Genomic DNA, 115,343 nt, shown 5'->3' with positions numbered 1-115,343 from the left:
CCAACCGTACGAATATCGTGACGGGAACCGGACGGGGAGGCTACCGCCTTGGTATCGTCGATACAATCACGCCCGGTGACACGTCATATCAGGTAGGTGACTATCAGGTTTCCGATATGACGGACGGAACCGATCGCACCGCCGAATTCACCTTCGACTGGAACAGGGACGCCCACACCGTCAGTGCGCAATGGTCCGCAGAGGCGGGCATGCTGCCGCAGGACCATGCCTTCCGCTTCTCATTCGATGTCACAGTCAGCACACCGGGGCACGGATTGGTCAAAGACACCGCCACCGTGCATTGGAATGATGAGCCGGGGCAGAATACTGAGGATCGGCAGTTCCCCACGTGGAAGCCGCAGCCGGATACGGTATGGGCGTTGCGCGGTGATGACGGCGAATGGGATGCGGTCATCGACCCCGACCATGGCAATGCGGTCGGAGCCGCCGGACGCTCGCTGCTGGACGGTGACGCCGTGGCAGCCGCCACCAATGCCGTAATCCCGGCTCATCTGGTTGAATCCCCGCAACGTTTGGAATTGACAACCGGCTGGTCGCAGGCAGATTACCTGTTCGACCCGGACGGTGAATCAGCGGTCCGCGTGTATCAGGCGGATACGGCACACGAGCGGGCATCCGGCGTGTTCGATATCGCGCGCACGGGCATTGACGTGACGGGCGAATTCACCATCAGTATCAAAGATGGCACTGCGAGTGCGGTCGCCTCGCAGTCCTATCTCAAATCAGTCCAAGGGCTGGGCTCTCATCGCCAACTCACCTTGCTGGTGCCGGGACGAATCAATCTGGCGCACGGCAAGGGCGCGGTCCAGGTGCGTAAGGATTACCAAGCGAAAGACGGGCAGCCCGTGCAATTGTGCTCGCAGACGCAGGGAGCAGCGTTCAGTGCCGATGGATCGCACACGGTTAACGCACATCGTGTTGAGGCGAATAAACCGCCGTTGTGTGCGTACGTGCCTCCCGCGAACAAGCAAGTGCTCGCCCACGCGGCGCACGGCGGAGATCGCGCATCCATCGATCAGACCAAGGCGATGCCGGGGCAGCGCGTCACCTATGCGCTCAGTGCAGACATTACCCCGGAAATGGGGTTCGGATATCGGCTCGAGCATGTCGAAGTCGTGGACGAATACGACCAGTACCTCGAACCGGACGAATACAGCGTCATTGTTCGTGACAAGGCGACCGGCACTGTGTTCGGACGGCAGCATTACACCGTGGATTGGGATCGGGGCAATCACAGGTTCCGCATCGTGTTCAACCGTGCCGCCATCGATAGAACCTGGAACAACACTCAGACAGCACCCAGATTGCTGGTCGAGTTCGATGGTGTCGTGTCTGAGCATGCCCCGGCGAATCGGCTTATCGGCAACCAGTGGACGCTTGGGCTCAACAACAGTGTGACCCCGTCGAACCGAGTCGTGATCGAGCCGCCGCGCATCACTCCGGAGAAAACCGTGACCCAGACTGACGCGAGCATCGTCATTGACGGGCGGACCGCCTTGCTGGGGGACACCATCTACTACCGGGTCATGCTTGACGCGTCCGATCTGCAATCCGGCGCCTATGCCGTCCAGCGTCTGGGTGTCATCGACGATTACGACGAACGCTATCTCACCCTTGACACAGACCGTATCAGCATCACCGACGAACAAGGCAACGATTGCGCGAAGGCCTTCAACATCCAGGACGTGGGAGGCGTACTCTACGCGTTCTTCGCGACCGTGGACACGGTGGACCGTACGACGGGACGGGTCATCGCCGCCCGGCAGCCAGATGACCTGAAGGCCTACGCAGCCGCTTTGCTCGACCCGCATGCCGACCCGTCAATCGACCAGCAGGTGCTCGGGCAACGGTACGAGCTCGTGCTGCCGATGACCGTCACCGCGGTTGGCGACGGCGTCACAGTACGCAACACCGCCACCCAAGTCACCGGAAACATCCGCACGGATACGCGAACGGTCGCCACGCCATTGCAACCGGTGAATCCGTCGAAAGACGTGGTCATCGCCATGCGTGGGGAGAGCGTCAATGGCGCTGATGTGCCGTTGCACACCACATTCCTGTACCGGCTGGATTCTTCGGACCTACCTGCCAATCGGGCATACGACATCACTTCGTGGAGCATCGATGACGATTATGATGAGCTGCACGACGTGTATCTCGGCCAGTGGGCGGTCGTCGCGCGGCATGACATGGTCATTGATGGCGAGACGATTCCGGCGGGCGATATCATCGAACGGCATCTGGATGGCGAGCTGTCTGGCGATTCACCGGTCGATGCGGTATCTGGCGGGGACGGTACCGACGGCAAGAGCGAACCGCTATTTGACGTCCATGAGCAATCCGGTACCATGCGCATCGCATTGACGGGGCGGGGTGCACGCGTGCTAGGCGGCTGGGGCCATGCAGCGGGATGGACGATGTTCATCCAGATGCAGCGCGTCCTGCCGGGAGAGCGCATCACCAACGGATTCACGGAAACCGTTAATGGGGTCGAACGGACATCCAACGAGGTGTGGACGCACACCATCCATGAACGTGGGGCGATCGAGCTGGTGAAATTCGATGAGGCCTCAGGCGAGCAGAATGGCGACCGCAACACCGCCGAGCAGGCGCTTGCAATCACCGGGGAGGAAACGACGCTGGTGTTCCGCATCCGCAATGTGGGAGACATGCCGGTGACCGGATTACAGCTGAACGATACCGTCACGACTGGCAAAGCGTCAGTCGGAACATGGCGATATCCGACGGAATGGGACGAATTGGTACTCGAACCCGGGCAATCCGTCGATGTGACCGGCGTGCTCACGGGCGTGGATGGCGACCATGCGGACCATGCCACAGTCACCGCGTCAACGGTGGTGACCTGCCCGTTGGTGGACGACAACCCCTTTGACGATCAACCGGCGGTCAAGCAGGAGGGCATATGCCGGGGCGATACGGTCCGCGCCGAGGATTTCTGGTACGGCAGACGAACCGTGCTGGCCAATACCGGCGCGGGATTTGTTCCTGCGGCGATCTTGGGTTCGCTCGCGGCGGCGTCCGCAGCGGGAACGTTTGCCTTGACGGTGATTCGCCGCAGACGCCGGTGATGTCGGTGGCGCCGGTGGCACCCGAAACGCCGGGCATTGGTGATTTGCAGTCCGTGCCGGTCCGTCATACGGCGGATCGGCGGGGCGGGCGGAATCGGGATATCAGGGGGTGAAACGGTGACGCTCCCGGCGATCGCGCCGGGAGTACACTGAGCGCCAACGGTCCGGTTCTGCTATGGAACACCCGTGGTCAGGCTGTGTGACAACGCGACCAGACCGTGCCGCCCGGCAATCGCCCGGCGTGCTTCACGACATGTCACAGGGAAGGCAATCCACATGAGCGAACTGATCAAGGTCACATCCGAACATGCTCCGGCCGCGCTTGGTGCATACAGCCAAGCCGTCAAGGCGAACGGCTTCGTCTTCGCCTCCGGGCAGCTTGGGCTCGATCCGGCCACTGGGAAACTTGCCGGTGAAACGGCGGGCGAACAGGCCGCACAGGCGTTGAAGAACATTGCCAATGTGCTTGAAGCCGCGGGAACCGATACCGCGCATGTGGTGCGTGCCACCATCTATATGAAGCATGTCGAGGATTTCCATGAGATCGATGCTGCCTACGCCGCGGTGTTCAACGGCGACATCAAGCCGGCGCGTGTGGCGTTCGGCGGCAATGATCTGCCTGCCGGGGCGCTGGTGGAAATCGACGCCATCGCCGCGCTGTAACACGTCGTGGTCATCACACGCCGTTGAGGTGTTCGGGCGTTCTCCCGCCCGGACGCTACGGTGGTGGCGTAGAGCACCAGACATGATAGGGGACGGCGGACGAGTATGGATATCGCCTGCTGCATTCGCCAGAACACCGTAAACAGGAGCATCAAGCAGAACTGTGACAACCAAACGTGAACCCGCATTGCGACACACCGTAGACGAATCTGTCCATACGATGGATGCGCCGGAGCATGCCGGTCGGAGCGGTTCTCCCGCCCAAGACACCCAGCTTGAACGCAATATGGAATCACGCCATCTGACGATGATTTCGCTCGGCGGGGTCATCGGCACCGGCCTGTTCCTCAGCTCCGGGTACACAATCCACCAGGCGGGGCCGCTTGGCGCCATCCTCGCGTACCTCATCGGTTCGGTGTTGGTCTACTGCGTGATGCTTTCACTGGGTGAACTCTCGGTCGCCATGCCATACGCCGGCAGCTTCCACTTGTACGCACGCCGGTTCATCGGGCCGGGCACCGCGTTCACCATCGCCATCCTGTACTGGCTCAACTGGGCGGTGGCGCTCGCTTCGGAATTCACGGCGGCAGGACTGCTCATGCAGCGGTGGTTCCCGCACTCGCCCGCATGGGTGTGGAGCGCCCTGTTCATCCTTGTGGTGTTCACACTGAATATCCTGTCCGTGAGACTCTACGGCGAATCGGAATTCTGGTTCGCCAGCATCAAGGTGTTCGCCATCGTTGCGTTCATCGTCATCGGATTGCTGGCGATGTTCGGCATCATCCCGATCAAGGGGTACAGCCATGCCCCATTGTTCTCGAACTATTACCGTTCCGGCTGGTTCCCCAACGGGGTCCTGCCGGTGTTCTCCACGCTGCTGACCGTCGTGTTCGCTTTCTCCGGCACTGAAGTCGTCGGCGTCGCCGCGGGGGAGACCAAAGACCCTGATACGGCGATTCCGAAAGCCGTGCACACCACGGTGTTGCGCCTGACGATTTTCTTTATCGGTTCAATCGCCGTGATGGCGGCGCTCATCCCGTGGAAACAGTCGGGCGTGGATACCAGCCCGTTCGTGTTGGTGTTCCAGAGCATCGGCATGCCATTCGCCGGCGACGTCATGAACTTCGTCGTGTTGACCGCGGTGCTGTCCGCCGCGAACTCCGGACTGTACGTCTGCTCGCGCATGGTGTGGTCGCTCGCCAAGGAACGGATGATTCCGCAGGTCCTCGCGAAAACGAATTTCCATGGGGTCCCGGTTTTCGCCGTCTTGGTCAGTCTCGCAGGTGGTCTGTTTGCCCTGCTGTCCAGCGTGGTCGCCGCCTCGACGGTCTATCTTGCCCTCGTGGCGATTTCCGGTTTGGCGACTTTAGTCGTCTGGATGTCGGTGGCGGTGTGCCATATCCTCTTTCGCCGCGAACTCAAACGTTCCGGCAAAACCGTGGATTCGCTCGCCTACCATGCCCCCGGCTACCCGGCAGTGCCGATCATCGCGATAATCATGTGCCTGTTCGCGTTGGTCCTGGTGGTCGCCGACCCGTCGCAACGCTCCACGCTGCTGTACATGATTCCCTTCGTCGCCCTGTGCTATGGCGTGTACTATCTGCGGGCGCGCCTGACGCGCGGTAGCGACCGGCATGACGAGGAAAACATCCCGGACGTCGTCTGAGAGCCCGGCCTGTCGATTGCCCGCGATGGCCACGCTCACATGCGCGATGGCGGCGGTTGCGGCGGTTGCAACGGCACTTGGCCAACGCCCTCGCTAGACTTTGAAGAATGAATCCAGAAGCGCTCAGTGAACTCGTTTCCCATATTGCCCATGATCTGGTCGCCGCCGGTGAAGCTGGCAGCCTGACCGAAGATCTCATCCCGCCGGTCGAGAAATTCGCGGTCATGCGCCCCAAGGACCGCAACCACGGCGACTGGGCGTCGAACGCTGCCATGCAACTGGCCAAGAAGGCGGGTATGAAGCCGCGCGATCTGGCCCAGCTGTTCGCCGCGCGCCTGCAATCGGCAGACGGCATTGCCGCCGTCGAGGTCGCCGGCCCCGGCTTCATCAACATCACGCTTGACTCCGCATCCGCCGCGGCGATCGTGGACGCCGTCCTCGCGCAGGGCGCGCAGTTTGGACGCAACGACCACCTGTCTGGCCAGACGCTCAATCTTGAATTCGTCTCTGCGAACCCCACCGGCCCGATCCATATCGGCGGCACCCGTTGGGCGGCAGTCGGCGACTCTATGGCCCGCGTGCTCGAAGCTAACGGAGCCAAAGTCATTCGTGAATACTATTTCAACGATCACGGTGAGCAGATCAACCGCTTCGCCAAGTCCCTGGTCGCCGCGGCCCACGGCGAACAAACCCCGGCAGACGGCTACAAGGGCGCCTATATCGACGAAATCGCCCAGCGTGTGATTGAAGAGGCGAAAGCCGATGACGTGGATATCCTCGCCCTGCCGCGTGTCGACGGCGGCAAGAACGAAGACGGCGAGCCGCTCGGCGAAGGTGATTCCGAACAGCGCGAGGAGTTCCGCAAGCGCGCGGTCCCGATGATGTTCGCTGAAATCCAGGAATCCATGAAGAACTTCCGCGTGCATTTCGACGTGTGGTTCCACGAAAACAGCTTGTATCAGGACGGCGAGGTCGAGCGTGCGATCGCCAAGCTGCGCGAACAGGGCGACATCTTCGAAAAAGATGGCGCAACCTGGTTCGCCTCCACCAAGCACGGCGATGACAAGGATCGCGTCATCATCAAATCCGACGGCAACTACGCGTATTTCGCAGCCGACATCGCCTACTACTACAACAAGCGTCACCGCAAAATCGACCCGGCTGACGTGGCCATCTATATGCTGGGCGCCGACCATCACGGCTATATCGGCCGTATGATGGCCATGTGCGCGGCTTTCGGCGACAAGCCTGGCGTCAACATGCAGATCCTCATCGGCCAGCTGGTCAACGTGATGAAGGACGGCAAGGCCGTGCGCATGTCCAAGCGCGCCGGCAACGTCGTCACCATCGATGATCTGGTCGATGCAATCGGCGTGGACGCCTCCCGTTATTCGCTCGCCCGCACCGATTACAACACGAGCGTGGACATCGACCTCAACCTCCTGGCCTCCCACAGCAACGACAACCCGGTGTACTACGTGCAGTACGCGCATGCCCGCAGCTGCAATGTGGACCGTAACGCGGCCGAGGCGCAGATCGACCCGACCGTCGCCGACCTCGCTCTGCTGGACACCGAAACCGACGGCGAAGTGCTCGCCGCGCTCGCCCAGTGGCCTGCCACGCTCGCCCAAGCCGGCGATTTGCGTGCCCCGCACCGCATCGCCCACTATCTCGAGGAACTCGCCGCCGCATACCACAAGTGGTACAACATCGAACGCGTCGTGCCGATGCCGCTGACCGACCTCGAAGAGCGCAAACCAGAAGCTGAACGCGAAGCGCTGCGTATTGCCAAGAACCCCGAACCGGCACGCGCAGCCGCGCGTCTGAAGCTCAACGACGCCGTCCGTACCGTCATCGCCGCAGGCCTTGATCTGCTGGGTGTCAGCGCACCGGAGAAGATGTGATATGACTGAATCCAACATGCCAACCACGCCAACTGCAGGACTGGGTCAGGTATGGCCGGCAGGCTGCTCAATCGACAGTGACGGCGCCCTGACTTTCCACGGCCGCAGCGCGCAATCCCTGCTCGACGAGTTCGGCTCGCCGCTGTACGTGATGGACACCGATGACATCGATGCCCGCGCGCATCACTTCGTTCATGCGGCCGCCACCGCGTTCTCCAACGCCACAACCCACGTGAGCTTCGCCGCCAAGGCGTTCATGTCCAAGGAAGTGCTGCGACTGGTGACGAACGCCGGCATGCTGGTCGACACTTGCACGATGGGCGAGATGCGCATCGCGCTCGCTGCGGGTGTTCCCGGGCGTCGTCTCGTGCTTCACGGCAACAACAAGTCGGACGAGGAAATCGAACTCGCCATCCGCGAGGGCTTCGCGAAGATTGTGGTCGACGCCCCGGACGAACCCGCACGCATCGCGCGCATCGCCCATCGCTTGGGCAAAACCGCACGCGTCATGCTGCGCGTCACCACCGGCATCCACGCCGGCGGCCACGAATACATCTCCACCGCGCACGAGGACCAGAAATTCGGTATGTCCCTGCTGCCTGCCGGCACCGATCCGTCCGCGCTTAAGGTACTCGACGACCTGATCGCACAGGAGAACGAACACACGCCAAGCCGCGCGGACGCCACAGCGCACGCCGGCCAGGACACCCATACGGTGGGACACAGCGGGCAACGAGATCTGCAATACGATATGCGCTCGCCCTACGACCTCGACGCATCCGGCATCAGCAAGCAAGACGCCGCGCTTGCCGAAGCCATGGACCTGGTCGCCCGCGGTCCTGCGCTCGCTGTACTGAAGGATCTGTACCGGTATCCCGGCGATCTGGAACTCGTCGGCATCCATTCGCATATCGGTTCGCAGATCCACGACGCGAACGCGTTCATCGAGGCGGCCAAGCGCATGATGCTGCTGCGCAAGACCTTCTATGCGACCGACGCCTACACGCTGCCGGAAGTCGATTTGGGCGGCGGGTATTCGGTGGCGTACACCGAAGGCGAGGATTCGATGGACATCGACCTGGAGCTGGGGCGTCTCGCTTCGGCGGTCACCGCCATCAACCGTGCGCTCGGCATGCCCATGCCGGTCATCTCCTTCGAGCCGGGACGCTGGATTGTCGCCCCGACCTGCGTGACCCTGTACCGTGTCGGCGCCATCAAGCACGTCGGTTTGCCCGAAGGCACCACAGCGAAGGACGGCTCGCCGATTAACGAACGCACCTACGTGTCGGTGGACGGCGGCATGAGTGACAACATCCGCCCGGCGTTGTACGACGCGGATTACACGGCTCGCGTGGCCAACCGGCGGGGGAGCGCCGACACCATGCTGTCGCGCGTGGTCGGCATCCACTGCGAATCCGGCGACATCCTCGTGCACGAATGTCAGTTGCCGGCGGACCTCAAGCGTGGCGACATTCTCGCCGTCCCCGTGACCGGCGCGTATGGCAGAACGATGGCCAGCAACTACAACCAGGCGCTGTTCCCCGCGGTGGTGGCGGTCAGCTCATCCGGGGCGCATGTGATGCTTCGCCGCCAGACCATCGACGATCTGCTCGACTACGATCTGGGCTGACATCGAATCGTCATCGGGAGTGTATGAGGGCCGCATCGACCGTGGAGGTCGGCGCGGCCCTCGTTGTAATCGCGGTTCGTGAATGGTATCCGGCTGCGGTGTGAGCCACAGGTCGCATGGCACACATATTCGGCGAAACGTCAGCTTGTCCCGGTACCATGGGCAAGGATGATGACGACGCATCGCGGCCCCGCCGGCATCTGGCGCAGTGACTGCGAGCTCACGGGAAGGATCCACTGTGGTACAAGACAATCAAGCCCCCATTCGCATTGCGTTGCTTGGCGCGGGAACCGTCGGCTCGCAGACCGCGCGTCTGCTGGTCGAGCAGCATGACGAGCTGGTCCACCGCATCGGCCGAGACTATAGGATCGTCGGCATCGCCACGCTTGACCCGGTCAGCGACCCCTGGATCGACCAGTCCCTGCTCACCCGTGATACCGCGGAGCTGTGCACCCGCGCCGATATCGTCATCGAACTGATTGGCGGCATCGAGCCGGCACGCACCTTCGTGCTCAAGGCCATCGAATCCGGCGCTTCCGTCGTAACCGCCAACAAGGCGCTGCTCGCCAAGCACGGCCAGGAAATCTACAAGGCCGCACGGGAGCACGGCGTCGACATCTTCTTCGAAGCCGCGGTCGGCGGGGCAATCCCGATTGTGCGCCCTCTGCGCGAATCCTTCGCAGGTGACAAGATCAACAGCATGCTGGGCATCGTCAACGGCACCACGAACTACATCCTCGACGAGATGACCACCAAGGGCCTCGACTTCGACGTGGCACTGCATCAGGCGCAGGAGAAGGGTTACGCCGAGGCGGACCCGACCGGTGACATCGAAGGCTATGACGCCGCGAACAAGGCCGCCATCATGGCGACGCTCGCATTCCACACCCAGGTCGGCATCGACGACGTATCCGTCGAGGGCATCACCAAGATCACTGCGGCCGATATCGCCGCCGCGACCGCCGAGCATAAGGTCATCAAGCTGCTCGCCGTCGTCGAGCACAATGAAGCCGGTGTGTCCGCACGTGTCTACCCGGCCCTCATCAATGAAAACCACCCGCTCGCCTCCGTGCATGGCAGCTTCAACGCCGTGTTCATCAAGGCGAAGGAAGCCGACGACATCATGCTGTACGGCCGTGGTGCAGGCGGCGCGCCTACCGCTTCCGCCGTTGTCGGCGACGTGGTGATGGCCGCGCGCAACATCGTGTCCGGCACCACCGCGACCGGTATCCAGACGTACAACATCCTGCCGCTTGCCCCGGCGGATGCGTCCAAGGCCGCATTCGCCGTGCGTTTCCTCATCCACGACAAGCCGGGCGTGCTCGCTTCGATCGCCGAGGAATTTGCGAACCACGGCATCTCCATCAACGGTGTGAACCAGGACCTCCAGCCCACCCAGCATGATCCGGGCTATTCGGGCGAGCTGCAGCAGCTGCGCATCGTCACCCATCTGTGCGACGAGGTCACGCTGCGCAAGACGGTGGACGCCGTGTGCAAGCTCGAATGCGTTTCCGGCGAGCCGTCCATCCTGCGCGTGCTCGACTGAACCGAAGCCGCGCAATCTGCGGCATCCGGGACTTACCACAACCAACGCACAACCGACAATCGGCGGAACAGTCGGCACGCATGCCCACTGCCCGCGGAAGGATGACCATGATCCCCGTAACCAAGCAAGTCCATGTCCAGGTACCGGCGACCAGCGCGAATCTGGGTTCCGGATTCGACACCATCGGCCTGGCGCTCAACTATTACGACGAGCTGACCTTCACATTGAAGGACGACACCGACGACCATAGCGTCACCGTGCTCATCGACGGCGAGGGGGAAGACACGCTGCCGCGTGACGAAACGAATCTCGTGGTCTCCACCTTCCGTAAAGCGTGCAACACGCTTGGATTGGAAAGACTCGGTTTCACGCTTGAAGCGCATAATCGCATTCCGCAGGCGCGAGGCATGGGGTCATCCGCCGAGGCGATTGTGGCCGGCATCTCCGCCGCCGCGGCATTCGCCCAAGAAGGCGACCTCAATCGTGATGCGGTGTTTGAGCTGGCCGCCACTATTGAAGGTCATCCCGACAACGTTGCCCCGGCCGTGTACGGCGGTTTGACGGTGTCTTGGGATTACCAGACACCGGAAGGCGTCGGCTCCACCCGCGTGCCGGGCGGTGAGCCGCTCTCCGGCGGATTCCATACCGTGAACTATCCGGTCAGCGAGAACATCCACGCTTCTGTGTTCGTGCCGGACTACGAACTGTCCACTGAAAAGGCACGTCAGGCGCTGCCCGCATCCGTACCCTACCGTGACGCGGTGTTCAACGTGTCCCGCGTCGGCCTGCTGCCGGGGGCCATGAATCCTGGTGTGCTTCACGGTAGCCTCGACGCGAACGCCGTTTTGTTCAGCGCCACCCAGGATCGTCTTCATCAGCCGTACCGCAAGGATCTTATGGCCCCCTCGTGGGAGCTGATTGAGTCGTTGCGCGACCACGGCTATGCCGCGGCGGTGTCCGGAGCAGGTCCGTGCGTGCTGGTGTTACATGATGGCGACGCCCGTGCCGACATCGAACGGATTGCCGGCGACCAGCTGGCTTCCGGGCATTGGCGCGTACTGCATCTGACGGTCAACACCACTGGAGTGACTGTTCGGCGCAGCTAATCTGGCATCGCGCCCAACGCCGTGTCCGGCCTGTCGTGGCATGCACCAGTCACGACGGCAGAACGGCGGGATGCGGGGAATACGTGCACACTTGGAGGCGGCTTCGGCGCCAATCGAATCGGAGGTATGAACAATGACGATATCGATCATTCTGGCTTCCCAATCCAAGCCCCGACGTGACGTGCTGTACGCCGCCGGGATCTGCCCGACCATCAAGGTCTCGCATGTTGACGAGCCTGCCGCGTTGGAACAGGCTGCCAGCAAGCTCAGCGTGCCCGTCGAGCGGCTGGATGTCGGCCACCGTGTCGCTATCCTCGCCCGTGCAAAGGCGAATGCGGTCTACGAAGCGTACCGAGCGATTGCTGACACGTCAAAGGCGGCAAGAGGCGAGCGCGTAATCGCTTACCCGCTTGAAGCCGAAGAGGTGCGCGCGCAACGTCGTGCAGATGAAGAACTCTCCGCTGACGCAACCGAAGCCCCTGCCGCATCAGGATCATCTGACGCGGGTACGGGACAACCTGCTTCGGTGGTCTCAAGCGCCATCACCCGCGATTTTTCCGGTATCACCCCGCCTACTCGTGTCGAGCCGATTGACACGCCGGTCAATGGCAGTGAGGGGCTGAACGGTTCCGGCCCTGGCCCGTTGATTGTCGGTTGTGATTCGATGTTTCTGTTCGATGGTGAATGCTATGGCAAGCCGCATGACGAAGCCACGGCACGGGAACGCCTCCGCCGTATGCGCGGGCGCAGCGGGGAGCTGTGGACCGGTCATTGCGTCATCGATTTCGCCACCGGCCGAGCGGTCCAGGATGCGAGCCGTGCGGTCGTGTATTTCGGCGATTACACCGATGAGGACATTGAACGCTACATCGCTACCGGCGAGCCGCTGGAGGTAGCCGGGTCGTTCACGTTGGAGGGTTTCGGCGGCGCGTTCATCGACCGGATCGATGGCGACCCGCATGGTGTCATCGGCATCAGCTTGCCGTTGCTGCGTCGTCTCGTCAGCAAACTTGATATCAGCTGGACGGATCTGTGGAATGTCAAGCCGCACGCCCCGAATCCGGAAGAACTTGATCAGCATCCCGACAGCACCCCGCCTCCGGTGGAGAACGTGCACCAGCCCGGTGACGGTTGGGTCACCTGCGCATGTGGACGCCGGCATTGGGGCACGCACGGTGCCGCGGGAATCCTGCTCGCTCGGCGGGATGCCACGGGTGAGGTCACGCACGTGGCCATGCAACATCGCGCCAAGTGGAGCGCGGAAGGCGGCACCTGGGGCATTCCGGGCGGCGCAATCGCCGACAATGAAACACCGATCGAAGGGGCGTTGCGCGAGAGCTTCGAAGAAGCGAACATCACTCCGCAAGATATCGAGGTGGTCGGCTCTTACCGCGAGGACCATGGCCCGTGGGCGTACACCACGGTGTTCGCCTTCGAAAAGCCCGGTCATGAGGTGCATCTGCGGGCGAACGACGATGAAAGCATGGAAATCGCCTGGATCCCGATTGACGAAGTGACCGACCGTAAACTTCTGACCGCGATGCGCACCGATTGGCAACGCTTCTCAGACCGTCTGCGCATCCTGTCCGCCGCCAACCAGGGCCGCTGACCGAGACGCTGATTACAAGGATGCGGACTGAGGTTAAGGACCGAGGTTGCAGGCCGAGGATGTTGGCCATCAAACTGCTATCCGTCCTCCTGCAAGACGCCATCCGCTCTGTTTCTGCCGACGCTGAGCGGCTTGTGAGCGTCGGCAGAAGGTTGAGACTCTGCCGGTACCGATGGTGGCTCACCAACTGGTTACGGAACGGGGGCTCAGCGTAACCGGTTTGTGCTTTTTCACAAACTAGGTACGGAAATGCGCCGCCTAGCGTAGACGGTTTGTGAGAACAGGCGATCAGCTTCGCGTGGAGGCAGCGTGCGTTCAGGACAGCAGCGCGGCCACGATTGCGATGAAGATCGGGCTGGTCAGCGTACTGAGCAGGATGCCGTCGCGCGCGAAGGTGAGTCCCACGTTGTACCGCGCCGCATAGTTGTACACGTTCTGGCCGGTTGGCAGGGCCGCGAGCACCACGCACGCGTACAGGGTCGCGCCGCGGAAGCCCATCACGTAGTACGACAGCAGGAACGCGATAATCGGCATGACGATATTCTTCAGCACTGCGACGGTGACGGTCGCCGGCACATCGCTCTTGTTCTGCATCGGCTTGGTGCCATGCAACGACATGCCGAAAGCCATGAGGATCATCGGCACCGCGGATTCGCCGATCATGTTGATTGGGTCGTAGATGAAGTCAGGGATGATGAAATGCCCGGTTTTCGAGGTGATTGCCGAGACGATGATGCCACCGAGCGACCCGATGAGCAGCGGCTGGTGCAGCGGCTGCGACAGAATGCGTTTCATGGATACCTCGCCCTTGGTGGTCACATCCAGCACGGTCAGTGCCACCGGGGTGAAAATCGCCTGCTGCATGACCAGAATCGGAGCGACCAGTGCGGGATTTCCGAGAATGTATGTGGCAATCGGCAGGCCGATATTGTTCGAGTTGAGGTAGAGCGAGTTGAGCGCGCCGATGGTCGCGTCCGCGGCCTTCATGTGGAAGAACAGCTGATTGAGGATCAGGAACACCAGTCCGACCAGCATGGCTGAGAAGAACGCCACGAAAATCGAGGAGTGGAAAATCGCGAAAATCTTCTCTTTGGACAGGATTGCGAACATCAGGCAGGGGCTGGAAATGAAGAAGCTGAACCTGTTGAGCACCATCTGCGCGCTCGACCCGCCGATTTGCATGCGGGCGGCCACATACCCGACTGCGATCACGATGCCGATCACGCAGAATCCTTCCATGGCGCTCAGTAAACCTGGCATTCCCACCTCTCCTCGTCTTGATGTTTGTTCTGTCCGATGCTCCAAGCCTTGCGGCCAGCATGTCCGCTATCCGGACACGGTTGCGATACCGGTTCCGCGTTTCGCATGGTAAGCGTCATCGGCGACGATGGCCTTCTGGCGTGCGTCTCGACTCCAGTATCCGTCTTTGCGGTGTGGCGCGCGTCCATGGTCTCGTATCACGGGCATCGCCGGCAGGATACCCGTAAACGCACTGAAAACGGGAATCTGAGACATTCCGTGCGGGTATCCATGACCTTTGCGATGATGAGACATGACGAAATAGGCGGGTATTGGCGGTGGTGTGGGTTGCGAGGCGCGCATGCCGGTCTTCCCGATTGGCCTTCCCTGATTGACGGAGGATGACATGACAATGACGGATAACGGTGGAAACAACAGCGAAACCGAGCGGATGCGTACCGAAATCGAGCGGATGTTCACTGATATCATGAACCGGTATTCCGTCAGCGACGACGAAGGCCCGTTGGCTGATGAGGTCGAGGCGTTCCTGTCCCGCCAACCGCATCTGACGGTGCGGCGGCATGGCGATACCGTGGTCGCGTCCACGAATCTGGGCCGGGAACGCCGGGTAGTCCTCGCCGGGCATCTGGACACGGTCCCGGTAATCGACAATTTCCCGCCGCGCTGGCTGGAACCGGGCGATCCGCTGATCCGCGAGGACATAGCCGCCGCATACCCTGGCGAACGGGTGATGTGGGGGCGGGGTGCCACCGATATGAAAGCCTCGGATGCGGTGATGCTGTATCTCGCGGCGAATCTCAAGAATCCGAAATACGATCTCACCTTCGTGTTCTACGACCATGAAGAAGTCGCGGCGGAGAAGAACGGTTTGCGCAAGGTCGCAGAAAGCCATCCTGATTGGATCCAGGGCGATTTTGCGGTGATCGGCGAGCCGACGGATTGCGGCATCGAAGGCGGCTGCAACGGAACCATCCGTTTCGATGTGATCACGCACGGCGTGGCGGCGCATTCGGCCCGCGCGTGGATGGGCTCGAACGCCATCCATAAGGCGGCACCGATCCTTAATACGCTCAACGCGTACGAGCCGCAGGACGTGACCGTGGACGGGCTGGTGTATCGCGAAGGCGTGAACGCCACGCTGATTTCCGGGGGCAAAGGCACGAACGTCATCCCCGACGAGTGCCGCGTCCATGTCAATTACCGTTTCGCGCCCGACAAGACCATCGCCCAGGCGAAGGCCCTGATGATGGGTGCAGATGCGGGTGCCGAGCTGGGCAACGGCGAGCATGTGGCGACCGGCGGCATGTTCGCGGGCTTCGGCATCGAGATGAAGGACGAGTCGCCGAGCGCGCGCCCCGGTATGGACGATCCGCTCGCCGCCTCGCTCGCAGCGTTGGTCAAGGAGCGTACTGGCCACGATCCGCAGGCGAAGCTTGGGTGGACTGATGTCGCACGCTTCGCTCAGCTCGGCGTCCCGGCGGTCAATCTCGGGGCCGGCAGTCCGTTGCTCGCCCATAAGCATGATGAGCAGGTTGCAGCCAGCGAATTGACGCGTATGGCATCCATCCTGCTGGATTGGCTGGCGTAGTCCTCGATTCCAGCACGAGTTCCGTGCATTCCCCCGAGTAGGCACCGAGTAGGCACCGCGAAATACCTGCACAATCTCGGTGTGTGCTCAACGCAATCCTGGCGTATTCACGCGTGGTCAGGGCATAATCGCCGCAAGCACGAACAATACTGCCGATTTTTCGACTTGTGCGCGAGCTTCGCATTTTTGTGTCATACTTGAGTGTGACGGTTCTGCAACAGCCGTCATGCGTTTGATGGCGTCGATCCCCTCGCAATCCGGCTATGGTGGCCAATGCGAGCGCCGGTGTCCGCCGTCGCGCAGCTAGACTTTTGTATGTATTGCCCCGTATGGGCGCGAATGGTGCGCGGCCGCGGTGAGAGCGCGGTGTGACCACTGTGCGGGGCCGGAAAAAGGCGATATGGCTGCAGCATATCGCGAGGAGCATTGTGCCCAGAACAGAAGAACAGGGCTTCGCAGACGATTCGAATGAATCCCGCGAAGCGCAGCAGCAGACCAACACGACTCCAGCATCGGCACAGCATCAGGCGGCTTCGTCTGAGACGTTCTCGGCCCCGGTTCGCCGGCGTCGCGGAGGCCGTCGTGTCGTGCGTGGCGCAGGGGCCGCAGGCGCGGACCTTGCGCTGAAGGTTGAGGAGCACCCCAAGCCGTTGTTCGAAGAGCCGGCGATTGATCCGACTCCCGTGCGCAACACTGCGTCTGCGGACAACGCAACGGAAGATGCTGAAACGGACGGGGAACAGCATGCGCCGCACCGTGGCCGCCGCCGGATTTCCCGCGCGGCAGGGTCGCACGGCACCTCAACGAGGTCCCGCCGTCGTACCCGTATCGCTGCCGATGATGAGCCGTCCGCGCAGCCTGTCGCAGATACTGCCGCTCTGGGCGGCCATGGCGTAGCCGACGCGGAAACTCCGGAGGAGCGTGTCCAGGATGCGCTTGATTCCCTCTCCCACGAGCATGGGGATGCAGCACCGTCCGCCACCCGGACGCATCGCCGTTCCAAGCCGATGACATCCCTGCTCTTCCAGGAGCCGGTGCTGCCGTCGCGTCAGTCTTCCGGGGCGTCCGCCTCCGACGCCGATGACATGGAATCCGAAGATGATTCCGACCGTCGTGATGCGCGTGATGTGCGTGACGAACGTGACGAGGAACGCGAACCTCGCCGCACTCGCCGTACCCGCTCGCGTCGTGGTCGCGGCCGCGGTGAAGATGATGTGGAACGTGATGACGAACGCTCCAATCAGAGCGCGAATTCGCGTGACAGCCGTGACAGTCGTGACGAGTCCGCCGCCGACGATCGGGAAGAAGACGAACCTCGTCGCGGTCGACGTTCCCGCCGATTGAATGCACAGGAGCGTCGTGCCGCCGCCGAGGTCGAACAGATTGAAGAAGACCTCGAATACGACGACATCGCCTATACCCCGATCACCGAAGTGATGTCCGGCAATCGGAACGCCGACGGCTCACGCAAGGACGACCATGCCGATGACGATGAGGACGCTCAGGACACCCGCACCCGTCGCCGTCGCCGCCGGTCGTCCCGCGAGGAGTCCGAGGACGACAACGAGCAGATCCTCGAGGTGCGCCACCGCCACCGTGACGAGGACGAGGATACAACAGTCACCCGTCGCCGTCGTCGCCGTCGTTCAGGCAAGGGCGTGGAGGAGAGCGAAGAGCCGGTCCGCCGTTCCCGCAAGCAGCAATACATCGACGAAATCACCGATGTCGAAGGCTCCACCCGTCTCGAGGCCAAGAAGCAGCGTCGCCGCGACAACCGTCGTGAGCGCAGCCGCCAGAACCAGATCATGGAGCAGGACTTCCTCGCCCGCCGCGAGCATGTCGACCGGCTCATGGTTGTGCGCGAACGCGGCCACCATACGCAGATCTCGGTGATCGAGGACAACGTGCTGGTTGAGCATTATGTCTCCGACATCCAGGAGGTCGCCACCGTCGGCAACATCTATCTCGGCCGCGTGCAGAACGTGCTGCCGAGCATGGAGGCGGCGTTCGTGAATATCGGCCAGCCGCGTAACGGCGTCTTGTACGCCGGCGAGGTCAACTGGGACACCACGCGTCTTGAAGGGCAGCCGCGCCGCATCGAGCTCGCCTTCAAGTCAGGCGACCCGGTGCTCGTGCAAGTCACCAAGGACCCGATCGGTCACAAGGGTGCGCGTCTGACCTCGCAGGTCACGCTCGCAGGCCGTTTCCTTGTCCTCGTACCGTCCGGCGGTATGACGGGCGTCAGCCGCAAGCTGCCTGACCGTGAGCGTGCTCGCCTGAAGTCCATCGTTTCGAAGATCGCTCCGAAGGATATGGGTGTGATCATCCGTACCGCAGCTGAAGGCGCTTCCGAGGAGGCCATCGAGAAGGATCTCGAGGCGTTGCGCCGGCAGTGGGACAAGATTTGCGAGAAGCGCGACCTGTATCTGCACGGCAAGCGTCCGAAGCTGCTGCAGGGCGAGCCGGATGTCGCCATCCGCGTGGTGCGTGACATCTTCAACGACGATTTCTCCCAGATGATCGTCGAAGGCGACCGCGTGTACGAGCGGATCGAGGAATATCTCGACACGATGGCCCCGGACCTGCGTGACAAGCTGGTCAAGTGGGATCCCGAGGAGCATGGCGGCAAGGACGTGTTCGACAAGTGGCAGATTGATTCCCAGCTGCGCAAGGGCATGGAACGTCAGGTATACCTGCCGTCCGGCGGTTCAATCGTCATCGACCGCACCGAGGCAATGACCACGATTGACGTGAACACGGGCCGGTTCATCGGTAAGGGCAAGAGCCTTGAGGAAACCGTCACCAGGTGCAATCTTGAGGCGTCCGAGGAAATCGCCCGCCAGCTGCGTCTGCGTGACATCGGCGGCATGATCATGATCGACTATGTCGACATGGTGATGCCCGCGAACCGTGACTTGGTGCTGCGCCGCTTGGTCGAGTGCCTGGCGCGTGACCGTACGAAGCATCAGGTCGCCGAGGTCACTTCGCTCGGTTTGGTGCAAATGACGCGCAAGCGCATCGGCCAGGGCTTGGTCGAGGCTTTCTCGGAGGAGTGCCCGACGTGCAAGGGCCGCGGCTTCATCATCCATGACGAGCCGACGGTCAGTGCCGAGTATGACGATCCGTACGCGATGAAGGGCGGCGATCCGTTCGTCAAGACGAACAAGCACGGCCATGGCACTCCTGAGGTGCAGGCGCCGAAGGGCTCGAGCCCGGCGGTCAAGGCCAAGCTTGCGCAGATCGCCGCGGCGGCGGTAGCGGCCAATAACGCCGAGAACGCAGAAAACGCAGAGCGCGCCGAGCACAATGCCGCCTCACAGGCTGATGACTCGGCAGACTCGGCAGTCGATGCCGGCAATACGGACGGTGACACCGAACGGTGACTGACGGCCTTCGGGCACCGGTACGAGACCGGTGTCCGAAGGCTGACACGCGTTGTTTCATCGACTTGACGGATGTACGCGGGTCGGTGTAGTTTTGATAGTTGGTGTCTGGCCGGAGGCTCGAACGCGCTGGACAGTAAGCTTTCCACAACATAAGGAACGGAATATGTACGCGATTGTGAAGGCCGGTGGCCATCAGGAAAAGGTCGAGGTCGGTGACGTCATCCTGGTCAACCGTCTCGATGCAAAGCAGGGCGATACCGTGGAGTTCCCGGTCGCGCTCGTAGTCGACGGCTCCAAGGTCACCCTTGCCGCCAAGGACCTTGCCAAGGTCTCCGTGAAGGGCGAAGTCGTGAACGACGAAGCCAAGGGCCCGAAGATCAACATCATGAAGTACAAGAACAAGACTGGCGTGACCCGTCGCAAGGGCCATCGTCAGAAGCTCAGCCTCGTCAAGATCACCGAGATCGCCTGAGCGTTCTTGAGGACCGAAAGGAATTAGATCATGGCACATAAGAAGGGCGCTTCCAGCTCACGTAACGGGCGCGATTCGCAGCCTCAATACCTCGGTGTGAAGAAGTTCGGCGGCGAGTCCGTGCTCGCCGGCAACATCCTCGTCCGTCAGCGCGGCACCAAGTTCCATCCCGGCGAGAACGTCGGCATGGGCAAGGATCACACCCTGTTCGCCCTCAAGGACGGCAGCGTGAAGTTCGGTGTCCGTCGTGACCGTAAGGTCGTCGACGTCGTCACCGCCTGACGCATCAATACCTGAAGCCGCGCCCGTTGTCGGACGCGGCTTTTTTATTGCTCAGTGCCGCTCGCGGCACGATTTGCTGGGTGACTTCCGGCGCGGCTTGTGATGCGGCTGTTCCGGTGCGTCGCGTCGTGACGGTGGTCCCGTATCGCTGCGGGCCAGTCTTAGGGCGCATCGCGCATGATATCGCGGTATGGCGGTATCGTTGATTATCCATGAATTCCCGTCCGTCTTGTGCGTTCACCGGCGGTCGGACGACGTAAGGTGACACTATGGCAGATTTTGTTGATCGGGTGACCGTCCATGTCAAGGGCGGCGACGGGGGCAACGGCTCCGCAGGCATCAGGCGCGAGAAATACAAGCCGCTTGCCGGCCCCAACGGCGGCAATGGCGGCGATGGCGGTTCCGTCATCTTTGTGGCGGATGAGAACGCGAACAGCCTGCTGGATTACCGGTTCATTCCCCACCGCACGGCCGACAGCGGCACCATGGGCTTGGGAGATACGAAAGATGGTTCGAAAGGCAAGGACCTGATCCTGCCGGTACCGGTCGGTACGATGATTTTCACCGCGAAAGGTGCCAAGGGCCAGACGAAGCGTCCCGGCGAACTGCTTGCGGATCTGCGACATGTGGGGGACCGGTTCGTCGCCGCTGCGGGCGGTGCAGGCGGGCTCGGCAACGCCGCGCTGGCGAACCGTACGCGTCGCGCTCCGGGCTTCGCCTTGCTTGGTGAGCCGGGTGAGGAACGCGATGTCGTCCTCGAGCTCAAGTCAATTGCGGACGTCGCGCTCGTTGGCTTCCCCTCTGCGGGCAAATCCAGCTTGGTTGCAGCAATGAGCGCCGCCAAGCCGAAAATCGCCGATTACCCGTTCACCACGCTGGTGCCGAATCTCGGCGTGGTCATGGCCGGCGATTACCGGTACACCATCGCGGATGTGCCGGGTCTGATCCCGGGCGCCTCCGAAGGCAAGGGGCTTGGCTTGGAATTCCTGCGCCATATCGAGCGTACCGAAATCATCGTGCATGTGATCGACTGCGCGACCCTCGAACCCGACCGCGACCCGGTGTCCGACTACCACGCGCTCGAACATGAGCTCGCCCAGTACGCGGACAAGCTGGAGTTGCCGGTGGGCGCGATTCCGATTCCCGATCGTCCGCGCATCATCGTGCTCAACAAGGTCGATGTGCCTGAAGCCAAGGAACTCGCGGATTTTGTGCGTCCCGAATTCGAGAAGATGGGGCTGCGCGTGTTCGAGGTGTCCACCGCTTCGCACGCCGGCCTCAAAGAACTCGGGTATGCCCTCGGCGAGCTGGTCACCCAGATGCGCAAGGAGGTTGCGCGCCGCGAGCAGGAGCAGGAGGACGAGCGCGTCGTCATCAAGCCGCTCGAACGCAAGGGTCGCAGACGCCCCGCCGCGGCCGCTGAGGCTGATTTCAAGGTCGAGCGCGAAACGAACCGCAACGGCGACGTGTGGTACACCGTCACCGGCACCAAACCGGAACGTTGGGTCGTCCAAACGAACTTTGACAATGACGAAGCCGTCGGCTATCTCGCCGATCGGCTGGCCAAGCTTGGTGTCGAGGACGAGCTGCGGCGCCAAGGCGCGCATGCGGGCGACGAGGTGCGCATCGGGCGGGGCGACCGCGCGGTCGCCTTTGACTGGGATCCGACCATCGCGGCGGGTGCCGAGATGCTGGACGGCTCGCAACTGGGCTCGCGCGGCAAGGATCTGCGTCTCGAGGCGAATGATCCGCGTGCCCGGCGCCGTACGAATACGGAACGCCGGCGCGAATACCACGAGATGATGGATGCCCGTGCGGCTGTGCGCGAGGCGATGATGGCGGAACGCAAGGCCGGCCACTGGGCCGATCCGAGCGTGGACGACGACCGTCATGACCGCGAAAGCCTGTTCGGACGTGGCGAGGCCGGTGACGACCAGGAGCAGGACAGCGAGGAAGCCGGGGAGTAATGGCGCAGCCCACGCATGAGAGAGTCAGACGGTCCATCGCGCAAGCGCAGACGATTGTGGTCAAGGTCGGTTCCAGTTCGCTGACCAAGCCTTCGGGGCATCTTGACCCGGCGAAACTGGACGCGCTGGTCGCGGCACTCGCATGCGCGCGGTTGCAAGGGGCGCGCATCGTCCTCGTGTCATCGGGCGCTATCGCTGCCGGATTCGGGCCGCTCGGCTTCGAACGTCGGCCGGCCGATATCGCGACGCAGCAGGCGTGCGCATCCGTCGGCCAGGGACTGCTCATGGCCCGGTATGAGGTGTCGTTCAGCCGTTTCGACATCCGGGTCGGCCAAATCCTCATCACCGCGGAGGACACGATCAGGGCGACGCAATACCACAACGCGCAGCGCACCTTGGATCGTTTGCTTGATTTGGGCGTTGTGCCAGTCGTCAACGAGAACGATGCTCTGGCGAATAACGAAATCCGGTTCGGTGACAACGACCGCCTGTCCGCGCTGGTGGCGAATATCGTGCGTGCGGACGCCCTCGTGCTGCTCACTGACGTGGATGCCTTGTATACCGCGCCCCCGAGCCAACCCGGTTCGAAGAAAATCGACTTCGTACCCGATGTTGAGCGCGCGCTCAATGAGGTCAAAGTCGCGGGCAGCTCCTCCGGCGTCGGTACCGGAGGCATGGTCACCAAGTTGGAAGCCGCCCATATGGCTGCGGTCTCGGGCATTCCCGCAGTGCTCACCTGCGCTGCGAATGCAGGGCCGGCCTTGATGGGCGACCCGGTGGGTACGGCGTTCGCGCCCATCAAGCGGCGTGGTTCGTCGAGGCGGTTGTGGATTAAATTCGCGTCGCATCCGCGTGGCGTGCTTGTCGTGGACACAGGAGCTGCACAAGCCGTGCGTGCCGGCCGTGCGAGCCTGCTGAGCGCCGGTGTTCTCGAGGTGCGCGGCGATTTTTCCGCCGGCGACCCGATCTGGATTGACGACGAATCCGGCAAGCATATTGCCAAGGGGCTCTCCGGCTACGATTCCGAGGAAATCCCGCGCATGCTGGGGCGCAACACCGCGCAGCTGCGGCGTTTCTTCGGCGACGAGTACGCGCATCCGCTTGTGCATCGCGATAATCTCGTTCTTGTGTGACCTGCGGTATTAGCGGGATTTGCGCGATTTGTGGGATTCGCACGAATCGTCATCATATGCTTCGAGCGATTGGAGTGACGGCGTGACTGCCATTTCGTGACTGTCGTTTCGTGATTTCGTGCTATGTCTGGTATATGGCGGCGTCCCGTTGGCAGCGGCCATACCGCGACCGTCCCGTTTGCGCCGTACGAGTGCGTGTCGCGGCAGCGGGACGGTTTTCGCCCGTAGCGATTACAGTAGGGGCCATGACTATGGCTGACTGGCAGAACCTGAGCGACCGTGTCAACAATGTCGCCCCCAGCGCGACCCTCGCTGTCGATTCGAAGGCGAAGGCGATGAAGGCGCAGGGCATCGACATCGTGGCCTACGGTGCGGGCGAGCCGAATTTCCCCACCCCTGATTACATCGTCGACGCCGCGGCGGCTGCATGCCGTGACCCGAAGAACCACCGCTACACTCCGACGGCCGGTCTGCCCGAGCTGCGTGAGGCGATCGCGCGCAAGACGCTGCGCGATTCCGGCTACGAGGTCTCGCCTGACCAAGTCGTGGTCACCAACGGCGGCAAACAGTCTGTGTACGAGGTATTCCAGCTGCTGCTCAATCCCGGTGACGAAGTTATCATCCCCGCCCCGTATTGGACCAGCTATCCTGAGGTTGTCAAGCTCGCCGGCGGCAAGCCGGTTCCGGTGTTCTCCGGCGCCGAGCAGGGATTCGAACCGGATATCGACAAAATCGAAGCGGCGCGTACCGATCGCACCAAGGCAATCATCATCACCTCGCCGTCCAATCCGACCGGCGCCGTGTGGAGCCGCGAAACCATCAAGGCAATCGGCGAGTGGGCGGTGGAACACCACGTGTGGGTCGTTTCCGATGAAATCTACGAACACCTCAACTATGACGGCGTGAAGACCGCTTATGTCGGCGCCGAGGTACCCGAAGTGCGCAACCAGCTACTCGTGCTTAACGGCGTGGCGAAGACGTATGCGATGACCGGCTGGCGCGTGGGCTGGACCGTTGCCCCGCTCGAGGTCGCCAAGGCGCAGACCAAGCTGCAGAGCCATATGACGTCGAATGTCGCCAATGTCTCCCAGCGTGCCGCGCTCGCCGCCGTCGCCGGCGACCTGTCCGCCGTGGCCGCGATGCGTGAGGCCTTCGACAAGCGCCGTCGCGCCATCGTCACCGCCCTCAACGAGATTCCGGGCGTGCATTGCCCGATGCCGACCGGCGCGTTCTATGCGTTCGCGAATATCGAGGAACTGCTCGGCAAGCCGCTGGGCGCCAACGGTTCGGTCGCCCATACGTCGCAGGAATTCGCCGCGCTGCTGCTTGACGAAGGCCATGTCGCCGCGGTTCCGGGCGAGGCCTTCGGCGCTCCCGGCTACCTGCGTTTCTCTTATGCGCTTTCCGACGAGGATCTGGCCAAGGGCATGCGCTACTTCAAGGAGTGGATTGGCTGATTCCCGGTAGGGGGTGCGGTGCCCGGTCACGGCGTGGGTCGTGGCCGGGCACTTGTCGTTTACACCGATGCCGCAGTCGCGTCGGTGCCCGCGCCATTTCGACACTCTGATTTTCGGCGGTATGACGCGTGTGGCGGAACCCGATTGGACTAAATCGCGAGTACCCGCTAAGATGACCTCTTGGCGGTTTTGCTCAGTCCCGTCGTTTCGATAGAATGAGCAGAGTTCACCTAGGGATGTGGCGCAATTGGTAGCGCAACGGTCTCCAAAACCGTAGGTTGTGGGTTCGAGTCCCGCCGTCCCTGCCAGTCTTTTGGATGTTCAGTAGCCGAGCGAAGGATGGAAATGGCCAAGGCACGTACAGACAAGCCGCGTAAGCCCAATATTTTCATGCGGATCGGCTTGTATATCAAGCAGACGTTCAATGAGTTGCGCAAGGTTGTGACCCCTACCGGCAAAGAGCTGTTCTCTTGGTCGTTCGCGGTTTTCGTGTTTGTGCTGGTGCTGATGGCCCTGGTCACTGCCATGGACTTTGGCTTGGGCAAGCTCGTGTTGCTCGTTTTCGGCTGATCCGTACACACGAAGGTTAAGTAAGCATGGATGATGAAGTGAATCTCGAGAATCTGGATTCGTTGCCAGATGTGGTATCCGATGAGGATGCAGCGAACGGTGATATTCCTGCGGCCCAGCAGCAGGTGGCGTCGGAAGCTGACGCCCAGCCCGCCGCGGACGACGCCCAGAGCGCCGAGCCGGAGCAGACCGAGCAGACCGCTGGCGATGCCGAGGCGACGGATGCTCCCGAAGCATCCGAAGGCGAGTCCGATCAGACGCAAGCCAAGGAAGACGAACCGGCTGAGGATGCCGGCACCAAGGCTGTCCAAGAGTTCTCCAAGAGCCTTCGCACACTCGATGGCAAGTGGTATGTGCTGCATACGTACTCCGGCTATGAAAAGCGCGTGAAGACCAACATCGAATCTCGTGTGCAGAGCTTCGGTCTCGAGGATCAGATCTTCCAGGTGGAAGTGCCGATGGAAGAGGTCGAGAAGCACACCGAAAAGGGCAAGAAGGTTATCACCCGCGTCCGCGTGCCTGGCTATGTGCTGATTCGTATGTGGCCGGATGAGGACGCCCGGCGTATCGTGCGTGAAACCGAGGGCGTGACCGGCTTCGTCGGCCCGACCAAGGATCCGGCACCGCTGTCGCGCGAGGAAGTCGTGCAGATGATGGCGCCGATGATTGCTTCCGAAGCGCTGAAGGCGGCAGGAGACAAGCCTGCTGCCGCGAAGAAGCGCAAGCTCGAAGTCTCCTATGCGGTTGGCGACCAGGTCACCGTCACCGACGGTCCGTTCGCGACCATGCCGGCTGTGGTTTCCGACGTCGAGCCGACCACGCAGAAGCTCACCGTGCTCGTGTCCATCTTCGGTCGCGACACGCCTGTGGAGCTCGGCTTCGGACAGGTCGAGAAGATCGACTGAATCCCAACAATCCGTTCATACTCAATGGCGGCGGCACCTCACCGGGTGCCGCCGCCATTGTCATTGTGCTCGGCACATCCAATCTAGTTACGCTGGGTGGGGGCTGAGCGTAGCTGGTTTGTGAGGAGGGGGAGTTCTGGGTGGTGATGGTCACGGCGTAGTCGGTGTCTTCGTGCCACACCGCATCATGGGCATGGCGACACTGATGTTGTCGAGGCGAACGAGCATAATAGTGATGTTTGTGTCTGGAGGGGAGACCCGCTAGCACAGCACAGCAATGAACGTTGCGGGAGGAGACCGCGCCTCGTGCGTGGCGACCGTAACCACCGCTTCACAGAAAGAAGAACCAGACAATGGCTCCTAAGAAGAAAGTCACAGCGCTGATCAAGCTTCAGATCCAGGCTGGCAAGGCGAACCCCGCCCCGCCGCTGGGTCCGGCTCTGGGTTCGCATGGCGTCAACATCATGGACTTCTGCAAGGCCTACAACGCGGCCACGCAGGACAAGATGGGCCAGGTCGTCCCTGTTGAGATCACCGTTTACGAAGATCGTTCCTTCACCTTCGTGCTCAAGACCCCGCCGGCCGCAGCTCTGCTGAAGAAGGCCGCCGGTATCCAGAAGGGCACCGAGAACCCGCTGACCCACAAGGTCGGTACCGTCACCAAGGCTCAGGTCCGCGAAATCGCCGAGATCAAGATGCCTGATCTGTCCGCCCGCGACGTCGAGGCTGGCATGAAGATCATCGAAGGTACCGCCCGCTCCATGGGCATCACGGTCACCGACTGAGAGGAGAAGGACAGATGGCTAAGAAGCACTCCAAGAAGTACCGCGAGGCGGCCGAGAAGGTCGATCGTAACAACCTGTACACCGCTCCTGAGGCGATCGCTCTGCTCAAGAGCATGCCGAAGCGTGGTTTCGATGAGACCATCGAAGCCGTGTACCGTCTGAACGTGGATCCGCGCAAGGCCGACCAGCTCGTGCGCGGCGTCGTCAACCTGCCGAACGGCACTGGTAAGACCGCCAAGGTCCTTGTGTTCGCCCGTGGCCCGAAGGCCACCGAGGCCACCGAGGCCGGCGCCGACATCGTTGGCGATGACGATCTCGTGCAGAAGGTCCAGGACGGCTTCCTCGATTTCGACGCTGTCGTGGCTACCCCGGACATGATGGGCAAGGTCGGCCGTCTCGGCCGTATCCTCGGCCCGCGTGGCCTGATGCCGAACCCGAAGACCGGCACCGTGACCATGGACGTCACCAAGGCTGTCAAGGATATCAAGGGCGGCAAGATTGAGTTCCGTGTGGACAAGCACGGCAACCTGTCCTTCCTGATCGGCAAGATGTCCTTCGAAGAGAAGGCTCTTGACGAGAACTTCAAGGCAGTGGCCGACGAGATCAAGCGTCTCAAGCCGTCCACCGTGAAGGGCCGCTACATCACCAAGGCGACCATCACTTCCACGATGGGCCCCGGCATCCCGCTGGATACCGCGACACTCGCCTGATTTCTGGTTCCGTCCGTTATTTCGAGCCTAGGGCGGAACGAGAACGCACAAGCCCCATACATGCCGATTGCCGGTGTGCATGGGGCTTTCCCATTTTTATGGGGGCGGGTCTTTTCGGTGGGTCTTTCGTGCCCAGTTGTCAGAGCCCAGCATATTCGTGTCCAGTACTTCGCAGTCCGGCACGTCCGGGTTACTAAGGTCGGAATTGTCAGTGTCAGTTCCGAAGTTGTCAGGATGCCAATAACAAAGGATTCCCAGAAGGTGTCCGGGAAGTCAGCAGTACACCCTACAGCGTGCCGTCATCGCGCCACAAACCGGCATCGCGTAGCCGTCCGAGCGTAATCGCCGTCGAGAGCACATATGCCTCGCGTGTATCGGTTGCATCCCAACCGCAAATTTCCGTGGCCCGTTTGAGCCGGTACCGCACGGTATTTGGGTGGACACTCAGCGCCCGGGCCGTCGCATCCAGCGAAGCGCCGGAATCAAGGAAAATGCTGACCGTTTGGAGTGTCGGATCATTGGGATTGTCGCCTTTGAGCGCCTCGTAGATTGATGTGATTAGTTCGTCGCGCGCATCCTCATCGCCCATGAGGGCACGTTCCGGAAGCAGGTCCTCGCATCGCATGGGTTGCGGCACTTCGCGCGTGCAGGCGTTGAGCGCGAACAGGGCGTTGATGACGGCCCGGATGGCGCGGGACGCACCGTCGGCGTTCTGCCGGGTTGGCCCGAGACAAATCGGTTCATGCCCATCGAAACACGTTTCGGCGATATGCGCGACTTGGTCCGGGCTGGTTCCGTCATCGACGCGCACCAACGCCACCAGATTCCCGTCATGCTCGCCGATCAGACAATCCTGCGGGGTACCGTCGGCATGAGGCGGCAATTGGCTCCGAATTGATGCCGCGCATGAGGCGACATCGTGCGCCGGGGGAGTGCCGGCGATACTGCAGCAGACATAATGCGCAGGCCATCCGAGCGTATGCATCAGCGAGACGACCCGCTCGTCGTCCGTGCTTTCCGCGAGACACGCGAACACAATGGATTCGAGCAGGGTCCGGGCGTCGGCCGGGTGCGGCGACCCTGGTGCCGTTGCCGCGGTAGCATTCGATTGGTCGGCGGTTCCGGGTGTTCCGGCTGTTCCGGCGGTTTCATCTGTCGTTCCCACAGCACCGGTTCCGGCAACGTCGGCCGGCCGGTCGCGTTCCAGCACATCGTCTCCCAATAGCACGGCGAGACGGGCCATCAACAGGTCAAGCAGATCCTTGCGATCGGAGTCTGACCCGGAGTGTGCAGAAACGGAAACCATAGTGCCAGCCTAGTCCCGCCCGGATTCAGTGTCACGGTGATGTCCACCCGCACTGTCCTCGGGCCCGGCGATACGCGTTTCATGGCAACCCCTGGACTCGCGCCAGTAGGTCAACGCGACGAAACAGAACACGAAAGTCAGCGGAAGCATATGGCGTTCGAAGTTGTTTGCCGGCGACGTGATCATCACGCCCATGAGCAGCAACAACGGCATATGCCACGCCAAAGTGCGCCAACGGCGGCGGACCACTTCCGCGGCGCCGAACAGCAGGGTCAAAATGACATAGAAATTGCCGTGCGTGACCCATCCGAGCACGGGGATTTTGCCCCAGTTGCGCGCGAACCTCGCGATATTCTCACGCCATTGCGGCTGCCAGTCCTTGATCCATTCGGTGTTGTTCACCACGTAATCGCTGGTCACGTAATAGTCCATGGAGACATACGGCAGATCGGCGATGTCGAAATAGCCGAAGCATTCAGCGAAGAACGCATCCGCCGCGATGACCGGATTCGCCTTGACGATCTGCCACCACGCGCTGTTGAAATCAGCCATATCCTCTTTTGTGACGGAACGCCAACGATAGCTGACTTTCTTGGATTGGATCCCGGAGGATTTCACCGGGTCGGCATCCTGCTGGAAGTAGGATTCGCCCATCTGGTCAAGGTTGAAGATCGGGGCGAGCTTGTCCGCCGCGTCCTTGGGGATGCCTTCGGGATTGCGCCGGGCAACGCGCGCGATTTGCTGCAGCTGGATGCCGCGGCTTTCAATCGGGTCGCCGTTGATGACCTTGCCGGTAGATACCAGAAGGACCAGGCCGCCATGCAGGATGACCGCCGGCAGCAGCAGGGCAACGATGTAGGTCTTCCAGCGCCCACGGTCGGCGATGAGCATAATGACCGTCTGCGCGAGGAGAATGTACCACGCGTATTTCGCGCTGATCAGCATGACGCAGGCGCTCGCGATGAATGCGGCGAGGGTACGTGCGGGCAGCCGACGGGGTGTCTCGCCGCGCTTGACGCGTGTCATATGCAGCTGGTAGGCGATGCCGAACCACCAGACGAATGCGAAGGCGAACAGCGGTGATTTCGTCAGGCTGATAGTGGAGAACACCGCGATCGGGCACAGCAGGAAGAACAGGATGATGATGGCGCGCTGCCATACGCCGGCCCGCGCGACCGCATGCGGATAATCCCCGGGTGTACTCCCTGGTTCGCTGTTCGGGACAACGGTGGCCTCGGTGTCCTTCCCGGACTCAGGTCCAAGCCACGGCAGGTTGAGGAATCGGTGCATCGTGGCCGAACAGCAGAAGACCGCGAACAGGAACTGCAACGAGGACAGCACGACATATCCTGCATCGTTTGAACCGGTGAAATACCGGGATGCGGCGGCGACGGCACCGTAGAACACGGTGAGCACGAGATTGTGCTGATCCGTCAGATAGGTCGGGTCTTGCGGCCACAGGTAGTGCGCGGTCGGGTAGATATCCATCGGGACGAAGGCGAAGAACCCGGTATACGGCTGTTGCAAGCCCGTCCATTGGTTCCAAGCCCAGCTGAATTCCCGCACTTGCGAGCGGATGTCGGCGCCGAACGCGGACAGCAGGGTGACCGGCACCCACAGCCATCCGATGAACATGATGAGCGCGAGGCCGATCCAACTGCGTGTGCACCGCATGATGATGCGCGGGGTATACGTGCGGACGGCGGTCCAGCAACGTCCGACGGCATGCGCAAATCGTGTGGCTGTAAATCGCCGCCACATGCGTGCCAAGGCGTGCCAAGGCTTGCTGATGTTCCGCCGCCATCCGGTGCGACAGTAGGTTCCGATCGCTGCCGCCGCCCGACGACAAACGGAGCGAACGGATGACGGGATGGCCGCAAGCCCGCCGCCGACGCGCACCAACGCGATGAGCAGCATCAGGTAGATGGCTAGGGCGAGCAGGAAATAGATGGTGTTGACGAATCCCCAGTCGGCGATGCTGCCACCGTACCAATAGAACGGTCCGATCGCCGTGCAGAAACTCAGCCACAGGACGGCGAGGGTCGCCAGCGTCCACCGGGCGATGGCGCCGGCCTGTGCGCGGCGCGAGGAATGCCTGCCCGTCGTGGTCTTGGAACGCTTTGCCGCTTGATCGGGTTGCACGGATGGCGTGGTCGTGGCTCTCGAGGTTCGCGTGGCTTCGGTCATGTTTGAGCATTGTAGTCTGACGCAAGGAGCCGGGGCTGGGTGCAGGAGGGGTCCGCGATGGCTGCGGGCGTAGCCGTGGAGGTGGTTGTGTGAGGATTGGCTCACACGATGGCGGGTTTGGTGGGCTCGTATCCTGGCCGCCTGCCGGTTCCGCAGCCGAGGTCAATCCGCAGCTTGGGGCCACCCGGCGCGTACATCCGCGACAAACGCGTTGTTCGGCGGTAGGCTGGTGCCATGATGACGAAACAGGGGACGGTTCCGCGCATGCCGCGGACCGAACAGGAGGCTGACCGGCTGATCGCGCTGGCCGAGGTGGATTCGACGAACACACTCGCCGGCGAGATGCTCGCCGATGGGCGGATCGGGGGCGACCCGGCGGATGACGGGAAGATCACGGTGATTGCCGCGGACTACCAGACCGGCGGTCATGGTCGTCTTGGGCGCGCGTGGGTGAACCGTCCGGGGGAGTCCTTCACGGTGTCGTTCGTCACGGTGATGCCCGCTGATGTCGTGGCTGATGATACGGTCAACGGGTGGCTGCCGACACTCGCCGGTCTTGCTTCACGCGACGCGATCCGGTCGGCGGTGTTCTCCAGCGGCGCCCGTCCGCGTCAGCAGGATTGCACGCTGGCCATCAAATGGCCGAACGACATTTTCTGCCATGGCCTGAAACTCGGCGGGATTCTGGTGCAGCTCGTGCCCTTGGATGAGCATCGCACCGGCGTGATCATCGGCATCGGCATCAATCTCGCCCTGCGCGCGGAAAACCTGCCGACCCCGCAATCCACATCCTTGCAGCTGCATGTCGACCCGCTGCCGGACGTGCAAGTGCTGCGCGACCTCATCGCGGCGGCAATCATGGCCGGCCTGCGTGACCGTATCGCCCGGTTTGTGCGTGACCGCAAGGCCTACGCAGCCCAGCTGCTTGAGGAGACCCGGCAGGTGAGTTGGACACTCGGCAGGAGGGTGGAAGCCAGGCTCGTCGGGGGTGAGACGATTGTCGGGCGTGCTATCCGCATCAATCCGGACGCCTCACTGGCAATCGTGGACGACGAGGGAGTCGAGCATACGGTGACGACCGGTGATGTCGGTGTTCTTGACTGATGAGCACTGATGACTCACTGACCGCCAGCTGAAGGCCCGCCGTCCTCAACGGTGACAGACAACGAATGCACATACGCGAAAGGCCGCCGCCCCACGCAATCGGGGCGACGGTCTTTCGTTATCGGACTGGTGCAACTAGCGCGCCCAGCCGTTACTTGCCGTTATTTGACATTATCTGGCGTTCTTCGACGTCACTTGGCGTCACGGGCGATACGCGAGGACAGCCCGCTGACGGCTGCCGAGGCGACAACCGCCTTGAGCAGGTCGCCGCCGGCGAACCCGAGCGAAGCAAGCGCCACAGCGCTCAGCGGAACATGTGTGAGCATCGCCTGGATGCTCACACCGAAGGCGTACACAATCACCACGCAGCCGACCAGCGAAGCGCTGAAATATCTCGCGGCGGTCAGCCAGTAGCCACGTGCACCCGTGCCACGTGCTTTGCCCTTGAGCAGGGAGGTGACGATCACGCCCGGCAGGAAGCCGAACAGGAAGCCGGCGCTCGGGCCGACCAGCGCCAGCGTGGACATGCCGCCCGAGAACACCGGCAGTCCTGCAGCGCCAGCGAGCAGGTACAGCACGACCGCGCCGCCGGCTTCGCGCCAATCCAGGCTCAACGCGGCAAGCATCAGGACGAAGGTCTGCAAGGTGATGCCGACCGGAGTGCCGGGAATCGGGATGCGCCCGGCGGCGGCTGCAGCCCACAGCAGCAGCGCGAACAGCAGCGACATACCTGCCGAACGCAGCAGGCGGCGGACGGTGGTAGGGGCCGCGGAAGCCAGCGCGGCGGATGGTGTCTGATGTGACATGGGAATCCCTTCCTTTCATGCAACTTTCATGCAATGCCCGGTCAGGGGCGTGCTGGCCATCATTCTATGGACCCGATTGCGCCCGCCAATGTCGCCGATGTGTCCGGTCGGTTGCGACGAAAGCGCTCAATGGCGGAATACCGCCGAAAATCGCAAGCCAACTTACGGTGACGTTTGTGGAGGGTTACAAAAAGATCGCGGATTCTTTGTCGTCCATGCCCCCGCCAGACGCGATCTCGGCGGCATAGCTTGGAAAGCATGGTCAATAATGTCAGCAAACTTCTGGTGGCGAACCGCGGTGAAATCGCGCTGCGTGTCGTGCGAACCGCCCGTGAGATGGGCATCCGCACGGTCGCCGTGTACGCCGAACAGGATCGCGACGAACAGTATGTGGATATGGCAGACGAAGCCTACCTGCTGCCCGGCGACACCTACCGCGACACGTATCTCAACGAGGACCTGCTGATCGGCATTCTGCACAGGAGTGGTGCCGACGCGGTACACCCCGGTTACGGGTTCCTTTCCGAGGTGCCGTCGTTCGCGACCAAGGTCCGCGAGTTGGGTGCCGTCTGGGTGGGCCCCGACCCCAAGGCTCTGGTCGATCTGGGCGACAAGATCACCGCCCGCCGGGTCGCCGCCCGTGCGAAGGTCCCGCCCGTCCCCGGTATTTCCGAGCCGGTCAAGGATATGCGTGAGCTGCTTGATTTCGCGCAGACGCACGGCTATCCGATCATGATGAAACGCACGGACGGTGGTGGTGGCCGCGGCATCACCATCGTGCACAACGACGACGAGCTGCGCAGCTTCTACTTAAGCCATGATGCGCTCCAGGGCGGGGATCTGGACGAGTATTTCGTCGAACGGTTCATCGACAAGGCGCGGCATGTGGAAACCCAGTGCGGGCGTGACAGCCACGGCGATTTTGTCGTGTATTCGACGCGCGACTGCTCGGTGCAGCGGCGCAACCAGAAACTCATCGAGGAGGCCCCGGCCCCCTTCATGCCGCCGAAAGCGCTTGAAGCTCTGGAACGCTATTCGCGTGGCCTGTTCGAGGCGGTAGATTATGTGGGGCTCGGCACCTGCGAGTTCATGCTCACCGAACAGGGCAAGGTGTATTTCCTGGAAGTCAACCCGCGTCTGCAGGTCGAGCATACGGTCAGCGAGCAGGTGTGCGGGCTTGATCTGGTGCGTGAACAATTGACGATTGCCGCCGGCGGGCACCTGACCCGCCCGGAGAGCATCCGCGGCCATAGCTTCGAGCTGCGCATCACCTGCGAGGACCCCGCGACGAACCTGACGCCGAGCTCCGGCACACTCACCGGGCTGCAATGGCCGGCCGGACCGGGGATCCGCGTGGATTCCGGGGTTAAGGCGGGAGACACGATTTCGCCGAAGTTCGATTCTCTGATGGGCAAGCTCGTCGTCACCGCGCAGGACCGCGCGACTGCGGTCGCCCGTGTGCGTCGCGCCCTCGGCGAGCTGCGTATCGAAGGCGTGCCGTCGCCGGCGAGCCTGTTCGAGCAGATTTTCAATGATCCTGAATTCACCGCCGAACAGCATCCGTTCAGCGTATCCACCAAATGGCTGGAACGCAAGTATCTCAACCGCGAACCCGCGGCCGCAGGTGCCGGACAACCCGCATCCGTGGCTGGAGGGGCCGGGGAGAAGGCCGTTGCCAGCGATTCCTTCGTCATCGAAGTCAATGACAAGCGCGTCAAACTCACTGTCCCCCTGACGATTGTCGACGGGCTGACGGGTGCCGCCCGCGCACGGTCCGCACGACGCGCCACCCAGCCGTTGCGCGGTCAAGGATTGCATGATATCGGCAAGCCGAAGGTGGATGACGGCGCGAAAAGCGGCATCATCTCCTCGCCGATGCAGGCAATCGTCACCCGCGTCAACGTGGCGGAAGGTCAGAGCGTCTCCAAGGGCGACCTGTTGGTCGTGCTCGAATCCATGAAGATGGAGAACTACGTGTACGCGCCGATTAACGGTACGGTCAAGAAGATTTGTGTCGGCCCGGCGGATGGTGTCGAAGGCGGGCAGACGCTTGTCGAGCTCGACATCCATGCGGCCGAAGGCGCACAGGCATCCGGGACATCGACGGACAAGGATGCGGAAGGAGACCGGCAATGAGCAGCACACTGACCGCAGCGCAGACAACCACGGCACCGGCGGACTCCACGGCACTTGCGGACTCCACGGCGCATGACGCGACTCAGCCGATCCGCCCCGCCGTGGGACGAGCCGCCGAACTTGCGCGTGCCGCCGAGGAGCACGCCCGCGAACGCCAGCATGCCAAAGGCAAAGGCACGGCCCGCGAACGCCTCGACCTGCTGTTCGACGCCGACAGCTTCCAGGAAATCGGCCGTTTCGTCGGCGGCGACATCAACAAGGGGGTTGCCGGTTCGGCCGTCATCACCGGGTTCGGCAAAGTGTACGGGCGCACGGTCGCCGTGTACGCGCAGGACTTCTCGGTGCGCGGCGGCACGCTCGGCGTGGCCGAAGGTGAGAAGATCTGCCACCTCATGGATATGGCCATCAGCCTCAAAGTGCCGATTGTCGCGTTGATCGACTCCGGCGGCGCGCGTATCCAGGAAGGTGTCGCGGCGCTCAGCCAATACGGGCGGATTTTCAAGAAGACCTGCGAGGCGAGCGGTTTTGTCCCGCAGATCTCCATCATCCTCGGCCCGTGCGCGGGCGGCGCCGTGTACTGCCCGGCGTTGACCGACCTGATCATCATGACGCGTGAGAACTCCGACATGTTCGTTACCGGGCCGAACGTCGTCAAGGCGTCCACTGGCGAGACAATCAGCATGGCGGATCTGGGCGGCGGCTACGTGCACAACGTGGTCTCCGGCGTCGCGCATTATCTCGGAGAAGACGAGGCCGATGCGATTGACTACGCGCGCACGGTGCTCGCCTACCTGCCGTCGAACTGCCAGTGTGAGCCGCCGGTATTCGCCTACGCGTCCACGCACGCCGACCAGGCGGCAGCCTCGCGCGTCGCCTCCATCGTGCCGGATAATGATTGTCAGCCCTACGACATGCTCGATGTCATCCACGGCATCGTCGATTATGGCGAATTCGTCCAAGTGCAGGAACTGTACGCGAAATCCGCGGTCGTCGGCTTCGCCTGCATCGAAGGCCACCCGGTCGGTGTGGTCGCCAACCAACCGAACGCGCTCGCCGGCATCCTCGACGTGGAATCCTCTGAGAAAGTCGCGCGTTTCGTGCGCCTATGTGACGCGTTCAACCTGCCGGTCATCACCCTCGTGGACACCCCCGGATACAAGCCGGGCAGCGACCAGGAGCATGTGGGCATCATCCGCCGCGGCGCGAAAGTGATTTACGCGTATGCGAACGCGCAGGTGCCGATGGTGACGGTGATCCTGCGCAAGGCCTTCGGCGGCGCCTACATCGTCATGGGCTCCAAGGCGATTGGCGCGGACGTTAACCTCGCTTGGCCGTCCAGCCAGATCGCGGTGCTCGGCGCCCAAGGCGCGGTCAACATCATTCATCGCAAGGATCTGCAGAAAGCCAAGGAACGCGGGCAGGACGTGGAAGCGCTGCGTGCGAAGTACGTGGCCGACTATGAGGCTACGACCGTCAACGCGAACCTTGCGATGGAAACCGGGCAGATTGACGCGATGATCGACCCCGAACAGACAAGGGAGGCAATCGCCGGAGCCCTGCGCACGCTCGCCGGCAAACGCCGCCACCGGCCGGTCGACAAGCATCACGGCAACCAGCCGATGTAAGCGCTTCCGGCAACGTCAACCACACCAATCAACAACACACGAATCGAATGGAAACCAGCAAAGGAACAATAATGACCAGTACCACACCTTTCTTGTCCAGGCTTGTTAACGAGCCGCACGCCGTGGTGTTCGGCGGGCAATCCACCCCGTGGACCGCGGCGCTCGCCGATGCGATGGACGACCCGGCCCTAGCCGCGGATCTGCATGCCCAAGTGCTCGCCGCCGACCGCCTGCTGACCCCGGTGGCCGCCGACCTGCTTGCGGTGACCGGACACCCGACCGACATCTTCGGATTCAAGCCGTCCTGCGCCTCACTCGGAGCCGCAGCGGATGCGTCCGTGAGCGTCGAAGGCATCGCGCTCACCCAGCTCGCAGCGATTATCGACGCCGTGCATCTGGGATACAACCCCGCTTCGAAGCCGGTGGCGCTGCTCGGGCATTCGCAGGGCATCATTGGCGTGCATATGGCCCGCGAACTGCAGCGTGCCGGCTCGCTCGAAGCCGCGCAGGAGCCGATTGACGAAATCCTCGCCGTGGCCCGACTGATCGGCGTCGCCGGCACCCGTCAAGCGCGGCTGCTCGGCCTGCACGCCAAACTCGAAGGCGCAACCCCGATGCTGTCGGTCAAGGGCGCCAACCGCGAGCAGACCGAAACCCTGATCGCGCGCATCCCCGCCACCCGCGGGCCGATCTCCATCGCCGTCGAAAACGCCCCCGACCATCAGGTTCTGTCTGGATACCCGGAGGATCTGGCGCTCTTCGCGCTCGCCGCGGGCAAGGAACACCGCAAGCAGGCGCGTCTGCGCGAGCAGAAGGTGCGCGGCGGCTCGGTGTTCGACCCGACGCTCGAATACCTTGACGTGACGTTGCCGTTCCATTCCCCGCTGATGGCCGATGCCGTCGACCAGACGGTCGCCTGGGCGCAGGCGTGCGGTTTCGATGGTCTGCGCGCTCGCGAACTCGCCGAGGAAGTGCTTATCAACCATGTGGATTGGACAGGCCGCGTGCACAAGCTGCTTGAGTCTACGGATCCGTCCGCATTGTGGATTGTCGATATGGGTCCGGGCACCACTGCCGGCAAGCTGGTCGCCGCACTCGCCCAAGGCAGCGGCGCCGGTGTGGTCGAGGCAGCAAGCACCGCCGACCGCGCCGCACTGTCCACGCTGACGGGCGACCCCGAACGCCTGCAGAATTGGAAGGCGTACCGTCCGCACGTCATCCACACGCCCGCCGGTGACCGGATCGCCACGAAATTCAGCGAACTGACCGGCAAACCGCCGATCCTGCTGGCCGGCATGACCCCGACCACCGTGGACCCGCAGATTGTCGCGGCCGCGGCGAACGCCGGATACTGGGCCGAACTCGCCGGCGGCGGCCAGGTGACCGCCGAGGTGCTTGACCGGCATCTGGCCGAGCTCGAGGACGAACTCGAAGAAGGCCGCACGGTCGAATTCAATGCGATGTTCATGGACCGCTACCTGTGGAACCTCCAGTTCGGCACGCAGCGTCTGGTGCCGAAGAAACGCGCGTCTGGCGCCCCGATCGACGGCGTGGTCGTCTCCGCCGGCATCCCGGAGTTCGACGAAGCCAAGCAGCTCATCGCGTCCCTGCGCGCCGACGGCCTGCCGTATGTGGCGTTCAAGCCGGGCACGATCGACCAGATCCGCCAGGTGGTACGTATCGCCAAAGCGGTCGCCCCGGTCACCATCATCGCCGAGGTCGAAGGCGGTTCCGCCGGCGGCCACCATTCTTGGGAATCGTTGGACGACCTGCTGCTCAACACCTATGCCGACGTGCGTGGCTGCGAGAACCTCGTGCTGGTCGCCGGCGGCGGCATTGGCACGCCGCAACGCGCCGCGGACTACATCTCCGGCCGATGGTCCCGCGCTTACGGGGAGCCGGACATGCCGGTGGACGGCGTGCTTGTCGGCACCGCCGTCATGACCGCCAAGGAGGCGCATACCAGCCCGCAAGTCAAGCGCATGCTCGTCGAAACCCCCGGCATCACGCTCGAACAGGGCGGCGACGATCCGTTCGCCCCGCGCGGCGAACGTTGGGTGCCGTCCGGCAAGGTGGTCGGCGGGGTGAGCTCCGGCTTGAGCCACCTGCACGCCGATATCTACGAATTGGAGAATTCGTCCGCGCGCTGCGGCCGTCTGCTGGTCGAGATGATGAAGCACCCCGAGCAGATCGAGCCTCGCCGCGCCGAAATCATCGCCGCGCTCGACAAGACCGCGAAACCGTATTTCGGTGATGTTGCCTCGATGACCTACCGCCAGTGGGCTCAGCGTTTCGTCGACCTGTCCTTCCCATGGGCCGACCCGACCTATGCGGACCGCTACCTGCACCTGCTGCAGCGCATCGAAGCCCGCGTGCGCGACCAGGAATCCGGTGAATTCACGCCGTTGTTCGCGGTGCGCGCCGACGTGGAATCCGACCCGCAGCAGTCGCTGAACCGGCTGGGGGAGCACTACCCCCAGATCGACACGCTTGAGGTTGAGCCGACCGACGCCGCATGGTTCATCACCTTGGTCAACGAATACCCCAAGCCAATGCCGTTCGTCCCGGTGATCGACAACGACCTGCTGCGTTGGTGGGGACGCGACCAGCTGTGGCAGTCCGAGGATCCGCGCTACAGTGCGGACGCCGTGCGCATCATCCCCGGCCCGATCTCGGTGGCCGGCATTACGACCGTCGACGAATCGGTGGCTGATATTCTCGGCCGCTTCGAACACGCCGCGCTGGAACGCGCCCAAGCCCAGGCCGCACAGGCGGATGAACCGGCTGCGGACGCGCTCGGCACGCTCGCCGGAGCCACCGACGTGCAGGCCTATGTGCGCAGCTGTCCGAATATCTCCTGGATCGGCCATGTGACCAGCAATCCCGCGTACGGCACGGCTGCGGACGATACGAACTACCGCATCGAACAGGTCGGCACGGATGGCGACAAGACCCTGCTCGACCTTGACATTCACCTCGACACCTTCTGGGACAAGGATCCCGACGGCGGGCTCGGCAAGCATGCGGTGCGCGACATCGTGATTCCGCTCATCGTGGGCGGCGCGGATCGCGGCCGTCTGCCGGTCGTTGACCGCGATCGCCTGCCCGAGCACGTGTACGCGATGCTCGCCGCGGTCGCCGGCATTGGTAACACCGCAATCACCGGTGACAGGCTCGTCACGATGCCTGAAATCACGCCATCGGATGACACTGAGCGCTACCCCTTCGGCCTGGCACATGCGCAGTACACGCTGTCTGCGAATCTCGGCGTTGACCATGAGGCTGCGACCGCCGGAATCCTGCCGGAAGGCCTCAACGCCTCGCGTATCGCCCCCGACGCGCTGGTCGGACCGGCGTGGCCGGCGATTTACGCGGCACTCGGCTCGGTGAGCGTCGACGGCTATCCGGTTATCGAAGGCCTACTCAACGCAGTTCATCTCGACCATCTCATCGAACTGCAAGTGCCTGAACGCGAGCTGCTGCGCCATACCGGCGAGCAGGTCAGCCTGACCAGCTGGGCGGATCCGTACGCCGAATCCGCCTCCGGCCGCGTGGTTACCATCCATGTGACGCATACCGCCGCCGATGGCACGGTGCTTGTGCATGAGACCGAGCGCTTCGCGATCCGCGGCCGCGCCTACAGCGACGAGCTGCCTGTCGAAGCCCCCGATTACGGCGAATATCTCACTTATCGGGACAATCCGTCTCACAACCCGAACGAGGATGACGCCAAAGAACAGGCCGGCGAACTCACCGAGCCGACCCCGCGTCGTTTGCTGCGCCGCGTCACTGTCCGCGCCCCGCACGAGATGACTGCTTTCGCCCGTACTTCCGGCGATTTCAACCCGATTCACACTTCCGTGCGCGGCGCCGCAATCAGCGGCCTCGACGCCCCGCTCGTGCATGGCATGTGGCTGTCCGCCACCGCCCAGCATGTGGTGCAGGCGGCGGATGACAAGGGCATGCACTACGAAATCGCCGGCTGGACCTACAACATGTACGGCATGGTCCAACTGGACGACCAGGTGGAAATCACCGTCGAACGCGTCGGCCATATCCGCCATGGCGGCCTGCTGCTCGAAGTCACCTGCCGCATCGACGGCCAGCTCGTCTCGCGCGGCACCGCCGCAACCTGCCCGCCGGTGTCCGCCTTCGTCTACCCAGGCCAGGGCATCCAGAAGCAGGGCATGGTCCTGGACGAACGCGCGAAATCCCCGGCCGCCCGCAAGGTGTGGGAGCGTGCCGACGCCTTGACCCGCAGCAAGCTCGGATTCTCGATCCTCGCCGTCGTGCGTGACAACCCGAAGGAGCTCACCGCCAACGGCGTCACCTACCGGCACCCCGACGGGCTGCTCAATCTCACCCAGTTCACGCAGGTCGCGCTCGCCACGGTCGCGTTCGCCCAGACCGCACGTCTGCGCGAAGCCGGCTGCGACCTGTGGCCGTCCTACTTCGCCGGCCATTCGCTCGGCGAGTACAACGCGCTGAGCTCCTTCGCCGGTATCATCCCGCTGGAAACCGTGCTTGAGCTCGTGTTCCACCGCGGCTCCACCATGCACCATCTCATCGAACGCGACGAACAGGGGCGTTCCAACTACCGGATGGGCGCGCTGCGGCCGAACCAGTTCGGCGTCGGCGATGACGGCGTCGAAGAGTACGTCGAGAGCATCGCCAAGCAGTCCGGCGAGTTCCTGCAGATTGTCAACTACAACCTCGCCGGCCAGCAGTACGCGATTGCCGGTACGATTGCCGGACTCAAGGCTTTGAAGGCGGATGCGGCCCGCCGCGTGGCGGAATACGGTGGCAAACCGGCCTTCATGCTCGTGCCCGGCATCGACGTGCCGTTCCATTCAAGGCTGCTGCGCAAGGGCGTGCCCGAATTCCGCGACAAGCTGGACGCGCTGCTGCCGCAGTACATCGATTACCAGCGTCTGGTCGGCCGGTACATCCCGAACCTTGTGGCAGTGCCGTTCGAGATGACGCGTGATTTCGCGCGCAAGATTCTCGACGTCGTGCCGTCCGAACGCATCAAGGCTGCGCTCGACGACCCGAAGGTGTGGGATTCTTACGCAGCCGACGAGCAGAAGCTCGGCAGACTGCTGCTCACCGAGCTGCTGTCCTGGCAGTTCGCCAGCCCGGTGCGTTGGATTGAGACGCAGGACCTCATGTTCCGCGCTACTGCGCATGACGGGCTCGGCGTTGAGGAATACGTCGAGGTCGGTCTGGGCAACGCCCCGACGCTCGCGAACCTCGGCACGAAGACCCTGCGCCTGCCGCAGTACACCGGCCGCCATGTGACGGTGTACAACGTGGGGCGTGATGAGGGTCGCATCTACATGACCGACACTGATCCGCTCGTCGAAACCGACACCGAGGAGGACAGCGCCGCTCCGGTGACCGCCCCGGCTGCTGCTCCGGCTGCTCCGGCAGCGCAAGCCGCCGCGCCTGCCGCGCCTGCCGCTATTGCGCCCGCCCCGGCTCCTGCGGCCCCTGCCGCCGCATCCGGCGAACGCCCAGCTGATCTGCCATTCCATGCCTCCGACGCAATCGCCGCGCTGCTCGCCTACGCGGGCAAGATCCGCCCCGATCAGATCGGCGACAACGACACGACGGACACGCTGACCAACGGCGTCTCCTCGCGCCGCAACCAGCTGCTTATGGATATCAGCTCCGAGCTGGGCGTGGCCAGCGTCGATGGCGCCGCCGAAGCGCCGGTCTCCGCGCTGAGCAAGCTGGTTGACAACGTCGCCCCGAATTACAAGCCGTTCGGCCAAGTGCTTGCAGATATCGTGCGCGATCGCATCCGTCACCTGTTCGGTGCGGCCGGCATCAAGCAGGCGCAGGTCGAGCAGCGGGTGACCGACACGTGGCAGCTCGGTGAAGGCTGGGCGTCCCATGTGCTCGTCGCGCTTGTGCTCGGCACGCGTGATGGGGCGTCCTCGCGTGGCGGGGATCTGGCGACGCTCGGCACCGAGACCGCCCAGAGCCAAGCCGCCGCCAATGCCCTGATCGATGCAGCCGTCCAACAAGTGGCCGCCAGCCGCAGCATCACAGTCGCACTGCCCTCCGCTTCCGGTTCCGCTTCAGGCGCAGTGGTTGATTCCGCCGCGCTTGACGCCTTCGCGCAGCAGGTCACCGGGTCTACCGGCGTACTCGCATCCACCGCCCGCTATGTGCTCGACCGGCTCGGGCTGAACGCTCCTGCGGCACAGCCTGAAGCCGACGATGATGTGGCAGTCGTCCAGACTGTCGCTGCGGAACTCGGCGTTGATTGGCCCAAGCAGGTCGAACCGCGCTTCGACGCCCGCAAGGCCATCGAATTCGATGACCGCTGGGCCAGCGCGCGTGAGGATCTCGCACGCCTGTATTACAACGATGACCGTTCGGTCGCCGGACTGGACTTCACCGGCGCCGGTGATGCGGTATGCAAGCAGGCCAAGTGGTTCGCAGCCAAGGCTGAACGCGAGGACAACCGCGATCTCGCCGCGATATACGACACCATCGCCACCCAGGCGCTTGCTGATCCGAAGGCCGATCCGGCGGCATCCCGCTTTGCCGGCGATATCGCCGTCGTCACCGGTGTCGCCCCGCGCTCCATCGCCGCCCAGGTTGTGTGCGGTCTGCTGGCCGGGGGTGCGACTGTCGTCGCCACCTCGCACAGCTTCAAGCCGTCCGTCAAGCAGTGGGCGAAGCAGGCTTACCGTACGCATGCCGCCGCTGGAGCCCGTCTGTGGCTTGTCCCTGCGAACCTGTCCAGCTACCGTGATGTCGATGCGTTGGTTGACTGGGTCGGCCACGAGCAGAAGAAGACCTCTGGAGCCACGACCACGGTGATCAAACCCGCGTACGAGCCCACGTTGTTCTTCCCGTTCGCCGCTCCGCCGGTTCACGGCACCATGGCAGACTCCGGTGAACTGTTCGAGTCGCAGGCGCGCCTCATGCTGTGGGGCGTGGAACGCGCGATCACCGGATTCGCGGCCATCGGCTCGGACACCGACGTGCAGCACCGGCTCCACGTGATTCTGCCCGGTTCCCCGAACCGCGGTATTTTCGGCGGCGACGGCGCTTACGGCGAAGTCAAGAGCGCTTTCGATGCGATCGTCAACCGTGCACACGCCGAACGCGTATGGTCCGGCCGTGTCACCTTCGCCCATCCGAAGATTGGCTGGGTGCGGGGAACCGGCCTGATGGGCGGCAACGACCCGCTCGTCGAGGTGGTCGAACGCCACGGGCTGAAGACCTACTCGACCGCGCAGATCGCCGTCAAGCTGCTCGACCTGTCCACGAAGGAAGCCCGTGAACAAGCCAAGAAGGCGCCGCTCGACGTGGGTCTGACCGGTGGCCTGGGCAGTGAGCCCATCGATATCAGCGCTTTGCGCCATGAGGCCATGGAAGACGCAACACGCGCCGAATCGCAAGCCTCCGACAACGGCCGGAACACGGCAGCCGCCCCTGCGGCCACCATCAAGGCCCTTCCGACGCCGCGCGTGCCCCGCCAGCCCGACATTGATTTGAAGGATTGGACCAACGTCACCGTGCGCCCTGAAGATGAGATCGTGATCGTCTCCGTCGGTGAACTCGGCCCGTGGGGCTCCGGACGTACCCGCGCCCAGGCGGAGCTCGGCATCCACGCCGACGGCAGTGTCGACCTGTCCGCAGGCGCTGTGCTCGAGCTCGCGTGGAATATGGGCCTGCTCACGTGGCAGGATAGCCCGAAAGCCGGCTGGTATGACACTGACGGCAACCTGGTCCCCGAGGAAGATATCGCTGAACGGTATCATGACGAGGTCGTGGCGCGAAGCGGCATCAGGCCCTTCGAGGACGGCATGGGCTCCAACTATCTGCGTGACGGCGAAACCGGCGGCAACGACGAGGAGGAGGCTGAGATCTTCCTCGACCACGACGTCGAATTCTCCGTGCCCACCGAGGACATGGCCCGTGAATACGTCAAGCTTGACGAAGCACACACCAGCATCCGCGAGGATACCGAAGCCGGAGAATGGGTGGTCACCCGCCATGCCGGCTCGATGATCCGTGTGCCTCGCCGCGCAGCGATGACCCGCACGGTCGGCGGCCAGTTCCCGAAGGGCTTCGACCCGCTCAAGTGGGGCATCCCCGCTTCGATGGTCGGCGCTGTCGACCCGATCGCCCTGTGGAACATCGTCACCACGGTGGACGCCTACCTGTCCGCGGGCTTCACCCCGACGGAGATCTTGCAGGCCGTGCACCCCTCCATGGTCGCGGACACACAAGGTACCGGCTTCGGCGGCATGCAATCGATGCGCAAGCTGTACCTTGACCGCTTCCTCAACCATGAGATCCCGACCGACATCCTCCAAGAGGCGCTGCCCAACGTGGTCGCCGCCCATGTGATGCAGTCGTATATCGGCGGATACGGCAATATCATCCAGCCGGTCTCCGCCTGCGCGACCGCCGCGGTCTCCGTCGAAGAGGGCGCTGACAAGATTGCCCTCGGCAAGGCCGATTTCGTGGTCGCCGGCGCAATCGACGACATCGGCGTCGAATCCGTCATCGGTTTCGGCAACATGAACGCCACCGCCAACGCCCAGGAAATGTACGCCAAAGGCATCGACGCACGCTTCTTCTCCCGCGCGAACGACCGTCGTCGCGGCGGCTTCGTCGAATCGCAGGGCGGCGGCACGATTCTGCTGACGCGCGGCGATATCGCGTTGAAGCTCGGCCTGCCGGTCGCGGGCGTCGTCGGATTCATCCACTCCTATGCGGATGGCGCGCACGCCTCAATCCCGGCTCCGGGTCTTGGTGCGCTCGCCGCCGGCATGGGTGGCCGCGATTCCAAGCTCGTGCATGATTTGGCGCGGCTCGGTGTCACTCCGGACGATATCGCCGTGGTCTCCAAGCACGACACGTCCACGAACGCGAACGACCCGAACGAGTCCGAGCTGCACAACACGCTCGCGCACGCCATCGGCCGCACCGAAGGCAACCCGCTGCTCGTCATCTCCCAGAAGAGCCTGACGGGCCACGCGAAGGGCGGCGCCTGCGTGTTCCAGATCAACGGCCTGACCCAGCTGTTCCGCACGGGCATCGTCCCGGCGAACGCTGCGCTCGACTGCGTCGATCCGAAGCTCAAGCGTGACGATTTCATGGTCTGGCCGACCAGCCCGATCAAGGTCGGTCCGGTCAAGGCGGGATTGGCGACATCCCTTGGCTTCGGCCATGTCGGCGGTTTCGTGGCGATCGTGAGCCCCGGCGCCTTCGAGGCTGCGGTCGCGCACACCGCGGGCGATGAGACGCTCCAAGCGTGGCGCAAGCGCGCGAACAGCCGTCTGGCCGCCGGCCACCGTCGTCTGGAAGAAGGCATGATGGGCCATGCCGCGCTCTACGAGCCCATCGACGAGCGTCACTTCCACAAGGACGGCCACGGCTATGACGCGCATGAAGTCGAGAAGGCCATGCTGCTCGATTCGAACGCCCGTTTGGGGGCCGACGGATACTATGAGGTCTGACCTACGCATGAGGCCGGATTGTCCTGACAGTCCGGCCTGCCCGGCGCGTTGATTCCTGCTGCGTCCGCCGACACTGGGCGATTCCTCAGAGTCGGCGGACGCAGCGCGCGTTTTATCCCCATGAAACGGTCAGCAGCGACTGCGATGATGACAACACGACGATGACGACAGCGCACGGCAGCCTCGCATGTGCGGGGTGAAGCAGGAAAGGGAGCATATGAGCGACCAGAGCGATGATGCAGACAAGACTTGCATGAATCGGCCGGAACATGTCGCGCCGACCGGCCAGCAGCCGCCGATGATGCAGCCGCAGCAGACCGCGCGGCAGGAATATCGGCCGGGGTATCAACAATCCGAATATCCACAAGAGGAATATCAGCCGGGGAGCCAGGCGGAAAACCAGCCGGCGTATCAACCGGGGTATGCCACGCCGCAGTCTTCATATCAGCCCGCTGGACAGCCGACCGATAATCAAGCTGAGCAGTACTGGGCGTATCAGCAGTCTCAGCAGTCTCAGCCGTACCCGCAGTATCAGCAGGTTCCGCCAGCACAGGCCAGTGCGCAGCCTCAGCCATATCCGCAATTCCCGCAGCCGGCGGCTCCAGCGGCGCCATACCCGAATCCCGCGTATCCGATCCAGATGCAGATGCCGCCCTACCCGTACCAGCCGTACCAGTATCAGGCGGTCCCGCCCCAGCCATATCAGCCATACCCTTATCCGCCGCAAGCCGTGCCGCCCTACCAGCAGGTCCCGCCATACCCCTACCCGCCGCAGCCGATGCCACAGGCCCAACAGCCTGCATGGATTCCTCGACGCTTCCTCACCTACGCCCAGCAGGTGCGTCGTGCGGTCGGCCGCGAGGCGCGGCTTGTGCTGTTCTATTGCGTCGTGATGACGGCGGTCGCGCTGGTCGCCCAAATGACCATCGCCACGGTGATGATCCTTCAGGGCACCCCCGAATCGGAGGTGTTCAGTGACGCATTCAGTAATCGGATATCCGGCGCCGTCAGTCTGATCGCCCTCGTCGGATGCGCGATCTACCTGGCCCTCATGCGTTCGCACGACCCGTTATGGCACGGCTTGCCGCACGAGCTGCGTCTGGAACTGACCGGCAGCGGCGAACGCGCGCACCGCAAGATGACGCCTGTCGTCTTTCTGCTTGCCATCATGCTGATTCTCGGCGCTTCCGACGTGTATTCGTTCATTCTCGAACCGGCACTTGACTGGTTGTCCGGCCTGTTCGGCTTCCAGCCCAGCACGGCGATGGACAGCATCGACGCCTCGATGGGCACGCTCGCCATGGTCCTGTACGCCGGATTCTTCGGCCCGATCATGGAGGAGCTGCTGTTCCGTGGTCTGGTGATGCCCGCGCTCGCCAAGTACGGCAAGGTGTTTTCGATTGTCACCAGCGCGGTCCTGTTCGGTTTCTTCCACACGGATCTGCTGCAAGGCGCCTACGCGATTCTCGTCGGGCTGGTTTTGGGCTATATCGCCGCCGAATACGGGCTGGTGTGGTCGATCGCACTGCATATCACGAATAATTTCGTCTTCTCCGACCTGTTCTCCCGCTTGCTGACCGTGATGCCGGAAAACGCGCAGAACATCGTCGGCTATGGGCTCTACATCGCGGTCGGCGTGGGTTCCCTGCTGTACCTTGTCTTGCGGTTCAGGGATATCCGCGGGTACATGAAGGCCAACCGCAGCCCGCAGGGTACGGTTGCGGCGTGCTGGAGTTCGCCGTGGTTCCTGGTGTTCCTCGGGTTGTCGCTCCTCTTCGCGTTCGTGACCGGATTTACTGCGGTGTGATGATGCGCGATTCGGACGAAACGGCGGTATCGAAGGCGGCGATGACGGCGATGGATGGGCAGGAACCCGGGGACCGTATTGTCGGCCTCGGCCATGATGTCGTGGCACTGGACGTTTTCGCCGAACAGCTCGCGGAACCCGACGGGGGCATGCGCCGGCTGTTCTCGCCGCGCGAACTGCGGCAGAGCGCCTTGCGCGGCCGACTTAAGGCGGATGGCGACGCTGTGCATCTCGCCGCACGCTGGGCCGGCAAGGAAGCGGTAATCAAGGCGTGGTGCGAGGCGCTGGGAGAGACCTGCCCGCTTCCATACACCGTGGACAACGTCCCGTGGGCGCGGATCGAGATTCTTGATGATGCCCGTGGGGTGCCGCATGTGGTGCTTGCCGACGATGACGCACGGGCACTGTCCGAGGCCTTGCGCGGTGTCCAACGTGACGTGCCCGCAGCGTCGGATGCCGGCGCACAACCGTGGGAGGGTGCGCGCTGGCGTTGGCATATCTCCCTGAGCCATGACGGCCCGGTCGCCTCGGCGGTCGCGATATTGGTCGTTCGCAGATAGCACCGTTCCAGCGGCGTGGAATCAGTGGAATATCGCCGCATCCGGAGTGTCGCGTTGCCCGGCTCGAACCGGTTCGATATACTGAAAGCCACCTGGACCCGAACGAACCGGTCCCGGGATGAGAGACATAGGAGTTTCAGATGGCTGCCAAGCATATCGATACCGTATTCGCCGAGCGCCTCGCGCCGCGTCGCGCCGAACTCGAAGAGTTGTTCCATTCGTTGTACGGCGATTCGCCGGAACTCGCGCATTTTGAACGTGTTATGGCCAAAGCGCACGCCGACCGGCCCACCGACCTCAAGCGTCTCGACGTCGCCCGCGAGCAGGACCCGCAGTGGTACCGCCGCGGCGACATGTTCGGCATGACCATGTACACCGACCTGTTCGCCGGCAAATTGACCGACCTCGCCAAACATATCGACTATCTCAAAGAGCAGCATCTGACCTATCTGCACCTCATGCCGCTGCTAACCATGCCGCATCCGGACAACGACGGCGGCTACGCCATCGAGGATTTCGACACCGTCGACCCGTCCATCGGCACCAATCAGGACCTCGCCGACCTCACTGCGAAACTGCGTAAGGCCGGCATCAGCCTGTGCCTTGATTTCGTCATGAACCACACTGCGTCCACCCATCGCTGGGCGAAAGCCGCGCAAGCGGGCGACCCCGAATATCAGGACTACTACTTCTGCTATGACGACCGCACCATCCCCGACCAGTATGATGCCGTCGTCCCACAGGTCTTCCCGACCGCCGCGCCCGGCAACTTCACATGGAACGAGCGGATGAACAAATGGGTCATGACCCAGTTCTACCCGTTCCAATGGGACCTCAACTACCGCAACCCCAAGGTCTTCGTCGCCATGATGTCCAGCCTGCTGCATTTGGCCAATCTTGGCGTCGAAGTCTTCCGCATCGACGCGGTGCCGTACATCTGGAAGCAGCTCGGCACCAACTGCCGCAACCTGCCGCAGGTCCACACCATCGTGCGCATGATGCGCATCATGTCCGAAATCGTCTGCCCAGCCGTCGTGTTCAAAGGCGAGGTCGTCATGGCCCCCAAGGAGCTCGCCGCCTACTTCGGTACTCCCGAAAAGCCCGAATGCCACATGCTGTACAACGTGTCCGTCATGGTCAACTTGTGGAGCGCGCTCGCCAACGGCGATACCCGGCTGCTGAAAACCCAGATCGACAAGCTCGACGCGCTGCCCGACAACTGCTGGTTCGTCAACTATCTGCGCTGCCATGACGACATCGGCTGGGGCCTGGACGAGGATGTCGAACGCCAGCTGGGCATCGACCCGCTCAAGCATAAGGAATTCCTGTACCACTTCTATGAGGGCATGGTGCCAGGCAGCTGGTCGATGGGTGAGCTGTACAACTATGATCCGGCGTCCGGCGACGCGCGTAGCTGCGGCATCACGGCGAGCCTGTGCGGCATCGAACGGGCGATCATCACGCATGACCGGCCGCTGTACGAGCGCTCAATCCAGCGTGACCTGCTGATGCATCACGCGATGGGCTTCCTTCGCGGGTTCCCGATGCTCAACTGTGGCGACGAAATCGGTCAGCTCAACGGCTGGGATTATAAGGAAGACCCGGACCGTGTCGCCGACAGCCGCAATCTGCACCGCAGCAAGTTCAACTGGAAGAACGCCGCGAAGCGCGATGTCCCCGGAACCTTGCCGAACCGGCTGTGGGAAGGCATGGCGGATGTGCGCGCAATGCGCTCGGACCCCTGCTTCGCCCCCGACGCTTGGGTGACGACGTGGGACGCGCATGATGACGGTGTTCTCGCGATGGTCCGGCAGGCGGGTGGACGCACGCTGCTTGGCGTGTTCAATTTCGCGAACCGCGGTGCGACAGCCACACTCGACAGCATCGAGGGTGTGAGCCTGCCGCGCACGGTGGCGCTCAAGCCGTACGAGTGGAAAATCGAGGCATGCTGACGCGGTTTGTTGCTGCGGCCGATGCGATCGCCAATCCGTCTGTTGTGTGAGTTGATTCTCGCACGACAGCGGTGGAAGATCTGCGGCGCGCGGCGCGTCGTCGCGGTTTCGTGTATAATGACACGAGTTGCGCCGTATGCTTGCAGATGGTGCGATGCGCGGATGTAGCTCAATGGTAGAGCCTCAGTCTTCCAAACTGATTACGCGGGTTCGATTCCCGTCATCCGCTCCACAAGCCCCGGAATCCCGGGGCTTTTCCATTCCCGCGCAGCCGCCCTCCCTCCCCAAACTGGTTACGCTGGGAGCGCTGTTGGCATCGCCAGTGTTTGTGTGACTTCGCGGTCCGGTATGCCGGCACCGGCCTTGGCACAGTCTGAGAAGGCGAGTCTCAATATCTCGCGTTTGGATGCCGATTTGGCGAGTTGTTCAGGAAAAAGTCGGAAAAACTCGCACCTGACACCTGATTTCGTGAGAAATTGAGATTTTACAAGGTGATCGAAGTGGCGGCCAATCTTGAGAATCCAGCAATATCAACGGTTTCGAGGTGCCGGCAGTCTCGTGTGCCACGCGGGAAATCTGAAAAAATCGGCAAACAGCACGGTTGACGAGAGATGTTGAGACTTTTCTCTCAATATCTCGCCGGCACACGCTGATTCGCGCAGATTTGAGATTTTGTCTGTCCTGATTGCCTGACGATAAGGGAGATGTATGTGACGATGTCCTGCCCCGATTCGTGCGCATCCATCCGGCATGCGGCATACTAGAGTGGATAGCGAAACAACGCGTGTGGCCATCGCGCCGCATGTCCGGACAAGTGAGGCAATGCATGGCGGAGACGAGCCCACACAACAGCACAAACGCGGGCGGGGCGAACACTGACGTGATCGATATGGATGCGACCAAGGCGTCGGACCGCGTCATTGACCTCTCCGATGCGGGCGATGCGGGAAAAGCGGCCGTCCCCTCTACGATCGGTGACGCAGACGATGCCGCCACCCCCTCCTCAGCGCAAGCCATCACCGCCGATTCCAGCACCGCTCCGGACGAATCGAATACCGCGACCGAAATCGTGCGGGGGAAGGTCGAACACGTGGATGTGTCCAAACATCCCGAACCCACCATCCCAGACAGCGATTTGTCGTTGGCAGATATCGAACGCAGCAAGTCACATCCGGTGCAATGGGCGGTGTTCGCAATATTGCTGCTCTTGGCCATCATCGTGCCGTATGGCATCGGCCGTGATATCGCCGTGCGCAATACCTCCGATTTGGTCGCCGCGGTCAGCAAGCTGTCTGTGCAAGGGGTCATGTTCATCTCTTGGCTGGTCACGGTGCTCGCGTTCACGGGTCTCGGCATGTTGATTGTCGATTCGCGTCGTTGGCTGTGGCGAGTGGTGTTCGTGCTTGGGGTCATCGCCGAGCAGTTCATCGCGGGCATGTGCCTGTTGCGATTCAATTTCTGGTATTCGACGTATGTCGTGTATGGTTCGGACGCACCGCTGGCGAACGCCGCAAACCTCGGAATCATGGCGGCGGGCGCCGCGGTGGCGGTCTACGCGCTGGTGTTCGTCGGGCTGCTGGTCGCGATCCGAAAGGATTCCCCGCTCAACGCGCTCACGCACAGCTGGGCTTCACTCACCATGTTCTTTGTGATTGAGGTGGCCGCGTTGTGCATCGTGATGTTCGGCGGCCTGCTCGAGGCGGTTTGAGGCGGTTTGACCGTCGGCTTGTCCTTGACAATGCCATGCCATAGGTTTTCCACACCTTGGTTTACAATTATATTTTGGCGTGTTTCGCCCGCGGATAGAGAGCGCTCCGGCATTGGGCCGGTGGCACCGCGCAGCTAGAACCCAAGGAGGAAGCCGTGGCACTTACGGCTCAGGACAAGCAGGAAATCATCAGCAAGTACGCGACGCACGAAGGCGACACCGGTTCCCCGGAGGTCCAGGTTGCACTGCTGACCAAGCGCATCGCTGATTTGACCGAGCACCTCAAGACCCACAAGCACGATCATCATTCGCGCCGTGGTCTGCTGCTCATGGTCGGCGACCGTCGTCGTCTGCTTGACTATCTCAAGCGCGAGGACATCGATCGTTACCGTTCCCTGATCGACCGTCTCGGCCTGCGTCGATAGAAGACTTACGCCCGTGCCTTGTGCGCGGGCGCTCGTATATCACGCTCGAACTCATAAACGTCCCGCCCACAGGGGGCGGACCGATGTCGGCGGCGGTAGGCAGCATGGCAGCGCCTGTCGCCGCCTTCGAGGCAAGACAACACCGGGGGCCGGCGGGGACATACACGGGGTGCGATGCCGCAAGCGAAAAGTCAACGAATAAGTGAATAATGGAACTGACGTTCTGACACGAGGAAAACGAAGGATTCGCGGCCAGGTATGCCGCGTGACACGCAAGGCCTGCGTCAGGTCAGTAATGGTTTAGGTAGATAGATAATCAAACAAAGGAGGAACCCTTGGAGGGTCCCGAAATCAAGGCCGTAGAGGCCGTAATCGACAATGGTTCATTTGGCAAGCGCACGTTGCGTTTCGAGACGGGTCGTCTCGCCCAGCAGGCGGATGGGGCTGTTGCCGCCTATCTTGATGATGATTCGATGGTCCTGTCCACCACCACGGCCGGTTCCAGCCCGAAGGAGAACTACGACTTCTTCCCGCTGACCGTTGACGTGGAAGAGAAGATGTACGCCGCGGGCAAGATCCCGGGCTCCTTCTTCCGCCGTGAGGGCCGCCCGAGCTCCGAGGCGATTCTCGCCTGCCGTATCATCGACCGCCCGCTGCGCCCGCTGTTCCCGCACACGCTGCGCAACGAAGTGCAGGTCGTGGAGACCGTGCTCGCCGTCAACCCTGACGACGCCTACGATGTGCTTGCCCTGAACGCCGCATCCGCGTCCACCATGATTTCCGGTCTGCCGTTCGAAGGCCCGGTTTCCGGCGTGCGTCTCGCCCTGATCGACGGCCAGTGGGTCGCCTTCCCGCGCTGGAGCGAGCGTGAGCGCGCGGTCTTCGAGATCGTCGTCGCCGGCCGTGTGGTCGAGAACGGTGATGTCGCGATCGCCATGATCGAGGCCGGTGCCGGCAAGAACGCCTGGCACCTCATCTATGACGAGGGCCAGACCAAGCCGGATGAGGAAGTCGTCGCCGGCGGTCTTGAGGCCGCCAAGCCGTTCATCAAGACGATTTGCGAAGCGCAGAACGAGCTCAAGGCCAAGGCTCCGAAGCCGGCCAAGGAGTTCCAGCTGTTCCCGGAGTACACCGAGGACCTTTACAACCGCATCGACGAAATCGCCCACTCCCAGCTCGACGAAGCCCTGTCCATCGCGGAAAAGCTGCCTCGTCAGGAGCGCATCCACGAAATCAAGGAACAGGTGCGCGAGCAGCTGGCCAACGAGTTCACCGACATGGACGACGCCGAGAAGGAAAAGGAACTCGGCAACGCGTTCAAGGAGCTGCAGCGCCAGATTGTGCGCCGCCGCATCCTGACCCAGGACTACCGCATCGACGGCCGCGGACTGCGCGACATCCGTACCCTGTCCGCCGAAGTGGACATCGTGCCGCGCGTGCACGGCTCCGCCCTCTTCCAGCGCGGCGAAACCCAGATCCTGGGTGTCACCACGCTCGGCATGCTCAAGATGGAACAGCAGATCGACGCGCTGAGCGGCCCGCAGTCCAAGCGGTACATGCACAACTACGAGATGCCGCCGTATTCGACCGGCGAAACCGGCCGTGTCGGCTCCCCGAAGCGCCGCGAAATCGGCCATGGCGCCCTCGCCGAGAAGGCCCTCGTGCCGGTGCTGCCGAGTCGCGAGGAGTTCCCGTACGCCATCCGTCAGGTCTCCGAGGCCATTGGCTCCAACGGTTCCACCTCCATGGGCTCCGTGTGCGCCTCCACTCTGTCGCTGCTGTCCGCCGGCGTGCCGCTGAAGGCCCCGGTTGCAGGCATCGCGATGGGCCTGGTCTCTGGTGACGTTGACGGCCAGCACATCTACAAGACGCTGACCGACATCCTGGGCGCTGAGGACGCATTCGGCGATATGGACTTCAAGGTGGCAGGTACCTCCGAGTTCATCACCGCGTTGCAGCTGGACACCAAGCTCGACGGTATTCCGGCCGACGTGCTCGCCGCCGCACTGCAGCAGGCGAAGGAAGCCCGCGCCACGATTCTCGACTTGATCAACGAGTGCATCGACGGCCCGGCCGAAATGAGCCCGTTCGCTCCGCGTATCATCACCACCAAGGTGCCTGTCGACAAGATCGGCGAGGTTATCGGCCCGAAGGGCAAGATGATCAATCAGATCCAGGAGGACACCGGCGCCGAGATCACCATCGAGGACGACGGCACCGTCTACATCTCCTCCGAGGGCGGCGAGGCTGCCGAGAAGGCGAAGGGCATCATCGATTCCATCGCCAACCCGCATGTCCCTGAACCGGGCGAGGTTTACAACGGCAAGGTCGTTAAGACCACCAGTTTCGGCGCGTTCGTGAACCTGACCCCGGGCACCGACGGCCTGCTGCACATCTCCCAGGTGCGTAACCTCGCCAACGGCGAGCGTATCGATGCCGTTGAGGACGTGCTCAAGGAAGGCGACACCGTCGAAGTCGTCGTGCAGGGTGTGGATGACCGCGGCAAGATTTCCCTGGCCATCCCCGGTTTCGAGGACCAGGAGTCTTCGGCTCCGCGTTCCGCCGGTCGCGGGCGTGACGAGCGTCGTGGCGGCGGCCGTGGCCGTCGCGACGAGGGCGAGGATCGCGGATATCGCGGTGGCCGTCGTTCCCGTGATGATCGTGACGAGCGTGATGATGAGTATGATGATCGTCCGCGTCGCGGCCGTCGTTCCGACCGTGATGACCGCGACGACCGTTACGATGACGACCGCCGTCCGTCTCGCCGCAGCCGTGACGACCGTTATGATGACGAGCGTCCGTCTCGTCGTTCCCGTGATGATCGTGATGATGAGTATGATGATCGTCCGCGTCGTGGCCGTCGTTCCGAGCGTTCGGAGCGTGACGACCGTGGTGGCCGTGGCTATCGTGGCGGCCGTCGTGACGACCGCAACCCGCGCTATGCGGCGGATGACCACTATGACGAGTATCGCGCCGACCGCGAGGAGCGTCATGAGCGTCCGCGTCGCCGTGTGCGCCGCGATTTCGATCCGTTCGAGGAGGACTGATCGCGCATCGGTTCGGTTTCGTGCCGGAACGCCTGCACATGGCATGATCGTCCGGTTCAGCTGAACTGATTGTGGCTAATCGATTGATTGGCTGATTGGGCCGTCGGGAGTATTTCCCGGCGGCCCTTTTGCATGGAATGTCCTGTTGCCCCCCACGCCCTATGCTCTGAATACCTTGTACTCTCAAACGTCGTGTGCCCTGAACGTCTTGCGCTCTGGAACGTCCTGTGCCGCCGCAGCCGTGGCGCTCCCTTTCACAAACTGTCTACGCTGACAGGCGGTTTGGCGTCACCAGTTTGGGAAGTACCATGTTCTCGATGGGTAGGCATAAGTCCTCGATGGGCAGACCGCAAGAATCCGAGGAATTAGCCATTGGTACAAGCCTTCTGAGATGCTGGTATTGCAGACTGTCCCTGCCGGGCTCAAGAGACCCCGATGTCTTCGAAGGAGAGAACAATGGTGTGGATTATCATTGCCGTCATCGTGCTGCTGATCATTGTGTGGATGATCAGCGCCTACAACAATCTGGTCACCCTGCGCAACCGGGTCAAGAACGGTTGGGCGCAGATCGATGTCCAGCTCAAGCAGCGTGCCGATCTGGTGCCGAACCTTGTGGAAACCGTCAAGGGGTACGCCACCCATGAATCCCAGGTGTTCACGCAGGTCACCGAGGCCCGTGCCAAGGCTGTTGCCGTGGCCGCCGACAAGCAGGCGGGTACCGCGGAACGCATCGCCGCGGAGAACGACCTGAGCCGCGCCCTGTTCAACCTGCAGGCCACCGCCGAGGCGTATCCGCAGCTCCAGGCGAACCAGAACTTCATGGACCTGCAGCGCCAACTGCAGGAGCTCGAGCAGAAGATCGCCTACGCACGCCAGTTCTACAACGATGTTGTCATGAAGCTCAACAACGCGATCGAGACCTTCCCGAGCAATATCGTCGCCGGCCTGTTCCACTTCGAACAGGCGGAATACTTCCAGGTGGACGAGGCCTCCAAGCAGGCCCCGCAGGTGAAGTTCTGATCTTCCGCCGCCGCGGTATTCCGGTATTACCGGCCGCGCTGCCGTTCGCTGTGCGTCGCAGCTGTCTGTCTAGGGGAGTGAACCATGAAACATCAAGCTGGCATATGGGTGAAGGCGATTATCGCCGGGATTGTGACAGTCCTGGTATGCGCGTTCGCCGTCGTCATGACCTCGCCGCACGGCGACTCCCCGGACCTGTCGTACCGCAGCGCGGACTACCGCGTCAAGGTGCTGGCCAACGGTGACCTGAAGATCACCGAGCATATCGACGTCAAGCTTAAGGATCGCGACAAGCCGTGGCGGCAGCTCTACCAGCGGTACAAACTCGACCCTTCCCAGCTCACCGCGATTACCGGTGTCAGCGTGCGCAACACCACGAGCGGCACCACGTACACGCAGGCCGACCCGGTCATTCCCGGGACGGACACCAACGGTGCGTGGGATTCCACGTACGCGGGCCACTGGTATCTCGCCCGGGTCAACGGCGATGACCTGGAACCGTACGACGCGTCCGCAGGATCGCCTGACGGCACGCTGGAACTTGGCTGGAATATCCCGGCCACCAGTGAGGCGAGCAGCCTCGGCTTTGATATCACCATGACTTTCAAGGGCGTCAGCACCGCCTATGATGACGTGGCGGCGTTCCAGTGGGAACCGGTCGGTGCGTCAAACCAGGTGCCGATCGGCAAACTCACCGGCACGGTCACCTTCCCCGAGGGGATCACTGCGAAGAACTCGTGGGCATGGCTGCATTACGAGGGTACGTCGTCCACTTCGCGCTCGGATGACGGCTCGCTCAAGTTCACCGCATACAACGTGAAGTCCGGCGACTATCTTGACCTGGTGGCCATGCTTGACGTGGCCAAGACCTCCGGCATCGCACGCCATGAGGAAGGCGAGCACAAAGCCATTCTCATGGCGCATGAGGACCAGCTGGAACAGGCGTGGAAAGACAGCCAGCGTATCAAGGCGAGAACACTGGTGGTCGAGGTGACACTGGCTATACTGGTCGCCATCGCTTTGGCGGCGTGGCTGATTGTGTCCGCGGTGTTCAGCCGCCGCAAGGCCGCCTGTCCCAAAGACGTAGTCTACCGGCATGACCCGCCCGATATGAGCCCTAACAACGCCGCACGGCTCAACGGCGTGCTGGAGAACGTGTCCTCGTCGCAAACGGATGCGCGCGCGCTGTCGGCGACCATGCTGTCGTTGGCTTCGAAGCATGCGATCCGTATCCTGCCGGGCGACAGCGAGTCATACAACGGCATCAACGTCGCCACCACAGACCCCCGCGCGCTGTCCGCGGCGATCGCGTCATCCCCGGCCGCGCAAGGCATGGCTTCCGGCTCGAGCGACAACGTGACCATCGCAATCGAACCGGCAAGCGACAACCCCGGCACGCGCGCACAGCTGAACCTGTGTGATTCCGAGGATGCGCTGCTTGATTTCCTGCAAACCGTGGGGCACAGGGTCAACAGCCGGGTGTTCGACATGGACCGGATGCGCGAATCGATGAGCGACTGGAAGTCGGGCGCCCGTAAGCAGGAGTCTATGGTCGAACGGTTCACGGGCGAGTTCGCCGCGCTCGCCGCCACGACGTCCAACGGTCGAGGCGCGCTCGCCGCCGCCGTATGCTCGGTGGTGTACGGGCTGGGCTGCATGGTGCTGTTCAACGACAATCTGGCCATGCAGTTCGCGCTGATTCTGCCGTTGGCCTTCTGCCTGGCCGTGTGCCTGAGCCTGACGAGGTTCACCGGGTTGAACGACAACGGCAAGGCGCTTGCCATGCAAGTGGAGGGGCTGAAGCAGTATCTCAACGATTTCAGCGATTTCAAGAATCGCGGCGTGCTGGATCTCACGCTATGGGACCGGTATCTCGTATATGCGGCGGCGTTCGGCATGTCCGAGCAGGTGATGCGTCAGCTTGCCGAAGCGGTTCCTGAACTGTCCGATCCCGCGTGGCTTGACAGCAACGCCTCTGATTCGCTGCTGTACTGGATGTACCGCCCGGTGTACTGGAACACGGGTTTCGGCACGAACAACGCTGCGGCATTGGGTGGCGCGATTGCCGGGGCCTCCTTCTCCCCGTCGTCCTTCGCCGATCTGGGTACGCAGCTGGGTGCTGGTTTCACCGAAGTCCAGGAGGCGGCGAACACGGTCCTGCATCCGGCGGATTCGTCGGGTGGCGGCCTGTCGGGCGGCGGTTTCTCCGGTGGCGGTTTCGGTGGCGGTGGCGGTGGAACCGGTGGCGGCAGTTTCGGCGGCCGTTAGCAGGACCAGCCCATGCGGATTCTCGTGGTGGAATCGTGGTGAAATCCATATCCGCCCGTAGGCTGGAACTGATTGCGTCAAGCTGCGATAGGCGAATCGGCGCCGAGGCCGCTTGGCCGACGGACACGTTGTCCGGCAGCCGCCTGCCATGAGGGTATGCGGTGTCCGCGAAGGAGGATTCATGACGTTATTCCGTGATCTGGGACCGTTCCACACCACCGCCATCGGGCATGGCGAAATGCCGCTGACCATCGAGAACAACCGCGGACATGCGGTCGGCATCGAGACGCTGCATGCCTCCCTTGACGCCGGCTGCCGCCATATCGACACCGCGTGGGCATATTACACGCCCGGCGAGGAGGAGCAGACTGGCGAGAAGCTGGTGCGCGAGGCGCTTGACACGTGGAACGGCCCGCGTGACGAGGTACTGGTCGCCACCAAGGTGGGGTTGCGCCGCGCATGGGACGGCGACAAGCCGATCTGGCCGCGTGACGGCAAGCCGGAGCATCTCATCGAATACGGCAAGCAGTCGGCGCAGGCGCTCGGCGTGGACGCGATCGACCTGCTGTACCTGCACCGCCATGACCCGGAGGTCCCGTATGAGGAGTCCTGCGAAGGCATCAAGGCGCTGCTCGACCAGGGTGTGGCCAAATGGGCGGGCGTGTCGAACGTCACTATCGAACAGCTGGATATCGCCCGGCGCGTGTTGGGCGACAAGCTGGTCGCCGTGCAGAACCAGTATTCCCCGATTCATCTGGAAACTCAGGACACGCTTGATTACTGTGCGAAACTCGGCCTCGCATTCGTGTGCTGGAGTCCGCTTGGCGGGTATCGCCACCCCTACGACGAGCATCTGTTCGACCCGTTCCGTGAAGTCGCCGCGAAGCATGGTGTCAGCTACCAGCGGGTGGTGCTCGCGTGGGAGCTCGCCAAGGGCGACCACATGTTCGTGATTCCGGGCGCGCATCGACCCGAAACCATCCTTGATTCGCTCAAGGCCGACGAACTCGAGCTCAGCTCCGACGAACTCGCCTATCTCGGCTGAGCTGGTCTCCAGCACCTGCTGTCTTCCACAAACTGGTTACGCTGAGGGGCTTGTCAGTGTAACCAGTTTGTGGAATGGAGCGATTCGTGGGGAGGCGGTTCTGGGGAAAAGACGCTGCAGAACGTTGCAGGACGTGTCATCGTGGCGAGGTTGTTATGCTATGCGGTGATGAATGAACAGATGACGACTTCGCAGACTCCACAGGCCGGACAGATTCCGGCGGCGATCACACCAATGACCGCACAGACTTCACAGACCGCGTCGATTGCGGACGCAGCCGCAGCTCCGATTGCGGCGACCTTACGCCATACTCGCCGGCGCCCCGAAGTGCTGGCGCCGGCCGGCAACCTGCGCAGCCTGAAAACTGCGGTCGATTTCGGCGCGGACGCCGTCTATTGCGGTGGCAAGGCCTTCGGCATGCGTTCGGCACCGAAGAATTTCACGCTCGAGGATTTCGAGGAGGGCGCGCGGTACGCGCACAAGCATGGCGCCCGCGTGTACGTGACCTGCAACATCCTGCCGCATAACGACGAGGTCGCGGCCATGCGCGAGTATCTGGGCCAGCTCGCCGAAGTCGGGGTCGACGCGCTGATCGTCACCGATATCGGCATCATGATGGAAGCCCGCCATATCGCCCCGAATCTCGAATTGCATGTGTCCACGCAGGCAGGCGTCACCAACTACGGTGCCGCGAACGCGCTGTACGAACTGGGCGCGAAGCGTGTGGTGCTCGCCCGCGAGCTTGACTTGGACGCGGTCCGTGACATCCGCGCGAACACGCCGGACGATCTTGATATCGAATGCTTCGTGCACGGCTCGATGTGCATGGCCTTCTCCGGGCGCTGCCTGCTGTCGAATTATCTGACCGGACGCAGCGGCAACCACGGCGATTGCGCGCAGCCCTGCCGCTGGAAATACCATGTGGTCGAGGAGAAGCGTCCCGGCCGGTTCTTCCCGGTCGAGGAGAACGGCGAGGGAACGTTCCTGTTCAATTCGCAGGATATGAACATGCTCGGCCATCTTGATGACCTCATCGACGCGGGAGCGACGAGCCTGAAAATCGAAGGCCGGGCGAAAAGCGCGTATTACGTTGCCGCAGTCACGAACGCCTACAAGACGGCGGTGGACGCGTATATGGTCCAACGCGGGTTCGAGGACGGGCAAGGCCATACGCTGCGGCCGTTCGCCGACCGGGTCCGCCGAACGCCGGCAGGACAGCCCGCATTGCTGGGCGATGCCGCGCGCATGCCCGGTGACGCGCCGCATGTCCGCCTGCCGCAATGGGTGCTGGACGAGCCGTATAAGGTTTCGCACCGCGAATACAGCACGGGCTTCTACTATCCTGAACATCCGGTCGGGCAAAATACAGACCGCGGCGGGTATTTCCGCGATTGGATTGTCGTGGGCGAAGTGATGTCGTATGACGCTTCAACGCGGAGGGTCACGCTGATGAGTCGCAACAAAATCGAGGCGGGGCAGGAGGTCGAGTTCCTGATGCCCGGTCGCGAACCGCTGCGTATGACCGTGCCGGCGGGTGGGTTCCTTGACGCCGATGGCCATTGGGTCGAATCGGTGAACAACCCCGCCCATGTGTTCTCCATGCCCTGCCCTGAGCCGGTGACCGTGAACGCCGCAATCCGTTCCCGCGCCCACAATCGCACGCTGAAAGCCGAATAGCCGAGGCTGGCAGTCCCGGCAAGACCGGCGAGTGGCGATTGCATGGCATGCCGCTAGGATAGGCGGTATGAACGATCCTGCGAACATCGTGGACAGCAACGCCATCCCGCCGGTGGACGAATCCGGCAATCCAATCCCCGTCACCATTCCGATCATCCTCGCGCCGGGTATCACCGTGACCTACACGACCCGGTTGGGCGGGGTCAGCCAAGGCGATTACGCGGCGTGCAATCTGGGCGGCAAATCCGGAGACGACTCCAAACATGTGCTCGCCAACCGGGTGGCTTTGCGCACCGCGGTCGGCGCTGACCTGTCGCTGATCAGTCAAGTCCATTCCGGGGAAGCAGTGGATGTCGACGGTTCCTTCACCATCAACACACCCTTCGGATTCGATGTATCCGGCACCGTGCGGGCAGACGGCACGGCTGCAGACGCCGCGAACTCTGAGGCCACCGACACAGGCGTCGACACGGACAGGCAGTCTCAGGTGGTCGCCGCTGACGGCCAGGTGACCTCGCGCACCGGCATCGCGCTCGGCATCTTTGCAGCGGATTGTCTGCCTGTTCTCATGGCAGATCCGGTATCCGGCATCATCGCGGGTGCGCATTGCGGCAGGCGAGGGTTGGAACGCGACATCATCGCCCATACCATCGATCTCATGTGTTCCAAAGGCGCAGAACGCTCCCGTATCGTCGCCACGCTCGGACCATGCATCTGTGGCGACTGCTATGAGGTCGGCGGGGATATCGCCGACGCGTTCGACGCAAAATTCCCCGGCACCTACACGCTCACTCGCTTCGGCGGCCCCGGCATCGATATCGCCGCCGCCGCCCGCCAGTGCCTGGACAAGGCCGGTGTGAGCGCCGAACGCATCATCGATTCGCGGCCCCGCGTCGCCGCCGCAACGCAATATCTCGCGCAAGACCAGGAACTGCGCGACTTGTGCCGTATCGACAACGAGGGCGATCCTGAGCTTGACGAGCGGGTCGGCGCCATCAAACACAGCCTATGCACCTTGGAGAACCCGCTGTGGTACTCGCATCGCCGCGCCGCGCTCGCCAAGAAAACGCATGAAGGCCGAATGCTCGCCCTGATTTCGCGGCAAGCCTGACTTCGTGGCGGTCGGGTGTTTTTCGCCGATCGTTTGTCTGCTTGTTGGCCTGTCTGTATGTATGTGGCACCGGCTTTCGGTCTACGTCTCAGACCGCTCTGCTCCGGTGGGCTGCCCCGCCTGCAAGACTCTGGTCCCAAGCTGTCCGCTCAAGTCGGAACCCGACAAGGTGTCGGAATCCGCCGATTCGGTGCAGAAACCCGCACACGCATCGACATCGGGCCATGGTTGCGTTTACGGTGGGGCGTATGCGCGAAGAGAGTCCAGAATCCCAGCATGACCGGCAGCCCGACCGCGCCCAGCAGTCGCAGGCTTACGATGCCGACTCGCAAGAGGCAGTCCAATCTCAACCGGCCACCGAACCCGAATCGCCTGTCGGACCTGCTGATTCGGCTGGTGCGCCGGCCGAATCAGCCGACGAATCAGCCGCCGCACCAGCCCAGGTCCCTGTGGTCGCGGTGGTACTGGCTGCGGGCTTCGGAACCCGTTTCGATTCCCGAAACCCCAAACAATTGGTCGCGGTGGCCAATAAACCGGTGGTGTGCTGGAGCATCGAGGCCTTCGAATACGACCCGAGAATCACGGATATCGTCGTTGTGGTGAACCCGCAGGTGCGCGACGAGGTCGAGCGTCTGGTGGACGAAGGCGGCTACGCGAAAGTCCGTGCAATCATCGAAGGCGGCGCCGAACGCGTAGACAGCACGGAGAGCGCGTTGCAGATGCTTGCGGATTTCGGTATCCCGCAGGACGCGAAGGTGCTGATCCATGATTCGGTGCGTCCGTTCATCGAGCGGTCCTCGATCGACGGTTGCATCGACGCCCTGGATGAATTCGATGCGGCGACGGTCGCCATGGCCTCGACGGACACGATTCTCGTCACCGAAGATCTGGGCGACCGCAAAGTGGTACATGCGGTACCCGATCGCAGCGATATGTTCCGCGCCCAGACCCCGCAGGCCTTCCGCTTCAAGACGATCCGCCACGCATACGAGCTCGCCGCGCAAGATCCGGATTTCCATCCGACCGACGATACGCGGGTGGTCGTGGATTATCTGCCGGATACGCGTGTTGCGATTGTCGCCGGCAGCGAAAGCAATATGAAAATCACCACGCAGGACGATCTGGAGATGGTCAAGCGTTTCGCGTTCGAGGCGACCCGCAAACGCGCCATCGACCGCGTGCAGGGCATGGTACGTCCCGACGAGGCGTAGGTAGGCGTATATCGCCATGAGCCCGTGCTCACAGGAGAAATGCGGTTGTGGCTAGACTTGAAGGTATGAAACAGATCAATGTGGTGATGTCCGGATTCGAGCCATACGAGGGCATCGACGTCAACCCATGTCTCGAGGTGCTGTCCGCGTTGGAACGCGACGGGCTCGCCGGGTTCGCCGAGCAAGACCGCCTTTTGGCTGATGCACAGGTGACCATCCACACGGTGCTGCTCCCGGTCAGTTTCGCCAAGGCGTGGCCGATGCTGCTGGAGACCATCGAGCGCACGCACCCGGATATCGTCATTGCAACGGGTCTCAAACGTGCGGCGCGTGGCATGCAGTTGGAACGTTGCGCCACCAATCTGATGGACGCCGCCAAACCTGATGCAGACAATCGTCGCCCGCGGCGCATGCCGATTGACCCCGAAGGGCCGGCCGCATATTGGACGCGTCTGCCCCTGCGCTCCATCCTCAAGGATTTCGCCGACCACCATATCCCCGCGACTTTGAGCTCCGACGCGGGCACCTACGTGTGCAACTCGCTGTTCTACAACCTGTTGAACTGGGCTGCGACGAAGGACCATGTCATCGGTGGTTTCCTCAATTTCCCCACGGTCAACGAGCAGCCGCACCCCCAGCACGGTCTGCCGCTCGCCCAACAGATCGCGGCGGCGCGTGATGTGGTCCATGAGACAGTGCGCTACTATCTGGAGCCTTCGTCGGGGGAGATTCTGCTCGCATAAGCGGCGTGTGTGCGCTTGCGCCGGCGGGCTTCGAACACAACTGTGAACATGAAGTGATGGCGTTCCTGAACGTCCTATTTTTGGGGTAGAGTTCAATCGGTTGTGTGTTGCGGAGCACTCGCTCCGTGGGCGAAAGGAATATTCATGGTTGATCGGTTCCCGATCGTGTTTCACGGTTACGACAAGGAGAAGGTCGACGAGGCCATCAATGCGTCGCAGGAGTCGCTGAATCGTCTGCGTGAGCAGGTCAAGTCAAGCGATGACACGATTCTGCAGTTGCAGGCGCAGTTGCAGGAAGAGAAAAACAACGTCAAGAAGGCATCGAAGGGCAATTCCTTCGCTTCTCTTGGCGCAAACGCTCAGCAGATGCTCGCCTCCGCAGAGCAGACCAGCCAGGAGCTGCTCAACCGCGCCAAGCAGGACGCCGCCTCGACGCGCGCCTCAGCCCAGGCGCAGGCTGAAACCCTGCTGAACAACGCGAAGCTCGATGCCAAGCACATCATCGACGAGGCGAATGCGAAGGCGAAGGCCACGCTGGACAAGGCGAATTCCGAAGCCGCGACGATCACCGCGAACGCGAAGGAAGAAGTCGCGCAAATGCGTGCTGAAGCTGCCAAGGCCGTCACCGAGCAGCGTGATACCGTCAAGCTTGAGCTGAGCAACGCCCGTGAAGAGCAGAAGAAGCGTATGGCCTCCGATCTGGCCAAGCAGAACCGTGAGATCTCCGACATGAAGGCCGACGCCACGCAGAAGATTGCGGCTCAGCGCAAGGCTGCGAACGAAGAGATCACGCATTTGAAGAGCGAAGCCAACGATCAGATCGAGAAAGCGCTCGCCGAGGCGAATAAGAAGCTCGCCGACGTGCGTGAGCAGGCGTCCCGCACGATGACCGAGGCCCAGCGCAAGGCCGGTGAAATCACCGATGCCGCCAAGGCCAAGGCCCAGGAGATCTCCGATCAGGCCGAGGTGTATCGTACGAAGACCATGAGCCAGGTCGATGCCGAAGCCGAACAGATTCGCGCCGATATCGCCGCCCAGCAGGATGACGCGACCAAGAAGGTCAACGAACTGCTTGACAATCTCGAGGAGCGTCGTACCGCCGCCAAGCAGGAAGCGAACGATCTGATTGGTAAGGCGAAGAAGACCCGCGAGGAAGCCGACGCTTACGCCGACCAGAAGCGTAAGGCCGCCGATGAGCAGGCTGCGAAGATCCTCCAGAAGGCCCAGGAAGACGCCGCCAAGCAGATCGAGGAGCGTCGTCAAGCCGCCAAGAGCGAGCTTGATGGGCTCCAGCAGCATATCGCCGAGCTGCAACAGCGTGAATCCAGCATCACCCAGCGCGTCACCGAGCTGCGTTCGATGTTCGCCAACGCGTTCTCCGGCTTCAACTTCGGCGCGCCGAAGGCTGAAACCGACGATGTCGCGGTCACCGGCGTGGTCGCCGACGGCGAGGGCGCGAAGTCTAAAGCCGCCGCGCAAGACCAACAGTTGCCGGCTTCACGGCAGGCCCAGCTGCCCGCGTCTTCAGCGAATGAGGATGGTAACGCAAACAACTGATTGCCGAACCTGATATGATGTGCCTTGGAAAAGCCCGCTGACGCCGTCATCACGGCATCGGTCAGCCCATGACGTTCAAGGCATTGACACATGGAGGAGTGTCCGGATTCCGGCGCTCCTCCTGCCGTATGTACCACGCTCGCCATGTGCACGGGCGAAACACAGGAAAACCGGAAATCGGGAATACTGGAATACAGGCAGAAATCATCAATATGAACAGACAAGGGGTAGGAATGGACCAGATCACGCCGTTGAGCGCTGAAGCATTGGACAATCTGCGTCAGGAATTCGACGCGAGCGAGCATAATCACCTCGCCATGAATGCGGTTACTGTCGCCGGCATCCAGAATGTTGCACGCAACTATGACCGTGCCCGCCGCCTGCAGCGGCGCTTCTCCACGGTCGTTGACAACGGCGCCGTCACCCATCAGGACCATTCCGGCCGCTGCTGGCTGTTCAGCTCGCTGAATGTCGCCCGCTTCATTGCGAAGAAGAACCTGGGGCTGAAGGAATTCGAGTTCTCGCAGAATTACGCCATGTACTACGACAAGCTCGAGCGCGTGAACTACTTCCTCAAGGATGTCGCCGCGCTGGTGCGTGCCGGCGAGCCGTCGGATTCCCGTCTCATGCAGCATCTTCTGCATGACGTGATGGGCGACGGCGGCCAGTGGACGATGGCGATGAACGTGTACAAGAAGTACGGCGCCGTTCCCAAGGATCTGTTCCCGGAGACCGCATCCTCGAAGAACACCGGCGAGATGAACACGCAGCTGCGTGCGCTGCTGCACACCGCGGTCGCGCATATGTACGCGAACAAGGCGCAGATTGACGAGATCATCGCGCGCACGACCGACGCCGGGCATCGCATCCTCACCATCCACCTCGGTGAGCCGCCGAAGAGCTTCGATTGGGAGTGGACCGACGCGGACGGCAATTTCCATCGTGACGGTGAGATCACGCCGGTCGACTTCTGGAAGAAGTATGTGAACGCCGGTCTCGAGGATTACGTGTGCCTCGTGGACGATCCGCGTGTCGAACATCCGAAGGGTCGCAAAATCGGCATCGAGCATCTGGGCAATGTCGCCGGGGGAGACCCGACCGAATACCTCAATGTGCCGAACGAGTTCATGAAGGATTGCGTGCGCCGGATTTTGACCGAGCAGGGCATCCCGGTGTGGTTCGGCGCGGATTGCCATCCGATGATGGACCGTGAGTCGGGCGCCTGGGCGACCGACCTGTTCGAGTATGGCCGTGTCTACAATGTGGACTTCGATATGAACAAGCAGGATCGCGTGCGGTTCGCCGATTCCGCGATGAACCACGCGATGGCGTTCGTCGGCGTGGATGTCGCCGACGACGGCAAGACGACCCGTCGCTGGCGCGTTGAGAACTCGTGGGGCGACAAGATCGCCGACAAGGGCTACTTCACGATGAGCGACGACTGGTTCACCGAATACGTGTACGAGGTGGCCGTGCCGCGTACGATGCTCCCGGCCGAATACCAGGCCGCTCTGAACGAGCCCGCCATCATGCTCCCCGCCTGGGACCCGATGGGCGCTCTCGCCGACTGACGACACCTGTCATGTCATTGTCCCGCCTGCCGACGCTTACGCATCTTTCAGCGTCGGCAGGCGGTTTGCGTTCCAGCATGCAATCACGGTGCCGGTTCGCTCCGTGCCTTGCGATAGGGTGAGTAGTCCATGTCCGGAATGTCGAAAGGAGAGAGTGATGGCTGGTCTGCGTGGTCCCGATAGTGCTGAGGATGAGCGCCGATTCGGCGATGCGGCCGTCCTTCCCGAGACCGTGGACATCAATATTCGTCAGCTGGATCCGATTCCGGCTCCGCGCGCGTTCTTGCGCGAACTGCCCCTCACCGATGATGCGCGTGACCTGGTGTTGCGTTCACGCCAGGAAATCCGCGATATCATGCATGGCCGTGATGATCGTCTGCTGGTGTTGGTCGGTCCCTGCTCGATCCACGATCCCAAAGCCGCACACGAATACGCGACCAAGCTCGCCGCCGTCAACCGCGCGTTGAACGATCGTCTGCTCATCGTCATGCGCGTATATTTCGAAAAGCCGCGCACGACCATCGGCTGGAAAGGTCTGATCAATGATCCGGATCTGGACGGGCGGTTCAATATTCGCAAAGGCATGTGGCTGGCGCGCAAAGTCTTGACGGATGTGCTGAGCCTTGGCCTGCCGGCCGCCACGGAATGGCTTGACCCGATCACCCCGCAGTACCTGTGCGATTTGATCAGTTGGGGTGCGATTGGCGCGCGCAACACGGAAAGCCAAGTGCATCGCGAGCTGGCGAGCGGTCTGTCCATGCCGGTCGGTTTCAAGAATTCCACCGACGGCTCGATCAAAGCCGCCGCGGATTCCTGCTACACCGCTGGAATCGAACATCATTTCCTTTCCATCAATCTTGATGGCCGTGTGATTTCCGCTGAAACGAAGGGTAATCCCGACTGCCATGTGGTGTTGCGCGGTTCGAGCCACGGCCCGAATTACGATCCCGAGTCGGTCGCCGCTGCGCTGGAAGCGTTGAAGGCTTCGAAGGCGACCGGTGTAAGTGAGGCGGGCGTAGTCATTGATGCCGCCCATGGCAACTGCGGCAAGGACGAGGTCCGCGAAGCAGCTGTGGTCGAGAATATCGCCGGGCGCATCGCACAAGGTGAGCCGGGTATTTTCGGTGTGATGATGGAAAGTTTCCTGAAGGGCGGTCATCAGAAGCCCGCTCCACTCGACCAACTGGTGTATGGACAGTCCGTCACGGACGCCTGTGTGCCGTGGGATCGCACGGAACAGCTGCTGCACACTTTGGCGGATGCGGTCGCCGCACGTCGCGCGCTGAGCGCAAGCGAGAACACAAGGCAATAGCGGTTTCGCATGTCGCGCGGCATCGGGACATCCCGGTGAGCCGTGGCCGGGACACGCTTGACGTGCCGTAACGGCTGCGCACAACCATGCGTCGCATGTGTTGCATGTCGTGTCGCACGGCGCGATACTGGCGATGCCAGCGATGCCGCGTTCCGGACGGTGGCGTTATGCTTGAGTCAGTATTGACGAAAGGGCATGATGAACAAGCAATGGAAGGACGCGCCGACGGGGCCGCTTGACCTCAATCATCCGCAGGACATGCCGACGGACGCCGGAACAACGGCATCCGGGCAAGGCGCATGGCCTCTGCATGTCGGCCAACAGCCGTTGAATTCGCCGGAGGATCTGCGTGCGATCCATGAGGCGATCAGCGAAGGCAAGAATCCACTGGAGGCGACGGATGTGCCGCGCTGGGAGGATCAGGTCGGAGTCAGCCGCATCATCAACCGCCGTGTGCTTGAACTCGAGCCGCTGCCCACGCCGGCGCAGGTGTTGTCGTCGCTGCCGTTGTCGCAGCAGGCGGAGAATCTCGTCGCCTATTCGCGCGATGAAATCCGGGCGTGCCTGTATGGGCAGGACGACCGTCTGCTGGTCATCGTCGGCCCCTGCTCGGTCCATGACCCGAAAGCGGCGCTTGATTATGCCCGTCGCCTCTCCAAGCTGAAGGACGAGCTCGATGATCAACTGCTGATTGTTATGCGCGTGTATTTCGAGAAGCCGCGCACGACGATCGGCTGGAAAGGCCTGATCAACGATCCTGATATCGACGGCAGCCATCAGATTCGCAAAGGTCTGCTGCTCGCCCGTCGCGTGCTGCTCAGCGTACTGGATACCGGACTTGCCGCCGCGACTGAATTCCTGGAACCGACGTCCCCGCAATATATCGCCGATGCGATCAGCTGGGGCGCAATCGGCGCGCGCAACACGGAAAGCCAGATTCATCGGCAGCTGGCGAGCGGTCTGTCCATGCCGGTCGGTTTCAAGAATGCCACAGACGGGTCTGTCAAGGCGGCAGTCAATGGTTGCTTTGCCGCCGCCCAGCAGCACACGTTCTTCGGCATCGACCATTTGGGCCGGGCAAGCGCCGTCGAAACGCTGGGCAATCCTGACTGCCATGTGGTGTTGCGCGGTTCGAGCCATGGACCGAATTACGATGCGCAATCCGTCGCACAGGCGATGGCGGACATCCGTGCGATGCTGCCCGCTGATTCCGCGGCGGCGCATGGGTTGATTGTCGATTGCTCGCACGGCAATTCCGGCAAGGACGAGCATCGTCAGGCGCAGGTCGTGCGCGATATCGCCGCGCGGATCGCCCAGGGCGAGCGCGGCATCACCGGTGTGATGATGGAGAGCTTCCTTGAGGGTGGCAACCAGAAGCCCGCCCCGCTTAATCAGCTGGTCTACGGCCAATCCATAACCGACCGTTGCCTGTCGTGGCCTGATACCGAACAACTGTTGCGTGAATTGGCACAAGCCGTCGCGCAACGTCGCTGGAACGAGTGATTCGGGCGGCAAATCAACGCGTCAACGCACCAACGCGTCGGCACGGCACAACACCCCAACATGTCAACACATCAAACCAACGCAACACACAAGAGCAAAGGAACAACAATGACCACCACCATCGCCATCATCGGGGCATTGGACGAGGAAGTCAAACTGATCGCGAATTCGCTGGAACACGTGGATCATCGCACGCAGGCAAGTCTCGACGTCGCGCACGGCACCCTGACCACGAACGCCGGCGAACAGGTCCGTGTCGCCGCAACTGTCGGCGGCATGGGTCTGGTCAATGCGGCCGCGACCACCCAGTACCTCATCGACACCTACCATCCGCAGGCTGTGATCTTCTCCGGCATCGCCGGCAATCTCAACCGCGACCTGCATATCAACGATGTCGTCCTGGGCGGCACCTTGCGTTATCTGGACACCGATATGCGTCTGGTCGGCCAGTGGAAGCCGAAAACCGAGGAATTCCATTCCGATGTCCACCTGTTGGACGTCGCCTCGGCAGCCCTCGATGCGGCCGGAATCAAACATGTCGTCGGCACGATCGCATCCGGCAATTACTTCGTCGATTCGCCCGAGAAAGTCAAGGAAGTGCGGGAGACTACCGGCGCCGACGCGGTCGAGATGGAAGGCGCCGCTGTCGCGCATGTTGCTGCACGCAACGATGTGCCGGCCCTCGTGATCCGCGCGCTGAGCGACAACGCCGACACCGATTACGAAGTGTTCAAGGAATTTGACATCTCCGAGTACGCGGATACCGCCGCCCGCCTTGCCATCGACATCGTGCGCCGGCTGTAAGCGGCTGTAAGTGGCGGTAACGTCTACAGACGGCGTGCGTGTTGTAATCGATGGTCAGCAGCGATAAGGCCGTAAGTCCGCCGTGCACGATACAGCGCAGCCGCAGATTCGACGGCGAATATGAACAGCAGGCGAACTTCAGTCAAACTCGGGTATGCCAAAGCATCCGTGAGGTTACGCTTGACATGGAGTCGCCGCGACTGCGGCACAGGGAGGAACGATGGACGCACGTCAATTGGCCATCGCCGTGATCATTGTGATCGTGGTGGCAGTGCTCGCTGTGCTGCTCGGATACCGTTGGGGGCGCTGTGCGAGCGCCGGGACGCACGGGGACGTGCATCATGATGACACGGCCGGGGTACGGCCTGCCGCGACCCGCGTGAACGGTGGACCTGCCGGTCCTGACGACGGCTCTCATGGGGCTTCCAGCGTGTTCGGCAGGGGGGCGGTGCGTGCGGCCGAGGAGCAGTTCATCACGGTGATGCCCGACATGCTGGTGATCGCCGACGCTGACGGCCGTATCCGCTATGTCAGCCCCGCGGCGCGCGATCTTGGTCTGGCCGGCAATGACGGGTTCACGAATGACGATATCGCGCAGGTCGTCTCTATGGTCGCAGCGGACGGGCAGATTCGGGACCGCGAAATCACTTTGGAAAGCCGGCAGCTGATCGGTGAAGGTGACCGGCCGGGCCGCGGCGTCAAAGCGGGGACGGCGGGTCCGACGCACACGCGCCATCTCATGATTCACGCAGGGCCGATCGACGAGAACCGTGTGGCCGTGTTCATCCGCGATATCAGCGAGCGCCGCCGGTTTGAGATGATGCGCCGCGATTTCGTGACGAACGTGTCGCACGAGCTGAAAACACCGGCGGGGGCGATTTCCCTGCTTGCCGAAACGATCACCGACGCGGCGGACGACCCGGATGCCGTGCGCTATTTCTCGGGCCGGATTTCAAAGGAATCAAAACGCCTGACCAATCTCGTCCAGCGTCTGATCGAGCTGCAGCGCGCGGAAAGCACGGCCGGCATCGCTTCCGCACGTCAAATCGACGCGCTGGATGTGGTCAGGGATGCCGCCCAGCAGAACGCCGTGCAGGCCGAGCACAAGAATATCGATATCCGTGTGACGCATACCGGTGGTCCGGCGCTCATTACGGTCGATCACCGTGCGCTGACCACGGCGGTCAAGAACCTGATCGAGAATGCTATTCACTATTCCCCCGAAGGGACAACCGTCACCGCTGATATCGCGCGGCATGACGCCGAGGGGACGGTGACCATCCGGGTGATTGATCAGGGGATAGGCATTCCTGAACAGTCACTGGATCGTATCTTCGAGCGCTTCTATCGCGTGGACCCTGCCAGGTCGCGCGATACCGGCGGAACCGGGCTCGGGCTGGCAATCACGAAACATTGCGTCGAGGAGTGTGGCGGCACGATTTCAGTGTGGTCGCATGAGGGGAGCGGCTCGACGTTCACAATTGAACTTCCGTTGGCCTGTGGCGACGATCATGATGCGTCTGCAAGCAGCCAAGTGGCTGCCGATACGTCCGTCCGGGCTGTCGGGAAGCCGCCGTCGCAAGAGCGGACGGACAGGCAGGCCGTAGAGACGGGACAGATGGAACAGCAAGGAGCAGAACAACAGCATGACACGCATTCTGATCGTTGAAGATGAGGAATCCTATCGAGAACCGTTGGTCTATCAGCTGACCCGCGAAGGATATGGTGTCGAGGCCGCCGAAACCGGCGAGGAAGGTTTGGAACTGTTCACTCGCGGCGGTGCCGACTTGGTTTTGCTTGACCTGATGCTTCCCGGCATCGACGGAATCGCGTTGTGCCGGCGCATCCGTGAACAGAGCCGCGTACCGATTATCATGCTCACCGCGAAAAGCGCGGAGATCGACAAAGTCGTTGGGCTGGAAATCGGGGCCGATGATTATGTGACCAAGCCGTATTCGTTCCGCGAATTGTTGGCGCGTATCCGTGCGGTGCTGCGTCGCAATCAGTCAGTGGAACAGGCGTCCGGCGCGCAGGATGACGATGTCGCGCTCGTCTGCGGCGATATCACCATGCATGTGGGCGAGCATCAGGTCACCGTGCGCGGGCAGGACGTGTTCTTCCCGCTCAAGGAGTTTGAGCTGCTTGAGTATCTGATGCAGAACAAGGGGCGCGTGATGACTCGACACCAGCTGATTGACCGTATTTGGGGGTCGAATTATGTCGGCGACACCAAGACGTTGGACGTACATGTCAAGCGCGTGCGTTCCAAGATCGAGACCGACCCGTCTCATCCCCAGTATCTGACGACCGTGCGCGGTCTGGGCTACAAAATCGACGACCCGACCAAGTAACCCCGCGCGCGTCCGCCTTTCCCAAACTGGTTATGCAGCGGGCCATGTCAGCATTGTCAGTTTGTGCAGCTTCTGTTTCTGCCGACGCTGAGTGTGTCGTGAGCGTCGGTAGAAGGTTGTGGCTCTGTTTCTGCCGACGCTCACACCGATCTCAGCGTCGGTAGAAGGTTGCGGGTTGGCAATTTGCAGGAGACGCAATCCTGCGGCGGCCCCCACGATATCGACAAGAGTTCATCTTCCGTTCACCTGAATTGGTCCGCAGCCCTCGTAATCTCCCATAGGCTTGAAGTGTCATGAATGGAAAGGTGCCATGTTTATGATGCGGGGTCACGGCCCCGAGGCACAGGGCGGGATCCCCGCCTGATGCGATTTCAGAGGGATTAGAAGACATGCGAAAGAATTTGCTTGTACGTTCCATCGCTGCTGTTTCCGGTGTCGCCATGCTTGCGGCACTTGGCGCCTGCGGAAACAACGAGCCTGTGTCCGGTAGCTCCAGCGCTGCCGGCAAGTCCACATCGTCCGCCGAGAAGATTTCCGGCGAGTTCCAGGGTGCCGGCGCCTCCTCGCAGCAGGCAGCTGTCGAAGCATGGATCGCCAGCTACCAGTCGCAGAATCCGGATGCGAAGATCTCCTACAACCCGAGCGGTTCGGGCGCAGGTGTCAGCACCTTCCTCACCGGCGCCACCGCTTGGGCCGGTTCCGATGCCTCGCTGAGCGATGACGAGGTCTCCCAGTCCAAGAGCGTGTGCGCCGACGGCACGGCTTTCGACGTGCCGGTGTACATCTCCCCGATCGCCATCGTGTTCAACCTCAAGGGCATCTCCGGCAAGGACAAGCACCTGAACCTTGATGGCGAGACCATCGCCAAGATCTTCGACGGCAAGATCACCAAGTGGAACGATGACGCAATCAAGAAGCAGAACCCGAAGGTCAACCTGCCTGACACCGCGATCACCGTGGTCCACCGTTCCGACAAGTCCGGCACCACCAAGAACTTCCTGAGCTATGTCAAGGATGTCGCTCCGGATGCCTGGAGCTATGACCTCGGCGAAAACTGGCCGAATGAGGTCGGTCAGGGCGCCAAGGGCACTGATGGCGTGATCAACACCGTGAGCCAGGCCGATGGCACGATCGGCTACGCCGACGCTTCCAAGGCCGGCGATCTGGGCACCGTCGCGGTGAAGGTCGGCGACAAGTACGTTTCTTACTCTGCAGAAGCAGCCGCCAAGGTTGTGGATGCGTCCCCGCTTGACGATTCCGCCAAGGGTGACAACCGCGTGGTTGTCAAGCTCGACCACACGACCACTGCGGATGGCGCTTACCCGGTCGTCCTGGTTTCCTACGACATCGTGTGCCCGGCCTATAAGGACACCAACACCGCGAAGTTCGTGAAGTCTTGGCTCACCTACGTGGTCAGCGAGGATGGTCAGAAGGTTGCCGCCGACAACGCCGGCTCCGCCCCGATGAGCGATACCCTGCGCGCCAAGGTCACCAAGTCGATCGAAGCCATCAAGACCAAGTGACGTGGGGACTCCATCGGTCCGAGGCTACAGCCGGTGCGACCGATGCAGCGCCCGTCAGACGGTATCATCGATAATGGAATGATGAAACGATTTCAGGCCGCGGCCCAGCTTTGAAGCCGGGCACGGCCTGAAGCCGATTCCACCATGTGTCCGATTTACGGGCGTAAGCCCTGAAGGAGAACCTGTGAGTTCCGAGAAATCCACGCTCGACCAACCGGCCGGCGGCAAATCCGCGGACAAGATATTCAAAGGTGTCGCATATGCGTGCGGCGCGCTGATTCTTGTTGTACTCGCCGCGGTCTTTCTCTTCCTCTTCTTCCGTGCATGGCCGTTGATTGGCGGCGACCAGAAAGCCAACCAGGCGACAATCGAGTCGTTCACCGGTGGCAACGCACACAATTTCTGGCAGTATGTGGGACCGTTGGCGTTCGGCACGATTCTTGTCGCCGCCCTGGCCTTGCTTATCGCTTTCTTCGTATCCGTTGGCATCGCGCTATTCATTTCGCAGTATGCCCCCAAGGGATTGGCGACCGCGCTGAGCACGATCGTCGACCTTCTGGCGGCGATCCCGTCGGTTATCTACGGCCTGTGGGGCGGTATTGTTCTGGTGCCGGCCATCTATCCGTTCTGGAACTGGGTCGCCAAATACCTCGGCTGGATTCCGCTGTTCAAGGGACCTGCCGCCAACCCTGCCCGTACGGTCGCCACGGTGGCTGTGGTCTTGGCTGTCATGATTTTGCCGATCATCACCTCCATGGCGCGTGACGTCTACCTGCAAACCCCGCGTCTGCAACAGGAGGCCGCACTTGCCCTCGGCGCCACGAAGTGGGAAATGATCAAGCTCGCCGTCTTGCCGTTCGGCAAGTCCGGTGTCGTGTCCGCATCCATGCTTGGTCTTGGCCGTGCCCTTGGCGAAACGATGGCCGTCCTCATGATTCTTTCGCCTGGCCTGCATTACTCGTTCAAGATCCTTCAGGCGTCGCAGAACCAGACCATCGCAGCGAATATTGCCGCCCAGTATCCTGAGGCGAACTCGCTGGGCGTGTCCACGTTGATTGGCACCGGCCTTGTGCTGTTCCTGATCACCTTCGTGGTCAACTTCATCGCCCGCAAGATCACGCAGAAAGTGAGCGCATGATGACTGCTTCAGAAGAATATGCACAAGCTGCGGGCGAGTCGCCGATGAAGGGCGCTCCGGTCATTGATTTCGACAAATTCAAGCCGACACGTTCGATGATCGCACGCCGCAAGCGCAAGGATGTGGCGATGGGCGGACTGATTTCTGTCGCCTTCATCGTCGCACTGATCCCGCTGTTTTCGGTGCTGTGGACGACGATCGTCAACGGTGTCAAGCGGCTGAACCTCAATTTCCTGTCCTATAACATGTCCGGCGTGATTGGCGGTCAGCCGACGGCGTCCGGTGGCTATGGCGGTATTCAGCATGCGATTATCGGTACGCTGGAAATCACTCTTGGCGCTCTGCTGATTTCCGTGCCAATCGGCATCATGTGCTCGGTGTATCTCATCGAGTATTCGCGTGGCAGCAAATTCGCGAAAGCCATCGGTCTGCTGGTTGACGTGATGAGCGGCGTGCCTTCGATTGTCGCCGGTCTGTTCGCGTTCTCGATGTTCACCATCCTGGTCGGGCCGGGAACGTTCAACGGTTTTGAAGGATCCGTGGCTCTGTCGCTGCTCATGCTGCCGACGGTGATCAAGTCAAGCGAGGAAATGCTCAAGATTGTGCCGAACGATTTGCGTGAGGCCTCATATGCTTTGGGTGTCACCAAACAACGGACCATCACGAAGATCGTGTTGCGTACAGCGCTTCCGGGTATCGTGTCGGGTGTGATTCTCGCTATTGCGCGTGTTGTCGGTGAGACTGCGCCGTTGCTGATGACCGCCGGATACATCGTTACGACCAATGTGAACCTGTTCAGCGGTCAGATGACCACGCTTCCGGTGTATGTCTACCAGGAGTACAGCAAGCTGAAAGTCGCCTGCCCGGCATCCGCAAGTTCAGCCTGCGTAACCGATATCCCGATGCAGCGTGCATGGGCTGCCGCTTTGGTGCTGATCATTGTCGTGTTGATTCTCAACTTGATCGGTCGTCTGGTCGCCCGCGTGTTCGCGGTGAAGTCCGAACGCTGAATGCTATTGCGTATCCGTTTTCGCAAATCCGGAACAAACTGAAGGAAAACAATGGGACAACGTATTGATGTCAAGAATCTGAACATCTACTACGGCGATTTCCTCGCCGTGGAAGATGTGAACATCAACATCGAGCCGAACAAGGTCACCGCGTTCATCGGTCCGTCCGGGTGCGGCAAGTCGACGGTGCTGCGCACGCTCGACCGCATGCATGAGATCATCCCCGGCGCTCACGTCAAGGGCGAGGTGCTGCTGGAAGGCCGCAACCTGTATGACAAGGATGTGGACCCGGTGGCTGTCCGCCGTGATGTCGGCATGGTGTTCCAGCGTCCTAACCCGTTCCCGACGATGTCGATTCGCGAGAATGTGCTTGCCGGTGTGAAGCTCAATAACAAGCACCTGAGCAAGTCGGACGCCGATGATCTGGTCGAGTGGGCGTTGCGTGGCGCGAACCTATGGAATGAGGTCAAGGATCGTCTGGATAATCCGGGTATCGGCTTGTCTGGCGGCCAGCAGCAGCGCTTGTGCATTGCGCGCGCTGTGGCTGTGCATCCGCAGGTGTTGCTGATGGATGAGCCGTGCTCGGCGCTCGACCCGATTTCGACGCTCGCCGTGGAGGATCTGATCAACGAGCTGAAGAATGACTACACGATTGTGATCGTGACCCACAACATGCAGCAAGCAGCGCGTATCGCTGATTTCACTGCATTTTTCAATTTGAAGGCGGTTGGCCAGCCTGGTCATCTGGAGTATTTCGCCGATACGACCACGATGTTCAACAACCCCCAAAACGAAGAAGCCGAACGGTATGTATCTGGACGTTTCGGCTGATTCTATCAGCCGAAACGTAGCGACGGCCCGGTGGGCCGTCGCAAGCCGGCTTCAGCCGGCCAGAAAATGTTGCCCCGCGCGGAAGCGCGGGGCGTATCCGTTGTCGGCTTTCAACCTGCATCTGATTCGGCGCAGGTCATCCGCTGTTCTGTGCCGATACATGGGAGTACATCGCCTATCCTGCCAATCCGCCATAATCTCCCGTACCCGATGTCCCTCCGCCGGGAGTTTATGCGTGTTCTTCTATTTCCACCCTGTTCTCCCGCATCGGCGTGGGACTTCTCGCTTGATTTGCGATTGGGAGCGTAAACTCCCATTGGCGTAATTATTCTCGTGTTGGTATTTCAACGTTCTTCTTGTCACATCTGTGCCGGATTTGGTTCTTATACATAAACTCCCGGGAGTTCTATCACCCTTCCGTGGATTTGGCGAAACACGTCCGCCCGCGTCCGCCTGCGCTTCGCCGCGTCAGCCCGTGTTGCCGTCATGCGCGCCGGCATTCAGCAGCGCGAGGATCTCGTCTTGGCCCAAGGAATATTGATACGAGCCATCGGCCCCTCCTTTGTATTGTTTGAACGCATGCAACTAGGAAAAGGCCCATGGCCTTTCCATTCTTGGAAATCCTGCTACATCACAGTACGAGAATCATCCCCCGTGCTGTAATGGGTGTGACAGATTTGCAGTTCGGTCTCTGGCTTTACTGCAACGCTTGTTCCGGTCGTGTCGTGTTGCGAGGTATTCTCTTGTCGCATCTGTGCCGAATTTCGTCTTGGCAATCAAACTCCCGGGAGTTTAGTCGCTCTTCCGCGGATTTGCCATAAACTCCCACTGCTCCCATTGAGGGCGTGTTGGTATTCCAACGTTTTCTTTGCCACATGAGCGGCAAAACGCGTCCTTGCTCTTAAACTCCCGGGAGTTCAGCCACCATTGTGCGAATCTGCAAGAACTCCCGGGAGCTCGGCACCAGTTTGGCGAATCCGCCCGGGAGTCCCGCTAGTGTCTGTCACTGTCTTCGCTCGACTGCCTGCGTCTCTTTGATTTTTCTCCTCCCGTGCAGCCATTGTTGCCGAGCAACAGCAACATTCGCATCTACTGCGGATTCTGCCCCCGCGCTTGATCGCTTCTCCTTCACAACGGCTTCGCAATGGGTCGGAATCCTGACGTGACACCGCGCTGGTTGAGCACCCGCGCTACATTGAGTGCAAAGTGCGCACGGGCGTCAACTGTGTTGATGGTATCCGCGTCAATGGTGAAAATGTGCCACCCGTTCTGTTGCAAACGATTGCGTTTTTCGTGGTCGTTGCGCCATTGCCTTCGATCGGTGCGGTGGTGGTCTCCGTCATATTCGATGCCGACTTTTGCCTCAGACCATGCAAGATCTAGCGTGTACGGCACTCCTGAATTGAAGGTCAGAAAATTGACTGCAAGATTACAATCGGGTCGGGGCAACCCATGTTGGATCAGCGCAAGTCGTACTCGTGTCTCTTGCATGGACATCGATCCGCAGGCAATATATTGCGCGGCTCGGATGCATGCCTTTTTTCCGTGGTACCGTTCCGTGCGGCTGACGAATCTACGGATGGTCTCGACTACTGCGGATTGAACTGGAATCTGATGTTGCGCAGTCTGCGATTGCAACTCCGCTTGTGTGGCGCGCAGTTGCTGCGTCAACTCTTTGCTGAGGGGAGTATTGTTCTTTGCCAGGGTTGTGGCTACTGCATCACCGATGATGATGAGTTCTTCAAGCGTACGCTGTGTGGCCAGTTGCGCCCACGAGTGGAGCAGATCAAGCGTGCGCAGCCCGCTACGGTGCCGGATCACTGATTCCTGAGTCCCGATGTGCCATCGGTGTTCTCTGATTCCCATGCATCGTGCGCGCGGCATACCGGGCAGGCTGGTTGCGTCGAGGAGATTCGGCGTCTCGTCGGGATGTCGAAGTACTGGGATGCATTGAAGTTCCAGAGATGTCGCCGCTGCGAAGATGAGTTGCGTGCCGGCGTTGTTCGGTAGTGACAGACATTGTTGTTGTGCGGCGATACTTCGCGCCTGCAGTTGCTCGTGGCAGCCCTGTGTTTTCGGAGCTGGGTTCGGGGATCGCTGGGTAATATTCATGATGATGTTCCTGTTGTGAGGTTCGTTCCCGGATTCTTGCAGATGCAATACATGTGCATATTACGAATGCACTGCCGGTGGGTCCACCACGCCGGGCAAATGTGGTCGGAAGATGCCCCCGCATCTCCATGACTTCTCCACATGCTATCGTGGGCATGTCCGATGGGTCGGCGGCGCCACAACGCGGTTCGCCCATCGCGTGAACCTTGCCGTCGGCCGCATCGCCGGCGACCGGGCGAGTCGCAGTAACCTCAGCACGGCGCCCATCCGCCGTGCACAAACCAAGAATCAAGGAGAGAGCAGAACTTATGGAGAAGTTCTTCCATCTCAAGGAGAACGGCACCACGGTATCCACTGAGATCACCGCAGGCCTGACCACGTTCTTCGCGATGTCGTACATCATCGTCGTCAACCCGCAGATCCTGAGCCAGACGGGTATGCCGTGGGGCGGCGTGTTCCTCGCCACCATCATCGCCGCGATCATCGGCACGCTGGTCATGGGCCTGTTCGCCAACGTCCCGTACGCGCAGGCTGCGGGCATGGGCTTGAACGCGTTCTTCACGTATACGGTGTGCTTCGGTCTGAAGTTCACGTGGCAGGAGACCTTGTGCATGGTGTTCCTGTGCGGCCTGATCAACATCATCATCACGGTCACCAAGATCCGCAAGATGATCATCCAGGCGATTCCTGAGGTGTTGCAGCATGCGATCGGCGGCGGCATCGGCCTGTTCGTCGCATATGTCGGCATGCTCAATGTCGGCTTCATCACCTTCACCCCGAAGGATACGAAGTCCGCCGGCAAGGGTCTGGCAACCGCCGCGACCCCGGGCCTGGCCACGCTGAACAACCCGACGCTGTGGCTGTTCCTCATCGGCTTGCTGCTGGCCATCGTGTTCACGGTGACCAAGGTGAAGGCCGGCCTGCTGCTGACCATCATCATCACCACGATCATCGGCATCCCGATGGGCCTGACCACGATGTCGAATTCCGTGTCGATCGGCCAGACCTTCTCCCAGCTGCCGACCACCTTCTGCGCGATCTTCAGCGCCAAGGGCTTCCCGGCTCTGTTCTCCGACCCGGCGCGTATCCCGCTGGTGCTGGTGACGATTTTCGCGTTCTCGATGTCCGATACCTTCGACACGCTGGGCACCTTCATCGGTACGGGACGCCGCAGCGGCATCTTCTCCGACGAGGATGAGAAGGCTCTGGAGAACGGTTCCGGCTTCAGCTCGAAGATGGATCGCGCGCTGTTCGCCGATTCCATCGCCACGTCGATCGGCGCGATTTTCGGCACCTCGAACACGACGACTTATGTGGAGTCTGCGGCTGGTATCGGCGCCGGCGGCCGCACGGGCCTGACGTCGGTTGTGGTGGCGATCTGCTTTGCCCTGTCCGCATTCCTGTCCCCGGTGATTTCCGCTGTCCCGTCCGCCGCGACGGCCGGCGTGCTGGTGATTGTCGGCTGCATGATGGCCGCAAGCCTCAAGGAAATCGCGTGGGACAACATCGATGACGCGATTCCGGCGCTGTTCGCCGCCGTGTTCATGGCGTTCTCCTATTCGATCTCGTACGGCATCGCCGGCGGTTTCATCACGTACTGCATCGTGAAGACCTGCAAGGGCAAGCCGAAGGAGGTTCATCCGGTGATCTGGGTGGTCTCTGCGCTGTTCATCCTTGATTTCGTCTGCATGGCGGTGCTGTGACCGTAGGGCGGTGAATTGCCGGCGGGTGTCTGCCGGGGTGTTGCGGGGCTGTCGCGTTGCGGCGGCCCCGCTCGCTATGCCGCGGGGATGCTATATCGCGGGGTGGTGTGCCGTGGGGAGGGTGCGCCACGGGATGGTGTGCCGCGGTGGAGGATTCGCCGTGCGGGATATCGCGGGGTCCGGCTGGTTCCGGCGTGTCGTTTTTTCCTGTGCGTTACAACAATGTGGTAAGCCCGCCGTGTGATTGACGTCAAACGTTCGACGGAAATCATCCGACAGGGGCTCCGACGTGGAAACGTGGCAGGTGCCCGGTGCTGTACTCCACCATGGCGGGTGGAACTCGGCTATACTAGACGATAGTGCGGCAAGCCCCAAGGGGCCATCCTCGGGGCTTCCCGGGTGGCGGTTGGCCCGGTGCCGCGCGTGAGATGTATCCGTCTGGAGGGTATCCGGCAGGCGGATGAGGAAGGTGATACATGGTGTGGATACAGCGGCCGGGGCCATCGCATGGCAGCAGGGTCCAAGGTGATGAACGCCGGGCAGCTGAAGAACTCAGCCGTGCGTGTCACAGCGCCGTCCCGCGCCATGGGGAGACGTTGTCGCACCGTGCCTGTTCCATCGTGTGCCTTCTTCTCGCAGTCTGCATGATTCTGCCACCGATAATCGCCATTGATTCCCGCCGCACTGCCACCGCTGCCGATACCACAACCGCCGGTCTATGCGACCCCACCACGAACGTGCGCTACGGCGACGGCAGCACCGACATCACCGCCAGCGACACCGGCATCGCCACCTACGTGGGCGGCAACATGTACATCGGCTCCCCGAAGTCCGGCGCCACATGGAACGCCGACGCCATCAACGGCTCCTATGCGGCGGAGGCCGAGGGCCAGACCGTCGTCAGGGGAGACCTGCTGGCGCGCCCGATCAAAGAGGGCTCCGACGGCAAATCGTTCTTCACCCTCGGCATGGTGGCCTTCGGCGCACAGTACCTTCCCGCCGCCGGCACCACCATCCTTGCCGTGGGAGGAAAGGTAGGCAGCAATCCGGGAGCTATTTCCACCCTTGGCGGCGGCAACGATGACCACGCGCAGGCATGGAACGCTCCCGTCGGCATCAAAAGCAAGGCCACCAACACCTCCAAGGAATACGACTACAAGGCCTATATCGCAGGCAAGCAGTCCACCGTGTGGGACGCCACCACACCATCGGTGAAGGCCTACACGAACACATCCTCCAACGCCGTCACATGGAGCGGCACCGGCACCACGGGGCTGAAGGACAGCGGCATCACCGGCGCCCAGAACTATGACAGTAAAATCGCCAAACTGTCGTCGGACCTCTCGCAGATGACCGCCAACGGCATCGTCACCACCGGTGTGGCGCCCACCGGCAAATATACGCGCTACAAGTACGACCGCTCGAAGTCCTACGGCATGACGTTCACCAACGATCACGTGAACTACACGGTCGGCTCCCAGACCTATTCGGGCATCAACAACGAGAAGGTGCTTTATTTCTCGGGCGACGGCCACTCCAACAACCAGATCTTCAATGTCACGCTCAGCCAGCTGAAGTCCGACGGCTACCGCGGCCTCGATTTCGCGTTCTCCAACATCCCGGCCAATGCGAGCGTCATCATCAACGTCGTCAAGGACGATGGAAGCTCGCTGGCATCCACCGATGCCGTGAGCTTCAACACCGGCTGGCGTTTCTGGTGGAACAACGATGAGATCTCCAACGGCTACGTCACCCCCGGCAAGAATGCCGTGGATCCGTCGATCAGCAAGGCCTATGTGACCGCAGGCGAAAGCATCATGTGGAACTTCGGCAACGCGGGCTCGGTGACGATTGGCGGCGGCAAGGCATACGAAGGCCTCACGGCCGCGGGCGGCAAGGACAACAACGCGTCGCTCGACGACCCGGCGGCCGCCATGCTTGGCTCCATTCTCCTTGCCAGCGGTTCCTTCGACGACCATGTGACGACGAACGGCCGCGTGTGGGTAGGCGGCGACTTCATGATGAACAACCCCACCGGCAATGCGAACGGCGCCAGCACCGCGTCCGTCATCGACATGGACCAGGAGCGCCATAACCTGCCGTGGGCGTCGAGCGGCAGCAGCTGCGCCGCAATCGGCTGGTGGAAATACGGCAGCGATGCGAGCGGCGTGCCTGTAGGCGGCTCCTCGTGGGGCGTGTTCGCCAAGGAGCAGGATGCCAGCAAGGATGAGAACGCCATCCTGTACGTTACCGATAATTCGACCAACGATTGGTCGTCGCAAAGCGGAAGCCTCGAGGTGCACGGCCTGAATATCAACGCCACCTATTATGTGCGCGAAGTCTCGCCGCCGGAAGGCTACAAGAACAACGACCACGTGTATACCGTGAGCACGACGTCCGACTGGGCGAGGCAGGACACCAACCTCAAAAGCGCCAGCGGTGTCTACATGGTGAAGAATACCGATGCCAATGGCAAGGCTGTATGCGGCACCAACATTTACAACATCTGCGATGAGCCGAGCACCCTCACGTGGAAGAAGGTCGCCTCCGACGGCAGCACGCCACTCCCCGGATCGAAATGGTCTCTGACGAACAAAGACACGAACGCCGAATACGAGGTCGACGATTTGACCGAACATGTCACGGGCCTGACCCTTACGTCTTCGAAGGGCACGTCTCTGAAGCCTGGCGAAACCGACCAGACCAAGGTGACGGTGACGCCGGATGGTGCCACGTCCGCTATCCGCTACGCCTCCACGGACACGAATGTCGTCTCCGTCAACTCCACGGGCCTCATCACGGCCCATGCGGCGGGCCGTGCGCAAGTCGTGGCCTATGCGGGAGACAAGAGATCTACCATCCAGGTGAGTGTGGTTTCTTCCGGCTCAACGACCTCCACCGATACCGGCGGCTCCATCGAGATCCGCGGCGCATCCATCATGCAGCCCAACGAACAGCAGCAGCTCATGCTGCGCCAGGGCGGCACGGCCCTGGCCGATCCGTCCGTCGCCACGTGGACGTCGAGCGATTCCTCCGTCGCCACGGTGACCGGCGGCAATGTGACGACGGGCGCCTGCGCGTCCGCATCCGGTTGCCAGGTCACAATCACCGCGCAGTATCAGGGCTACACCGACACCTTCAACATCACAGTGGCCTCCTCCAACGTCGTGACGTGGAAGAGCCCCGTCACGATCTACTACTACAAGCCACGCCGTCCGTCGTGGAACGCCTACTACCTCCACTACGCCTTCGTGAAGAACGGCTCGGCCTCGTTCAGCAACGCCGACATCGAGATGGAGCCGGCGTGCTCCAACTGGGTCAAGGCCACGGTGACGAACGCCGACGCGCTGCCCCTTGTGGTGACCTTCACCGACACGCCGTATGAGGCGGGCACTACGCAGACCAACGCGCACTGGGATTCCAACAACTCGAAGAACTACTATCTGGCCGCCGGCTACGACACCTATGTGTTCGACCAGGAATCGAACGGCACCAACCACACCGCCCCGTCCTGCTCCGTCACCTCGCTGAGCGTGACCGGCAGCAATGTGGCGGATGACGGCACAATGACGATGCAGGCGAACACCACGTCGCAGCTGAACGCCACCATCGAGCCGGCCGGCGCGGCGAGCGTCACATGGGCATCCGACAACACGACGGTCGCCACCGTCGATGGCACGGGCCTGGTCACGGCGCGGAAGGCCGGCACCGCTACGATTACCGCGACCGCAGGCGGCCAGCAGGCTCTGATCAACCTTACCGTGCGTCCTAAGACCGACGGCGAGGTCATCGTGGGCGGCAACGACGAGATGGTCGTCGGTCGCACGCAGACGCTCACCGCGCAGCTCGACGGTGAGAAAAAGGTCACGATTACCGATTGGACGAGTTCGGACGATTCCAAAGCCACGGTGGATTCCAACGGTCTCGTGACTGCTCTCTCCACCGGCGACGTCACCATCACTGCCTCCGGTTATGACGCGGCCTCCGGTCCGAACAGTGGAACGAAAACTGGTATGATGACCTTGAACATCGTCGCCACGCCGCCGTACTGGAACGATGTCGACGCCACCGGCGGCCAGTTCAAGGTCAACGGCCTGCCCGATGGCTCTTACAAGCTGTGCGAGACGACGCCGCCGAGCGGCTATGCAACAGGAGGTTCCTGCTACACCTTTACACTGTCCGCCGGTAAGGTGACAAGTTCGACCATTCCGGACGCGGGCGTCACGAACATGCAGACCACCGTCGAGTGGAGCAAGGTGGATGCTGACAACGCAAAAACGAAGCTCGAAGGCTCCGCATGGAAGATCACGAGTAAAGACGGGTCGGTGTGGTGCGTGGCCGACGGCGGAGCCGCCGACTCCTCAGTTACCAGTTGCGATGTGGAGGGCAGTGGTTCGGTGTTGGCCGACGACGATGCGGAAAAAGGCGTCATCAAGGTCACTGGCCTGCCCGCCGGCACGTATACCTTGAACGAAGTTCAGGCGCCGAGCGGCTACGAGCTGAGCAAGGACTCCTACACCATGGTCGTGTCGGGCACGGCATCGAAGAAGAGCACCGTAGGGGACAGCGATAATCTTGCCATCCCGAATTCGAAATCCTACGGCAGGGTGCGTTGGGCCAAGTATGACGTAACCGTGCAGTCCGACGGAACGCATAGACAGCTCCTAGGCTCCACTTGGAAACTGTCCAGATGCGATGGCGTGACTACGGAAGACGGGGTCAAGCCCGATGCTTGTACCCCAGTGCAGACTTTCGGGAGCAACACCACCTCGACCTTCCAATACGATTCCCTCAAGCTCAACACGTACTACCTGCTTGAAGAGACCAAGGCACCAAGCGGATATCTGCTGGGTGACATGCCATATTATGCGGTGATTGCCGCGGCCTCGTCGAGCTCCGATGCGTGGGCAACCGTCAAGGCCCTGTCCACCGGCTCCGGAGTGCAGGATCAGGTCGGCGCACAGGAATCCGATGGCACGTACCCGATCTACAACCGCAAGGCCGCCACGGCAACGTGGAAGAAGACGGAATACGGTTCAGGCACAGCGCTGGAGGGCTCCGAATGGAAGCTCGTCCAGTACGCCGACAAGACGAGTTCTGCCACTGAGTCCTCGGCGCTGCGAGTCTACAAGATCACGTACACCGCGCCGAAAGGAACCGCCTCACAGGACAGGTACGCCATGTCGTGCACCGTCGGCGCCGATTCCAAGAATCGGTGCAGCACACGATACGCGGGAAAGCTGTCCGTGACATCGCCCGAGGGCGCGAGCGCGTTGTCGGAGTTTTCCGTGTCGGGGCTTCCGTGGGGGTACTATGAGCTCACCGAGACGAAGGCGCCTTCAGGACACTTGATTGGCGACGCCATCGCTGGGAAGAGCGTGGGCGGCAAGACGGCATCGGCCGTGTTTACCATCGACTACGGCACGGTGACCAATGAGGCTACCATCACCTCTCTGCCTATGACGGGAGGTGTGTGGACGCCACGGCGCGTGCTGATAATCGGCGCGTGTCTGCTGGCGCTGTCGGCGGCATCGTATGCCCTCGCACGGCGCAGCGCGTGGCACGGACGCCGCCGTCGGTGATGCGAAACCGCAGCCGCGAAAACGCGGCCAAGCAGTAACCATAACTGAAAACCACAGCTGAAAAGCAACACAGACTTTCCGCCGCCCCGCATAGACACGAGGCGGCGGCAGGACGGGTGGCCGTACAAGCGGATGCCCGTGAAAAAGGGACCAGATCCTAGTTCCCTATGGAAGAGAAAACCAAGGAGAGATCATGAAAGCTATAAGCTCCTCCATCACGAAAATCGTGGCGCTGATCGCCGCGATGGTCGTGGCGCTCGGCACGTTCGGCCTCACCACCGCCCATGCCGCCGGCTACGACACGAGCACGATCAAGAACCCGGCCGATAACGGCACGATTACGATCAACCCCGTCAGCGGCGATACGCAGAACCGTAGCTTCAATGGCTACAGGCTCGCCTGGCTGGAGCACGTGAAGACGGATCAGAGCGGCACTGCGCTGGGCTCCTTCACCGTGAAGACCAACCCCACGTACACGACGGTTATCGAGGACGTCATGGGCCAGATCACGGACACCGCGAAGAACGCCACATTGCTGGCAGGTTTCCAGGCCGATCTCTCGTATTGCAACAAGGATAAGGGCATCGACAACCCGCTGGGCTATATCGCGGCCACCTACGGTGCAGTGAGCGAGACGGATTCGTCGTGGGGCGGCGATAAAGGCGATGGCAGCAAAGACACTGTTATGCGCCAGTTTGCCGACAAGCTCGCGGAGAAGCTGACGGACGAACAAGGCAAATCCACGTATAAGGCCGACAAAACGATGACCACCGGTGAGAACAAGGACGTGCCGCAGGGCCTGTACCTGATCACCGAGACCACGGACCTCGCCGATTCCACCGATCGCGCTGTCCCCGGCGCGGCCGTGAACTCCGCCCCGATGATTGTGTCGACTACCTACACGCTGACCGATTCCGCCAACATCTCCACGACCATCAACAACGGTGTGGGCAGCATCGACCTCAAGGCCACGCGCCCGACCATCACCAAGGAGGTCACGAACGGCAACGGCACAGACGAGGCCAGCAAGAAGGCCAACCCGGACTTCTCCATCGGCGACGAAGTGGACTACGAGCTGACCGCCACCATCCCGTCCTACACGGGCTATGACATCGATACCACGGGCAAGGATTCCGGCAAGGCCCGCGTGCTCAAGATCTACGATGATGCCGAGCCCGGCCTGACCATCGAGTCCGTGGAATCCGTGACCGTGACCCCGGAAGGGTCCTCCGATGCCACCACGCTGACGAAGGATACCGACTACACCGCCACGATCGGCGCCGGAACACTCTCCACAAAGGACAGCTATAACGGCGGCACCCTGACGACCATCGACCTTGCGAACTACGTGAACATGCGCGCGGGCACGGTTTCCGCCAACAACCACACCGTCGCCTCCGGCGGCAAGATCACCGTCAAGATCAAGGCCACGCTCAACTCCAAGGCAAAGGTCTCCGAAGCCACCAACCTGATGCCGAACAAGAACGAGACGATCCTCGGCTACTCGCATATCCCGAACGACGTGACCCACGAGCACAAGCAGCCCGGCGGCGAGGTGTACGTGTACACGTACAAGTTCAAGATCACCAAGAAGAGCTACGACGGCAAGAATCTCCCCGGCGCCCAGTTCGCCATCAAGAATGCCGACGGCTACCTGGCATGGAACGGCACCAAGTGGACCAACCTTACGACGAACCCGCAAGCCAAGCCGCAGGTTTCGGCCGCCCCCAAGGACCAGTCGGAGGACAATGCCAAGGGCATCTTCTACTCGGGTGCCGACGGCACCGTTTCCCTCAACGGCCTCAAGGCCGGCACCTACACCATCGAGGAGATCGCCTCCCCGAGCGAATACCTCAACGCCCTGCTGCCGAGCTTCACGGTGACCATCAAACCGACCTACAAGCAGGACACCTCCACGAAGCCGACCGATGCCACCAGCTGGGGTGACTACGAAAACAACGGGCTGACCATCTCCAACGAGCATGACGGCAATAATCTCGTCACCGCCTCCGGCAACAACGGCGGCAATGTGAATGTGACCAACGTCAAGTCCATCACGCAGCTGCCGAAGACCGGTGCCGCGGGCATCGCGTTCTTCAGCGTCATCGGCGTGGCGATCGTCGCCCTGGCCGCCCTGTTCGCGGTCCGCGCGCGCAAGGCCGCCAAGATGGCCTGAACGCGTATGACGTGGTAGCGGCGCGCCCGGCGCCCATGTAGCGCCCCGCGCCATGCCCCCCTTGGAGCCCTGAAGCCCCGGATACGGAACCCCGCATCCGGAAGCCGCAGGGCTCCACGCATTTCCTCTCCCGTCTGCCTCTGCCGACACTGACACCCTGCTCACCGTCGGTAGAGGGTTACCCTCCTGCGTCTGCCGACGCAGACGTGCTGCTCACCGTCGGTAGAGGGTGGCGGGTTGTTCGTCTGATGTCGCTCGCCGTCATCATACGGTAAGGTTGTAGCGGAAGGAGCGGCAATGCGACACAACCAACACCGCGGGCACACCACGGATCAGCAGGACGCCAGCAACGTCAGCCGCCCAGACACACCATCCACCGACGGCACCTCGCCAACCGAGACCACGCCATCCGGCACGGCATCATCCGGCGCCACGGCATTCGTCCCCAACCCGGGCACCATGCCCGAACTGTTCGCACCCGACCACGCCGAACGCATGCGCAGGGCCCGCTCGGCGCGCCTGCAGGCGCGCATATTCACCGCCATCGCCATCATCTGCGCCATCATCGGCGTCTCCATCATCGGTTACCCGTATCTGTTGCAATTCATCGACCACCAGCATCAGGCCCAGCTCGCCGCGCAAGTCGACAAGAACGTGAGCGGATGGCCATACCCGCAAGCCAAGGAAGCGCTTGCCGCGGCTCGCGCCTACAACAGGAAGCTCGCCGCCGAAGGCCAGCCGACCATCGGCGAGGCGCAAGACCCGTTCACCACCGACTCCGGCCGCTCCACCACCAACGACGACAACGATTCGATGTCAGCGCAGGACGCCACGTACATGAGCCTGCTCAACGCGTCCAACGACGGCATCATGGGCTCGATCGTCATCCCGAAAATCTCCGTGAACCTGCCCATCTACCATGGCACGAGCGCAAACTCCCTGAACCGCGGGTCCGGTCACCTGTACGGTACGTCGCTGCCGGTCGGCGGCAAGAACACCCATGCCGTGCTCACCGGACATCGTGGCATGGTCAACGCGCTGATGTTCACCCGTATCGACGAGCTCAACAAGGGCGACGACTTCTACGTCAAGGTTATGGGGAAGACGCTCGCTTACCAGGTGGACTCGATCACCGTGATCCTGCCGACCGAAGGCGACCGGTATCTGCGCATCAGACCCGGCGAGGATAGGGTCACGCTCATGACCTGCACGCCGTACGGCGTCAACACGCATCGCCTGCTGGTTTCCGGGCATCGAGTGCGGATGCCGGTTCCGGCGCCATACCCGCAGGATGCGCGCGGAGATGCCCGCGTTCTGGCGGTGATCATCGGATTCGTGGCACTTGCCGTGACCTTGGCCGGCTGGACGGTGCTGCACCGCAACAACCGCTGGATGCCCATCCAACACACCACCAACCGCCACGGCTACTGACCCGACACGCCGGCGTCCCGCTAGTCCGCATCATCGCGTACAGTAACGGTTTGTAAACCACAGACCGTTGGTGTGACCGCAAGGTCGCCGAAATTGGTTCGCCAAGCCATCGCAGGTTGAACAGAAAGCCGCTGAAGCGGCGAGTGTGCTCTGCCTGTGTGCAGGGCTTTTTTATTGCCCGGTTTGGTGGGTCGGTTCCGAACGTCAACGGTTGACTTAGGAAGGAACGCCATGAAGAGGCCCGAAAAGGAAGCGGTGATCGCCGAGCTTACGGACAAATTCCGTAACGCTGACGCGATTTACCTGACCGAGTACCGCGGGCTTACCGTTCCGCAGATCTCTGAGCTGCGCGAAAAGCTAGGCCGCGATACTTCCTACGCTGTGGCTAAGAACACGCTGGCTCGCATCGCCGCAAAGGAAGCCGGTATCGAGGGGCTCGATGAGCTGCTCGCCGGCCCGACCGCCATCACCTTCGTGAATGGCGACGCCATTGCCGGTGCGAAGGTCCTGCGTGACTTCGCCAAGAAGAACAAGGCTCTTATCGTCAAGGGCGGTTTCTACGACGGAACCGTGTACGACGCCGAGGGCACAAAGCAGCTGGCAGACCTCAAGTCTCGTCCGGAACTGCTTTCCGAGATGGCCGGCGCAATCAAGGGCACCATGTCCAAGGCTGCGTACCTGTTCACCGCACTGCCGACCAAGGCCGTGCGCACCATCGACGCTCTGCGCGAGAAGCAGGAAAAGGCTGCCTGATTTCGCGCGGGCTCGCCCGTTACGATATCGGTATCTCAACAACAAAAAAACATGTAGGCCGCGGGACACCAACCCAAAACCAACCCGCTGCCATGATTGAAAGGAAGCCATTATGGCTAAGCTCAGCAATGAAGAGCTCCTGGATGCGTTCAAGGAAATGACCCTCGTCGAGCTCTCTGAGTTCGTGAAGGCCTTCGAGGATGAGTTCGACGTCAAGGCTGCCGCTCCGGCCGCTGCTGTCGTCGCTGCCGCTCCGGCTGCTGGCGATTCCGCTGAGGAAGAGAAGACCGAGTTCGACGTCGTCCTGACCTCCGCTGGCGACAAGAAGATCCAGGTCATCAAGGCTGTCAAGGCCATCACCAACCTCGGCCTGGCTGACGCCAAGAAGCTCGTGGACGAGGCTCCGAAGCCGGTTCTCGAGAAGGCCAAGAAGGAAGACGCCGAGAAGGCCAAGAAGCAGCTCGAAGAGGCTGGCGCTACCGTCGAGCTCAAGTAATGATCGCGGCTTGAGCCGCACCATTTCGCTTGAGTTTTTTGAGCGTAACGACCCCGTATCGTCCATTGGGCGGTCGGGGTCGTTTTTGTTGTGTCTTGGGTGTTGCATCCACCGGAATCGCATCCGGCGGAATCACACCGAGCGGTCCCCGTCCACCCCTCACAAACTGTCTACACTGGGTGGGTTGTCAGCGTAGACAGTTTGTGGGTGATCGCAACCTGATGGTGTCCGGAAACGACACGTCATTGCGTGGAACTTGTCAATACCTTCCAAGGCTATGAGCGATAATAGGGAGAACATGGCACAATGGCAGGTAGTGTGCAATTGCGCGTACCAGGCGAAAGGAAGGCCGCAAGGTGACTGAGCAGCGATCCGGGCAGCAGTGGATCATCAAGGTCAATGGCGCCGAACAGACGGATGTAAAGCCGGGGGAGAGCATTGAAATCGGCCGTAAACCGTTGCGCCCGCTTGCCGATGACGGCAATCGAAGGCTTGAAGTCCCCGACAGCGAACGCTCCATGTCCAAACGCCATGCCTTGTTCACGGTGCATGAGGACGGTTCCGCGGACGTGCGTGATCTCAACTCCACGAACGGTTCGTATATGATCCGCGAGAACGGCGAACTGACGCGGCTGCAGCCCGGTGTGGAATGCGAGCTGAAATATTCGCCGATTCGCCTGCAATTCGGTGATATTCCCGTCGATTTCATCCGTGTGGACGCACAGGAGCGGGTCGAGCCCAAGGTGACGGACCTGTTCTCCTATGCCCCTGATGACGCGAAGCAGGAGCCCGATCCATCCGATATGTCCGTGGACGACATCCTCAATCTGCGCGCCGGTGAGCCGACTGCGATGTTCAGTTCGCAGAATGTCGCCGACCGCCTGCGTGAGTTGCGCGACGCCTCGCTGCATGTGCCGAAGCTCGCTGGCACAGAGCCGGAGCAGCCCGTGGACGAGAACGTGTCGGATAATCAACGGCAGGCCCAACCGGGGCAAGAAACAGCGCAAGAGCAAGCGTCCCCCGCCGGGCATACGGTTGCCGGTGCGGATGCCGGTCAGCGCGATTCCGTCTCTCGCCAGTCCGCCTCCGGTGCGATGCCTGTGCAGCGCGGGACTTCGCCGGCGCGTGCGTTCGGTGCGCAGCCCATCCTGCCTGATCCCGTGGTCACCGTCACCCAGCAACGTCAGTTCGCCGAACAGCATCCGCTCGAAGAGCTGCCGTTGACCGTGCAGCCGGGAGGTATGAACGAGCCCGGACCGCGTGATCTGTTCGCCGATGCCGAGAAACGCAGCAAGCAGGAAAATCAAGCCAAGCAGCAGCCGTCTGAGTCGGATGCCGGTTCGTCGGCATCAGGTCAGGACAGGGCTGAGGCTGTCGGCGGCCAGCATCAGGCCGAAAGCGAGACCACCCAAGGCGATTCTGCCGACAACATGCCCTCCGACATCGCCAATAGTGGCTCTGTTGCATCCGAGCAGAGCGAAGCCCCCGCCTCGAACCCGTCAAAGCCGGACGTGGTGTCGGTGCATGATTTGTTCAGCGCACAGCGAATCCATGAGGTACAGGCGGCGCGTGCCGCGAGCGACCGTGATGCACAGCGCCAGCCGGTCAATGCGCAACAACCGACCACTGAGGGTCAGCAGGCCAATCAATCAGCCGATGAATCTTTGGCTGATCAGTCCCCGGCCCATGAATCCCCGGCATCTGCCGTACAAGCCCCTGCAGAGCAGATTGCGCAAGCCGGTCCCGATCCCGTGGTGGCGCAACAGCCTGCTCAGGCAGCGCAGCAGCCTATTCAACAGGCGCCGCGTGTGACCTTCACACCGATGGACGCTTCCGCTTCGCAGACATCTGCAGCTGTGCAAGGCGTTCCAACTGCCCAGTATGCTCCAGCCGCGCAAGGCTCACAAGCTGCCCAGCCCGCGCAGGCCGTTCCGGTCATGCAGGCTACGCAACCCGTTCAATCCGCACCGCAGCAGGCATCGCAGACCGCTGAGTCGCAGGATTACAGCCGTTTCGCTCGTCCCGCCGCAGGGCAGCCCGCAGCCCAGCAGCCGGGTATGCAACAGCCGCAGGTATCTGCCGATCCGCAACAGAACTTCAAGCCGGTATTCGAGCCGGGGTCGGTGTTCGAGCGTGTCTCCCGCGGCGATTTCGACAAGCAGGAGCAGATGGTGCAGGTCGGCGGGTACACCTCGCAGCAGGCGAAGACCACCAGTGATTACACCGTCCAGTTCCAGATCGCGCGGCACGCCCAACTGTTGCCGTTCCTTGCGATGAACCCCTCGCTGTACGATGACCTGTACACGTGGCTTGCGGCGCAGGGCAACGCCGATGTCGACGCGGCGCTTTCGCGCAATCAGGGCTATCAGGAATACCGCAAAGCGGTAGGGAAGTGAGTCGAAGGTGAGTGAATCCATCCAGTCTGAGGAAGCACTCAGGCGTATACGTCATTGGCGTGACGACTATCGCAACGCCTTGGCGCCGTCTCCGCTTGAGGATATCAGCCAGCTGTCGGCGCAGCTTGATTTGACGCACGCGCATCCTTCAGGTATCGCCCAGCTGTTCGCCAGCGGCAAGGCGCCGCTTGATTCCCTGTTCCGTGACGCCGGCATGCTCCGGGCTGCCGGACGTCGTCTGGAACGCGTCTACGAGGACCAGACCACGAAAAGCCGGCTCAGCGGAGTCGCCGAACTGTCCATGGTCGTTGGCGTGGCAACATGGTCCGGAAAATCCGTCCCGGTGCTGCTGTATCCGGTCGATGTGACGCGCAAGCCGGGCGGCGGCGAAACCGACGCAACCATCAGCTTCACGGGTCGCGGCCGGCTCAACCCCTCGTTCGTGACCGCCCTGCATGATCAAGGCGTCAACCTCGACGAAGACGAGCTGTTCGACGGCTCCAACTACCCCAACGGCACCCCGGAGACTTCCGCAGTGTTCGCCGCGATTGAACGGCAGGCCCGCAAGGCGTTCACCGATTTCAACATCGATCGGTACATCATCGTCGGCTGCTTCATGGATCCGAGCGCGCAGATTCTGCTGGAAAGCCAGCGGATCATCGACGCTTTGCGCCATGGGGCCAGCGGCAACACCATTCTTGACGCGCTTGCCGGCTTGCCTCAGGCGCTTCACGACATCGAAGCCGATAAAATCCCCGAATTCAGCCCGTTCGACGGCGATCCGCATGCCGAATTCGAAATAGGCGATGTGGACAACACCGTGCGGTATGCGGCCAATCTCGCCGCAGCCGGGCATTCCATCATCGTGGATAGCGAGGTCGGCAGCGGCACTGCCGCCCAAGCCGCGGCCATCGCCTCGCGGTGCGTAATGAACGGCAAATCCGTGCTCTATGTCCCATGCGTGGCCGAGCAGAAGCGCCGCTTCACCCGGCTTATGGGCGCCAACAGCATGGGCGATATGGTTCTTGACATCGCCGACGAGCAGGGAAACACCGCCATCGACAAGCAGCTGATCGCCGCGGTGGGCTACCGCGCAGGCAACGCGGCAAGCCGTTTCGACCAGCTGTCCGACGAGCTGGTGGGCGTGCGCTCGCGGTTGACCCGGTATCTGGGCGACCTGCACGGCGTCAACGAGCGTTGGGGTGTCTCGGCATACCAGACCATCCAGAACCTCGCGAGCATCGCGACATTGCCGACCCACCCGGCGACCCACGTGCGGCTGAGTCAATCCGCCGCTCGCACCCTCAACGGGCATATGGACGAGTGGGCGCACAAGCTCACCACCGCCGGCGAACTCGGCGAATTCACGATCGGCCCGGACGATACCGCTTGGTATCAGGCGTCCTTGACAACCGAAGACCAGGCTGTCGACGCGTATCAGCGGGTTGTCGACGTCATGCAGAAACTGCTGCCCGCCACCCGCGAGCAAGTGGCGACCACCGTGCAGACCTGCGGATTCCCTGTGCCTACGACAGCGCAGGAGTGGGGACGTCAGGTGACGGTGTTGAAGAATCTGCGCCGCGTGCTTGACGTGTTCCAGCCGGAGATCTTCGAACGCGACATCGACGCGATGATTGAGGCGAGCAAATCCAAGCAGCAACGCAAGGCCGAAGGCTCCGATCTGGGCTTCTGGGAACGTCGCCGCCTCGTCAAGGAAGCCAAGAGTCTGCTGCGTGTCGGCGCCCAGGTTGAGAACTTGCATGACGCACTTGTCGTGGTTGCCAAGCAATCCGAGCAATGGCATCTGTTTGTGCCTCACGGCGGCTGGCCGGTGCTCCCGCCGAAGCTGGACACGATTCTGGAAACCCAGGACGCTCTGATGCGCGACATCACTTCCCTCGATGCGGTGCTGGCCACCACGCCGAAGGGCGGCAACCTGGAATCGCTTGATTTCAACACGCTTGAGGAACGGCTCAAGGCGCTGTACAACGACCACATGGCATTGGACACCCTGCCCGGCCGGTGCCGTCTCGAACAGGATTTCCGCTCCGTCGGGTTGGATGAGCTGGTCGACGATTTGCGGGCGCGCCACGTTCCCGTGGAAGCGGTTGAAGGCGAGCTTCAGCTGTCGTGGTGGACGACCGTGTTCGAGGACATCGTCAAGGAATCCGCCATCATCTCGAATCAGGACGGGTCCGCGCTGCAGACAGCCGCCGACCGGTTCGCACAGGTCGATACCGAGCATGTGCGCTCGATCGGCCCGATGATTCATCAGGAATCCATCCGCAAGCTGTGCGATCTGCTGTTCTCGAAAACGCAGGAGGCAAACCAGCTGCACACTGTGCTCGCGGGCGGGCAGAGCACCCCGTTCAACCGTGTGCTACACGACCACCCGCAGATTATGGCGCTCGCCAAGCCGGTGCTTATGGGTACGCCGTCCACACTCGCGGCGCTGACCGATCCCGTCCCGCTCGCCGATGTGGTGATTATCGACGCCGCAGCTCATCTGCCGGCGATCGAACTGCTCACCATCGTCTGCCGCGCCCGTCAGGTGGTGCTCATCGCGCATTGTGCAACAGTAACTTCCCCGAGCGTGAAAGCCTTGATCGGCATCCTGCCGCATGTTTCGGTACGCTCCCGCCTGACGCGGCGTTCCCCGCAGCTGTCGGTATTCCTGCGCAAGGAAGGCTACGGCGAGATTCGTCATGCCGCGCCGACGGAAGGCATGCAGGGCACGGTTCGACTGCACCGGATCGAAGGCACGGGCGTACCGGTCATCTCTTCCGGACTCGTAGAAAGCAGTCAGCAGGAGATTTCCACGGTCACTAAGCTGATTTGCGACCGTGCCGGGTCATTCACCGTGGTGCCCGTCGACTACATGCTCACCGTCGTGACGCTGACTGAAACGTTCCGTTCCCGTTTGGGCGCAGAACTCAAGTCCTTGGCGACCAAGGACAAGGCGATGGGGCGGTTCCTCAGGCATGTCCGGCTGATTGGCATCGACGAAGTCGCCGGGGCACAAACCACAGACGCCATCCTTTCGATGTGCTATGCGAAAACCACGCACGGCAGGCTGTTGCAGCAGTTCGGCCCGCTTGAAGGCAACGGCGGCAAGGGCATGCTGCTTGACGCCGTTGCACTCGCCGACCGCAATCTTGATATCGTCTCCTCCTTCGGTCCTGAGGATCTGGATGATGAGCGTCTTCACCAGCCTGGCCCGCAGCTGCTCAAGCGATTGTTGCAGTGGGCGGAAACGCTGGATTCCAGTGCGCTGCGTCCGCAGCCTGCGTCGGCCGGCGACAATGTCCTGTTCAACGATTTGGCGGACCGTATTCGCGCCCGCGGGCTGGACGTTGCCGTGGATTACGGCTTCTCCGATGGCATGCGCATTCCGCTGGTCATCGGCGTCAAAGGCAAGCCATACGCGCTGGCAGTGCTCACCGATGACGCCCAGTTCATGGGCATCCAGTCCACGCGTACCCGCCACCGCCTGCTTCCGCAGGAGTTGGCTCAGCTTGGGTGGTCGGTGATGACGGTATGGAGCGTCGCCGCATTCGTCAACCCCGATAAGGAGGTTGACCGCATGGTCGCCCGTATCGGCACGCTGTACCGGGAGGCATGAATGCCTTCGTATGATGCGCACCGTCGCACGCCTCGCCGTCATCATCGTGTCACGATGAAGGGCACTGAACGCTTCGATGCTGATGGCGTCAAGTTGGAGCCTTCTGACGTGCAGACGCGCGAACAGCGCGATGCCGACGACGATCAGCGTATTCTCGGCGAATTGCCGCCGCACTGGGCCGTGTTCAACGAGCGCGGCCGGTAATTCGCTGATTCGCCGGCTGCATCGCCGGGTTTCACGCGCGCCTGGGAGTTGCCGCTTGGGCGCTGCCTTGGGTGCTGTGTGTCGGTTGTCACTGAGCGCCCTGATCCGAAGCCGATTGCGCAGCCCGTCGCGCTGCGATGACCGGCAGGCCATCCGGCAAACGCATAAGCGCGAGCGCCTCTTCGGGACGCATGGCGATGGCCGTCTTGCTGTCGGTGCCGGGCGTGACGCCGTCTGAAGAGTCCGAAGGGACGGTGATGACGGTGGCTTCTTGTGCAATCACACACGGTTGGCCGGGCTGGCTGTCAGTTCCCGCTGACGCATCCGCGGACGGATACTCCTCGGGAGTTTGCGAAGGTGCTTGAATTTGCGGTTGTTGGGCTTGTGGTTGTTGGGCTTGCTGCCCGTCGTCGGTTCCGGCGTTTTCTGCAGTCGAAGATGAAGCCGAATACCCAATCGCATCGCAGGATTGACCGACAATCAGGTCGACCGTATCGCCCGCAACCATACTGTCGGGTTGACTGGCCAGCGGTGTTTCGATGACCGTGGAACCTTCCGGTGGTATAGGACGGCCGCGGATATGCGATGCCAGAATGAGTGTGCCGGCTGGCATATCGACGAGCGCGATTGACGATTCAACCTGAGCTGGTGTCGCCGGAGCCTGGGCGAACGAGGCATGCGCGGGCACGCTGGTGGTAGCCAGTTGCGTGGCGTGAAGCCGTTCCCCGCGGCTGACGTGTGCGGTGGTGACGAGCATCGGCTGGGTGCGCACCGTCGCCATCACACATTGGAGCACGCTGAACATTGCCAGCCCTGCGAGTAGTGCGCTCGTCAGTCGTCGCGTCCGAGCAATCAACCGCCGTCGGGCAAGACTCATCCCGCGTCGGTGTTTGCGTTTGGTGGCGTCGGATTTGACGGAGGCGGCTGCGAATGTGGTCTGTGATGATTCCATGTCACCATCCGACCATGTCCAGACGCGGCTACGCAACCGTCACCGGGGAATGTGGTCAAAAGTCGCGGATTATTGATTACTCCGTCTGATGGCGTCTGGATTTCGGCTCGTCATCGCCTCCACTGATGCCGGCGCGGAAACCACGTCCGCCTGAGCCGCTGCGCCTGCCGGTATCGTCGGATACGGCAACGCCCCCGCTGGATTGTCCGCGGGGGCGCCACATGATTGATTTCGCCGGAACCTGACGGTTCAGGACTCAAGGCGGTTACTTCGATGAGCTGCCGCTGTCGGTGCGGTAGAAGCCACTGCCCTTGAACTCAATGGACGGCGCGGCATAGACCTTGCGCACACGTTCCTGTCCGCACTGCGGGCATACGGTGATCGGGGCGTCGCTGAATGACTGCTGTTCGGTGAAATCATAGCCACAGTTCTTGCAACGGTAATGATAGGTTGGCACGGTGTTCCCTCCACGAGAATCGAAAGGTCGGTACGTTTCGTAATCCGTACATATCCTAGTCGATTCGGTGACACTCATGGTGTTCTCGTATTGCGAACCGGGATAAGCGCGCGAATCAGTCAAATATCGTCAGGCTTTCCGGGGTGAGGATACCGCCGACCGGCACGTCATGTGGGTCGCGCGGCAGGTCGTGCACGTTCGCCTCCCACGGCCAGCACACGCCGATGATGGTGGCCTGGGGGGAGGCGTGCAGCAGCGCACGGTCATACCATCCCGCGCCGCGTCCCAGCCGCAAGCCGTGCGAATCGATTGCGAACGCCGGAACAAGAATGAGTTCGGCTTGCCCGAGGCTGTCCGACGCAAGGGCTGGACCTGAGGGTTCGCGTGGACGCAAGCCGCCGGAAGCGCTGCGCGGCATGTCGTGGAGCCGTTCAAGAGCGTCCAGTTCGCTCCATGCACAGACCAGTTCCTTGCTCGATCCGAGTCGGGGGACCAGCACCCGCATCCCTTGGCTGAGCAGGCGTTCGAGCACTCCGTCAATCGGAGGCTCCGTGCCCATAGATACGTACGCGGCGACGGTTGTCCCACGGGCAAGCGGCGAGACCAGCGGTTCGGCTTGACGGGCGAGCGAGGCACGCGCATCGGCAAAGGCTTGGGCGCTCAGCGTTGCTCGACGTTGCAGGGCTTGATGTCTTGCCGCGCGTTTCGCCTGTGCGCGTGCTGCCGTTAGGTTCGCGGTGGGCATTGCGGAGTCCGGCGTCGCATTTGGCCCAGTGGTTGTCGGTATTGCAGCGGTTGTCGCCGCCGATGCGTGGTCGCTCTGTGTGGTTGTCATACCTCACGGATATCACAACGCGTGGAGACGGCGGTTCATCCCCGAATCGTACGAAGAAACGGCATGATGATGTCTCTGGATGATCTCGCACGATGATTTGACGCGGTGCTGTGGCGCGACGGTGTGGCACAATGAAACCGATGTCTGTTCTGCAATCATTCCGCGACATCATGCACGGCAGACCGCCGCGCGAATTCGTGATGCCGAAGTCCCTGACCGCTCCGGCCGATGCCACGCCGATTGAACTGCGGCCCTGCACGCTTGACGATGAGGATGAGCTGCAAACCTTGCGCTGGCGTAATCAGGCATGGCTGTCCCCGTGGGATTCCGACGATCCGCTTGGCGGCCCGGGGCTGACCTTCAACCAGTGGGTGCGCGAATTGCGCAGGCGGGAACGCGACGGTTCGGGCGCGCTGTTCCTGATCACGGAACACGGGCGTATTGTCGGGCAGGTGTCGCTGGGTGCCATCACGTATGGCGCGATGCGTACCGGTCTGGTGGGGTATTGGGTTGATGAGGCGGTTGCCGGGCGGGGTATCGCACCGCTTGCGGTCGCCATTGTGGCGGATTGGGCCTTTGATTGCCCGGATGGACCACGGCTGCATCGCATTGAAATCGCGATTATTCCGGACAATCATCGTTCCCGTCGCGTGGCGGAGAAGCTGGGCGCCATCGACGAGGGGGTGCGTCGGCAGTACATGCATGTCAACGGCCGTTGGCGCGATCACGAATCGTATGTGTTGTTCGCACAGGAGCGTCCCTCTGACGGTCTCGCTGCAGCGTTCGCCGCGCGTGGTCAGGTGCCGCCATCTGCCTGATGCGCGGCTGCACGACACGCCCCGGGACTGTGCTGCTATTTTCAGCTTGGTCACCTATTCTAGGTGATTATGGATTATGAAGGTGTCAGCGCTATTGTTGTGCTTGCGGTGCTGATACTTTTCATCGCCGGATGGCTGCCCACAAGGACAGCTGACAGCATGAAGCGGGTGATCAGGCGCCGCCAGGACAAATATTCGCCGTCGCTGCATCTGATTGATGAGCACAGCGGTACGAGGTTTTCGGACGGTCATTCGCCGGTGACGAAAGGGGCTGTGATGCGGCCAGCACAGGCAAAGGGGGCGCGGGTGTCCCATGAGCATATCGCCGAGGTTCGTCGTCTGCGTAGGGCGTCGATCCGCCGTCGTCGCATCATCGCATGTGTGTTGTTGCTGGCTTGCGTTGTCGTGGGCGTGCTGTCGTATCTGTTGCATTTCTCCCCGTTCTATGTGCTGATCCCGGCTGGATTCCTGGTATTGACGATTGCTCTGGGAGCGCGGGCGAGCTGCCATGCGCGCGCGTGGGAGACCAAGGTGTCCAAGCTGTTGACGCAGGAGCGTCGCGAGCGCACGCGTTCCGGCAAGCCGCAGACCGCAGCAGCGGAACTTGTCGCGGCAGCCAAGGCCGTCGATGGCGTGTCGGGCAGCGTGTCCGAAGGTATTGAGGCCGCGGAGCATTCCGCCCCGGCGCCAGCCGATCAAGCGCCGGTCGATCAGACACCGGAAGCCCAGGCGGATGCCGTGGAGACTTCGCTGATGGAACAGCAAGAGATTCATCGCGCAGTTGAACAGGGCATTGCCGAACGCGACCGCAGGTTGGCGCGCAGAGCGTCCCGTCAGTCCGTAGCCGCTGAAACTGGTCCGGAAACCGGTTCCCATGACCGCAAGGATGCCGCAGGGCAAGGCGGACAACAGCACGCTGATGCCGGGGCGGTGCGCGATATCCGGGACGATCGCGGAGCGAACGGACGAAATGATGCTGATGCCGCCGCGCAAGCCGGGGCCGACGATACGAACGCGCGTAAAACGCAATCTGCCACACCTGCCGAGCCGGCTACCGCCGAGCATGGCGAATCCGCCGGTCCCGCCGAACCCGGTGCGCGCAAGGAGCAGGCTGAACATTCTGAACAATCTGAACAATCTGAGCCTGCCGACCAGACGCGTGAACTCAGCCAAGTGAGTCCTGCATCTTCGCTGGACGTGTTCGATATGGCTGCCGGTCGTCATCAGGACCTCATCTCCTTCTCGTGGGGCGCACCGCGCAACATCGAAGAACATGCGGAACAGGATGCCCCGGAAAGCTTGGAAATCAAGTCAACCCGGCAAGTCGCCAAAGCGGTTCCGGTCAAGGAACACGCGCAAGAGCGCACACAGGGCAAGCACGGCGACACGCCGGTGAACAACGCGGAATCCTTCCATCATGCCGAATCGAACGCGCATGTGGATGTGCCTGAGGAAACGACCGATTCGTTGGGTCACGATTTGCGCGCCGTGCTGCAGCGCCGCTCTTCTTGACTCCTGTAATCGTTGTGATTCCTAGGGTTTCACTCTCAGCGTTAGCACTCGAGTTGGCAGAGTGCTAACAACGCGCTACGATGAGGTGTAGCGCAAAGGGACGGCGCCGATAGTGATCGTCAGCCTCTTGAAAGCGATGTCCTGGCGCGGGAAGTATCGATTTCTCTTAGAAAGAGGAGGTCCACAGTGTCGATCTCACTCACACCGTTGGAAGACAAGATCATTGTCAAGCAGGCGGAAGCCGAAACCAAGACCGCTTCGGGCCTGTTCATCCCGGACAACGCCAAGGAGAAGCCGCAGCAGGGTGAAGTTCTGGCTGTCGGCCCCGGCCGTCGCGACGACAAGGGCGAGCGCATCCCGATGGATGTCAAGGTCGGCGATAAGGTGCTGTACTCCAAGTACGGCGGCACCGAAGTGCACTATCAGGGCGAGGATTATCTGATCGTCTCCGCCCGCGACGTGCTCGCGATCCTGAACTGACGTTCCGCGTCTTGTAAGGCCTCGGCTTATGCCGGGGCCTTTTTGTTTGCCCGGCCAGATCCGACGCGACGCGCGGCGTGGACCGGGCGGTAAGATGACTTTGGTCGTGCGTTCTGACACGACATCTGCTACGAGGCAGGGGACAGCATATGGTCACTGCGATGGGAACCTCACAGGCGCGGGACGTGCTGCATGCCGTGGCCGACGCGTTGAACGCGGTGCTTGTATGCCCGCGCGAGACGGTGGAAACGACGGTTCTGACCTTCGCCGCCGGCGGTCACGTGCTGCTCGAAGATGTTCCGGGAGTCGGTAAAACCACGTTGGCGAGGGCTCTGGCTACGGCAATCGGCGGGACGGTACGGCGGATCCAGTTCACTCCGGATTTGCTGCCGGGCGATTTGCTCGGCATGAACGTGTATTCGCGCGCCACGGAGTCCTTTGCGTTCCATCCTGGCCCGATTTTCGCCAATATCGTGATCGCCGACGAAATCAACCGTGCCGATCCGAAAGTGCAGTCCGCACTGTTGGAGGCGATGGGCGAGGGGCAGGTGTCTGTGGACGGGCAGACGCATCATCTGGAGCAGCCGTTCATCGTTGTCGCCACGCAGAACCCGATTGAACTTGAAGGAACCTATCCGCTGCCTGAGGCACAACTCGACCGATTCATGATCCGCATGGGCTTCGGGTACCCGGTTGCCGGGACGGAGGAGCGGATGATGATGTCGGATCATGCGTCCAGACCGCTTGAAGGATTGCATCACGTCGCGGAACGCCACCACGACACGGGGGCAATCCTATACGACGACGGGCATCTATCTCGATCCAATCACCTCGTCCCTAGGCTTCCAACAAATCGACACCATTGAGAAAGCCGTGTTGACCTTGCGCGACACCGGCCATCTGACTGTGTCGCCTGCCGCCACGGCCAATGCGGAACGCGCACGATGGGTGTCCTCGGGGGCCGCGCAACGCGCCGGTGATCTGCTGCTCATTCCCGTCGCGAGCAGCGACGGCATCCTGACCGTCGCAAATTCCGACACTTTCGACGGGGCGCTCGCCTACGAATGGTCGAAAAACGGGTACAGCGGCGATGCGAATTCCGACGATCCGGGAAGTGCCAGTATGTACACGCTGAGCACGTCGTTCGCCAATGCCATCGGTTTCAATCCAAACAAAGACAGTGCCGTGCTCGTGCGTGATTCGGGCAGTAGGACCTGGATGCTTGCGCTTCCCGCCACCGTGGGTGCAGCTGATTTCTCGGACGCCGATGCTGTCACGTCACTGTTCGCCAAGGCGGGGATGACCGTGTCGTCAGTGATATCGGTAGCGTTGGAAAGCGGGCTGGTCGACGGATCCGACCCGTTCGCCCGCATCGACGCGCTCGATAAAGCTGTGCTCGCCCACTACCGGTCACTTCCGGCGAAGCTGCCGTCCGGCGTCAAGGCGGTGATCTCCCAAGCGAAGGCCGATGGCATACCATCCGAGGGATCCACCTTCAACGAGCAGGAACAGGCGTTGCAATATCTGGTCAGGTATTTCTCCTCGAACGGCTTCACCTACTCCCTAGACGTGCCGGGCGATGAAACTGGCGATGACAGCAATATCGCGATGGTCGGCAGCTTCCTCAAACGCAAAAGCGGCTACTGTGCGCATTATGCGAGCACATTCGCCATCCTCGGGCGGGCGCTCGGGGTGCCCACACGCATGGTGCTCGGCTACAGCACGAGCGGGGTGGTGGATGAGAACGGGTCGTACAGCGTCAGCGCGAAACAGCTGCACGCTTGGGATGAAGCCTACCTGTCGGGGGTTGGCTGGGTCCCGTTCGATGTGACCCCGGCGGCATCCGAGGAATCGTCCGATGCCGGCCAAAGCCCCTCTTCGGCTGCGTCGTCATCAAACCCGTCAGAGTCATCCTCGCCTTCAGCTTCACAGTCCGCTTCGCCGTCGGTTTTCCCCTCGGCGTCGTCATCGGGTTCCATTGGCGGGCCCACCTCCCGGACGCAGGGTCGCGATGACGCTTCTCAGACGGGCTTACCGGTCCGCCAGTGGATGGTGTTCCTGGTGGCTGTCGCGGGATTGGGAGCGCTGTGCTGCGTCCCGATGGACATACGTTCGCGCAGGAGACGTCGCCGGTTACGGGCGTTCGATCGTGCGGCGTGTGGGGGATCGGACGACGACACGCCGGTCCGGTCCGCGTGGATCGGCGCGTGGCGCGAGCTTCAGGACACCGCGTGGGATTGCGGGGCGCGATGGCCTGCAACAGCCACGGATCGGGATATCGCCGATGTCGTAGAGGCCGCGCTCGCCTGCGAGGCGGCCGGAAAGGTTGCCGGTCGGGCCGCCGCGTGCGTATTCGGGCACGGTGATGTTCCAGCGCCGTCGCTCAAGGATGCCGCCGATGTGCGCGCAGCTGTGGAAGGCCGCCGCCGGTTCATGCCCATGTCGCTGTTCCGTCGGCGGTGAAGACGTCTGAAGCGACACGCCGCGGGGCTGATGTCCGCATGGTGACCTTCCAGCGGGTATGTTACGGGGAGATTGACGCCGCCGCGTATAGGATTGAGTCATGGCATACCTACATCGTGCAATCATTGATACCATTCCCAGCTACAAGCAAGGCAAGCCCGCACCGAAGACGCCGGGTCTGACCGCGTACAAGATCTCCAGCAACGAGAATCCGTACGAGCCGCTTGCCAGCGTTAAGCAGGCCATCGTCGACAAGGCCGTCGGCCGCATGAACCGTTACCCGGACATGCGCGGGACAGCGGTTGTGGAGCGTTTGGCCGACCAGTTCGGCGTCAAACCGGAGAATGTCGTTCTGGGCTGCGGATCCACCGAAGTCATCACCCAGCTGGTCAATCTGGTCGCCGGCCCTGGAGACGAAGTCGTCTACCCGTGGCGCAGTTTCGAAGCCTACCCGATTATCGTGGCGAACGCGGGTGCGACCAGCGTGAAAGTACCGAACCGTCCCGACGGCAGCCATGACATCGATGCGATGATCGCCGCCATCAACGAGCGCACGCGCCTGATTATCGTCAACAATCCGAACAACCCGACCTCCACATCCTTGTCCGATGCGGATGCGCGCAAGCTCATGGCCGCCGTGCCCAAGGACGTGCTGGTTCTGTTTGACGAGGCGTATATCCAGTTCAATACCGCCGCCGACACGAATGTCGCGATGGACCTGTTCCGCGAATACCCGAATATCGTGGTTGCGCAGACCTTCTCCAAGGCGTACGGGCTTGCGGGTCTGCGCATCGGCTATGGTATCGCCCCGGCCGATGTGATCGACGGCATGCGCAAGGTGGCCATTCCTTTCGGTGTCACGGAGATCGCCCAGACCGCGGCACTCGCGTCCATGGATGCCTATGACGAGCTGGACGAGCGTGTCAAGGCGCTGGTTGCGGAACGTGCACGTGTGGTCGCGGCCTTGCGCGCTCAGGGATGGGAGTTCCCTGAACCGTACGCGAACTTCTTCTGGCTGCCGATCGGTGAGCGTACTGACGAGGCGGCGGAACACTTCGTCAAGGCGGCGTTGTCCGTGCGCGTGTTCAGCGGCGAGGGCATCCGTATCTCGATTGGTGAGCGTGAGGCGAACGACCGGGTGATCAGCGTCTGCGCCGACCTCAAGCGGCTTGGATTCTGATCGGCGGACGCGCTGCGGCGGTGTTTCGGACGTGCCGTGGTTGCGCTTGGGCTGCTGGCGGCTGTGTTGTCGTCGTGCGGGTCTGATGCGCGGGCTGTGCGGGCCTGGTGTGCGGCCACGGCGTGTCGCCTGAAATACCGCCGATTTGGCGGGGCGATTTCCGGCTTGCGACACGCCTGATTTGCATTTGTCCCGCAAAAATGCCATTATAGCCAAGTTGCCGGTTGCGGCTAGGTCGCTTGCGGCAAGGGCTGGTTTCCCAAGCGGTCAAAGGGACCTGACTGTAAATCAGGCGCTTCGTGCTTCAATGGTTCGAATCCATTACCAGCCACGCCTCGATAGCTCAGTGGTAGAGCACTTCCTTGGTAAGGAAGAGGTCGTGAGTCCAATTCTCACTCGAGGCTCTCATGGCGGGGTAGCTCAGCTGGCTAGAGCGTACGACTCATAATCGTAAGGTCAAGAGTTCGAGTCTCTTCCTCGCTACAAAGGCCGGCGACACCGCCGGTAAGCAATCGACCACAGAGGTGAACCAACATGGCAAGCAAGAGCGCCGACATCCGTCCGGGTATCACGCTGGCATGCACGGAGTGCAAGGAGCGTAACTACATCACGACCAAGAATCGTCGTAACACTCCTGACCGTCTTGAGCTGAAGAAGTTCTGCCCGCGTTGCGGCAAGCAGACGGTTCATCGCGAAACCCGCTGAATCTGTTCGAGCGTGGTATCACGCTTGCGAGAAAGCCTGACTTCGGTCAGGCTTTTTTGTTATCCGCCGACCTCGGGCGGGACGCCGTCTCGGCAAGCCTGCGGCTAGTATGGCGGGTATGACCACAGAGCACAGCACCACGACGTTCGCCGACCTGACCACCATTGGTGTGGGCGGGCCGATCCGCACCTTCCTGACTCCCGATACCCGCGACGGTGTCATCGACGCCGTGCGGCAGGCCGATGCCGCAGGGTTCCCGCTTAGCGTCATCGGTGGAGGTTCGAATCTTCTTGCCGCCGATGCCCCCTTCGACGGTGTTGTCGTGCGGGACGCGCGCCAAGACATCCGTTTCGGTTCGCCGCAGGCGGACGATACGGTCGCCGTCAGCGCGGACGCCGGCTGCAACTGGGATGATTTCGTCGCCGAAAGCGTCGCCCACGGGCTTGAAGGCGTCGAGGGGCTCTCGGGGATTCCCGGTACGGTCGGCGCGTCGGTCGTGCAGAACATCGGCGCGTACGGCCAGGAGGTCGCCTCCAGTGTTGCCCAAGTCGAGGCTTGGGATCGCGAGGAATCACGCACGGTGACCCTTGACCCGCAGCATTTGCGTTTCGGATACCGCATGTCCGCGCTGAAAGCCAGCATGTACGACGCTCCTGCGCAGCCGTCCGACAGGTTTTTCCCGACACCGCGCTTCGTGGTCCTGTCGGTGACGTTCCTTCTGCACCGCGGGGCGGAAGGCACCGTCGGCTATGGGCAACTCGCCAAGGCGCTCGGCGTTGAGGTCGGAGATCGTATGCCGGTTGCGGCGATCCGTGACGCCGTGCTCAAGGTGCGCGCCGCCAAAGGCATGCTGGAAGACGCTCACCGCTATGGCATCCCGGTCATGGCTGGCGCCAAACGTGCCGACACCGTACAGGCGGCATTACAAGCCCAGCGTGAGGCGACCGGCTCGGACGACCCGGATTTCAACCGGCACAGTTGCGGCAGTTTCTTCATGAACCCGATTCTCGACGACACGCAGGCGGCCAGGCTGCCTCAGGACGCCCCGCGCTTCCCCGCCGTGTTGCCGTCGGGCGAGCCCGGCACCAAGACTTCTGCGGCATGGCTCATTGACCATGCCGGATTCCACAGGGGGTACGCCGTCGCAGCCGGCGCCCCGGCGAGCCTGTCCACGCTGCACACGCTCGCATTGACCAATCGCGGTTCGGCGCGCGCTGCGGATATCGCGGAACTCGCCCGGACGGTCCGTGACGGCGTCGAACAGGCGTTCGGCGTGCGGCTGGTACCCGAACCCGTGCTCGTCGGTGTCACGTTGTGACCTCCTGGGGCCGCAGCGACCGTGGCAGGCCGGATTCGCCGGAACAGACCGGATCAGACCGGATCCGGCACCAGCCAATCTGGGCTCATCAGGTGACAATCAATCGGAAATCGCCGGATTGTGGCCATGACCTGCGCCCGCCGTTCAGACGGCAGTAGAATCAGACGCCGTGCGAACCGCCACCATCCGTGGCATACCACACAGCGCATTGAGGAGAGGATCTGAGAGCTGTATGCATCTTTTCAGAACGAAATCAGTTGAGCAGACGCTCGCGGAAACAGGCGACAGCGAGCGCAAGCTGGTGCGCACGCTCGGTGTGTGGGATCTGGCGATGATGGGTGTCGCGGTCGCGGTCGGCGCGGGCATATTCTCCGTGGGCGCCCAGGCGATCGCCTATCATGCGGGTCCTGCGGCGATTCTGAGCTTTCTGATTGCCGGTATCGTGTGCGGTGCGGCCGTCATGTGCTATGCGGAGTTCGCGTCGATGATCCCGGTCGCCGGGTCCGCATATACCTTCACCTACATGACGATGGGGGAGCTGGTCGCCTGGGTTATCGGCTGGGATCTGATCCTCGAGATGCTCATGGCCGGTTCGGTCATCGCGAAATACTGGGGCGTCTATTTGAACGACTTCCTGCATCTGATCGGCTGGAACACCACCACGCAAGTGCAAGTCGGCGGATTGACCATTGACCTCGCCCCCTTGGTGATTGTGGCGTTCTTCACCGTGCTGCTGGTGCTCGGCACCCGGTTGTCCACGCGCGTTGACGGCGCGTTGACGGTGCTGAAGATCGGCATCGTACTGTTCGTTGTCATTGCCGGTTTCTTCTATGTCAAAGCAAGCAATTTCACGCCGTTCATCCCGCCTGAACAGCCGGCTTCGAGTGTTCGCGGCGCGTCGGCGAGCGGGGCGATGATGCAGCCGCTGTGGCAGTGGATGACCGGTATGAAGCCCACTGTCTACGGCGTGCCGGGTATTCTGTCGGGCGCGGCGCTCGTGTTCTTCGCCTTCCTGGGCTTCGACGTGGTCGCCACCGCCTCGGAGGAGACCAAGGACCCTGGCCGCAACGTACCGCGCGGCATCGCCTTGGGCATGAGTCTGGTCACTGTGCTGTACATGCTGGTCGCCGTGGTCACGACCGGTATGGTCTCCTATAAACAGCTTGCCAAAGCGGACAGTCCGTCCCTGGCCACCGGCTTCGAGTTGGCGGGGGCCACCTGGGCGGCGAAAATCATTTCGCTGGGCATCGTGATCGGCTTGACCACCGTGGTTATGGTGCTGCTGCTCGGCCTGACGCGTGTCGTGTTCGCGATGAGCCGCGACGGTCTGCTGCCGCGAGGCCTGTCGAAAGTAGGCAAACACGGCACTCCGGCGCGCTTGCAGATCGCTGTCGGTCTGATTGTCGCGCTGGTCGCGTCCTGCTTCGATATCGATATTCTGGCGGATATGGTCAATATCGGTACGTTGTCGGCGTTCACTCTGGTGGCGCTCGGCATCCCGATTATGCGGCGTAAGCGGCCAGACCTGCCGCGCGCCTTCCGCATGCCCGGCAATCCGTGGGTGCCAGTGCTGATCGCGCTCGCGAACTTCTGGCTTATGCTCAATCTCAGCGTGTTGACTTGGTTGCGATTCCTAGTGTGGCTCGCCATCGGCTTCATGATTTACTTCGGCTACTCGTACCGGCATTCGCGGCTCGGCAACGGCGAGTTGGTCGATCATTTGCCCGGCGGAGCAGGTGTGCGGGCGTACGCACCCACGTCGTCAGTGTCTGCGGCGTCTTCACCTGACTCGTCGGTTCCCGTGTCCCCTGCGTCCACGTCCCCGACCGTGGGTAGTGTAGATGGCGAATGAGGAGGTAGCCATGGCCTATGTCATTGCCCAGCCGTGCGTCGACGTCAAGGACAAAGCCTGTGTCGACGAATGCCCGGTGGATTGCATCTACGAGGGTTCACGTTCGCTGTACATCAATCCCAACGAATGCGTGGATTGCGGTGCCTGCGAGCCGGTGTGCCCGACCGAAGCCATCTTCTACGAGGACGATCTTCCCGAGGAGTGGGCCTGGTACAAGGACGCCGCGGTGAGTTTCTTCGACGAAGTCGGCGATCTGGGCGGAGCGTCAGCGGCCGGCCCGATCGGCAAGGACCCTGCGCAGGTGGCCGCCCTGCCACCGCAGAACCAGGAGTCCTGAGAACATTCAGGCGTGTTGGACGGCCGCCGCACCTTTCGTGTGACGGCCGTCCTCGTATATCTCGTCATCACCCGTCGCATCTTGGCTTGGCTGAGCGTCGGCCGGGCGCGGCGGAAACCCAGACGCAACCCCGCGCTGGGGCGGAGAGGAGTAACATCATGGGATTCGCGGCATTCGATAACACCTACGATTGGTCGAGACTCGCCACATACCGGCAAACAGCCATGAACACGCCGAACGGGCAGATTGACTTGTCTGTCGGTTCCCCGGTCGATCCGGTCCCGCAATCCGTGCAGCGTGCGCTCGCCACAGCCGCCAACGAACACAACGCCTTCGGATACCCCAAGACCATTGGTACCGATGATTTGCGCGGGGCGATCGCCCACTGGATGCGCGTGTGCCGCGGTGTCGACATGGACGCGGTCGGCGCCGGTGTTGTTCCCACGGTCGGATCCAAGGAAGCGGTGGCGCTGATGGCCTCACTGCTCGGTCTCGGCCAGGGGGATGTCGTCATCCAGCCGAAGGTGTCCTATCCGACGTACGAAATCGGCACGCAAATCGCGGGAGCCTCAGTACACAAGGTCGACGATGTCGCCGACACGGATTCCTGGCGGACCATCCCCGGAGTTAAAGCCATCTGGATCAACTCCCCGTCCAACCCGACCGGGGCGGTGCTGTCCGCCGACCAGCTTGCCGGCATCGTCGCAGCGGCGCGCGAGATCGGCGCTGTCGTGCTGTCCGACGAATGCTACGCGATGATGGATTGGCGCACTGCTTCCACTCATGATGACTCCAACGAGGCGCAGGCTGCGAATTCCTTCTCGCTGTCCTCCACGCCGTGCGTGCTGTCATCCGCGGTATGCGAGGGCAGCGCCAAGGGCGTTCTCATGCTGTATTCGCTGAGCAAACAGTCGAATATGGCCGGGTATCGCACCGCGTTCATCGCCGGTGATGCGGGCATCATCAAGCACATGTCCGCATATCGCAAACAGCTCGGCTTGATTATTCCGGGACCCGTGCAGGCGGCGATGGCTGCCGGACTGCGCGATGTCGCATCCGTGCACAATCAGTGGAAGCGCTACCGGTATCGCCTTGAATCGCTTGTCAGCGCGCTGCGCGATTACGGCTATGACGCGCACATGCCGCAGGGAGGGCTCTACGTGTGGGTCAAGGCGTTGAGTGGTGACTGCTGGAACGATATGGCGGCGCTCGCTGATTTGGGCATCGTCCCCAGCCCCGGCGAATTCTACGGTGCGCCGGATTCGTTGCGCTTCTCGTCCACCGCGGATGACGAGACCATCGAACTGGCGTGCTCGGCCTTGCGACACGCCGCCTGATTGACGGTTGATCGGGATTGCAAGCGAAAGACAAGCTAACGGCAGTGAGGTGGGTCTGGCGGGTCTCCTGACCGGTCGGAACGTCCGCCGGAGAGGCGCTGCTTGTCGGCTGTGGGTTGTGCGGCTGTGGTCATGTAGCGGTTAATCCCGATTTCGGGGCTAATCGTGGTTCGATCGATGCGAGTCCGGGGCGGTGCGCGAGTTGGACACCGCGCGATGCCGTGTATCCTGTCCCTCGCCAACGCCAAGGCTAACCGCGCCGAGCCCGTAGCGTTGCCTCACGGCATCCATCGCCTGTTCGGCGTCGCGCAGCCGATTCGACCGCGATTCTCCGCTTGCGGATTCATGCTCCTCAAGCATGTCCTCCAGTGTCGGTTGGATGATCGCACCGCGTGCCTGAATCAGGCCGCTTGCGCTGATGCCCGCCAGTCGGATTTCCTTGGGGAGCGGGGTGGTATCCGGCGTGTCGGGGGCGAGCCCCAGCGTGGTATTGAGCAGTTCCACTGCCTGGGGGTAGAGGGTGCTTGCCGTGTCCGCAGGATGATCCATGGTTTTTGCCCGTGTCGTGTACGACAAGTCGGCATAGCGCAGTTTCACGGTCAGGGTACGGGCCATCAGTCCACGTGTGCGTAGGGAGCGTGCGACCTCATCGCAGCAGCGTCGCAGCAGGCCGCGCACTTGGCGAGCGTCATGCGTGTCCTCATCGAAGGTGCTTTCTGAACCGATGGATTTCTCAGGCGTATGTGGGGTGACCGTGCGTTCGTCGAGCCCCCAAGCCGCCATGTGCAGATTGTGTGCGGCAATGGCCGAGCCGGTGGCTTGCGCGAGTGCGGTTTCGCTGGTGGTGGCGAGGTCGGCGACGCTGGTGATACCCCAGCTGTTGAGTTTGCGTTCCAAAGACGGCCCGATGCCTGGAATGCCGCGCAGAGGCATCATCTGCACGAACTGTGCCTGACGGTTGACCGGGATGAGCAGCATGCCGTCGGGTTTCGCGTTGGTGGACGCCATTTTCGCGACCAGTTTGTTCGAAGCGATGCCCACCGAGCAGGTGATGTGATAGCGCTGTGCGACCTGGGCGCGGATCCAGGCGCCGATGCGGCTCGGCTTGCCCCACTGGCGCAATGCGCCGGATACGTCCATGTAGCCTTCATCAACGGATACCTGTTCGATCTGGTCGGTGATTTGACTGAACACTTCGTCGAAGATGCGCCGCGACATCATGCGGTAATAGCTCATATCGACGGGCAGGAACACGCCGTTAGGACATAACTGGCGGGCGCGTGCGGTCGCCATCGCGGAATTTACACCGTACGCGCGGGCCTCGTAACTTGCTGCGGATACGACGGAGCGTGTTCCGGTGCCGATGATCACCGGTTTGCCTTTGAGACGGGGATTGCGGGCGATCTCCAGTGAAGCGTAGAAGGCGTCCATATCGATATGCAGCACCGTGCAGCCGGTTTCGTCATGTCCCCAGTCTCGTTTGGCGGCTTGAAGTCGTGGTGCGGTGCTCATGCATCCATCCTAAGCCGGAGAGGGGTTTTCGGCTGCAGGCGGCGATGGGCGTGGCGTGATGTGCACTCGTCGGCGAAAGGTGGTATGGTAATGTGATGTTGCGCTCAGCGACGCAGCATGGAGTCATGCCTGAGTGGCCGATAGGGGCACCCTGCTAAGGTGTTAGTCGCATTTAGCGGCTCGAGGGTTCGAATCCCTCTGACTCCGCCCATGGGCTTCCGGACAATCCCGGAAGCCCTTTTTTCATGCCCGCAAAATCCTTGCAAAACCCGGGGTTATCGGCGAAATATGTGTCCGGCGGTGGAGCGCGTGGGTCTTGATTATTGTTCCGGTCTCCGCGCGCGTCCTGTATGCCGTGTCATGCACGGCTGAGCAAATATTGACGGAAAATTGCCGTGACTGGCCATGTTCTGCGGCTATCGTATGCGGGCTATAGGAACTAAACGTGGTGTTTTAGACTTCCATTTTTGGTTAGTGGACGTGTCCTTTGCGGATGTAGAATCCAGGTTCGTTCGTCGGATCGTCGTGGTTGTTC

77 protein-coding genes, 6 tRNA genes and 2 pseudogenes (1 of these 85 running past the window's edge) are annotated in these 115,343 nt (G+C 62.0%); 74 read left to right on the top strand and 11 right to left on the bottom strand.

Annotated features, from left to right (window positions below; all coding sequences use genetic code 11):
• The 8 genes from ACTQYB_RS04670 to ACTQYB_RS04635 all read left to right on the top strand — a co-directional run.
• Positions 1-3,110, top strand: partial view of an LPXTG cell wall anchor domain-containing protein gene (locus ACTQYB_RS04670; RefSeq protein ID WP_441495908.1) — the 3' portion only. It extends 1,048 nt beyond the left edge of the window; 3,110 of the gene's 4,158 nt are visible here — the last part of the coding sequence; its start codon lies beyond the left edge, outside the window; the stop codon is at positions 3,108-3,110.
• A 276-nt stretch (positions 3,111-3,386) separates the two neighbouring features.
• A complete protein-coding gene (locus ACTQYB_RS04665) occupies positions 3,387-3,773 on the top strand; it encodes a Rid family detoxifying hydrolase (protein WP_029575757.1) in 387 nt (128 codons plus the stop codon).
• Positions 3,774-3,993: 220 nt separating this feature from the next.
• Positions 3,994-5,439 (top strand): amino acid permease, encoded by a 1,446-nt coding sequence (locus tag ACTQYB_RS04660; protein WP_321046188.1) that lies wholly within the window; start codon positions 3,994-3,996, stop codon positions 5,437-5,439.
• Positions 5,440-5,546: 107 nt separating this feature from the next.
• Positions 5,547-7,343 carry an arginine--tRNA ligase gene (gene argS / locus ACTQYB_RS04655; RefSeq protein WP_441482032.1) on the top strand — a complete coding sequence of 599 codons (1,797 nt, stop codon included), beginning with the start codon at positions 5,547-5,549 and terminating at the stop codon, positions 7,341-7,343.
• A gap of 16 nt (positions 7,344-7,359) precedes the next feature.
• Positions 7,360-8,973 carry a diaminopimelate decarboxylase family protein gene (locus ACTQYB_RS04650; RefSeq protein WP_441482055.1) on the top strand — a complete coding sequence of 538 codons (1,614 nt, stop codon included), beginning with the start codon at positions 7,360-7,362 and terminating at the stop codon, positions 8,971-8,973.
• 238 nt (positions 8,974-9,211) lie between these two features.
• Positions 9,212-10,519 carry a homoserine dehydrogenase gene (locus ACTQYB_RS04645; RefSeq protein WP_441482031.1) on the top strand — a complete coding sequence of 436 codons (1,308 nt, stop codon included), beginning with the start codon at positions 9,212-9,214 and terminating at the stop codon, positions 10,517-10,519.
• Between the two features lie 107 nt (positions 10,520-10,626).
• The gene (thrB, locus tag ACTQYB_RS04640; protein ID WP_321046702.1) at positions 10,627-11,625 is read left to right on the top strand and encodes a homoserine kinase; all 999 of its coding nucleotides are present in this window, start codon (positions 10,627-10,629) and stop codon (positions 11,623-11,625) included.
• Positions 11,626-11,758: 133 nt separating this feature from the next.
• Complete coding sequence (locus ACTQYB_RS04635) at positions 11,759-13,234, top strand: Maf family protein (protein WP_441482030.1); 1,476 nt, start codon at positions 11,759-11,761, stop codon at positions 13,232-13,234.
• Positions 13,235-13,549: 315 nt separating this feature from the next.
• Here the strand turns inward: ACTQYB_RS04635 and ACTQYB_RS04630 are convergent, their stop codons facing one another.
• Together ACTQYB_RS04630 and ACTQYB_RS04625 are read right to left on the bottom strand one after the other, a co-directional pair.
• Positions 13,550-14,494 (bottom strand): AEC family transporter, encoded by a 945-nt coding sequence (locus ACTQYB_RS04630; RefSeq protein WP_441482029.1) that lies wholly within the window; start codon positions 14,492-14,494, stop codon positions 13,550-13,552.
• Positions 14,495-14,560: 66 nt separating this feature from the next.
• Positions 14,561-14,701: a hypothetical protein gene (locus tag ACTQYB_RS04625; protein WP_321046704.1), complete on the bottom strand. Its 141-nt coding sequence runs from the start codon at positions 14,699-14,701 to the stop codon at positions 14,561-14,563.
• A gap of 178 nt (positions 14,702-14,879) precedes the next feature.
• Between ACTQYB_RS04625 and dapE the strand changes: the two genes are divergently transcribed.
• From dapE to rpmA, 4 genes are all read left to right on the top strand, one after another.
• Positions 14,880-16,082 (top strand): succinyl-diaminopimelate desuccinylase, encoded by a 1,203-nt coding sequence (dapE, locus tag ACTQYB_RS04620; RefSeq protein WP_321046705.1) that lies wholly within the window; start codon positions 14,880-14,882, stop codon positions 16,080-16,082.
• A 428-nt stretch (positions 16,083-16,510) separates the two neighbouring features.
• A complete protein-coding gene (locus ACTQYB_RS04615; RefSeq protein WP_441482028.1) occupies positions 16,511-19,465 on the top strand; it encodes an Rne/Rng family ribonuclease in 2,955 nt (984 codons plus the stop codon).
• 166 nt (positions 19,466-19,631) lie between these two features.
• Positions 19,632-19,940, top strand: coding sequence for a 50S ribosomal protein L21 (gene rplU / locus ACTQYB_RS04610; protein WP_015451052.1), 309 nt, complete (start codon positions 19,632-19,634; stop codon positions 19,938-19,940).
• Between the two features lie 30 nt (positions 19,941-19,970).
• A complete protein-coding gene (gene rpmA, locus ACTQYB_RS04605) occupies positions 19,971-20,222 on the top strand; it encodes a 50S ribosomal protein L27 (protein ID WP_015451051.1) in 252 nt (83 codons plus the stop codon).
• Positions 20,223-20,226: 4 nt separating this feature from the next.
• Here rpmA and ACTQYB_RS04600 read toward each other — a convergent pair whose 3' ends face one another.
• Positions 20,227-20,436 (bottom strand): hypothetical protein, encoded by a 210-nt coding sequence (locus ACTQYB_RS04600; protein WP_441482027.1) that lies wholly within the window; start codon positions 20,434-20,436, stop codon positions 20,227-20,229.
• Between the two features lie 55 nt (positions 20,437-20,491).
• Between ACTQYB_RS04600 and obgE the strand changes: the two genes are divergently transcribed.
• From obgE to rplA, 8 genes are all read left to right on the top strand, one after another.
• Positions 20,492-22,189 carry a GTPase ObgE gene (gene obgE / locus ACTQYB_RS04595; RefSeq protein ID WP_321046900.1) on the top strand — a complete coding sequence of 566 codons (1,698 nt, stop codon included), beginning with the start codon at positions 20,492-20,494 and terminating at the stop codon, positions 22,187-22,189.
• The gene (gene proB, locus ACTQYB_RS04590) at positions 22,189-23,322 is read left to right on the top strand and encodes a glutamate 5-kinase (RefSeq protein ID WP_441482026.1); all 1,134 of its coding nucleotides are present in this window, start codon (positions 22,189-22,191) and stop codon (positions 23,320-23,322) included. The genes obgE and proB overlap by 1 nt, the downstream gene beginning before the upstream one ends.
• Before the next feature lie 251 nt (positions 23,323-23,573).
• Positions 23,574-24,779, top strand: a complete 1,206-nt coding sequence (locus ACTQYB_RS04585) for a pyridoxal phosphate-dependent aminotransferase (RefSeq protein WP_321046903.1) — start codon at positions 23,574-23,576, stop codon at positions 24,777-24,779.
• A 232-nt stretch (positions 24,780-25,011) separates the two neighbouring features.
• Positions 25,012-25,087, top strand: a tRNA-Trp gene (locus ACTQYB_RS04580).
• A 37-nt stretch (positions 25,088-25,124) separates the two neighbouring features.
• A complete protein-coding gene (gene secE, locus ACTQYB_RS04575) occupies positions 25,125-25,349 on the top strand; it encodes a preprotein translocase subunit SecE (protein WP_015451047.1) in 225 nt (74 codons plus the stop codon).
• Between the two features lie 26 nt (positions 25,350-25,375).
• Positions 25,376-26,254, top strand: coding sequence for a transcription termination/antitermination protein NusG (nusG, locus tag ACTQYB_RS04570; RefSeq protein ID WP_321046898.1), 879 nt, complete (start codon positions 25,376-25,378; stop codon positions 26,252-26,254).
• A 353-nt stretch (positions 26,255-26,607) separates the two neighbouring features.
• Positions 26,608-27,039, top strand: a complete 432-nt coding sequence (gene rplK, locus ACTQYB_RS04565) for a 50S ribosomal protein L11 (protein WP_015451045.1) — start codon at positions 26,608-26,610, stop codon at positions 27,037-27,039.
• A 14-nt stretch (positions 27,040-27,053) separates the two neighbouring features.
• Entirely contained in the window at positions 27,054-27,749 is a 696-nt protein-coding gene (gene rplA, locus ACTQYB_RS04560) for a 50S ribosomal protein L1 (RefSeq protein ID WP_015451044.1), read from the top strand.
• Between the two features lie 286 nt (positions 27,750-28,035).
• On the opposite strand, the gene ACTQYB_RS04555 is transcribed toward rplA, so the two are convergent.
• Both ACTQYB_RS04555 and ACTQYB_RS04550 read right to left on the bottom strand, forming a co-directional pair.
• Positions 28,036-29,055 carry a PucR family transcriptional regulator gene (locus ACTQYB_RS04555; protein WP_441482025.1) on the bottom strand — a complete coding sequence of 340 codons (1,020 nt, stop codon included), beginning with the start codon at positions 29,053-29,055 and terminating at the stop codon, positions 28,036-28,038.
• A gap of 9 nt (positions 29,056-29,064) precedes the next feature.
• Complete coding sequence (locus tag ACTQYB_RS04550; RefSeq protein ID WP_441482024.1) at positions 29,065-31,242, bottom strand: DUF6020 family protein; 2,178 nt, start codon at positions 31,240-31,242, stop codon at positions 29,065-29,067.
• Positions 31,243-31,476: 234 nt separating this feature from the next.
• Between ACTQYB_RS04550 and ACTQYB_RS04545 the strand changes: the two genes are divergently transcribed.
• Positions 31,477-32,346, top strand: a complete 870-nt coding sequence (locus ACTQYB_RS04545; protein WP_441482023.1) for a biotin--[acetyl-CoA-carboxylase] ligase — start codon at positions 31,477-31,479, stop codon at positions 32,344-32,346.
• A gap of 191 nt (positions 32,347-32,537) precedes the next feature.
• Here ACTQYB_RS04545 and ACTQYB_RS04540 read toward each other — a convergent pair whose 3' ends face one another.
• A complete protein-coding gene (locus ACTQYB_RS04540; protein WP_412170494.1) occupies positions 32,538-33,152 on the bottom strand; it encodes a biotin transporter BioY in 615 nt (204 codons plus the stop codon).
• Between the two features lie 258 nt (positions 33,153-33,410).
• On the opposite strand from ACTQYB_RS04540, the gene ACTQYB_RS04535 reads away from it, so the two are divergent.
• From ACTQYB_RS04535 to pstB, 29 genes and pseudogenes are all read left to right on the top strand, one after another.
• Positions 33,411-35,288, top strand: coding sequence for an acetyl/propionyl/methylcrotonyl-CoA carboxylase subunit alpha (locus ACTQYB_RS04535; protein ID WP_441482022.1), 1,878 nt, complete (start codon positions 33,411-33,413; stop codon positions 35,286-35,288).
• A complete protein-coding gene (locus tag ACTQYB_RS04530; RefSeq protein WP_441482021.1) occupies positions 35,285-36,913 on the top strand; it encodes an acyl-CoA carboxylase subunit beta in 1,629 nt (542 codons plus the stop codon). Before ACTQYB_RS04535 ends, ACTQYB_RS04530 begins: the two co-directional genes overlap by 4 nt.
• Positions 36,914-36,984: 71 nt before the next feature.
• Positions 36,985-39,655, top strand: a pseudogene (locus ACTQYB_RS04525) (fatty acid synthase subunit beta domain-containing protein); the annotation flags it as partial.
• 95 nt (positions 39,656-39,750) lie between these two features.
• Positions 39,751-46,401: pseudogene (locus tag ACTQYB_RS04520) on the top strand (acyltransferase domain-containing protein); the annotation flags it as partial.
• A gap of 217 nt (positions 46,402-46,618) precedes the next feature.
• Positions 46,619-48,208 (top strand): CPBP family intramembrane glutamic endopeptidase, encoded by a 1,590-nt coding sequence (locus tag ACTQYB_RS04515; RefSeq protein WP_441482020.1) that lies wholly within the window; start codon positions 46,619-46,621, stop codon positions 48,206-48,208.
• A gap of 50 nt (positions 48,209-48,258) precedes the next feature.
• Positions 48,259-48,768 carry a holo-ACP synthase gene (locus ACTQYB_RS04510; RefSeq protein WP_441482054.1) on the top strand — a complete coding sequence of 170 codons (510 nt, stop codon included), beginning with the start codon at positions 48,259-48,261 and terminating at the stop codon, positions 48,766-48,768.
• Between the two features lie 140 nt (positions 48,769-48,908).
• On the top strand, positions 48,909-50,720 hold the full coding sequence (locus ACTQYB_RS04505) for an amylosucrase (protein ID WP_441482019.1): 1,812 nt from the start codon (positions 48,909-48,911) through the stop codon (positions 50,718-50,720).
• 158 nt (positions 50,721-50,878) lie between these two features.
• Positions 50,879-50,952, top strand: a tRNA-Gly gene (locus ACTQYB_RS04500).
• A 783-nt stretch (positions 50,953-51,735) separates the two neighbouring features.
• A complete protein-coding gene (locus ACTQYB_RS04495; RefSeq protein WP_321046359.1) occupies positions 51,736-52,428 on the top strand; it encodes a hypothetical protein in 693 nt (230 codons plus the stop codon).
• 155 nt (positions 52,429-52,583) lie between these two features.
• Complete coding sequence (rpsO, locus tag ACTQYB_RS04490; protein WP_321046351.1) at positions 52,584-52,853, top strand: 30S ribosomal protein S15; 270 nt, start codon at positions 52,584-52,586, stop codon at positions 52,851-52,853.
• 335 nt (positions 52,854-53,188) lie between these two features.
• On the top strand, positions 53,189-55,900 hold the full coding sequence (locus ACTQYB_RS04485) for a polyribonucleotide nucleotidyltransferase (protein WP_412170489.1): 2,712 nt from the start codon (positions 53,189-53,191) through the stop codon (positions 55,898-55,900).
• Between the two features lie 456 nt (positions 55,901-56,356).
• Positions 56,357-56,920: a LemA family protein gene (locus tag ACTQYB_RS04480; RefSeq protein ID WP_033506066.1), complete on the top strand. Its 564-nt coding sequence runs from the start codon at positions 56,357-56,359 to the stop codon at positions 56,918-56,920.
• Positions 56,921-57,004: 84 nt separating this feature from the next.
• A complete protein-coding gene (locus ACTQYB_RS04475; protein WP_441482018.1) occupies positions 57,005-59,188 on the top strand; it encodes a DUF2207 family protein in 2,184 nt (727 codons plus the stop codon).
• A 181-nt stretch (positions 59,189-59,369) separates the two neighbouring features.
• Complete coding sequence (locus tag ACTQYB_RS04470; protein WP_441482017.1) at positions 59,370-60,233, top strand: aldo/keto reductase; 864 nt, start codon at positions 59,370-59,372, stop codon at positions 60,231-60,233.
• A 168-nt stretch (positions 60,234-60,401) separates the two neighbouring features.
• The gene (locus tag ACTQYB_RS04465) at positions 60,402-61,910 is read left to right on the top strand and encodes a peptidase U32 family protein (protein WP_441482016.1); all 1,509 of its coding nucleotides are present in this window, start codon (positions 60,402-60,404) and stop codon (positions 61,908-61,910) included.
• 67 nt (positions 61,911-61,977) lie between these two features.
• On the top strand, positions 61,978-63,021 hold the full coding sequence (locus tag ACTQYB_RS04460; RefSeq protein ID WP_441482015.1) for a polyphenol oxidase family protein: 1,044 nt from the start codon (positions 61,978-61,980) through the stop codon (positions 63,019-63,021).
• Positions 63,022-63,245: 224 nt separating this feature from the next.
• Positions 63,246-64,232, top strand: a complete 987-nt coding sequence (locus tag ACTQYB_RS04455) for an IspD/TarI family cytidylyltransferase (RefSeq protein ID WP_441482014.1) — start codon at positions 63,246-63,248, stop codon at positions 64,230-64,232.
• Positions 64,233-64,297: 65 nt separating this feature from the next.
• Positions 64,298-64,975 carry a pyroglutamyl-peptidase I gene (locus tag ACTQYB_RS04450; RefSeq protein ID WP_033506057.1) on the top strand — a complete coding sequence of 226 codons (678 nt, stop codon included), beginning with the start codon at positions 64,298-64,300 and terminating at the stop codon, positions 64,973-64,975.
• A 144-nt stretch (positions 64,976-65,119) separates the two neighbouring features.
• Positions 65,120-66,532, top strand: coding sequence for a cell division protein (locus ACTQYB_RS04445; RefSeq protein ID WP_321046357.1), 1,413 nt, complete (start codon positions 65,120-65,122; stop codon positions 66,530-66,532).
• A 233-nt stretch (positions 66,533-66,765) separates the two neighbouring features.
• Positions 66,766-68,103, top strand: coding sequence for a C1 family peptidase (locus ACTQYB_RS04440; RefSeq protein WP_033506053.1), 1,338 nt, complete (start codon positions 66,766-66,768; stop codon positions 68,101-68,103).
• A gap of 157 nt (positions 68,104-68,260) precedes the next feature.
• The gene (locus ACTQYB_RS04435) at positions 68,261-69,415 is read left to right on the top strand and encodes a 3-deoxy-7-phosphoheptulonate synthase (RefSeq protein WP_441482013.1); all 1,155 of its coding nucleotides are present in this window, start codon (positions 68,261-68,263) and stop codon (positions 69,413-69,415) included.
• Between the two features lie 258 nt (positions 69,416-69,673).
• Positions 69,674-70,918 (top strand): 3-deoxy-7-phosphoheptulonate synthase, encoded by a 1,245-nt coding sequence (locus ACTQYB_RS04430; RefSeq protein WP_441482053.1) that lies wholly within the window; start codon positions 69,674-69,676, stop codon positions 70,916-70,918.
• Between the two features lie 108 nt (positions 70,919-71,026).
• A complete protein-coding gene (gene mtnN, locus ACTQYB_RS04425) occupies positions 71,027-71,722 on the top strand; it encodes a 5'-methylthioadenosine/S-adenosylhomocysteine nucleosidase (RefSeq protein ID WP_441482012.1) in 696 nt (231 codons plus the stop codon).
• 220 nt (positions 71,723-71,942) lie between these two features.
• Entirely contained in the window at positions 71,943-73,391 is a 1,449-nt protein-coding gene (locus ACTQYB_RS04420; RefSeq protein ID WP_441482011.1) for a sensor histidine kinase, read from the top strand.
• Positions 73,369-74,073, top strand: coding sequence for a response regulator transcription factor (locus tag ACTQYB_RS04415; RefSeq protein ID WP_441482010.1), 705 nt, complete (start codon positions 73,369-73,371; stop codon positions 74,071-74,073). Before ACTQYB_RS04420 ends, ACTQYB_RS04415 begins: the two co-directional genes overlap by 23 nt.
• Positions 74,074-74,462: 389 nt before the next feature.
• On the top strand, positions 74,463-75,596 hold the full coding sequence (pstS, locus tag ACTQYB_RS04410) for a phosphate ABC transporter substrate-binding protein PstS (protein ID WP_441482009.1): 1,134 nt from the start codon (positions 74,463-74,465) through the stop codon (positions 75,594-75,596).
• A gap of 184 nt (positions 75,597-75,780) precedes the next feature.
• Positions 75,781-76,734, top strand: a complete 954-nt coding sequence (gene pstC / locus ACTQYB_RS04405) for a phosphate ABC transporter permease subunit PstC (protein ID WP_321046648.1) — start codon at positions 75,781-75,783, stop codon at positions 76,732-76,734.
• Entirely contained in the window at positions 76,734-77,744 is a 1,011-nt protein-coding gene (pstA, locus tag ACTQYB_RS04400; protein WP_376831054.1) for a phosphate ABC transporter permease PstA, read from the top strand. The genes pstC and pstA overlap by 1 nt, the downstream gene beginning before the upstream one ends.
• Before the next feature lie 51 nt (positions 77,745-77,795).
• Positions 77,796-78,575: a phosphate ABC transporter ATP-binding protein PstB gene (gene pstB, locus ACTQYB_RS04395; protein ID WP_033506015.1), complete on the top strand. Its 780-nt coding sequence runs from the start codon at positions 77,796-77,798 to the stop codon at positions 78,573-78,575.
• Between the two features lie 1,128 nt (positions 78,576-79,703).
• On the opposite strand, the gene ACTQYB_RS04390 is transcribed toward pstB, so the two are convergent.
• Complete coding sequence (locus ACTQYB_RS04390; RefSeq protein ID WP_441482008.1) at positions 79,704-80,687, bottom strand: hypothetical protein; 984 nt, start codon at positions 80,685-80,687, stop codon at positions 79,704-79,706.
• Positions 80,688-80,995: 308 nt separating this feature from the next.
• On the opposite strand from ACTQYB_RS04390, the gene ACTQYB_RS04385 reads away from it, so the two are divergent.
• From ACTQYB_RS04385 to ACTQYB_RS04345, 9 genes are all read left to right on the top strand, one after another.
• Entirely contained in the window at positions 80,996-82,390 is a 1,395-nt protein-coding gene (locus tag ACTQYB_RS04385) for an NCS2 family permease (RefSeq protein WP_033506010.1), read from the top strand.
• A gap of 644 nt (positions 82,391-83,034) precedes the next feature.
• Positions 83,035-87,972: a SpaA isopeptide-forming pilin-related protein gene (locus ACTQYB_RS04380; protein ID WP_441482007.1), complete on the top strand. Its 4,938-nt coding sequence runs from the start codon at positions 83,035-83,037 to the stop codon at positions 87,970-87,972.
• A 193-nt stretch (positions 87,973-88,165) separates the two neighbouring features.
• A complete protein-coding gene (locus tag ACTQYB_RS04375) occupies positions 88,166-90,148 on the top strand; it encodes an isopeptide-forming domain-containing fimbrial protein (protein ID WP_441482006.1) in 1,983 nt (660 codons plus the stop codon).
• A gap of 297 nt (positions 90,149-90,445) precedes the next feature.
• Positions 90,446-91,579: a class C sortase gene (locus ACTQYB_RS04370; RefSeq protein WP_441482005.1), complete on the top strand. Its 1,134-nt coding sequence runs from the start codon at positions 90,446-90,448 to the stop codon at positions 91,577-91,579.
• A gap of 231 nt (positions 91,580-91,810) precedes the next feature.
• Complete coding sequence (rplJ, locus tag ACTQYB_RS04365; protein WP_015451002.1) at positions 91,811-92,332, top strand: 50S ribosomal protein L10; 522 nt, start codon at positions 91,811-91,813, stop codon at positions 92,330-92,332.
• Positions 92,333-92,444: 112 nt separating this feature from the next.
• Positions 92,445-92,828: a 50S ribosomal protein L7/L12 gene (rplL, locus tag ACTQYB_RS04360; protein ID WP_015451001.1), complete on the top strand. Its 384-nt coding sequence runs from the start codon at positions 92,445-92,447 to the stop codon at positions 92,826-92,828.
• A 356-nt stretch (positions 92,829-93,184) separates the two neighbouring features.
• Positions 93,185-95,224, top strand: coding sequence for a variant leucine-rich repeat-containing protein (locus ACTQYB_RS04355; RefSeq protein WP_441482004.1), 2,040 nt, complete (start codon positions 93,185-93,187; stop codon positions 95,222-95,224).
• A gap of 7 nt (positions 95,225-95,231) precedes the next feature.
• A complete protein-coding gene (locus ACTQYB_RS04350) occupies positions 95,232-98,846 on the top strand; it encodes a helicase (RefSeq protein WP_441482003.1) in 3,615 nt (1,204 codons plus the stop codon).
• Positions 98,847-99,050 (top strand): hypothetical protein, encoded by a 204-nt coding sequence (locus tag ACTQYB_RS04345; protein WP_015450998.1) that lies wholly within the window; start codon positions 98,847-98,849, stop codon positions 99,048-99,050.
• An 88-nt stretch (positions 99,051-99,138) separates the two neighbouring features.
• Here the strand turns inward: ACTQYB_RS04345 and ACTQYB_RS04340 are convergent, their stop codons facing one another.
• The 3 genes from ACTQYB_RS04340 to ACTQYB_RS04330 all read right to left on the bottom strand — a co-directional run bounded on the left by ACTQYB_RS04340 (position 99,139) and on the right by ACTQYB_RS04330 (position 101,204).
• A complete protein-coding gene (locus ACTQYB_RS04340) occupies positions 99,139-100,002 on the bottom strand; it encodes an SAF domain-containing protein (RefSeq protein ID WP_441482002.1) in 864 nt (287 codons plus the stop codon).
• Positions 100,003-100,267: 265 nt separating this feature from the next.
• On the bottom strand, positions 100,268-100,459 hold the full coding sequence (locus ACTQYB_RS04335; protein WP_015450996.1) for an FmdB family zinc ribbon protein: 192 nt from the start codon (positions 100,457-100,459) through the stop codon (positions 100,268-100,270).
• A gap of 115 nt (positions 100,460-100,574) precedes the next feature.
• On the bottom strand, positions 100,575-101,204 hold the full coding sequence (locus ACTQYB_RS04330) for a 5-formyltetrahydrofolate cyclo-ligase (protein WP_441482001.1): 630 nt from the start codon (positions 101,202-101,204) through the stop codon (positions 100,575-100,577).
• Positions 101,205-101,434: 230 nt separating this feature from the next.
• Here ACTQYB_RS04330 and ACTQYB_RS04325 point away from each other — a divergent pair, with 230 nt between their 5' ends.
• From ACTQYB_RS04325 to dapC, 14 genes are all read left to right on the top strand, one after another.
• Positions 101,435-102,112: a GNAT family N-acetyltransferase gene (locus ACTQYB_RS04325; RefSeq protein ID WP_441482000.1), complete on the top strand. Its 678-nt coding sequence runs from the start codon at positions 101,435-101,437 to the stop codon at positions 102,110-102,112.
• Between the two features lie 69 nt (positions 102,113-102,181).
• Positions 102,182-103,624 (top strand): hypothetical protein, encoded by a 1,443-nt coding sequence (locus ACTQYB_RS04320; RefSeq protein ID WP_441481999.1) that lies wholly within the window; start codon positions 102,182-102,184, stop codon positions 103,622-103,624.
• Positions 103,625-103,810: 186 nt separating this feature from the next.
• Entirely contained in the window at positions 103,811-104,104 is a 294-nt protein-coding gene (gene groES / locus ACTQYB_RS04315; protein ID WP_015450992.1) for a co-chaperone GroES, read from the top strand.
• A 161-nt stretch (positions 104,105-104,265) separates the two neighbouring features.
• Positions 104,266-104,970: an AAA family ATPase gene (locus ACTQYB_RS04310; protein WP_441481998.1), complete on the top strand. Its 705-nt coding sequence runs from the start codon at positions 104,266-104,268 to the stop codon at positions 104,968-104,970.
• Positions 104,971-105,226: 256 nt separating this feature from the next.
• On the top strand, positions 105,227-106,567 hold the full coding sequence (locus tag ACTQYB_RS04305; protein ID WP_441482052.1) for a transglutaminase-like domain-containing protein: 1,341 nt from the start codon (positions 105,227-105,229) through the stop codon (positions 106,565-106,567).
• A gap of 100 nt (positions 106,568-106,667) precedes the next feature.
• Complete coding sequence (locus ACTQYB_RS04300) at positions 106,668-107,747, top strand: histidinol-phosphate transaminase (RefSeq protein ID WP_101452464.1); 1,080 nt, start codon at positions 106,668-106,670, stop codon at positions 107,745-107,747.
• Between the two features lie 249 nt (positions 107,748-107,996).
• A tRNA-Tyr gene (locus ACTQYB_RS04295) sits at positions 107,997-108,078 on the top strand.
• A 1-nt stretch (position 108,079) separates the two neighbouring features.
• Positions 108,080-108,151: transfer RNA gene (locus ACTQYB_RS04290), tRNA-Thr, on the top strand.
• A 5-nt stretch (positions 108,152-108,156) separates the two neighbouring features.
• Positions 108,157-108,230 (top strand) — tRNA-Met (locus ACTQYB_RS04285).
• 51 nt (positions 108,231-108,281) lie between these two features.
• Positions 108,282-108,452, top strand: a complete 171-nt coding sequence (rpmG, locus tag ACTQYB_RS04280; RefSeq protein WP_003814458.1) for a 50S ribosomal protein L33 — start codon at positions 108,282-108,284, stop codon at positions 108,450-108,452.
• A 118-nt stretch (positions 108,453-108,570) separates the two neighbouring features.
• Positions 108,571-109,770, top strand: a complete 1,200-nt coding sequence (locus tag ACTQYB_RS04275) for a UDP-N-acetylmuramate dehydrogenase (RefSeq protein ID WP_441481997.1) — start codon at positions 108,571-108,573, stop codon at positions 109,768-109,770.
• Positions 109,771-110,002: 232 nt separating this feature from the next.
• Positions 110,003-111,622, top strand: a complete 1,620-nt coding sequence (locus ACTQYB_RS04270) for an amino acid permease (protein WP_441481996.1) — start codon at positions 110,003-110,005, stop codon at positions 111,620-111,622.
• 10 nt (positions 111,623-111,632) lie between these two features.
• Positions 111,633-111,959: a ferredoxin gene (gene fdxA, locus ACTQYB_RS04265; RefSeq protein ID WP_015450985.1), complete on the top strand. Its 327-nt coding sequence runs from the start codon at positions 111,633-111,635 to the stop codon at positions 111,957-111,959.
• Positions 111,960-112,117: 158 nt separating this feature from the next.
• Positions 112,118-113,296, top strand: coding sequence for a succinyldiaminopimelate transaminase (dapC, locus tag ACTQYB_RS04260; protein ID WP_441481995.1), 1,179 nt, complete (start codon positions 112,118-112,120; stop codon positions 113,294-113,296).
• A gap of 159 nt (positions 113,297-113,455) precedes the next feature.
• Here the strand turns inward: dapC and dinB are convergent, their stop codons facing one another.
• On the bottom strand, positions 113,456-114,808 hold the full coding sequence (gene dinB, locus ACTQYB_RS04255; RefSeq protein WP_033505986.1) for a DNA polymerase IV: 1,353 nt from the start codon (positions 114,806-114,808) through the stop codon (positions 113,456-113,458).
• A gap of 119 nt (positions 114,809-114,927) precedes the next feature.
• On the opposite strand from dinB, the gene ACTQYB_RS04250 reads away from it, so the two are divergent.
• A tRNA-Ser gene (locus ACTQYB_RS04250) sits at positions 114,928-115,015 on the top strand.
• Positions 115,016-115,343 lie beyond the last annotated feature (328 nt).

Origin of the sequence: Bifidobacterium sp. LCP19S3_E9 (genome assembly GCF_052121135.1) — a bacterium.
Taxonomy (GTDB): Bacteria; Actinomycetota; Actinomycetes; order Actinomycetales; family Bifidobacteriaceae; genus Bifidobacterium; species Bifidobacterium thermacidophilum.
Note: the sequence above shows the minus strand (reverse complement) of the source record. Positions and strands in the feature narration are given on the sequence as shown.

Excerpts from the sequence above, each read along its gene's own strand:
- dapC (WP_441481995.1), top strand. The coding sequence starts at position 112,118 with ATGGGATTCGCGGCATTCGATAACACCTACGATTGGTCGAGACTCGCC.
- ACTQYB_RS04445 (WP_321046357.1), top strand. The coding sequence starts at position 65,120 with ATGGTTGATCGGTTCCCGATCGTGTTTCACGGTTACGACAAGGAGAAG.
- ACTQYB_RS04470 (WP_441482017.1), top strand. The coding sequence starts at position 59,370 with ATGACGTTATTCCGTGATCTGGGACCGTTCCACACCACCGCCATCGGG.
- rpmA (WP_015451051.1), top strand. The coding sequence starts at position 19,971 with ATGGCACATAAGAAGGGCGCTTCCAGCTCACGTAACGGGCGCGATTCG.
- fdxA (WP_015450985.1), top strand. The coding sequence starts at position 111,633 with ATGGCCTATGTCATTGCCCAGCCGTGCGTCGACGTCAAGGACAAAGCC.
- ACTQYB_RS04450 (WP_033506057.1), top strand. The coding sequence starts at position 64,298 with ATGAAACAGATCAATGTGGTGATGTCCGGATTCGAGCCATACGAGGGC.
- nusG (WP_321046898.1), top strand. The coding sequence starts at position 25,376 with ATGGATGATGAAGTGAATCTCGAGAATCTGGATTCGTTGCCAGATGTG.
- rplJ (WP_015451002.1), top strand. The coding sequence starts at position 91,811 with ATGAAGAGGCCCGAAAAGGAAGCGGTGATCGCCGAGCTTACGGACAAA.
- ACTQYB_RS04420 (WP_441482011.1), top strand. The coding sequence starts at position 71,943 with ATGGACGCACGTCAATTGGCCATCGCCGTGATCATTGTGATCGTGGTG.
- ACTQYB_RS04550 (WP_441482024.1), bottom strand. The coding sequence starts at position 31,242 with ATGACCGAAGCCACGCGAACCTCGAGAGCCACGACCACGCCATCCGTG.
- ACTQYB_RS04345 (WP_015450998.1), top strand. The coding sequence starts at position 98,847 with ATGCCTTCGTATGATGCGCACCGTCGCACGCCTCGCCGTCATCATCGT.
- ACTQYB_RS04415 (WP_441482010.1), top strand. The coding sequence starts at position 73,369 with ATGACACGCATTCTGATCGTTGAAGATGAGGAATCCTATCGAGAACCG.
- ACTQYB_RS04375 (WP_441482006.1), top strand. The coding sequence starts at position 88,166 with ATGAAAGCTATAAGCTCCTCCATCACGAAAATCGTGGCGCTGATCGCC.
- pstA (WP_376831054.1), top strand. The coding sequence starts at position 76,734 with ATGACTGCTTCAGAAGAATATGCACAAGCTGCGGGCGAGTCGCCGATG.
- ACTQYB_RS04515 (WP_441482020.1), top strand. The coding sequence starts at position 46,619 with ATGAGCGACCAGAGCGATGATGCAGACAAGACTTGCATGAATCGGCCG.
- dapE (WP_321046705.1), top strand. The coding sequence starts at position 14,880 with ATGACAATGACGGATAACGGTGGAAACAACAGCGAAACCGAGCGGATG.
- ACTQYB_RS04630 (WP_441482029.1), bottom strand. The coding sequence starts at position 14,494 with ATGCCAGGTTTACTGAGCGCCATGGAAGGATTCTGCGTGATCGGCATC.
- rpmG (WP_003814458.1), top strand. The coding sequence starts at position 108,282 with ATGGCAAGCAAGAGCGCCGACATCCGTCCGGGTATCACGCTGGCATGC.
- mtnN (WP_441482012.1), top strand. The coding sequence starts at position 71,027 with ATGACCACCACCATCGCCATCATCGGGGCATTGGACGAGGAAGTCAAA.
- ACTQYB_RS04650 (WP_441482055.1), top strand. The coding sequence starts at position 7,360 with ATGCCAACCACGCCAACTGCAGGACTGGGTCAGGTATGGCCGGCAGGC.
- ACTQYB_RS04600 (WP_441482027.1), bottom strand. The coding sequence starts at position 20,436 with ATGGATAATCAACGATACCGCCATACCGCGATATCATGCGCGATGCGC.
- ACTQYB_RS04430 (WP_441482053.1), top strand. The coding sequence starts at position 69,674 with ATGCCGACGGACGCCGGAACAACGGCATCCGGGCAAGGCGCATGGCCT.
- ACTQYB_RS04460 (WP_441482015.1), top strand. The coding sequence starts at position 61,978 with ATGAACGATCCTGCGAACATCGTGGACAGCAACGCCATCCCGCCGGTG.
- ACTQYB_RS04305 (WP_441482052.1), top strand. The coding sequence starts at position 105,227 with ATGTACACGCTGAGCACGTCGTTCGCCAATGCCATCGGTTTCAATCCA.
- ACTQYB_RS04625 (WP_321046704.1), bottom strand. The coding sequence starts at position 14,701 with ATGCCCGTGATACGAGACCATGGACGCGCGCCACACCGCAAAGACGGA.
- ACTQYB_RS04540 (WP_412170494.1), bottom strand. The coding sequence starts at position 33,152 with ATGTCACATCAGACACCATCCGCCGCGCTGGCTTCCGCGGCCCCTACC.
- ACTQYB_RS04480 (WP_033506066.1), top strand. The coding sequence starts at position 56,357 with ATGGTGTGGATTATCATTGCCGTCATCGTGCTGCTGATCATTGTGTGG.
- ACTQYB_RS04475 (WP_441482018.1), top strand. The coding sequence starts at position 57,005 with ATGAAACATCAAGCTGGCATATGGGTGAAGGCGATTATCGCCGGGATT.
- ACTQYB_RS04385 (WP_033506010.1), top strand. The coding sequence starts at position 80,996 with ATGGAGAAGTTCTTCCATCTCAAGGAGAACGGCACCACGGTATCCACT.
- secE (WP_015451047.1), top strand. The coding sequence starts at position 25,125 with ATGGCCAAGGCACGTACAGACAAGCCGCGTAAGCCCAATATTTTCATG.
- ACTQYB_RS04665 (WP_029575757.1), top strand. The coding sequence starts at position 3,387 with ATGAGCGAACTGATCAAGGTCACATCCGAACATGCTCCGGCCGCGCTT.
- ACTQYB_RS04555 (WP_441482025.1), bottom strand. The coding sequence starts at position 29,055 with ATGGTTTCCGTTTCTGCACACTCCGGGTCAGACTCCGATCGCAAGGAT.
- ACTQYB_RS04270 (WP_441481996.1), top strand. The coding sequence starts at position 110,003 with ATGCATCTTTTCAGAACGAAATCAGTTGAGCAGACGCTCGCGGAAACA.
- rplU (WP_015451052.1), top strand. The coding sequence starts at position 19,632 with ATGTACGCGATTGTGAAGGCCGGTGGCCATCAGGAAAAGGTCGAGGTC.
- ACTQYB_RS04380 (WP_441482007.1), top strand. The coding sequence starts at position 83,035 with ATGATTCTGCCACCGATAATCGCCATTGATTCCCGCCGCACTGCCACC.
- proB (WP_441482026.1), top strand. The coding sequence starts at position 22,189 with ATGGCGCAGCCCACGCATGAGAGAGTCAGACGGTCCATCGCGCAAGCG.
- ACTQYB_RS04330 (WP_441482001.1), bottom strand. The coding sequence starts at position 101,204 with ATGCCCACCGCGAACCTAACGGCAGCACGCGCACAGGCGAAACGCGCG.
- ACTQYB_RS04530 (WP_441482021.1), top strand. The coding sequence starts at position 35,285 with ATGAGCAGCACACTGACCGCAGCGCAGACAACCACGGCACCGGCGGAC.
- ACTQYB_RS04275 (WP_441481997.1), top strand. The coding sequence starts at position 108,571 with ATGACCACAGAGCACAGCACCACGACGTTCGCCGACCTGACCACCATT.
- rplK (WP_015451045.1), top strand. The coding sequence starts at position 26,608 with ATGGCTCCTAAGAAGAAAGTCACAGCGCTGATCAAGCTTCAGATCCAG.
- ACTQYB_RS04510 (WP_441482054.1), top strand. The coding sequence starts at position 48,259 with ATGGATGGGCAGGAACCCGGGGACCGTATTGTCGGCCTCGGCCATGAT.
- argS (WP_441482032.1), top strand. The coding sequence starts at position 5,547 with ATGAATCCAGAAGCGCTCAGTGAACTCGTTTCCCATATTGCCCATGAT.
- ACTQYB_RS04545 (WP_441482023.1), top strand. The coding sequence starts at position 31,477 with ATGATGACGAAACAGGGGACGGTTCCGCGCATGCCGCGGACCGAACAG.
- pstB (WP_033506015.1), top strand. The coding sequence starts at position 77,796 with ATGGGACAACGTATTGATGTCAAGAATCTGAACATCTACTACGGCGAT.
- dinB (WP_033505986.1), bottom strand. The coding sequence starts at position 114,808 with ATGAGCACCGCACCACGACTTCAAGCCGCCAAACGAGACTGGGGACAT.
- pstS (WP_441482009.1), top strand. The coding sequence starts at position 74,463 with ATGCGAAAGAATTTGCTTGTACGTTCCATCGCTGCTGTTTCCGGTGTC.
- ACTQYB_RS04320 (WP_441481999.1), top strand. The coding sequence starts at position 102,182 with ATGGATTATGAAGGTGTCAGCGCTATTGTTGTGCTTGCGGTGCTGATA.
- ACTQYB_RS04310 (WP_441481998.1), top strand. The coding sequence starts at position 104,266 with ATGGGAACCTCACAGGCGCGGGACGTGCTGCATGCCGTGGCCGACGCG.
- ACTQYB_RS04435 (WP_441482013.1), top strand. The coding sequence starts at position 68,261 with ATGGCTGGTCTGCGTGGTCCCGATAGTGCTGAGGATGAGCGCCGATTC.
- ACTQYB_RS04505 (WP_441482019.1), top strand. The coding sequence starts at position 48,909 with ATGGCTGCCAAGCATATCGATACCGTATTCGCCGAGCGCCTCGCGCCG.
- thrB (WP_321046702.1), top strand. The coding sequence starts at position 10,627 with ATGATCCCCGTAACCAAGCAAGTCCATGTCCAGGTACCGGCGACCAGC.
- ACTQYB_RS04325 (WP_441482000.1), top strand. The coding sequence starts at position 101,435 with ATGTCTGTTCTGCAATCATTCCGCGACATCATGCACGGCAGACCGCCG.
- rplL (WP_015451001.1), top strand. The coding sequence starts at position 92,445 with ATGGCTAAGCTCAGCAATGAAGAGCTCCTGGATGCGTTCAAGGAAATG.
- ACTQYB_RS04370 (WP_441482005.1), top strand. The coding sequence starts at position 90,446 with ATGCGACACAACCAACACCGCGGGCACACCACGGATCAGCAGGACGCC.
- ACTQYB_RS04465 (WP_441482016.1), top strand. The coding sequence starts at position 60,402 with ATGAATGAACAGATGACGACTTCGCAGACTCCACAGGCCGGACAGATT.
- ACTQYB_RS04635 (WP_441482030.1), top strand. The coding sequence starts at position 11,759 with ATGACGATATCGATCATTCTGGCTTCCCAATCCAAGCCCCGACGTGAC.
- ACTQYB_RS04300 (WP_101452464.1), top strand. The coding sequence starts at position 106,668 with ATGGCATACCTACATCGTGCAATCATTGATACCATTCCCAGCTACAAG.
- ACTQYB_RS04440 (WP_033506053.1), top strand. The coding sequence starts at position 66,766 with ATGGACCAGATCACGCCGTTGAGCGCTGAAGCATTGGACAATCTGCGT.
- ACTQYB_RS04660 (WP_321046188.1), top strand. The coding sequence starts at position 3,994 with ATGGATGCGCCGGAGCATGCCGGTCGGAGCGGTTCTCCCGCCCAAGAC.
- rplA (WP_015451044.1), top strand. The coding sequence starts at position 27,054 with ATGGCTAAGAAGCACTCCAAGAAGTACCGCGAGGCGGCCGAGAAGGTC.
- ACTQYB_RS04340 (WP_441482002.1), bottom strand. The coding sequence starts at position 100,002 with ATGGAATCATCACAGACCACATTCGCAGCCGCCTCCGTCAAATCCGAC.
- ACTQYB_RS04585 (WP_321046903.1), top strand. The coding sequence starts at position 23,574 with ATGGCTGACTGGCAGAACCTGAGCGACCGTGTCAACAATGTCGCCCCC.
- obgE (WP_321046900.1), top strand. The coding sequence starts at position 20,492 with ATGGCAGATTTTGTTGATCGGGTGACCGTCCATGTCAAGGGCGGCGAC.
- ACTQYB_RS04535 (WP_441482022.1), top strand. The coding sequence starts at position 33,411 with ATGGTCAATAATGTCAGCAAACTTCTGGTGGCGAACCGCGGTGAAATC.
- ACTQYB_RS04390 (WP_441482008.1), bottom strand. The coding sequence starts at position 80,687 with ATGAATATTACCCAGCGATCCCCGAACCCAGCTCCGAAAACACAGGGC.
- ACTQYB_RS04455 (WP_441482014.1), top strand. The coding sequence starts at position 63,246 with ATGGTTGCGTTTACGGTGGGGCGTATGCGCGAAGAGAGTCCAGAATCC.